This is a genomic window from Phenylobacterium sp. (assembly GCF_041691455.1).
Classification (GTDB): domain Bacteria; phylum Pseudomonadota; class Alphaproteobacteria; order Caulobacterales; family Caulobacteraceae; genus Phenylobacterium.
In genome coordinates, this window is the sequence record NZ_JBEPUO010000001.1 from 216,979 (window position 1) to 326,502 (window position 109,524).

Sequence of the window (109,524 nt, forward strand, 5' to 3'; positions counted from 1 at the left end):
TCGGCGAGAGGTCGTGCCGGTCTCGGGGGAGGTCTCCGCATGAAACCTCCGATAACCCCAAGGGACTTAACGGTCAGTCAAGCGCCCCGGTCCGCCGCCATCTCGCGGGCCAGCGCCAAAAGGGCCTGGCGGGTCCGCGCATCGCCTATGGCGTTGAAGGCCTGCAGGATCTCCAGCGCGCCCGGCCGCGACAGCGCCCGGAAGACATCCTCGTCGTCTTCGCGGCCGGAGGCCTCCTCGCCCACCAGCCATGCGACGCTCGTCCCTAGAGACTGGGCCGCGGTCAGCAAGGTGGAGGCCGCCACGCGATTGGCGCCGCGTTCGTACTTCTGCACCTGCTGGAACGACACGCCCAACCGCTCGGCCAGATCGCTCTGCGAAAGCCCGAGTTGGCGCCTGCGCGTGCGCATCCGCGCGCCGATCGCCAGTTCCAGCTGGGCGGTGCGGCCGGGGTCTTTCATGTCCATATCGGGCGCCTCCGAATGCGGCTTAGTGTAGCTCATCTGCGGTCGGTCTTCGCGTTAAAGTAGACGCGGAGCCCAAGTCGTCGTTTAGTGTTCACGCCATGAGCGCACGGGACATCATCTCCGAAGATCCGGTGGGACTGCTCACGCCGCGTGAGCGCGAATGCCTGCGGCTCGTCGATCAGCATCTTTCGTCGAAGCAGATCGCCCGGCAACTCGGCATGTCCAAGACGTCGGTGGACACCTATTGCGACCGCGCGCGCCGCAAGCTGGGCGTCGAGGATCGTTACGCCGCCGCCAAGCTCGCCCGACAAGCCGACGTTAACCATGTCCTGATCGTATCAGGACAGGACGCGATCAGGACAGACGAGGCCGTTAACCTCTGGCCCGATGAGCCGGCAACAGAGGGGGCTTCCCATGGGCGACTGGCAGAACTTCGACAACCGGGCGGTGATCGGTCGGGCGCTTCGCCTGCGCCGGGAGATCGACGACTTCGAGGCCCGCTGGCCGACCCCGGCGGCGCGGGAGGAAGCTCTCCCGACCTTTACCTGGGCGCAACTGGAACGACAGCTCGTCGACCTGGCGGCGACTCCGGCGCAGGCCAATATGGCCCGGCATCTGGTGTCGGGTACGCGGAAGCTCGCGCCTTTCAAACCTTCGGAAATGGTCTTGCGGGAGATTCTCTGCATGACCTGGGTTCTGTTGGACGAGAACTTCAAGCCCGAGCCCGAAACCGGTTCGGCCGAAATGATCTAAGCCCACTCGCCCGTCTGGGCGCCATCGTGGGAGTAGCGATCATCACCGCCCTGGCCTTCGGGGCGATGCTGGCGGGCCTCCAGGCGCTGCAGGTTCTCGGGCGAACTTTCTTCAAAGCCTGAACGGCTTCGAAACCATACATCCGTAAATCATCATGGCGCGTGTCGAGATCGACGCGTGCAGGAGAGAACTTATGCTCAAGCAACGCCGTATGGTCGCCGAGCAAATCGCCGGTGCCCTCTTCGAGGCCGAAGCCGCCATCGACGCGGCCATCTCCAAAACCGCCGCCCTCACGGGCGTCATGCCGTCCCTCCGCGCGGAAGCCGGCGCCTCGGCCCTGATCGGCCAGGACGCTGTCGAACGCGCCAGCCAGGCGATCATGGCGCTCGCCGAAGCCCGCCGCGCGATCGTCGAGACCCACAAGGAACTCTCGATCGCCCAGACCCAGATCGGCCTCGGCGCCGTGATGCTCGGCGATCCGGGCGACAAGCCGCCGCCGATGTTCGCGAGCGAGGAGCGCCACAGCCGCCGCGCGCTGCGAGCCATCCAAGCGGCCTAAACATTACGGGCGCAGTTCCGTGCACGCCGTGCATCTGACAAGATGGCCTCCGGTTCGCGCCGGGGGCCATTTTCGTTCATGTCGTACTCGATCCCCCACTGGGTTTGGGATGCGGTCGTCGTCGCCGTCGCTGCCGCGGCGCTCTGGAAGGGTGGTCGTGACGAGCGTCTGGCCGGAAGCGGCATGCTGCTCGCCGCCATCCTTTCTAAGCTGCTCTATCAGCATGCTCAGGCCACCGAGTGGGGCATACTCGCAACCGACGCGGCGGCGCTCGCGCTCTTCGTCTGGATCGCGCTGACCAGCGCCAGGTGGTGGCCGTTGTTTGTCGCGGCGTTTCAGTTTCTCGCCATCGTCATTCACCTAGCCCGGATCGTCGACCGTTCGCTGGGCGGGTGGGCCTATATCAGCGCCGAGATCCTGTTTGGCTACCTCGTGGCGATCGGCATCGCCCTGGGGACCTACAACACTTGGCGCGCACTCAGGGCGAGGGCCGTTCCCGCCACCGATCCCGGCGCCACGCGGCGGTAGATAAGCGCCTCGGCGACGTGGACGCGGCGCACGGCGTCGGAGCCTTCCAGGTCGGCGATGGTGCGGGCCAGACGCAGCGTCCGGGTCCAGCCGCGGGCGGTAAGGCCCCCGGCCTCCGCGGCGCGGGTCAGGAGCGCCCGGGCGGGGGCGTCGAGGCCGGCGATCGTCTCCAGCCAGTCCCCGTCGGCGCGGGCGTTCAGCGCCGCGGCGCCTTCGCCGCCGCCCACGGCGCGTTCGGCCTGGGTCCCCCGCGCCTCCGCCACCCTCGCCGCCGCTTCCGCCGTGCCTTCGGCCGGCGCGGGCAAGGCCAGGTCCGCGGCGGTCACCGCCGGAACCTCCACCTGCAGGTCGATGCGATCCATCAGCGGGCCGGAGATGCGGCCCAGGTAGTCGGTCTGGCAGCGGGGGGCCCGGCCGCAGGCGCCGCGCCCGGGTCCGCCCAGGCCGCAGCGGCAGAGGTTCATCGCCGCCACCAGCTGCACCCGAGCGGGATAGCGCACGTGGGCGTTGGCGCGCGCCACCACCACCTCTCCGGTCTCCAGCGGCCCGCGCAAGGAGTCCAGGGCCTGGGCGCTGAACTCCGGCAGCTCGTCGAGGAACAGCACGCCGTTGTGCGCCAGGCTGACCTCGCCGGGCTTGGCCTTCAGCCCGCCGCCGGTGAGCGCCGCCATGCTGGCTGAATGGTGCGGGTTGCGGAATGGCCGGGCGCGGGTGAGCTGGCCCTTGGCGATCAGACCGGCCACGGAATGGATCATCGAGGTCTCGAGCAATTCCTCCGGCGTCAGCGGCGGCAGGAGGCCAGGCAAACGTGCGGCCATCATCGACTTGCCGGAGCCGGGCGGGCCCACGAAGGCCAGGTTGTGGCCGCCGGCCGCGGCGATCTCCAGCGATCGCTTGGCGTTCTCCTGGCCCTTCACCTCGCGCAGGTCCGGAGCCCGCTCGGGATCGCGCAGGGCCCCCACCGTGGGCGGCGAGAGGATCTGGGTCCCGCGGAAGTGGTTCACCAGCGCGATCAGCGACGGCGCCGCCAGGATCCGGGTGTCGCCCGCCCAGGCCGCCTCCGGTCCGCAGGCCTCCGGGCAGATCAGCCCGAGCCCCATGGCGCCCGCCGCCACGGCGGCGGGCAGGGCGCCGGCGACCGCCGTGATGCGTCCGTCCAGCGACAGCTCGCCGATCGCCGCCCAGTCGTCCAGCACATCCGGCGGGATGACGTTCATGCCGGCCATGATGGCGAGCGCGATCGGCAGGTCGTAGTGGCTGCCTTCCTTCGGCAGGTCGGCCGGCGCCAGATTGGCGATGATCCGCCGCGAAGGCAGGGCGAGCCCCAGGCCGGAGAACGCCGCGCGCACGCGCTCCCGGCTTTCCGAGATCGCCTTGTCGCCCATGCCGACCAGGAAGAATTTGGACTCGCCGCCGGTGAACTGCACCTGGACGTCCACACGGCGGGCCTCGACGCCCTGAAACGCCACCGTCACGACGCGTGCGGCCATCCCCGATCCCCACTCAAGACCTTGTGGTCCGACTTCAGTTATCCACAAGAGCGCACCACAGGGTTGCGCTCAGATCAAGAACAAAAATAGAACTTATCGGGAAGACGAGACGAATCCGTGACTTGTCGGGGCGTTTTCGCCCCTCAAGCTAGGCTGTAGCGCGAAGCGCCTCAACCCGCCGCCAGAGGATATCGGTGGCGTCGATCCCGGTGAAGGTCTTCAGCGCCACGGCGCCGGTCGGCGAGGTGACGTTGATCTCCGTCAGGTAGTCGCCGATCACGTCGATGCCGACGAAGATCAGTCCCCGTCGCTTCAGTTCCGGCCCGATCGTGGCGCAGATCTCCAGGTCGCGGGCGGTCAGTTCTACCGGCTCGGGCTTGCCGCCGACCGCCATGTTTGAGCGGATCTGGCCCTTCTGCGGCACCCGGTTGATCGCGCCCACCGCCTCGCCGTCGACCAGCAGGATGCGCTTGTCGCCCTTGGTCACCGAGGGCAGGAATTTCTGCACGATCACCGGCTCACGGACGATCTGGGCGTGCAGCTCCAGGAGGGTCGCGAAGTTCGGGTCGTCGGCCAGGTGCCGCGTGACGCCCGAGCCGCCCTTGCCGTTCAGCGGCTTCAGCACGACATCGCCGTGCCGCGCCCGGAACTCGGCGATCGCCGCCGAATCGGAGCTGATCAGCGTTGGCGGCTGCAGCTGCGGGAATAGGGTGACGAACAGCTTCTCCGGCGCATTCCGCACCGAGACCGGATCGTTGACCACCAGGGTCTTGGGATGGGCCACCTCCAGGAAGAAGGTGGTGTCGATGTAGTGCATGTCGAACGGCGGGTCCTGGCGCAGCAGGATCACGTCGAACTCGGTGAGCTCCACGCGCCGGTAGTCGCCGAGCGTGGCGTGGTCGCCAAGCGCGCGCTTCACCGTCACCTCGCGGCCCCGGGCGAAGGCCCGGCCGTCTTCGAGGGCGAGCGTGTCGGCGGTGTAGACGAACAGGCTGTGGCCGCGCGCCTGGGCGGTCTCCATCATCAGGAAGGTCGTGTCGCCCCCGATGTTGATCCCCTCGATGGGATCCATCTGCACCGCGACCTTCAACGACATGGAGCCCTCCAGACAGCCAAGGTCTTGGGACATAGGCTGCGGGAGGGCCGAACGCTAGTTCAGCTGCAGCCTTACCCGCTCGCGTTGCGCCCGGGCGGCGAGCGCCGCGCCGCCGTCGAGCGCGGTGGCGCGGGCCAGGGCCTCCAGCGATCCGGCGAGCGCGCCCTGGCCCTCGCGGGCCGCGGCGACGTCCAGCCAGGGGCGATGGTCGGTGGGGTCGAGTAGGGCCCGGCGAAGAGCGGAGCGCTCGGCGCGGTCGTATTCGCGGGCCTGGCTGGCCCGGGCGTAGATGGTGTTCTGCAGCCGAAGCAGAACGGCCCGGTCGCTCACCGGCGCCATCAGCCGGTCGAGCCGGTCGGCGACGTTGGGGGTGAGGCCCGCGTGCAGGGCGCGGCGGGTGAGTTCGGACGGCAGCACCACGCGGCCCTCCGAGAACGGATCGAGCGCCAGCGGGCCTTCCTCCGTCTCGATCCTGAGCAGGAAATGGCCGGGGAAGTCGACGCCCTGCACCGTCAGCCCGCACTTGCGCCCGGCATGCAGGTAGAAGACCCCCAGCGCCACCGCGAGGCCCTTGCGCCGCTCGGTCACCGCGATGATGTCGGCGTTCTCCGGGTCCTCGTAGGTAAAGAGGTCGCCGGCCAGGCGCAGATCGCCGGCCATGGCCTCCGCCAGGGCCTCCTCGGCGCTCTCCTGCTTGAGGCGTTGGGCGAGCCGCTCGACGCCGGCCGCGCCGAGGTCGCGGGCGGCCTGTGGGTCGCGGCTGGGGTCGTCGTGGATCGCACAGGCGATCGCGGCCTCCAGCAGCGGGAAGGCGCCGTCGGCCGCCGCCCCGGCGTCCAGGAGTATGGTTTCAGCCTCCTCGCGGCCCATGGTTACGCCAGCCCGTCCCTCAACTGCCCTTCCAGGCGTCGGGAATATGCCTAGGAAGCCTGCCGGGCGCGAGAGCCATAAGGTCCAGGCGGATCGAAACACCCGCGAGGCGAGGCCGCCCGGCCACAATCGCCGCGCCCGCGCGCCGCAGACGTTCGCGCTGATCGAAGCTCACCGTCTCCAGCGCCACCTCCAGGCTGGTCCGCCGCTTGACCTCGACCACCGCCAGGACCTTGCCGCGCAGAGCCAGGAGGTCGATCTCCGCCTGCGGCGTCCGTAGGCGGAAACCCAGGATGCGGTAGCCCTTGGCCAGCAACCAGCACGCGGCCAGGACCTCCGCGCGCCGTCCCGACAGCCGCGAGGCCGCGCCGCGCGCCTGGCGGACGCCGCTCATCGCCTCACCTTCATCGCCCCGCCCTCATCTCCATGGCCCGCTGGTAGACCTCGCGCCGCGACAGCCCGAGCGCCTTGGCCACCTCCGCCGCGGCCTCGGCGGGGCGCAGGCGCAGAAGCGCATCGGCGAGCGCGGTGTCGATATCGCCCGCGGTGGCTTCCACGTCGCGCCCCGGCCCGACCAGGATCACGATCTCGCCCTTCGGCGCATCGAGCCTCGGGTCGGCGGCCAGCGTGGCGAGCGGTCCACGGTAGAGGGTCTCGTAGAGTTTCGTCAGTTCGCGGCAGACCACGGCTTCGCGCGCGCCGAACACCGCGGCCATGTCGGCGAGGCTGGCGGCCAGCCGCGATCCGCCCTCGAAGAACACCAGGGTGGCGCGCAGTGGCGCGAGCTCCTCCAGGAAAGTGCGCCGCGCGGCGCTCTTCGGCGGGGGAAAGCCCGCGAACAGGAATCGATCGGTGGGCAGGCCGGCGGCCGACAGTCCGGCCAGCAGCGCCGAGGCGCCGGGGATCGGGAAGACTGCAGTGCCCTCGGCCGCCGCCTCGCGCACGATGCGGTAGCCGGGGTCGGAGACCAGCGGCGTGCCGGCGTCGGAGATCAACGCTACCCGCTTGCCCTCGGCCAGCGCCGCCATCGCCCGCGGCCGGGTGCGCTCGGCGCCATGCTCGTCGTAGCGCTCCAGTTTCGCCGATAGTCCGTAGGCGGAGAGAAGCTTGCCGGCGACGCGCGTGTCCTCGGCCAGCACCAGGTCGGCGGCGGCCAGGACGTCCAGCGCGCGCAACGTGATGTCGCGCAGGTTGCCGATCGGCGTCGCCACCACATAGAGCCCCGGCGCCAGCGGCGCGTCATCGAGGGCGGGCGGGGGCAGACGTCGGGCCATGCCGGAGGGTTCGCCGCGAACGCTCGGATTGGCAAGGCTTCATCCCTCCTCTTTAGGGGAGGGTGGATTGAGCGCAGCTCGAAGGGTGGGGGCTTGTAGGCCAGGACTCCGACGTCCGCGTTTGAACGCGACTTCCCCACCCTGGCCGCTGGCGCGGCCTGCCCCTCCCCTAAAGAGGAGGGATGTTAAGTCGCGAGCTCGGCCGTCAGCCGGTCGAGCACCAGCCGTCCGGCGGGGGTGGCGCGAAGGCGCACCGGGTCGTCGGCGAGCAGGCCGAGCGCCACCAGGTCGGCGATCTTCACGGCCGGGATGGCCAGCGCCGCCACCTCGGCCAGGGGCACGCCCTCGGTGATCCTGAGGCCGCTCAGCAGCCGTTCCTGCGCCGCCTCGCGCGGATCGAGCGCCTCGCGGCCGGCGAAGCCCAGGCCGGTCTCGGCGACGCGGGCGATGTAGTCGGCGGGTTTGCGCGCGGCCTGGGTCGCCTGGCGGGCGCCGCCCTCGGTGATCCGGCCATGCGCGCCTGGGCCGGCGCCCAGGTAGTCCTGCCCTTCCCAGTAGATCAGGTTGTGGCGCGAGCGGGCGGCGGGGCCTCGGGCGTGATTGGAGACCTCGTAGGCCTCGAAGCCGGCGGCCTCCAGCACCGCCTGGGTCGTGTCGAAGAGCTCCGCGCCGGTCTCGGCGTCGGGCGACGCGAACTGGCCACGGCGCACGGCGCGGTCGAAGGCGGTGCCGGCCTCGATGGTCAGCTGGTAGGGCGAGACGTGCTCGGCGCCGAGGTCGACGGCGGCGCGCAATTCCTGGCGCCAGGCCGCCGGGGTCTGGCCGGGCCGTGCGTAGATCATGTCGATGGAAAGCCGCGGGAAGGCCCGCGCCGCGGCGCGGGCGGCTCGGATCGCGGTCGCGGCGTCGTGGTTGCGGCCAAGGAAGCTCAGGGCCGCGTCGTCCAGCGACTGCAGGCCGAGCGACAGGCGGTTCACCCCGGCGTCCGCGAAGGCCGCGAACCGCGCGGCCTCGGCGTCGGTGGGGTTGGCCTCGAGGGTCACTTCGAGATCGCCCGCGGGCGTCCACAGCCGCCGGGCCGCCGCGATCATCTCCGCCGCCCACGCGGGGTCCATCAGCGAGGGCGTGCCGCCGCCCAGGAAGACCGAGACCAGCTCGCGCGGGCCGGTGAGCGCGGCCTGCGCCTCCAGGTCGGCCACGATCGCGCGGGCCAGCACGGCGGGCTCGCCGCTCGCCTCGCGGGCCTTGAAGACGTTGAAGTCGCAGTAGGGGCAGATGCGCGCGCAATAGGGCCAGTGGATATAGACGCCCAGCTTCGGCCGGATGGTCACAAGAGCGCGGCCTTCAGCTTGGCGAAGGCCCGCGCCCGGTGGCTCATGGCGTCCTTGGCCGCGGGGTCCATCTCGCCGAAGGTCTGGTCGTGGCCCGCGGGGACGAAGATCGGGTCGTAGCCGAAGCCCCGGTCGCCGCGCGGCGGGAAGCTCAGGGCGCCGTCGACGCGACCCTCGACCACGACCGCCGGTCCGCCGGGCCAGGCGACGGCCAGCGCACTGGTGAACCAGGCGGCGAAATCCTTGGCCTGCGCCTCTTCCAGCCGCTCCTCGACCTTGGCCATGGCCACCGTGAAATCGCGGCCCGGGCCGGCCCAGCGCGCCGAATAGATCCCGGGCGAGCCCTCCAGCGCCGCCACCGACAGGCCGGAATCGTCGGCCAGCGCCACCAGGCCGGAGGCCTCGGCCGCGGCGCGGGCCTTGAGCAGCGCATTGCCGACGAAGGTCGATTCCGTCTCGTCCGGTTCGGGCAGGCCGAGGTCGCCCGCGGTTACCAGCTCGAAGCGATTGTCCAGGATTTCAGCCAGCTCGCGGACCTTGCCCGGGTTGTGCGTGGCCACCACCAGGCGGGTTCCGGGCTCGAGCTTTAGGGCCATGGATTCACGCCTCCTTTACGAGAGAGGGACCATAGCGTCGCCCCGCTCTGTTGCATTGCGAAAGTTTAATATCGTGACTCGATGTTAATTTGATCGCTAATCGATACGAGCGTATTGACTGTCGACATCGGGGCGGAACCTCGCCCCAAATTCTCGCTGCATCGCAGCAATCTTATCAAGGGACCAAGACCATGTTCGCCACGATGATGAAGACCTTCGACCGCATCGCCCTCCCCGTCTTCCTGGTGCTGGCCATCACGCCGATGCTGGCTGTCGCCGCCGCCGCCTCGATCCACTAGGCTCCTCGCCTTGCGGTTCGTCCGACCCGCTCCCGCTGTCGCCAACCTCAAGGGCGCAGCCCGGGCGGGTTTTGGCGTCCGAAGCCACCGGGGAGGACATTGGATGCGCGCGCTTGGACCGGGATCGGTCTCCAGTTTCCTGAAGATCATCCTCGACGTGGTCTTCGCCGCCCTGTGGATCAGCCTGGGCGCCGTCGGGCTGGCCGTGCTCGCCGCCCTGCTGTTCAGTTTCAACCCCGACCTCTTCCCCGCCGTGATGAGCGCCGACGTCGCCCAGGTGGCGACCCGTGGGCCGCTGTTCGCCGGCATGCTGCTGGTCTTCGGCCTGTCGATCGGCGGGGTGCTGGTGATCGTTCGCTCGCTGCGGCGGATCTTCGTGACCCTCACCGCCGGCGACCCCTTCCACCCGCACAACGTCAACCGCCTGCGCCTGATCGGCCTGATGCTGGCCGCGCTGGAGCTCGGCCGCTACGCCGTCTGGGGCCTCAGCCCGATGATGCCCTGGGTCAAGCGCGTCGAGCCCAACATCAACCTCACGGCCTGGTTCTCCGTCCTGGTGGTCTTCGTCCTGGCCGAGGTGTTCCGCGAGGGCGCGAGGCTGCGGCGCGAAGCCGAGCTGACGATCTGAGGGGGCTAGCGCATGCCGATCCGCGTCCATCTCGACCGTGTCCTGCTCGAACGTCGCATGTCGCTGACGGAACTCGCGGACCGGGTCGGCGTCACCATCGCCAACCTCTCGATCCTCAAGACCGGCAAGGCACGCGCGGTCCGCTTCTCCACCCTGGCGGCCCTCTGCCGCGAGCTGGAATGCCAGCCGGGCGACCTGCTGCTCTACGAAGCCGGCCCCTCCGAGGACCTTCCGGACGACGACGAAGACGCCTAGGCCGCTACGCCGCACTGCGGTGCGATGGGAAAGCGCTACCCTAGGAAATCTTGAAATCTCAAAGGCCCGACTCTATATGCACTGCACAATGCTGCGCTGCACAAGGGAGTGTCGCCATGATTTCCGCGATTGCACGTTTCTTCGACGCCCTGTTCGCCCCGCTCGCACGCGAGCTGGGACGGCTGCCGCCGTCGGCCCTGCGCCACCTGCTGGCCGGGCTCTAAGACAAGGCTGTCCTTCGGGACGGCTCACGAAGCGGGCGGCTGGGCGACCAGCCGCCCGTTTTTCGTTTCAGCCGCCCAGCTCAGCCGCCCGTCGCGACCTTCTGCAGGGCGACCAGCTCGCCGATCCCCTTGCGGGCCAGCGAGAACAGGGCCTCGAACTCGGCCTCGGAGAAGCCGCGTTTCTCGCCGGTGGCCTGGATCTCCACGATGTCGCCGTGGCCGGTCAGGACGAAGTTGGCGTCCGCCTCGGCGTTGGAGTCCTCCTCATATTCCAGGTCGAGCACGGGGGTCCCGTTGAAGACGCCGCAGCTGATCGCCGCCACCTGGTCGAGGATCGGGTCGGTGGCGATCACCCCCTCGTCGAGCAGGTATTTGGTCGCCAGCCGCAGCGCCACCCAGGCGCCGGTGACCGACGCGGTGCGCGTGCCGCCGTCGGCCTGGATCACATCGCAGTCGACGGAGATCTGCCGCTCGCCCAGCGCCTTGAGGTCGACGACCGCGCGTAGGCTGCGGCCGATCAGCCGCTGGATCTCCTGGGTGCGGCCCGACTGCTTGCCCTGTGCGGCCTCCCGCCGGCCCCGGGTGTGCGTCGCCCGGGGCAGCATGCCGTACTCGGCGGTGACCCACCCCTGGCCCTTGCCGCGCAGGAACCCCGGCACGCCCTCCTCCAGGCTCGCGGTCACCAGGACCTTGGTGTGGCCGAAGCTCACCAGGCAGGACCCTTCGGCGTAGCGGTTGACGCCGGTCTCCAGGGTCACGGTCCGCATCATGTCGGCGAGGCGCTCTGAGGGACGCATGGAAACTCCTGAAGATGTCGGGTGGCTTGCGTGGGTTTGCGCCGCGCTTATCCTAGATCGATGAGGTCCAGTCCATGGACGCCGACAAGACGCATCGCCTGACCCACTAAGTGAGCAGCCCCTTCTTCGCCCGCGGCCCTTCCCTGGCCGAGCTCGACGAACGCGCGCGGGACATCTTCCGCCGTATCGTGGAGAGCTATCTGGAGACCGGCGAACCGGTGGGCTCGCGCACCCTCTCCAAGGGCGGCCTGCCGCTCTCGCCCGCCTCGATCCGCAACACCATGCAGGACCTGACGCAGCTCGGCCTCCTGGGCGCGCCGCACGTCAGCGCCGGGCGCCTGCCGACCCATGCGGGCCTCAGGCTGTTCGTCGACGGCCTGCTGGAGGTGGGCGACATCGGCTCCGACGAGCGCCAGGCCATCGAGGCCCGGCTGCACGCCCACGGCCGCAACTACGAGGACGCCCTCAATGAGGCCAGCGCCATCCTCTCGGGCCTGGCCGGCGGGGCGGGCGTCGTCGTCACCCCGATCCGCGACGCGGGCGTCAAGCACGTGGAATTCGTCTCGCTCGGCGGCGAGCGGACGCTCGCGGTCATGGTCTTCGCCGACGGCACGGTGGAGAACCGGCTGATCCGGCTGCCGGCCGGGGTCACCCCCTCGGCCCTGATCGAGGCGTCCAACTTCCTGAACGCGCGGCTTCGCGGCCGCACCCTGGTCGAGGCCAAGGTCGACCTGCGGGCCGACCTCGACCGGGCGCGCGCCGAACTCGACGCCACCGCCGCGCGGCTGGTGGAGGACGGGCTGGCGGCCTGGGGCGGCGGCGAGGCCGAAGACCGGGCGCTGATCGTCCGCGGCCGGGCCAACCTCCTGGAGGAAGCCGGCGCCGTCGAGGACCTGGAGCGGGTCCGCTCGCTGTTCGAGGACCTGGAGCAGAAGGAACAGCTCATCCAGCTGCTGGACGGGGTGCGCGACGGCCAGGGCGTGCGCATCTTCATCGGCGCGGAAACCCGCCTCTTCTCGCTTTCGGGTTCCGCGGTGATCGCGGCTCCCTATATGACCGGCTCGCAGCGGGTGCTGGGCGCGATCGGCGTGATCGGCCCGGCCCGGTTGAACTATGCCCGGATCATCCCGTTGGTGGACTATACTGCCCGGGTGCTTGGCCAGGTGATGAACGCTTGAAAGACAAGAAACCGATGTCCGAAGACGATACGCCCCCAGGTTTCGGCGACGAGGCCGACGCCTTTATCGCCGAAGCGACCGAAGGCGAGCTGGCCGCTCTGAAGGCGGAAACCGTGGCGCTGAAGGAGCAGATCCTCCGCTACGCCGCCGAGGCCGAAAACACCAAGCGCCGCGCCGAGCGCGAGGCCAATGACGCGCGCGCCTATGCGATCCAGAAGTTCGCCCGCGATCTCCTGGGCGTCGCCGACAACCTCTCGCGTGCGCTCGCTCACGAACCGACCGACGTCGCCGACCCGACGGTGAAGAACTTCGTGCTCGGCGTGGAGATGACCGAGAAGGAGCTGCAGGCGGCGTTCGAGCGCAATGGCCTGAAGCGCATCCTCCCGGCGCCGGGCGACAAGTTCGACCCGCACCAGCATCAGGCGATGCTGGAACAGCCGGGGACCGACTACGCCCCCGGGCGGGTCGTCGAGGTCATGCAGCCCGGCTATGAGCTGCTGGGCCGCCTGGTCCGGCCGGCCATGGTGGCGGTGGCCGCCAAGGTGGCGGGCGCCGAGGCCGGCAAGGCCAACGGCGCGGGTCCGAACCCCTATGCCGCGGAGGAAGACCCGGACGCCGGGGGCTCTGTGGATAGACGCGCCTGACCCCTTGAGCGCCCCTTCCAAGGCCCCGCAAATTCGCTAATGTCGCAAGTCCCTTCCAGGTCGGGGGGCGCAGGCTGCGAATCGCACCTGCGCGGTGCGGTTCGGACATAGACATGAAGCTGACGATCGAGCGCGCGGCGCTGCTGAAGGCGTTGGGGCACGTGCAAAGCGCCGTGGAGCGCCGAAACACCATCCCGATCCTGTCGAACGTCCTGTTGTCGGCCGAGCGCGACCGGCTGACCTTTTCGGCCACCGATCTCGACATGGAGATCATCGACGAGGCCCTGGCCCAGGTCGACCAGCCGGGCCAGATCACCGCCCCGGCCCACACGCTCTATGAGATCGTCCGCAAGCTGCCGGAAGGCGCCGACGTCTCCCTGAGCTTCACCGGCGAGGATCCGCGCCTGACCGTCTCGGCCGGCCGCAGCCGCTTCAACCTGCCGGTGCTGCCGGCCGGCGACTTCCCGGTGATGAGCTCCGACGGCCTGTCGGGACGCCTGGCCGTCGATGTCGGCGACCTGATCCGGCTGATCGACAAGACCAAGTTCGCGATCTCGGCGGAAGAGACCCGCTACTACCTGAATGGCCTCTATCTCCACACGGTCGTCGAGGACGGCAAGACCATGCTCCGCGCCGTCGCCACCGACGGCTCCCGCCTGGCCCTGGCCGAGATGATCGCCCCGGAAGGCGCCGCCGGCGCGCCGGGCGTCATCGTGCCCCGCAAGACCATCAACGAGGCGCGGCGCCTGCTGGAAGACGCCGGCGAGCAGGTCGAGCTGCAGATCAGCCCCCAGAAGGTCCGCTTCGACTTCGGCGGCGCGGCGCTGACCTCCAAGGTCATCGACGGCACCTTCCCCGACTATCCGCGGGTGATCCCCAAGGACAACACCCGCATCGTGCTGGTGGATTCCAAGCTGTTCGCCCAGGCCGTCGACCGGGTGGCCACCATCTCGGCGGAGAAGTCCCGCTCGGTGCGCATGGCCGTCGAAGGCGGCAAGTGCGTGCTCACCGTGCGCAACATGGAAGCCGGCCAGGCCGTGGAAGAGCTGGAGCTCGACTACGACGGCGACCCCTTCGAGCTGTCGTTCAACGCCCGCTACCTGCTAGACATCACCGACCAGATCTCCGGCGAGATGGCCGAGCTGCGCTTCGGCGGCCCGAACGACCCGGCCCTGGTGCTCGATCCTCAGGACGCCGACGTGCAGTACATCCTGATGCCGCTCCGGGTCTAAGGCGCCTTGCGGTAGGTGTAGTCGTAGCGCTCGGTCCAGGTCTTGCCGTCATCGACGGACTGGTCGGAGTACTGCCGCACCGAGCCGTCCGGATTGGGCGTGAAGATCATCCGTTCCAGCAGGAACTTCGCAGGATCGGCCTTGGCCGCCCGTCGCGCCACCAGCACCATCTTGCCGTTCTCGACGCCGCCCACGAACTCGCGCCAGGTCCCGGCGCTGTCGGTCCAGGTCTGGCGCCACTTGCCGCTCGCCGCGTCGTAGGTGTTGAGGCTGCCGCCGGCGTAGCCCGGCTCGGTCCAGTTCTCGCGGATCGCGCAGCCCGAATAGAGCGCCTCGATCAGGCTCTGGCCGGCCGCCTTGCCGTCCTTCGTCTCGGTGACCGTCCAGCGGCCGATCCAGAAGTCGAGGGCATGGTGCGCGGCGTCCGTGCAAGCGGGCGGGGCTGGCGTAGCGGGCTGCGCCAGGCTGACGGTGGGGGCCAGCAGCAGGCCCAAGATGAGGCTTATCCGGATCATGCGGCCAGCCTGCGCGGGAGGGCGGGCCTCAAGCCAGTCCGATGCGACGAACGCGGGGCCGGCCGCGACTAGCGCGCCTGCGCGGCCGGCGGCGGTCCGCACAGCGCCTGGCCGGCGGCCGGCGTGCGCTTCATCAGCAGGAACCGGCCGGTGTCCGCCGATGGTGCGAAGCCCCGCGCCAGGGCGGCCTCGAGCTTCAGGCTCGCGGGGGACGTCGCCTCGCGCATCGCCGGGAAGACGGCCCTGAGGTGCCGCGGGTCGGTCCAGAGGCGGTCGAAGACCACCCAGTCGGCGGCGCCCATCACCTCACGGCAGGCGGCGTCGTACTGTTCGGGGGTCGTGTAGTGCGGGGTGAAGAGGTCGACCTTGGCGACATGGTCGCGGTGGGTCAGCACCGGCAGGAGCGGCATGTAGGGATAGAAGAAGAAGTGGTCGCTCTTCGGCAGCGGGGCCAACTGCCGGACGATCGGACCGATCCCTTCTTCCTCGAAGGCCACCGCGCCGGCCGGCGTGTCGACCCGTTCGATGGAGAGGGCGTGCTTGGCGCTGTGGCCGTAGGCCAGCGCCGCCGGCGCCAGGGCGAGGCCCGCGGCGGCCGCCGGGACCCAGCGGAACCGGCCGGCCGAGGCGGCCAACGCGTCCCATCCCAGGGCCAACAACGGCAGGATAAGGGGGGCGGCGACGCTCATGTGCCAGTCGTCCGGACGCGGGAAGGAGCCCACGAGGCCGCAGACGGCGAAGGCGATCGAGGCGACGAGCCGGCCCTTCAACTCACCGCGGCGCGTGACCAGCAGCATCAGCAGCGCCAGGACCGCCAGGGGATAGGCCAGGACAAGCGGCAGGTCCTCCGCCGTGGCATGGGCGCCGATCCGCACAGCCTGGATGCCGGTGTAGCGGCGGGCGGTCCAGACGAAGATGTCCTGGATCGCCTCGTCGAGGACGCCGCGCCAGAGGAGGTAGGCCGTGCAGGCGGCCGGGATCGCGGCGACGCCCGCGGCGAAGATCAGCCACGACCGCCATCTCGGCCCCAGCGAGGCGAGCGCCGCCAGCACCGCGAGCGCGCCCCGTCCTGACGTGGTCATGGCCGCGGCGCCCGCAAACACTCCCGCCCGGCCCGCCGCCGGCGTCCGCCCGCCGACCACGGCCAGGAAGGACGCCATCGACAGGGCGGTGGTGAAATACTGGTGGCTGAGCTGGGTGTGTTTCCCCTGGGTGCAGCCCACCCAGGCGAGCGCCAACGCCGCGGAGGCCCAACGACGACCGCTCACCCGCGCACAGCAGAGGTAGGTGAGCAACGCGACGGCGGCCACGCAGGCGGTCGAGAGGACCCGGATCGAGAGGATCGAAGCCCCGGCGACCCGCAGCCACGCCTCGGCGATCAGGAAGGTGCCGGGGGTGTGGAACTCGAAGAAGTCGGCGTAGACGCGCCGCCCGGCGAGCATCCGTTGGCCGGCATGCAGCATGATGCCCTCGTCGCCGATCCAGGGCACGTAGGCTACGAACGGCAGGCACAGGAGCGCGCTGAGCAGGAACACGCCCGCCCCCACCGTACCGGGCCGCGCCTGGGCCGGGTCAGCGCTCAATGTCCGTGCGAGCCTTCGTAGACGCCGGGCGCCAGCAGTTCGTCCTCGGGCCCCTCGGTTCCGGCCGCCAGCACGAAGCGGCGGTCGCAGTAGGAGCACTCGACGAAGTCGGCTTCGCCCATCTCCAGCCAGACCCGCGGGTGGCCGAGCGCGCCGCCGACCCCGTCGCAGGCGACCCGCTTTGACCGCACCACGATCACCTCCGGCGGCGGGATGGCCAGGGGCCGGCCCGGCGTCGCGGCGGCCAGCGGCGGAGGGACCTTGCGGCCGCGCGCCTTTGGGCTGAGGGCCTTGGTCGGAGCTTTGCGAGCCATCTGTCGGTTCCTGTAGGCGGCCCGAGCTTGAGGGCGCGCCGCGCGCCTAGGTAGGCGAGGGCGGCTTTCGCCGTCAATCGACGGGCGCCGCGAGCGCTTGCGAACTTCGGAATTGGGGCACTAGATTTGCCCCGTTAATCGGATCGACACCGGCGGACGCGAAGAAGGAACCGCTCTGCGCGTGCTCCGGGAACGGGAGCCGGGAACGGGGGGAACGCATGGCTGTCGCGACGCGCGCCGTGAAAACCGAGGACGTGGTTCGCGACGCCATGGCGCCGAACCTGTCGCCGCGCGCGCGGAAAGCCTGGCTGGAGGACGCCGCCGACAGCGTCCGGCGCAACGGGGTGATCGTCGTTCGGGGCGCGATCCCGCAAGCCGCGGTCGCCGCCGTGCTGGAACACGTCAAGCACCGCCACGACGTCCACATGGCGCCCGGCCAGAAGAAGCTCTTCCGCACCTTCCAGTCCGACCCGCTGCGCGCCCAGGTGCCGATCGCCATCGACGGGCCGGTCGCCGACCCGGAATTCTTCGCGCCACCCTCGGTCCTGGGGATCGTGCGCGAGCTTATGGGCGAGGACCTGATCGTCGGCCAGATGGGCGTGGTGATCTCCCACGCCGGCGCCGGTCCGCAGGAGATCCACCGCGACTCGGCCTTCCTGTTCGGCGGCCTCGATAGTGAGGTCGGCCTGCCGCCCTACGCCATGAGCATGCTGGTCCCGCTGCTGGACGTGCCGCTCGGCATGGGCCCCACCGAGTTCTGGCCCGGCACTCACCGCCGGCGCGACGAGGCCGCCGCTTCGGCCGGACCGCCGCGGCGGATGCAACTCGACGCGGGCTCGGTGCTGCTGTTCGATTCACGCCTGCTGCATCGCGGCGGCGCCAACATCACCGGCCCGGTGCGGCCCTCGATCTACTTCAATCTCCACCGCAGCTGGTACCAGGAGAACCCGGGCTACACGGACAAGCCGCAGGTGCGGGTCACGCCGGCCATGGTGCAACGCCTGCCCGAAGCCTACCGGGCGCTGTTTTCCTGGGCCCTGCACCTCAACCGCACCGACGGCTTCCAGGAATTCGTGTTCCGCTGGACGGGCCGCATCCGACGCGATCTGTTCCGCCTGATGGGCCGCTAGACGCTCACGCCGCCTTGGCGCTTCGACGTCGCGCGCCTAGGTATGAGGCCGCGCGCGAGCCCGCGCCAAAGAGTGAGACTTCATGGATCTGCCGGATTTCGCCATCGAGGCCAGGGGCCTGGTCAAGACCTACGCCGCCACCAAGACCACGCCGGAAATGCAGGCGCTCAAGGGTATCGACCTGGCGATCCCGCGGGGCTCGATCTTCGGGCTGCTGGGCCCGAACGGCGCCGGAAAGTCGACCTTCATCAACATCCTGGCCGGCCTCTGCCGCAAGACCGGGGGCTCGGTCTCGATCTGGGGCCGCGACATCGACGAGCGTCCGAGGGACGCGCGGGCCGCCATCGGGGTGGTGCCGCAGGAGATCGCCGCCGATCCGTTCTTCACGCCCATGGAATCGATGGAGGTCGCCGCCGGCATGTATGCGGTGCCGAAGGCCGAGCGCCGTTCGATGGAGCTGCTCACCGCGCTGGGCCTCGGCGACAAGGCCAACGCCTATGTCCGCCAGCTCTCCGGCGGCATGAAGCGCCGCCTGATGGTCGCCAAGGCCATGGTGCACAATCCGCCGGTGCTGATCCTCGACGAGCCCACCGCCGGCGTCGACGTGGAGCTGCGCCGCCAGCTCTGGGCCTATGTGCTGGAGCTCAACCGCAAGGGCGTGACCATCGTTCTGACGACCCACTACCTGGAAGAAGCCCAGGAGCTCTGCGACCAGATCGCGATCATCAACCGCGGCCAGGTGGTCGCCTGCGAGCCGACCACCACGCTGCTCGCGCGCATGGACACCCGCAAGGTGCTGGTGACGCCCGAAGAGCCGATGACCGCGGCCCCGGCGCTCTCCGGGTTCGAGACCCATCTTCTGCCCTCCGGCGGCTTCTCGGTCGGCTACCGCACCGGCCAGTCCACCGTCGAGCAGGTGCTGGCCGCGATCCGCGCCGCCGGCCTGCACATCAAGGACATCTCCACGGAGGACCCGGACCTCGAGGACGTGTTCGTCTCGCTGACCTATGCCGCGCCGGAGCCTGTGAGCTGAAACTCATCCCTCCCCTTAAAGAGGAGGGATCACAGCAGCCTCGAAATGTCCGGCCAGCGGTAGGCGACCTCGTAGAGCAAACCGCCGCCGGGCGCGCGCTCCTGGCGGGGCGCCTCGGGCTCGCCGCCCAGGTGCTCGTAGAAGCCGCGGGCGCGGATGTTGTCGCGCAGCACCGAGATCATCAGCGACCGCGACCCCTGGGCCGCCAGCACGCGGGCAGCGTCGGACATCAGCCGGCCCCCCAGGCCCTGGCCCTGCGCCTGGCGCAGCACATAGAGGGTGGCGATCTCCGCCTCGCCGGCGATCCCACGCCGCGACGCCCCGCCCTGCAGATAGCCCACCAGGCCGTAGCGGTCGGCGGCGGCGAGGGTGAGGCTGTCGCCCGGTTCGGTCAGTCCACGGCGGAAGCGGCGCGCGAAGCCCGGTTCGCTCATCCGCGCCAGGAAGGCGTCGGGCAGCAGGCCCCGGTAGGTCTCGCGCCAGGAGGCCACGTGGACGCGGGCCAGCTCCTCGGCGTCCGACGGTCCGGCGGGGAACACCACGAAGCTCAAGGGACGGAAGCTCCACCAGGATAGGACATCCATCCACAGCTTGGGCTTGTTCGCCGCATGTTCAAGAGGCGCTGGGGGCTGACGGGACTCACTGCGACAGATAGCGTCGCGCGGCCCATGAACGCCCAGGCCCCCTCCACCCTGCCCGATCCATCCGCCGGCGCCTCGCCGGTGATGGCGCAATACTTCGAGGCCAAGACCCGCCAGCCCGACGCGCTGGTGTTCTTCCGCATGGGCGATTTCTACGAGCTGTTCTTCGAGGACGCCCAGAAGGCTTCGGCCGCGCTGGGCATCACGCTCACCGCCCGCGGCCAGCACGGCGGGAACCCGATCCCGATGTGCGGGGTGCCGGTGCATGCGGCCGAGGCCTATCTCGCCAAGCTGATCCGCGCCGGCTTCAAGGTCGCCGTCTGCGAGCAGATGGAGAACCCCGCGGAGGCCCGGAAGCGCGGCTCCAAGTCGGTGGTGCATCGCGACGTGGTGCGGGTGGTGACGCCCGGCACCCTGACCGAGGAAGGGCTGCTCGACGCCCGCGGCGCCAACCGCCTGGCGGCCATCGCCGTGCGCGGCGGGCAGGCCGCGGTGGCCAGTGTCGAGCTCTCCACCGGCGAGGTGGAATGCCTGGCGACCAGCGTCGCGGGCCTGTCCTCGGCGTTGGCGGCGCTCGGTCCGTCCGAGATCCTGGTCCCCGACCGCCTGTTCGTCGACGAGGCGATCTCCCAGGCGCTGAAATCCGCCGGCGGCTTCGTCCAGCCCTTGCCCCAGGCGCTGGCCGAGCCCGCGGCGTCGGAGGCCCGGCTGAAGCGGCTCTACGGCGTCGAGACCCTCGACGGCTTCGGCGCGCTCTCGGGCGCCGAGATCTCCGCCCTGGGCCTGATCGCCGCCCACCTGGAGACCACCCAGGCCGGACGGCTCCCGGCCCTTTCCGCCCCGCGCCGGGCCGGCGAGGCCGACGTCATGGCCATCGATCCTGCGACGCGGACCAGCCTGGAGATCGACAAGGCCACGTCGGGATCGCGCGAGGGCTCGCTGTTGGGGGCCATCGACCGGACGGTGACCGCGCCGGGCGCGCGGCTGCTGGCCGCGCGCCTCGCCCGCCCGCTGCTCGACCCCGCCGCCATCGACGCCCGCCTCGATGCCGTGGCGTGGTTCTGCGAGCACCGGCCGCAACGCCAGAAGCTGCGCGAGGCCCTGAAGGGCCTTGGCGACATGGCGCGCGCGCTCTCCCGCCTGGCGCTGGGCCGCGGCGGGCCGCGCGACCTCGGCTGCCTGCGCGACGGCCTGAGCATCGGCGAGGCGGTCACCGGGCTCTTCGCCGCGACGAAGGACCCGCTGGTGCAGCCGCCGGAGGAGGTGGTCGCCGCGCTCCGCGCGCTCACGCCGGCGCTGCATCCGGACCTCGCCCAGTTCCGCGCCCTGCTCACCGAAGGCCTGGGCCAGGACCTGCCGGCGCTGGCCCGCGACGGCGGCTTCGTGGGCGAGGGCGTCCGCCCGGAACTCGACCAGGCCCGGGCGCTGCGCGACGACAGCCGCCGGGTGATCCTGCAACTGGAGGCCCGTCTGGTCGCCGAGAGCGGCGTGGGCCTCAAGATCCGCCACAACGCCGTGCTCGGCTATTTCGTCGAGACCACCGCCAAGGCTGCCGAGCCACTGTTCGCCGCGCCGCTGAACGCCACCTTCATCCACCGCCAGACGCTGGCCAACCAGGTCCGCTTCACCACCGTCGAACTGGCCGAGCTGGACGCCAAGATCGCCCAGGCCGCCGAGCGGGCGCTGGCCATCGAGCTCGACACCTTCGAGGCCTGGCGCGAGGCCGCCACCGCGGTCGCCGCCGACCTGCAGGCCTGCGCAGGCGCCGCCGCGCGCCTGGACGTCGCCTCAGGCGTCGCCGAATGGGCGGAGGATGTGGGCGCGAGCCGTCCGGTGGTCGACCGTTCCACCGCCTTCGAGGCCCAGGCCGCCCGCCACCCGGTGGTCGAGAACGCCGTCCGGCGCGCGGGCGAGGCCTTCACCCCCAACGACTGCCGCCTGGACGGCGCGGGCGCCGGCGGTCCCCGCCTGGCCCTGGTCACCGGTCCGAACATGGCCGGCAAGTCGACCTTCCTGCGCCAGAACGCCTTGCTCGCGGTGCTCGCCCAGGCCGGCTGTTTCGTGCCGGCCAAGCGCCTGCGGCTCGGCGTCGTCGACCGCCTGTTCAGCCGGGTCGGCGCCGGCGACGACCTGGCCCGCGGCCGCTCGACCTTCATGGCCGAGATGGTCGAGACCGCCGCCATCCTCACCCAGGCGACCCCGCGCTCCTTCGTGATCCTCGACGAGATCGGCCGGGGCACCGCGACCTACGACGGCCTCGCCATCGCCTGGGCCTGCGCCGAGGCCCTGCACGAGACCAACCGCTGCCGAGCGCTCTTCGCCACCCACTATCACGAGCTCGCCGTGCTCGAGCAGCGCCTGGCCTATGTCGCCAACCTCTCGCTCAAGGCCAAGGAGTGGAACGGCGACCTGATCTTCCTGCACGAGGCGGGCCCCGGTCCCGCCGACCGCAGCTACGGCGTCCAGGTCGCCAAGCTCGCCGGCGTGCCCGCCCCGGTGGTGTCCCGCGCCCGCGACGTGCTGGAGCGCCTGGAGCGCGAGGCCGGCGCCCCGGCGCACCTCGACGACCTGCCGCTGTTCGCGGCGTCGGCCCCAGGCGTCGCCGAACGCTCCGGCCCTAGCCCCGCCGAAGAGGCGCTGCGCGTCATGGACCCCGACGGGATGAGCCCCCGCGAGGCGATGGACGCGCTCTACCGGCTGAAAGCGCTCCTGGGCGGATAGGGACCATGGACCCGCAGACCCGCGCCGCCCTGCCGTTCGTCCTCTTCCCCTGGCTTTGCCTCTGCGCGATGGCCGCGGCGTCGGCGGCCTGGCGCAGCAGCCACGGCCTGCCGGTCATCACCGGCCGGCCCGCCGATGCGGTCTTCTATCAGGGCTGGGCGTCGGCCCGATCGCGGCGGAACCTCTTCACCCTGGCTTTCCACGCCAACAACTGCATCACCGTCGCCGTCACCCCGGCGATGCTGGTGATCCTGCCCCACTTCCCTTTCAACCTGCTGTTCGTCCCGTCGATCAGCGACCTCGAGCACTATGTCCCCCGCGCCGCCGTGCGGGTCAGCGACGTAGGCTGGTGGATGTTCCGGCGCTGGGTGCGCGTCAAATGGATCGGCGAGGACGGCCGGCAGGGCGTCGTGGACCTGGCGCTTCGCGATCCCGACGCCTTCCTCGCGACCCTGGGCCCGAGCGCGGCCACAGTCTCTCAAAACTAATTTCGCTATTCGCCGAAATAAGGCTTGCGCCGTCCGCATTGTTCGGTATTTTGCTTCTTAGCGAAATACAAAACGACAAGGCGTCCCGTGTCCGAAGTCTACAAAGCCCTGGCCGATCCCACCCGCCGCCGCATCCTGGAGCTGCTGCGCGAGCGTGAGATGAGCGCCGGCGAGATCGCCGACAACTTCCAGCTCGCCAAGCCGACGCTCAGCGGCCACTTCGCCGTGCTGCGCGAAGCCGGCCTGGTGAGCCCCGAGAAGACCGGGACCACCATCATCTACCGCCTGAACGTCTCGGTGCTCGAAGAGGCGCTCATGGCGCTGATGGGCGCCTTCAAGTTCCTCGACAAGCCGCGGACCGCGGCCATCCCCAAGCCACGCAAGGGAGAAAGCTGATGCGTCTTTCCAACGCGACCTGGATCGCGAGCAGCCTGATCGCGGGCTCCGTCGCGGTCGCCGCCTGGGCGTGGTTCATGCTGCCCGCCGGGGCCGGCGTGCCGGTCAACTATCTGGGGCTCGACGGGGTGCGCCACCACGGCGTCTCGCGCCAGGCGCTCTGGCTGATCCCGGTGATCTCCGGCCTGGTGGCGACGTCCATGACCTTTGCGCCGAGGTTCGGCATGCAGCGCGAGGTGGAGCGGGCGGGCGAGGTCTTCGACATCACCCTGATCGCCGTCGCGGGCCTGCTGCTCGTCGTGCAGGTGGCCCTGGTCGGCCGCGCGCTCGACCCCGACTTCAACGTCATGCGTCCCGTCGCCATCGCCACCGGCGTCCTGCTGCTGGCGGTGGGCAACTACCTCGGCAAGGCGCGGCAGAATTGGTTCATCGGCCTCAAGACGCCCTGGACGCTGGCCGATGCCGGAGTGTGGGACAAGACCCACCGTTTCACCGGCCGCGGCCTCTTCCTGGGCGGGCTCACATTGATCGTCCTGGGCTTCGCCTTCCACGAGGCGGTCGTGCTGGGCTTGGCGATCGGCGCCTGCACCGCGCTCCCCATGCTGATGGGCGTCGCCCGTTCGCGCAGCCTCTACCGGCGCCTTCAGCATCGGTGAGCCCGCGCCGCTCGACGCGGCCGGCGTCTGTCGTCAGCGCGGTGGCCGGAAGCCGGCCCCCAACGGAATGGGCGCCCTCTGCGACGGTGGCGCAGGGGGCGGCGGCGTCATCACCGGGCCCGGCGGCGGCGCGGTGGGATGGGCCTGTCGCCAGGGCCAGAAGCCGTCGCCGACCTGGTAGGCCGGATCCTCGACCTCGTTGAAATTCCGGGCATAGTGGACGGCGAAGTCATGCGCCCCCCAGTTCCGGTACTGCTGTACGTGGGTCAGTTCATGCGCCCACAGCGCCGGGTCATCGACGTCGGCCTGGCTGTTGAACACGATGACGGTCACCAGGGTGGTGGCGCGGACGTCGCCGCCGAAGGAATCGCCATAGTGCTGCGTGGCGAAGGCCGCGTTGAGGAAGCCGTTGTCGCCGATCTTGTAGCGGGTGGCGTCCATCACCGGCTCGGGGATGTACCCCCTGAGCATCGCGCGGATGTAGATCGGGACCGGCATCGACCCGTTCATGGCCGTCGAATATGACCCGTTGATCCAGGCCTCCAGAACCGGCGCCACGAACTGGCCCTGGAGCTCGCGCCTGATGTGCTCCCCAGCCTGACCGATCGTTCCTCCGGCGTTCGGGATGCAGCTTCCGAAGCTGTTGGCGGATTGTCCGTCGGGACAGGCCAGGGCGTCGCCCGCCCAGTACAGCGCGAACGCCGATCCCAGCGCGCACGCGCCCCGTCGCAGCTTCAGATCCATCAAGCCCCCCGATATCTGCGGTATCTGACGGCGCCGCTTGCGACGCGTCAACGTCGCGGGCGTCGGCGGCGCCGAGCGCGTAAACTCCGACCTGCGCCTGGCCTCGAACTCGCCTATATCCAGTTCATGCCGCCCCGCCTTCGCCCGACCCGCCTGGAGTACGTCGTCGACGGCGTGCGGCTGCGGACCCAGCTCTCGGCGGCGGCGCTGGAGGCCTCGGGCGACGACGCCGCACAGCGCAAGGCGGCCCTGGAGATCCTGAAGGCGGCGCTCTTCCGCGGCCGGATGATCGCCAAGGAGCGGCTGGAGAACGGGGCCGGCGGTATAGAGACCGCCCGCCTGATCTCCGGCGTCACCGACGAGGTGATCACCGCGCTCTGGGACTTCACCACCGTCCACGTGTTCCGCGCCCGCAATCCCACCGAGGGCGAACGCCTGGCCTTGATGGCGGTCGGCGGGTATGGCCGCGGGACCCTGGCGCCCTTCTCCGACATCGATCTCTTGTTCGTGCGGCCCTACAAGCAGACCGCCCACGCCGAGAGCGTCATCGAATACATGCTCTACGCCCTGTGGGACCTGGGCTTCAAAGTCGGTCACGCTTCGAGGACCATCGAAGAGTGCATCAAGCTCTCCCGCGAGGACTTCACGATCCGCACCTCCATCCTGGAGGCGCGGCGCCTGGCCGGCGACCAGAAGCTCGCCGACGAGCTGATCCGCCGGTTCCAGAACGAGGTGGTCAAGGGCACGGGCGCCGAGTTCGTCGCCGCCAAGCTGCGCGAGCGGGACGAGCGTCATGCCCGCGCCGGCGCCAGCCGCTACATGGTCGAGCCGAACATCAAGGAAGGGAAGGGCGGGCTCCGCGACCTCAACACCCTCTTCTGGATCGCCCAGTACCTTCACCCCGGCCAGTCCATCGAGAAGGTGATGCAGCTGGAGATGTTCGAGCGCCGCGAGGTGCGCGCCTTCATCCAGGCCTTCGACTTCCTGTGGGCGGTGCGCGCGCACCTGCACTTCACCACCGGACGGCCGGAGGAACGGCTGACCTTCGACCTGCAGCCGGAGCTGGCGCGGCGGATGGGCTACGGCGACCGCGCCGATAACCCGGCCGTCGAGCGCTTCATGCGGCGCTATTTCCTGATCGCCAAGGAGGTGGGCGCGCTCACCCGGGTCTTCGCCGCCAAGCTCGAGGCCGAGCGGGTGAAGGTGGCGCCCAAGGGCATCTCGCGCCTGCTGCCGGCGCGAAGGCCGAAGCGCAAGCCGCTGGACGAGCCCGGCTTCCACGAGATCTCCGGCCGCCTGAACATCGACAGCCCGGAGATCTTCGAGCACGACCCGGTCAATCTGCTGCGGATGTTCAAGATCGCCGACGAGCGCAATCTCGACCTGCACCCCGACGCCTTCACCGCGGCCACCCGGTCCCTGCCGCTGATCACCTCGGCGGTCAGGCGCGACCGGCATGCCTCCAAGGTGTTCGTGTCGATCCTCGCCCATGGCCGCGATCCGCAGCGGACCCTGACCCTGATGACCGAGGCCGGGGTGCTCGGCCGCTACCTGCCGGAGTTCGGGCGGATCGTCGCCCAGATGCAGTTCAACATGTACCACTCCTACACGGTGGATGAGCACACGCTCAGGGCCGTGGGCGTGATCGCCGACATCGCCGCGGGCCGCTTCGCCGAGGACCATCCGCTCTCCACCGCCATCATGCCGCTGATCGCCGACCGCGAGGCGCTCTACCTGGCCATGCTGCTGCACGACACCGGCAAGGGCGGGGCGGGCGGCCAGGAGAAGGCGGGCGCGCGGGCGGCGCGATCGGCCTGCGAGCGGCTGGGCCTGGAGCGCTCGAAGATCGAGCTCGTGGCCTGGCTGGTCGAGCACCACCTGGTGATGAGCGACTACGCCCAGAAGCGCGACATCTCCGACCCGCGCACGGTCACCGACTTCGCCCAGATCGTGGAGACCCCGGAACGCCTGCGCCTGCTCCTGGTCCTGACCACCGCCGACATCCGCGCCGTGGGGCCAGGCGTCTGGAACGGCTGGAAGGGCCAGCTGATGCGCGAGCTCTACGGGGCGACCGAGGCGGTGTTCCGCGGCGGCCGCGGCTCCGACAGCGCCGCGGCGCTCCGGCGCTATCACGAGAACCTCGCCTATGACGCCCGCGTGCGGGTGGGCAAGGCCGACCCGGCCTCCGAGGCCTGGGCCGATGCCATGGAGGACGCCTATTTCTCGGCCTTCACCGACGACGAGGTGTTGGCCCACGCCGCGCTCTCGCGCCGCGCCGGCAACGGGGCGGCGGCCGAGGGCCGGGTGCGGGCCGACCGCAACGCCGCCGAGGTGGTGGTCGCCGCCATCGACCGCCAGCGCCTCTTCGTCGACCTGGCCGCCGCGATCACCGGGGCCGGGGCCAATGTGGTGGGGGCCAGGGTCTTCACCTCCCGGGCCGGCCAGGCGCTCGACGTCTTCTATGTGCAGGACGTCACCGGCCAGCCCTATGGCGCCGACAACGCCCGCTCGCTCACCCGGCTGATCGAGAGCCTGGAGGCCGCCGCCCGGGGCGAGCCCGTCCAGCGCGAGGCGCGCCGCTCCGCCGACCTGGGACGCGCGGCGGCCTTTTCGATCACCCCGGCGGTCATGCTGGACAACGAGGCCTCGGAGACTTCGACCGTCGTCGAAGCGTCGGGGCGGGACCGCCCGGGCCTCCTGGCGGCTCTGGCCCGCACCATCGCCGACGCCGGCCTCTCGATCCTCTCAGCGCATATCGACGGCTATGGCGCCCGCGCCGTCGACGCCTTCTATGTGACCGGCCCCGACGGCGGGAAGCTCGCCGATGCGCGGCGGGGCAATGCCTTGAAAGCCGCCCTGCTGGCCGCTCTCACCGACGCTGACCAGGATCAGGGCCGCAACGCCAACCTGCAGCGCGCCCGGGCCAGCGTCGCCCGTTGACATAGAATATTACGAACGTAAACTCCAGGCGATCCGAAACAAGCTTGGCCGCCCCATAGCCGCCACGAATATCGGTTCGGATATCTTCCGGCGACCGGGCTCCCCTAGACAGTTCGGCGCGATCTGGGGGGACCGTGTGAAACATCGAGTAAGCGTGCTGCTGGCCACTGCCGCCTTGAGTGTGGTCGCCGGCCAGGCCTGCGCCCAGGCCTCGGCGCCGGCCGCCCCGGACAAGGCGCCGCCCGCAAAGGCGCCGGCCAAGGTCGCCAAGCCTCCCGCCGGCAAAACCGTCGAAGGGATCACGGTCACCGGCCAGTCGACCCAGGCCTACCGGAGCTCCATCGACCGGCGCAGCTACGGCGTGGCCAACGATCTCGCCACCACCACCGGCTCGATCAGCGACGCGCTCAAGAACATCCCCTCGGTCGAGGTCGACGTGCAGGGCAACGTCAGCCTCCGGGGCGACCAGAACGTCACCATCATGATCGACGGCAAGCCGTCGGGCATTTTCAAAGGCCCGGGCGCGGCGGCCGCGCTGCAGGCCATGCCCGCCGACCAGGTCGAGCGGGTGGAGGTGATCACCAATCCCTCGGCCCAATATTCGCCGGAGGGGACCGCCGGGATCATCAACCTGATCACCAAGCAGAGCCGCAAGCCCGGCCGGTCGGGCTCGGTCCGCCTGAACGTGGGGACGGGCGAGCGCGGCAATTTCGGCGTCAGCGGCGCCTACAACTCCAACAAGCTGACGCTCTCCGGCGACGCCAGCATCCGCTTCGATGCACAGGACGGGACGGCGCGGGACGAGCGCACCTTCCTCGACGGCCAGGGCGGCGAGCTGGGATCGATCCGATCGACGACCAAGCAGGTCGGCGCGGCGGACTTCTGGAATCTGCGCGGCAGCATCGACTACGACCTGACCGCCAAGACCCGCCTGAGCGGCGAGGTGCGGCTCAGCCGCTCCGAAGCCCAGGTCAAGCCGCTGCAGCATTTCGCGGCGTTCGGGCCGACCGGGGCCGCGACGCTCGCCTTCGACTCTCCGCAGCGGTTCACCGACGGCCGCCCGAACCAAGCCATCCAGGGGAGCCTCCGGCACAAGTTCGGCGACGACCACGACCTGGTGGTCAACCTCAGCAGCGATCGCACCGACGACCGGCGGGAGGGCGCGATCACCGAGGTCTTCGGCCTGCCGGTGCAGCCGAACCTGTTCACCAACCTGCATACCGTCATCACCCTGATCCAGACCGAGGGGAAGGCCGACTACACCCGCCCGATGCCGGATGGCGGCAAGCTGAAAGCCGGCTACGACCTGCGCTCCGACGACAACGAATATGACAATATCGGGCTGCGCGGCGTGGCCGAGGCGACGGCCGCGCCCGACCCGACCCAGACCAACCTCTTCCGCTATAGGCAGACCGTCAACGCGGCCTATCTCACCTACGAGCAGCCGTTCGGCGACTGGACGGTGCTGGGAGGCCTCCGGCTCGAAGACGTCAGGCTCGACCTCGACCAGGTCACCTCCGGCATCGTGCGCAACACCAGCCGGCAGGACGCCTATCCGTCCCTGCACCTGGCCTACAAGGTGAGCGACGATACGCAGCTTACCCTGAGCTACTCGAAGCGGGTCCAGCGCCCCAGTCCGCAGGATCTCAATCCCTTCGTGTCCCAACGCGACCAGTTCACCGAGTCAGCTGGCAATCCCGGCCTGAAGCCGCAGATCACCAATTCCTTTGAGGCCGCCGGGCAGTACCGGGCCAATGGCGCCTTCTATCTCGCCACGCTCTACTATCGGCAGAACGAGAACGGGGTGACCGACGTCATCACGCCGCTGGCGAACGGCGTCCTGCTCACCACCAAGGAAAATCTCTCGCAGAGCCGCGCCGCGGGGCTGGAGCTGGTCGCCAACGGCAAGCTGACCAAGACCCTGAGCTACAACGTCTCCACCAACCTCTATTGGAACGAAATCGACGGCTCCGGCATCCCGCTGGGCCCAGGCCTGGGCTTCGGCGAGACGCGCTCGACCTTCGCGGTGGGCGGGCGCGGGTCCCTGACCTGGCAGCCGACGCCCAAGGACATGTGGCAGTTCAACGCCCAGCTCAACGCCAAGCGCCTGACGCCCCAGGGCTATACCGAGCCGCAGTTCATCAGCTTCCTGGGCTATCGCCATAAGTTCAACGACAGCCTGTCGGCGGTGGTCACCGCGCAGGACCTGTTCGCTTCCCTGCGTTTCCGCCAGATCATCGACACCCCGACGCTCCGCGATCGCGCGCAATTCCAGCCGGCGATCCGCAGCGTCTTCGTGGGCCTCGCCTGGACCTTTGGGGCGGCGCAGAAGCGGCCGCAGACCTTCGACTTCGGCGGCGGCGCGCCTGGGCCGTAACACCGGTCTTGGGCCCCGCGCTCGACACGCCCGGCGACCGGCGCCAAGGTCGCCTCAAAATAACATGCGAGGGGGACACGCGTGGCCGACGCCGCTATTCGACCAGGACGCCTATTCTTCGGCAGCTGCACCGCCGTCACGGCGCTGGCCTTCACCTTCGCGGCCATGTCCGCGGTCATGTACCAGCTCAAGACCGCGTTCCTGCTCGACAACGCCCAGGTGGGGCTGATCGGCGGCGCCGGCCTCTGGGGCATGGCGATCAGCCAGATCTCGTTCTCCTCGCTCTGCGATGTCGTGGGGATGCGCAACCTGCTGCGGCTGGCGCTCCTGGGACACGTCGTCGGCGTCCTGCTCTTCGTCTTCGCCACGGGCTTCACGAGCCTCTTCGCCGGGGCCCTGGTGATCGCGGTCGCCAACGGGATGATCGAGGCGGTCTGCAACCCGCTCACCGCCACCCTCTTCCCCGACCGCAAGGCCGGCATGCTGAACCGCATGCACATGTGGTTCCCGGGCGGCATCGTGCTCGGCGGCCTCGCCTGCTGGGGCCTCGATCTGGTCCACGCCGACTGGCGGGCCAAGATGCTGATCGTGCTGATTCCGGCGCTGGCCTACGGCGTGATCTTCCTGCGCGAGAAGTTTCCGCCGACCGAGGCCGCCGCCGCCGGCCACAAGCTCTCCGACGCCTTCAAGGCGGTCGCCACCTCACCGCTCCTGTGGATGTTCCTCGGCCTGATGGCGATCACCATGAGCCTTGAGCTCGGCCCCAACCGCTGGATCCCCGCGGTGCTGCAGGCCGGCGGACTCCCTGGCATTCTGGTGCTGGTGATGATCAACGGCGTCATGGCGGTCACCCGCGCCAACGCCCACGCGATCCTCGCCCGCGTCTCGCCGCCGGTGGTGCTGATGACCTCGACGCTGGTCGTTGGGCTGGGCCTGCTGGGCCTGAGCTTCTCGGTGACGCCTGTGCAGACGGTGATCACGGCCCTGGTCTTCGCGATCGGCATCGCCATCGTCTGGCCGACCATGATGGGCTTCGTAGCCGAACGCGCGCCGAGGACCGGCGCCCTGGGCCTCGGCCTGATGGCCGCGGCCGGTTCGCTGGCGGTCGGCATCGTCACCACCCCGCTGCTCGGCCAGATCGCCGACAACCACCTGCCCGACGCGCTCGCCAAGACCTCGGTGGTGTCGGTCGCCAACGAGACCTTGGCGGTGGTCGCGCCGAAGTCCCCGCAGCTGATCGCCGCCGCCCAGGCGGTCGCCGCCGCGCCCGGCGCCCTGCCGCCCGCCGCCACCGGCGACTTCCTGCGCCGCGCCGCCGCCGGCGAGGCCGGCCCCACCGTGGCCGCCCGCGCCCAGCCCCTGTTGGACGCCGGCGAGAACCACTCGGGCCTGCTGTCCTTCCGCTACCTGGTGCCCTTCGCCTTCGGGGTTTGCCTGATCTTCGGCCTGGTGGTGCTGAGCGACCGCAGAGCGGGCGGCTATGCGGCCCGCGTCGCCCGGGCCCGGCTGACGGGCGCCGCTGAGTGAAAACCGTGTCACCGTTGCGTATCGGCTTCGTGGGCTCGGGCTTCATCGCCAAGTTCCACGCCAAGAGCTTCCAGAGCGTCCGCCACGCCCAGATCACCGGCGTCTACAGCCCCACGGGCACGCACCGCGACGCCCTGGTCCAGGCGGTCAACGACGCCGAACTCGGCCCCTGCCGCGCGCACACTGACCTGGAGAGCCTGCTGGCCGCCGACGACGTCGACGCCATCTGGCTGCTCGCGCCCAACGACCGGCGGCTGGAGGTGATGCAGGCGATCCACGCGGCGGTGAAATCCGGCCGCTCCAAGGTGCGCGCCATCGCCTGCGAGAAGCCGCTCGGCCGCACGCTCGCCGAGGCCCGCGAGGTGCTGCGGCTGGCCGAAGACGCCGGCCTCGCCCACGGCTACCTGGAGAACCAGGTGTTCGCGAGCGCGGTCGAGCGCGGCAAGGAGATCATCTGGCGCCGCGCCGTGCCCGCCTCCGGCCGCCCCTACCTGGCCCGCGCCGCCGAAGAGCATTCCGGTCCCCACGAGCCCTGGTTCTGGCAAGGCGCGCGCCAGGGCGGCGGGGTGATGAGCGACATGATGTGTCACTCGGTGGAGGTCGGTCGCTTCCTGCTCACCAAGCCCGACGCGGCCCGCTCAAGCCTGACGGTCAAGTCCGTGCAGGGCTCCGTCGGCTATCTGAAATGGACCCAGGCCAAATATGCCAAGTCGCTCGCCAAGGATTTCCAGGGCGTGGCGATGCAGGCCCACCCGGTGGAGGACTTCGCCCGGGCGACCATCACCCTGGAGGATGAGACCGGCCAGGAACTGATCGTCGAGGCCTCCACGTCCTGGTCCTATGTGGGCCCGGGCCTCAGGATCGACCTCGCCTTGCTGGGCCCCGAATACGCCATGGAGTTCTCCTCGCTCAACCCCAGCCTGAAGGTCTTCCTCTCCCGCGCCATCACCGGCGGCCAGGGCGAGGACCTGGTGGAAAAGCAGAACGCCGAACAGGGCCAGATGCCGATCGTCGAGGACGAGGCCGGGACCTACGGCTACATCGGCGAGAACCGCCACATGGTCGACTGCTTCCGCCATGGCCGCACGCCCATCGAGACCTTCGAGGACGGCGTCGAGGTCACCAAGATTGTCATGGCGCTCTATAAGTCGGCGGAGACCGGGCAGGTCGTCCGCCTGCCCGACGAGACCCTGGAAACCTACGTGCCCGTCCCTGCCCGCGATGGGCCGGCCGGGGTTGGAGGATAGCGAATGGCTGCCGCTGAGGCCTATGACGCGATCATCGTCGGCTCCGGAGCCGGCGGGGGGATGAGCGCCTATCACCTGACCAAGTCGGGCCTGAAGGTGCTGATGCTGGAGGCGGGGCGCCACTACGACCCGGTCACCGAGACCCCGATGTTCAACATCAACGCCGAGGCGCCCCTGCGCGGCGTCGGCACGCCGGACAAGCCCTTCGGCTTCTATGACGCCACCGTCGACGGCGGCTGGCAGGTGCCCAACGAACCCTACACCGTGGCCGAGGGCTCGGAGCCCTTCACATGGTGGCGGCCGAGAATGCTGGGCGGGAGAACCAACCACTGGGGCCGGATCGCGCTCCGCTTCGGGCCGCTCGACTTCAAGCCGAAGAGCCGTGACGGCCTGGGCCACGACTGGCCGATCACCTACGACGACCTCGCGCCCTGGTACGACAAGACCGAGAAGCTGATCGGGGTCTCGGGGGCCGCCCCCGCTCGCGGCCTGCTCAACACCCCGGACTCGCCGCCCGGCTGCCTGATGGAAGCCGCGCCGCCGCGGGCCTTCGAGCTCTTCTACGGGCGCGCGTTCAAGGCCATGGGCATACCGGTCATCCCGATGCACGGCGCGGTGGTCACCGGCCAGATGGAGGGGCGCAACTCCTGCCTCTTCGCCACCCCCTGCGGCCGCGGCTGCGCGATCGGGGCCAACTTCCAGTCGACGACCGTGCTGCTGCCGCCGGCCATGGCGACCGGCAACCTGACGATCCGCACCGACGCGCTGGTCTACCAGGTCGATCTCGACAAGGCCGGCAAGGCCAAGGGCGTCTCCTTCGTCGACCGCAAGACCGGCGAGCATCACTCGGTGACCGCCAAGTCGGTGGTGCTCGCGGCCGGCTCCGGCGAGACGGCGCGCATCCTGCTGAACTCCAAAAGCTCGGCATTCCCCGACGGGCTTTGCAACACCCACGGCATGGTCGGCCGCTACCTGATGGACAGCGTTGGCCTCGGCGTCACCGGCCAGTTCCCCGGCCTCGAGGGCCTGCCGCCCACCAACGACGACGGCCAGGGCACCGAGCACACCTACGTCCCCTGGTGGGGCTACGAAAAGCAGAAGGAGCTAGGCTTCCCGCGCGGCTATCACATCGAGATCGGCGGCGGCCGCCGGATGCCGTCCATGGGCATGGCGGGTCTGCTGCGCGATGACGAGGCCAGCGTCGGCGACGATCTGCGGGGCAAGCTGCGCAACCGCTTCGGCTCGACGATCGGCTTCAACGGCCGCGGCGAGATGATCCCCAACGACGATTGCTACTGCGAGCTCGACCCGACGGTGAAGGACAAGTGGGGCATCCCGGTGCTGCGCTTCCACTGGAAGTGGGGCGAGAGCGAAACAAAGCAGGCCGCCCACATGGTCAAGACCTTCCTAGAGGTGATCGACAGGCTGGGGGGCAAGCCCGAGCCCGGTGTCGAAACCGATGGCCACAAAGCCATCTCCAAGGGCGGCGAGATGATCCACGAGATCGGCACCGCGCGCATGGGCCACGACGACACCGACTCGGTGGTCAACCAGTACGGCCAGAGCTGGGCGGTCCCGAACCTCTTCGTCATGGACGGGGCGGTGATGGTCTCCAGCCCGGACAAGAACCCGACGCTGTCGATCCTGGCTCTGGCCTGGCGCTCCGCCGACAACATGGCCACGCTGGCCAAGCAGGGGGCCCTATGAGCGCCAATTCTCCAGAAACGGGGCCTGAACCCTATGTCTCCAAGATCGACCGGCGCACGGCGCTCGCCTGGATCGGCGTGGTCGGCGCGGCCACGGCGGTCGGCGCCGGCGTCGTGGTCTACGGCCCGAAGATGGGCGGCGAGCGGATCACCCGCGGCTACGGCACCGACCCCAAGCTGACCAAGCCCAAGAAGGCCCCCTGGTCGCGGATCATGATCCAGGGCCAGCTGCAGACCGCCGCGATCCTCGCCGACTTCATCCTGCCGGCCACCGCCACGGCGCCCTCGGCCAGTTCGCTGGGCGTCCCGGACTTCATCGATGAATGGGTGAGCGCGCCCTATCCGGCCCAAGTCAAGGACATGCCGATCATCATGAACGGGCTCAACACCCTGGGCGGCAAGGTCCTGAAGGCCAGCGCGGCCGACCGGGCCGCGGCGCTCGCCGCCCTGCCTGCGTCGGCCGATCCGGCGACCCAGGCCTTCTGGAAGAAGTTCCGGCATCTGACGATCGGCGCCTATTACACGACCGAGGCCGGGTTCAAGGATATCGGCTATATCGGCAATGTCGCACGCGCCTCGGACCCTGGCCCCTCGGCCGAGGTGAAGGCGATCCTGGAACGCGAGCTCCAGAAACTCGGCCTCTAGAGGATGACGGTGATGAAAACCTTGGCGCTCGGTCTGGCCCTCGCCGTCATCGCCAGCGGGGCCTTCGCCGCCGAAAAGACCGCGGTCCCGGACAACGTCCTGGCGCCCGGCGAAAAGGACGCCGGCTGGAAGCTGCTCTTCGACGGCAAGTCGACGGCCGGCTGGCGGGGCTTCAAGAAGCCCGCCCCTGACGCCGGCTGGAAGGTCACGGACGGGGCGCTCCACCCCAACGCCAAGACCTCCAAGGACCTGATCACCAAGGACCAGTACGAGAATTTCGAGCTGATCTTCGACTGGAAGATCAGCCCGAAGGGCAACTCCGGCGTCATGTTCCACGTGCTCGAGGTCGGCGACGAGACCTACGAGAGCGGCCCGGAGTACCAGATCCTCGACAACGCCCATGGCGAGCCGCCGCCGCAGCAGGCCGCGGGGCTCTTCGCCCTCTATGCGCCGAAGAAGGACATGACCCGGCCGGTGGGGCAGTTCAACCACGCCCTGATCGTCGTCGAGCACGGCAAGGTGCAGCACTTCCTGAACGGCGAACCGGTGACCGCCTACGAGATCGGCTCGCCGGAATTCAAGGCCAGGGTGGCGGCCTCCAAGTTCAAGCAGTGGCCCCAGTTCGCCACCGGCAAGACCGGCTTCATCGCGCTGCAGAACCACGGCGACGACGTCTGGTTCAAGAACATCAAGATCCGGGTCCTGCCCTAGGCCCGCGCCAAATTGCAGCGCGCGCGGCCCGGCGCCGCGCGCTAGTTTGCGGCTCCTGAGTCGCCCTTTCGCCGAGACGCCGCTTCCGTGACCAAGACCCCGCGAACCGCCCCGGTGAAGAAGGCTCCGGGCATGCTCCGCTCCTCGGCCATCTATTCGGCCCTGACGCTGGTCAGCCGGTTCCTGGGCCTGGCCCGCGACCTGGTGATCACCGCCAAGCTGGGCGGCGCGGGGAACATCGCCGCCGACGCCTACTATACGGCGCTCACCTTCCCGAACCTGTTCCGCCGGATGTTCGCCGAGGGGGCCTTCGCCGCGGCCTTCGTGCCGGACTATTCCCGGCGCCTGACCGCCGACGGCGAGGAGTCCGCCGACAGGTTCGCCGCCGACGCCCTGGTCACCATGGCCGCGGCCATGGTCGCCATCACCATCGCCTGCCAGCTCACCATGCCGTGGCTGATGCGGGTCTACAGCTACGGCTTCCTGGCCAATCCGGCGAAGTTCAAGCTGGCGGTGATCCTCACCCAGATCACCATGCCTTACCTGCCCTGCGTGGTGATCGCGGCGTTGTTCGCCGGCGTCCTGCAGGCGCGCGGGCGGTTCATCATCTACGGCCTCTATCCGACGCTCTTGAACGTGGTGATGCTGGTCGCCGTACTGCCGCAGAAGGACCCGACGCGGGCGGCCTTCGCGGCCTCCATCGGGGTGATCGTCGCCGGCGTCAGCCAGGCGGCGCTCTGCTGGTGGGGCGCGCACATGACCGGCGCGCGGATCCATCCGCGCCACCTGAAGCTCACCCCGGACATGAAGGCCCTGATCCGGCGGATGATCCCCGGCGTCATCGCGTCGAGCGCCACCCAGGTGAACCTGTTCATCTCCGCCATGCTGGCCAGCCAGGTGGCCGGCATGCGGGTCTGGCTGAACATCGCCGAGCGGTTCTACCAGCTGCCGCTCAGCCTGGTGGGCGTGGCGATCGGGGTGGCGCTGCTGCCCCGGCTCTCCACGGCGCTGCAGAAGAAGGACCATGACGACGCCAACGCGGCCATGGACCAGGCGGTGGTGTTCGGCCTGGCGCTGAGCCTGCCGGCGGCCGTCGCGCTGATGGCCATGCCGGGCTACCTGGTCGAGGGCCTGTTCGCGCGCGGGGCCTTCACCACCACCGACGCGGCGGCCTCGGCCTCCCTGCTCTTCCACTACGGCTGGGGCCTGCCGGCTTTCGTGCTGATCAAGATCCTGCAGCCGGCCTTCTTCGCGCGCGGCGACACGCGGCGGCCGATGAACTACTCGCTGATCTCCGTGGCGGTGAACATCGCGCTCGGGGTCAGCCTGTTCTTCACCATCGGCTTTCCCGGCATCGCAGCGGCCACCGCTGCGGCCTCCTGGATCACCGTGCTGCAGATGGTCCTCAGCCTGTGGCGCGACAACATCTGGCGGCCCTCGGCGCGGGCATCGGGCAAGATGATCCGGGTGGCCTTGGCCTGCCTGGCGCTCGGCGTGATCCTGGCCTTCGCCTCGCACTTCCGGCCGCTGCTGGAGACGCCGTTCGCCCACCTGAAGCTGGGACCGCTGCACGCCAAGGAGATCACCGTCCTGCTGGTCTGCATCGTCGGCGGCCTGCTCTATCCGGCCCTGCTCTTCGCCTTCGGCGGCGTGACGCCGGCCGAGGCCCGCGCGGCCCTCAAGCGCAACCGCGGCGAGGTTGGCCCGGTCGCCTCGGGCTTGCCCTAGGCGCGGACGGGGACTATTTCGGCCGCCATGGCTTGTGGCTCCCGGACTTGTGGCTCCCAGACTTGGCGATGGCGCTGACCCGCTGAACGACCCGTCACTTCGGGCCTTGCGCCCGCATGCCCTCTAGCCTCAGAAGCCATTCCCATGACCGACCAAGCTCCGGCCCCCTACGCGGGACCCCAACGCGTGCTCTCCGGCGTGCAGCCGTCCGGCGACCTGCACCTGGGCAACTACCTCGGCGCCCTCGTCAAATTCGCGCGCCTGCAGCACAAGATCGAGACCTTCATCTTCGTGGCCGACCTGCACGCCATCACCGCCTGGCAGGATCCGGCCAAGCTGAAGGATCAGGTCCGCGAGATCGCCGCGGCCTACCTGGCCACCGGCCTCGACCCCAAGGTCGCCACCATCTTCGCCCAGTCCGCCGTTCCGGCCCACGCCGAGCTCGCCTGGGTGTTCAACTGCGTGGCGCGCCTCGGCTGGCTCGACCGGATGACGCAGTTCAAGGACAAGGCCGGCAAGCACAAGGAACGCGAGAGCGTCGGCCTCTACACCTACCCGGTGCTGCAGGCCGCCGACATCCTGGTCTACAAGGCCACCCACGTACCGGTGGGCGAGGACCAGCGCCAGCACCTCGAACTGACCCGCGACATCGCCGCGAAGTTCAACCACGACTTCGAGGCGCCGAACTTCTTCCCCCTGCCGGACGCCCTGACCCAGGGACCCGGCGCGCGGATCATGTCGCTGCGCGACGGGGCGGTGAAGATGTCCAAGTCCGACCCTTCGGACAATTCGCGGATCAACCTCACCGACGACGCCGACACCATCAGCCAGAAGATCCGCAAGGCCCGCACCGACGCCGACGTCCTGCCGGAGAAGCTGGACGACTTGGCCGGCCGCGCCGAGGCCCAGAACCTGATCGGGGTCTATGCGGCGCTCGCGGGCCGCGAGCCGCAGGACGTGCTGACCGAGTTCGCCGGCCAGGGCTTCGGGGCCTTCAAGCCGAAGCTCGCCGACCTCGCCGTCTCGGTCATGGGGCCGATCGGCGGCGAGATGCGCCGGCTGCTCTCCGATCCCGCCGAGATCGACCGCATCCTCGGCGCCGGCGCCGAACGGGCCCGCGAAGTGGCCGCCCCGACCCTGGCCGAGGTCAAGCGCATCGTCGGCTACTGGGCGGGCTGACTTGCGCGGCGGCTGAAGGCGCCGCACCGTCCGGGCCCATGAGTTCCAGCAAGCGCAAGTTCCTGGTCGTCGCCGACGACACGCCGGAGTTCCAGGCGGCGCTGCGCTTCGCCTGCCGCCGCGCGCGCTCGACCGGCGGCCACGTGGCCCTGCTGCGGGTCATCGAGCCGGAGTACTTCGAGCACTGGTCCGGGGTGCGCGAAGAGATCGAACGCCAGGCCCGCGAGGAGGCCGAGGCCATCCTGCAGAAATCCGCCGAGCTGGTGCAGGCGGAAACCGGCCTGCCGCCGGAGTTCCTGATCAAGCACGCCGACAACGTCCGCGCGGCGCTCCGCGAGGTCATCGGCTCGGACCCCGACATCAAGATCCTGGTCCTGGCCGCCGCCGTTGGCGGGCGCGGTCCGGGGCCCCTCGTCGCATCGCTCGCCAAGGACGGCGTCACCTGGGGCGCCCGCAAGGTGCCGGTCACCCTGGTCCCCGGCGATCTCACCGACGACGAGATCGCCGATCTGGCTTAGGCGCGCGGTCACCGAACCGCTTTTGCGCGGGGGTGACTCGCCGTATCGTTGAATGATGAGGGAGCGAGAACCCAGGGCTGTTCGCCGGTTCGCCCAGGCGGGCGGATTCGACGACATCTGCGCGACCTGAGGTTCGATGGACGCGCTTCTTCCCACCCCCCTGGAACGCATCATCGAAGGCGCCTACGCCGCAGTCTATGAGCCTGATCTATGGCGAGAGGTCGTGGCGGACTATGTCGACGCCATGGGCGCGGAAATGGGCGCCCTCCACGCCCCGCCGACCGACGGGGTCGCGCAAGGGGCGATTTTCTTCAGCCACAACATCGACCCGACGCCCGTACTCGACAAGATCCACATCTACGGCCAGCTCGCGCCGCACGCAGATCGTGCGATCGCGATGGGCCTCGTCCCCGGCGTCTTCTTGCATCACGAGGTGATCCCCTACGAGGAGCTGCACGCCACCGACTACTATCGGGAATACGCGCGCCCGATGAAGGCCGAACACGGCATGCAGTGCATGTTCCGCGTTTCGGACCGCAACATCCGCTCGACGATCTCGATGAACGTCGCTCGCTCCGACGCTTATCCGCCGTTCGATGAAAGTCACAAACGCGCCGCGCAGGTGGTCTTCCCCCATTTACGGAGGGCCGTCTCCTTGGTCCTCGACGTCAGTCCGCAGCGAATGCTGGACCGAGCCATCCGCGATGCGTTCGACGCCTTCGACACGCCATGCTGCCTTATGGGCGCCGACGCAAATGTTGTGTTCGCCAACGCGGCGGCGCGCCAAGAGCTGGAATCTGGCCAAGCGCTGCGCGTCGGCCGCGATCGCCTTGGCGCCGTTCATCGCCCCTCGGAGCGATACTTGCAGGTCGCTGTGGCTCGCGCCTGCGACGTTAGCGCGCCCTGGTCTGCCCGGTCACCGAGCGAGGTCGTGCTGCCGCGCCTAGACGGAGACTTGGCCGTCCTGGTGGTGGTGCCGCTGGGCCATGAGAACCCGTTCCTGAACTATGGGCCAGTCCGGGCGGCCGCCTACATCGTCGACGGATCCGTCCGCGGGGCCACGCGCACCGAACTCCGACGCATCCGCAACGTCTTCGGCCTGACGCCTGCCGAGGCGGAGGTCACGGCCGCCCTGATTGCAGGTCGTTCTGTCGCGCAGATCGCCGAGCAGCGGGGCGCGTCCGCCCACACCATTAAAACGCAGATGAAGGTGATCTACGAGAAGACCCAGTCCAACCGGCAGGTCGACCTCGCCCGGCTGCAGCGGCTATTCGCTGTTCGGACCTAGTATGGCGCCGGTTCATACCCCGCCCGAGGTATGCGCGGCCAACGGCTCGCTGATCCAATCCCCGCTCACGTCGACGCCTGGGTCGACGCGAAAAGGAGTGATCATCATGTCTGTTCCCACAGCGTTCATGCACGTCAATCTCATCGGCGGCACACAGGTCATCGTCGATCTGAGCAACATCCACTCGATCAGGCCCAACGGTGTCGACAGCAAAGCCAACTTTACGTTGCGTAGCTCGCCAGGCGTGACATTCGAAACCAATCACCAGTTTGTCGACTTGCAAGGCGCGCTCAAGAAAGCGGCATTCATTCTTGAGCCGTAACTATAGAGCGGGTCGGCGCGGTGCGCCGGCCCGCTTGCGCTGGGCCATCCGCGGCGCCACATCTCACCCATGTTCATCCAGACCGAAGCCACGCCCAATCCCGAGGTGCTGAAGTTCCTGCCCGGCCGCGAGGTGATGGGCGAGGGCACGCGCGACTTCCGTGACGCCCAGGCCGCCGCCGTCTCGACCCTGGCGAGCGAACTTTTCGCCATCGACGGCGTCACCCGGGTCTTCTTCGGCCCCGACTTCCTGACGGTCGGCAAGGCGGAGAGCCATGACTGGAGCCATCTGAAGGCGCCGATCCTGGCCGCCGTCATGGACCACTTCACCTCCGGCCAGCCGCTGTTCGCCGGCGCCGACGACGCGGCCGGCGGCCATGACGATGCGGTCTACGAGGGCGAAACCGCCCAGATTGTCGCCGAGATCAAGGACCTGCTCGACACCCGCATCCGTCCGGCCGTGGCCCAGGACGGCGGCGATATCCTGTTCTCGCGCTTCGACGAGGCGACCGGCGTCGTCTACCTGAACATGCGCGGCGCCTGCTCCGGCTGTCCCTCCTCCTCAGCCACCCTGAAGGCCGGCGTGGAGAACATGCTCAAGCACTACGTTCCCGAAGTGACGGGCGTCGAACAAACGCTTTAGAGCCCGTCATCCCGGCCAACCGAGGGCGAAGCCCGTAGGCCGAGCCGGGACCGGTCTGCTATCTGCCTCTCAATGCTGGTCCTCGGCCTCGACACCTGCCTTTCAAGCTGCTCGGTCGCCGTACTCGACGGCGAACGCGTGGTCGCATCGGCGCGCGAGGTGATGGCGCGCGGGCACCAGGAGCGGCTGGCGCCCATGGCCCGCGACGCGATGGCAGAAGCGGGCCTCGCCTTCGATCGGCTGGAGCGGATCGGGGTCACCGTCGGCCCTGGATCGTTCACCGGGCTCAGGGTCGGCATCGCCTTCGCCAAGGGCCTCGCGCTCGCGCTCGATTTGCCCGCCGTCGGGATCGGCACGCTGGAGGCCCTGGCCGCCGAGGCCGAAGGCCTGGTCTTCCCGGCCATCGACGCCCGCCGCGGGCAGCTCTATCTGCAGGCCTTCGAAGACGGCCGCGCCCTGATGGCCCCCGACGCGCTGACCGCCGAAACCGCCGCCGCGCGCATCGCCGAACTCTCCCAGGGCCGGCCCTTCACCCTGGTGGGCTCCGGCGCGGCCCTGCTGGCCGACCTTGCGCCCGGCGCGCGGATCATCGCCGCAGAGGGCGCCGACGCCCGCCACGTCGCCCGCCTCGCCGCACGGCGCGAACCCGGGCCGCTGAAGCCGCTCTACCTGCGCGCGCCCGACGCCAAGCTGCCGGCATGAGGCTCCTGCGCAGCACCGCCGCCGAATGCGAAGCCATGGCCGCCGCCCACGCCCAGGCCTTCGCCGCCGGCTGGCGCGAGGACGAGTTCGAGGATCTGCTGGAGGGCGAGGGCATCTACGGCTTCCTGGCCGCCGACGAAACCGGGCCGCTCGGCGTCATCCTCTGCCGGGTCGCGGCCGGGGAGATGGAGGTCCTCACCCTGGGCGTCGCCCCGGCCGCGCGCCGTCGCGGCGTCGCCCGCGCGCTGATCGCCGTGGCCCTCCCCGCCGCCCGCGACCTCGCAGCGGAGGCCGCCTTCCTGGAGGTCGCCATCGATAACGAACCGGCCATCGCCCTCTACGCGGCGCTTGGGTTCCGCAAGGCCGGGCTGCGTAAGGCCTACTACGATCGCGGCCCCGAGGGTTTCATGGACGCGCTGGTGATGCGCCTCGACCTTAACGCCGCCGCCGCTTAGACCTATCTTGGTTGGCGATGAGGAGTGGGGAGCCCCAAGTGTCGGACCGCATCGAAAAGCTCTGTGTCGAGAAGGGCATGCGCATGACCGAGCAGCGCCGGGTCATCGCCCGCGTGCTGTCGGCGGCCCACGACCACCCCGACGTGGAGGAGCTGCACCGCCGCGCCCACGCCGTCGACCCGCACATCTCCATCGCCACCGTCTACCGCACGGTGCGCCTGTTCGACGAAGCCGGGATCATCACCCGCCACGACTTCCGCGACGGCCGCTCCCGCTATGAGGAGCACCCCGACCAGCACCACGACCACCTGATCGACATGAAGACCGGTCAGGTCGTGGAGTTCATGGACGCCGAGATCGAGGCCCTGCAGGAAGCCATCGCCCGCAAGCTCGGCTATCGGCTCGTGGATCATCGCCTCGAGCTCTACGGGATGCCGCTCGAGGAGAACTAGGGCGCGCCTCAAACTTGCGCCCCTCTCCCTCGGACCCCATAACCCCAGCCATGTCCGGTCCCGCGCCTTCGAAGCGCCTCTTCATCAAGACCTACGGCTGTCAGATGAACGTCTATGACAGCGAGCGGATGACCGATGTGCTGGCGCCGCTGGGCTACGCCATGACCGACAGCCCCGATGGCGCTGACCTGGTGGTGCTGAACACCTGCCACATCCGGGAGAAGGCCACCGAGAAGGTCTATTCCGAGCTCGGCAAGCTGAAGGAGATGCGCGACGAGCGCCTGGCCGAAGGCGGCTCGCGCATGACTATCGCGGTCGCCGGCTGTGTCGCCCAGGCCGAGGGCGAGGAGATCATGCGCCGCCAGCCCGCGGTGGACCTGGTCGTGGGCCCGCAGGCCTATCACCAACTCCCGGAGTTGATCGCCCGCAGCCACCGCGCCCGCGGCGAGCGGCTGTCGGCCGACTTCGCGGCGGATGAGAAGTTCGACGCCCTGGGCCCGATCGGCCGCACGGCCAACGGCGTCACCGCCTTCCTCACTGTCCAGGAGGGCTGCGACAAGTTCTGCACCTTCTGCGTGGTGCCCTATACGCGCGGCGGCGAGTGGTCGCGCGGCCCGCAGACCATCGAGGCCGAGGCCCGCGACCTGGCCGCCCAGGGCGTGCGCGAGGTCACCCTGCTGGGCCAGAACGTCAACGCCTATGCCGGGGAGGGCGGGCTCGCCGCCCTGGTGCGCCGTCTGGCGGCGATCGAAGGCCTCGACCGCATCCGCTATACGACCAGCCACCCGCGCGACATGGACGAGGCGTTGATCGCCGCGCACGGCGATCTGCCGGAGCTGATGCCCTACCTGCACCTGCCGGTGCAGTCCGGCTCCGACCGCATCCTGAAGGCCATGAACCGGGCGCACACGGCGCAGAGCTACGTCGAGCTGATCGGCAGGATCCGCGCCACCCGCCCCGACATCGCCATCTCCGGCGATTTCATCGTGGGCTTCCCCGGCGAGCGCGACAGCGACTTCGAGGCGACGCTCAATCTGGTGCGCGAGGTCGGCTACGCCACGGCCTTCAGCTTCAAATATTCCCGCCGCCCGGGCACGCCGGCCGCCGCCATGCCGGGCCAGGTGGACGAAGCGGTCAAGGATGAACGGCTCGCCCGCCTCAACGCGCTGCTGGACGAACAGGCCCGCGGCTTCAATGCCGCCCAGGTGGGCAAGGTGCTGCCCGTCCTGTTCGAGCGGCCCGGCCGCCACCCCGGCCAGCTGATCGGCCGCAGCCCCTATCTGCAGGCGGTCTACGCCACCGCGCCGGATCGTCTGATCGGCCGGATCGTTCCGGTTCGGATCGAGGCCGCCGCCCGGATGAGCCTGGCCGGGGCGATCGTGTCCGAAGAGCTGGAGCCCGCCCCAGAGATGGCATTTTGAGCCGCGCGCCTGAATTCATCACCCTGTCCGACGCGGCCTCCCGCGCGGTGGCCGGCGCCAACTCCCGCCACGCCGCCCTGATCGAGGACGCCTTCAACGTGCTCGTCGAGACGCCCGGCGGCGGCGTGTCGCTGACCGGCGACTCGAAGGGCCGCGCCCAGGCCAAGAAGGCGGTCCAGGCGATCGCCGAGCGCGCCGACCAGGGCCTCGAGATCGCCGAGGCCGACGTGCGCGTGGCGATCGGCAATGCCCGGTCCGGCGGCGCGGGGCCCCTAAGCGGGAATGGGGGCGCCTTGCCGGTCGGCCGCCGCGGCCAGGTGGCGCCCAAGACCGCGACCCAGGCGGAATACCTGCAGGCGCTGGCGAACTGCGAACTGGTCTTCGGCCTCGGGCCGGCCGGCACCGGCAAGACCTTCCTGGCCGTCGCGCACGGCGCAGGCCTGCTGCTGCGCGGCGAGGTCGACCGGCTGATCGTCTCGCGCCCGGCCGTCGAGGCCGGCGAGCGACTGGGCTTCCTGCCGGGCGACCTGACCGAGAAGGTCGACCCCTACATGGCCCCGGTCTGGGAGGCGCTGACCGACATCCTGGGCGCCGAGCAGCTCCGCCGCCGCCGCGAGAAGGGCGAGATCGAGGTCGCGCCCATCGCCTTCCTGCGTGGCCGCACCCTGGCGCACGCCTTCGTCATCGTCGACGAGGCGCAGAATGCCACGCGCCTGCAGATGAAGATGGTGCTGACCCGCCTGGGCGAGGGCGCGCGCATGGTGGTCACCGGCGACCCGACCCAGATCGACCTCGTCAACATCCGCGATAGCGGCCTCGCCCATGCCGTCGGCCTGCTGGACGGCGTGAAGGGCATCGGCATCACCCGCTTCTCCGCCGAGGACGTGGTCCGCCATCCGCTCGTCGAGCGCATCGTGCGGGCCTATGACGCCGACGCGGCCAAGGCCGGACGCTCCATTTGATCGACCTTGAGATCGAGGACCCGGCCTGGACCACGGCGCTCGCCGACGCCGAGGGGCTGGCGCGCGCCGCCGCGGAGGCGACGCTGGCTTCGGAAGGCGCGGTCGGCGAGGGCGTCAGCCTGCTGCTGACCAACGACGTCACGATCCGCGGCCTCAATCTCCGGTTCCGGGCGCAGGACAAGCCGACCAACGTCCTGTCCTTCCCCGCCCCGCAGAATCCCGAGCGTTTCCTCGGCGACGTGGCGCTGGCCTATGGGGTTTGCGCGCAGGAAGCCCAGGACCAGGACAAGCCTCTGGCGCACCATCTGCAGCATCTGGTGGCGCATGGGGTGCTGCACCTTCTAGGATACGACCACATCAGCGACGCCGAGGCTGACGAAATGGAAGGCCTCGAGCGCGTCGTCCTGGCCGGGTTGGGGATCCCCGATCCCTATCTGGCTGGCCCAAGCTAAGGCCGGTAAGCGAGACAATGACCGACCGCGACCGATCGTCTGACGCAGCTGCTCCGAACCCCGGGGGGCATGCGCACAAGAACCGGGGCGTCCTGTCCCTGTTCGACCGGTTCCGCTCCCGTCCCACCCCGGCCACCGCCGCCGCGCCCGAGCCGCCCACCGCGGCCACCGGCGAGCTGGTCAGCCAGGCCCGAGCCTTCCAGGACCTGCGCGTCGACGACGTCATGAAGCCGCGCGCCGACATCGTCGCCATCGACCGCAGCTGCAGCTTCGCCGAACTGGTCGCCCGGTTCGTGGAGGCCGAGCACAGCCGCATGCCGGTCTACCGCGAGACGCTCGACGAACCGGTGGGGGTGGTCCACGTCAAGGACGTCTTCAAGCTCCTGGCCCGCAAGACCCGCAGGCTCAAGCCCGAGGACCACGTGCTCTCCGGCCGCCACAACCTGGTGCGCCGGGTGCTCTATGTCCCCGCCTCGATGCGCGCCTCGGAACTGCTGGGCCAGATGCGCGCCCAGCAGACCCACATGGCCCTGGTGATCGATGAGTTCGGCGGCACCGACGGCTTGGTGACGCTGGAGGACCTCCTGGAAACCCTGGTGGGCGAGATCGAGGACGAGCACGACGACGCGGCCGATCTCGGCGCGGCGCCCATCGTCGCCGACGCCGATGGCTGGGTGGTCGACGGCCGCACGCCGCTGGAGGACCTCGAAGCCGCACTCGGCCAGGGCGTCGACCTGGCGCCGCCGGACCTCGACGAGGAGATCGACACCGTCGCCGGCCTGGTCAATGCGCTCGCCGGCCGCGTGCCGCAGCGGCGCGAGGTGGTCACCCACCCGGGCGGCTTCGCCATGGAGGTGTTGGTGGCCGACCCCCGCCGCGTGAAGCGCGTCCGCGTGCGCCGCCTGCCGGCCGCGCGCCTCGAAGCCTCGCTGGCGGACTGACCACGGCGATGATGGCGTGGCGGCAAGGCTGGCCGGGACGTGGCCTGGCGCTCCTGGCGGGCTTGGCGGCAGGCTTGGCGCATCCGCCGTTCGGCGTGCTGCCGGGGGTCCTGGGCTACGCCCTGCTGCTCGCCCTGATCGATGCCGACAGCCCCCGGCCCCTGCGCTCGGCGCTGTTCCGGGGCTGGCTGGGCGGGGTCGGCTATTTCGCCGCCGGCGTCTGGTGGATCACCGAACCCTTCATGGTCGACGCCAAGGAACAGGGCTGGATGGCCTCCTTCGCCCTGGTGCTGCTGGCCGCGGGCCTGGCGCTGTTCTGGGGCGCCGCGGCCCTGCTCTACCGCGCGCTCAAGACCCGCGGCGCGGTGCGCATCCTGGTGTTCGCCGGCTGCCTCGCGGGCTTCGAATGGCTGCGCGGCCACGTGCTCACCGGCTTCCCCTGGGACCTGCCGGGCGAAACCTGGAGGGCGGGCTCTGCGCCCTCGCAAGTGGCCTCGGTGGTGGGTGCCTACGGTCTCTCCTGGATCACCGTCGCCATCGCGGCCGCCCCGGCGGTCCTGGCCCAGACGATCGGCTGGCGGCCCAAGGCCGCGGCGCTCACCGCCGCCGCCGCCGCCCTCGCCAGCCTCTACGCCTTCGGCCTCGGCCGGGTCGAGAACGCCGCCCGTCCGGACGCCCGCGCGCCGCTCATCCGGGTGGTCCAGGCCAACATCGACCAGAAGAACAAATGGAAGGCCGAGAACCTCGGCTCGATTTTCGACACCTATCTCGAGCTCAGCGGGCGCCCGGGACCCCGACGGCCGGACATCGTCATCTGGCCGGAGGGCGCGCTGCCGGCGGTGATCGACGAGCTGATCGCGCCGGCCTCGCCCTATGCGGCGCGCCTGCGCGACGCGGTCGCGCCGGGCCAGACGCTGTTGATGGGCGCCAACCGCGCCGAGCCCGGTCCGAAGGGCGAGCGCTATTTCAATAGCCTGGTGGCCTTCCGCCGGGAGGCGGACGGCCTGCGCGTCACCGGCGTCTACGACAAGCACCACCTGGTGCCGTTCGGGGAGTACATGCCGGCCGGCGAGCTCGCCACCAGGGTGGGTTTCCGCAGCCTCGTCCATATGCCGGACGACTTCTCGGCAGGGCCGCCGTCCCAGCCGATCGCGCCCTGGGGCGCGCCGGCGGTGCAGGTGCTGATCTGCTACGAGGCGCTGTTCCCGGGCGTCACCCGAGACGGCGCGGCGCGCGCGGGCCTGCGCCCCGCCTGGATCCTCAACATCTCGAACGACGCCTGGTTCGGCGTCACCTCCGGGCCGCTGCAACACCTCAACATCGCCAGCTACCGGGCCATCGAGGAAGGCCTGCCGATCGTCCGCGCGACCCCGACCGGCGTTTCGGCGGTGATCGACGCCTACGGACGAATCGCACCCGGAGCGCGCTTGGGGCTCGGCGCCCTGGGTGTTATTGACGCACCCCTGCCTCCAGCTCTAGAGGCGACGCCCTATGTCCGGGCAGGCGATCTCTATTTCGCCGCGATGCTCCTATTGTCTGGCTTGGTCGCTTTAACCTATCGTGTTCGATGACCGATATTAGCTGAATCGAATTTGAGGCCGCGTCTTGCATTGCGCTTGTCCGGCGACGTTCTGATGGGAGTTGCATGGACAAGCCCGACACGCCCGCACAGGGCCCCAATCCGGTCGACCGGCATGTGGGCCTGCGGATACGGATGCGCCGCAAGGAGCTGGGGATCAGTCAGGAGCGGCTGGCGGAGTCCATCGGCCTCACCTTCCAGCAGGTCCAGAAGTACGAGCGCGCCGCCAATCGGGTGAGCGCGTCGAAGCTGTGGGAGATGTCCCGGGCCCTCTCCACCAACATCAGCTATTTCTACGAGGGGCTGGGCGATGGGGGCGAGATCATCGGTTCGAACCTGCCGCGCGAGACCCTGCAGGACTTCCTCCTGACCCCTGAGGGCATGGAGCTGGCCACGGTCTTCCCGAAGATCGCCAAGGGCCGGGTGAGGCGCAAGATCCTCGACCTGGTGCGCGCCATGGCCGGCGAGGCCGACGTCGCCGAGGCCTGACGCCTAGCTTAACCTTGCCGCCGCAACGCGTGCTTGGCGGGACATAAAGACTTCTTTATAGGCTTGCCGACCAAAATCGGACGGCCGCCGCATTTGTGGGACGGCCCCGTCATTTCCCGGAGCCAGCGCCGTGAGCCGTTCCAGCTATATCTTCACGTCTGAAAGCGTTTCCGAAGGCCATCCGGACAAGGTGGCCGACCGCATCTCCGACACCGTCGTGGACGCCTTCCTGAGCGCTGAGCCGGAGGCCCGCGTGGCCTGCGAGACCCTGGTCACCACCAACCGCATCGTGCTGGCCGGCGAAGTCCGCGCCGGCCGTCCGGGCGGGTCCAAGGCCGAGAACAAGCAGCTCACCAAGGACATCGTCCGCGGCCTGGAGGATAAGGTTCGCCAGGCGATCAAGGACATCGGCTACGAGCAGAAGGGCTTCCACTGGGCCAAGGCCAAGTACGCCTGCTACCTGCACCCGCAGTCCGCCCACATCGCCCAGGGCGTCGACGCCAACGATAAGAAGGACGAGGGCGCGGGCGACCAGGGCATCATGTTCGGCTACGCCTGCGACGAGACCCCGTCGCTGATGCCGGCGACCCTGCAATATTCCCACGACATCCTGAAGAAGCTCGCCGAGGTCCGTCATTCGGGCGAATGCTCGGTGCTGGAGCCGGACGCCAAGAGCCAGGTCACGCTGCGCTACGAGGACGGCCGCCCCGTCGAGGTGCTGCAGATCGTCGTCTCGACCCAGCACAAGAAGCGCATCGGCCTGCATTCGGCGACGCCGAAGCGCATCGAACAGCTCATCCGCCCCTACGTCGAAGGCGTCTTCCCCGCCGGCCTGATCACCAAGAAGACCAAGTGGCACGTCAACCCGACCGGCCGGTTCGAGATCGGCGGGCCGGACGGCGATGCGGGCCTGACCGGGCGCAAGATCATCGTCGACACCTACGGCGGCGCGGCCCCGCACGGCGGCGGCGCCTTTTCCGGCAAGGACCCGACCAAGGTCGACCGTTCGGCGGCCTACCTCTGCCGCTACCTGGCCAAGAACGTCGTGGCCGCGGGCCTGGCGAAGAAGTGCACCATCCAGATCAGCTACGCGATCGGCGTCGCCCAGCCGCTGAGTTTCTACGTCGACCTGCACAACACCGGCGAGATCGACCCGGCGAAGCTCGAGCTGGCCCTGCCGGAGATGGTCGGCGGCGCGACGCCGCGGGCGATCCGCGAGCACCTGCAGCTCAACCGCCCGATCTACGCCCGCACCGCGGCCTACGGCCACTTCGGCCGCCAGCCCGACAACGAAGGCGGCTTCTCCTGGGAACGTCCCGACCTCGCCGACGAACTGAAGAAGCTGGCGTAGGGCGGGCCCCTCTCACGCTGTCATCCCGGTTTCCGCGGGACGCGGCAGACCAGGACCCATAGACGCCGACGCTCGGTGGCTAGCGGGAGAGTTTCGTGCCTATGGGTCCCGGACAAGCGCTGCGCGCTTTCCGGGATGACACGGAAAATTGGATGACCGCCCACCCGCCGCTCCGCTCCTACGGCCGCCTGAAGACCCGCGCCATCAAGCCGCGCCAGGCGGCGCTGATGGAGACCCTGCTGCCCGGCCTGCGCCCGCCCCCCGGGCCCTTCGACCCCTGCACGCTCATGCCGACCGCCACCGGGGTCTGGCTGGAGATCGGCTTCGGCGGCGGCGAGCACATGGCCGCCCAGGCGGGCCTTCACCCCGACGCTCTGATCATCGGCGCCGAGCCGTTCCAGAACGGGGTGGCGAGCGCGCTTCGCCATATCGACGAGGCGCACCTGACCAATGTCCGCGTCCTCGACGGCGACGCGCGCGAGCTGATGGCCAACCTGCCGGACGCCAGCCTCGACCGGGTCTTCGTGCTCTTCCCGGACCCCTGGCCGAAGGCGCGCCACCACAAGCGCCGGGTGATCCAGGCCGACAGCGTCGCCGACCTAGCCCGCCTGCTGAAGCCGGGCGGCGCCCTACGCTTCGCCAGCGATGTGGCGCACTATGTGGACTGGGCGCTGGCGCTGTTCCTGGCCAATCCCGCCTTCCGCTGGACCGCCGAGGACGCCGCCGGCTGGCGCAACCCACCCGCCGACCACATCACCACCCGCTACGAGGAAAAACGCCTCGGCGACGTCGCCCCGGTGTTCCTGGACTTCGTCCGCGTCTAAGCGACAGCCGGCAAAGTGGAGGCTAGGCGGCGTCCTTGTAGCGCTGGATCGCCGCGCGGATCAGGTCGGCGGTCTGTTCGGGCTCGGCCCAGCCGGTGATCTTCACCGACTTGCCCTTTTCCAGGTCCTTGTAGTGCTGGAAGAAGTGGGCGATCTGCTCGGTCAGGATGCCGGGCAGCGAACGCCAGCTGTCCACACCCGTGTAGAACGGATGCAGGGCGTCCACCGGCACCGCCAGCACCTTTTCGTCGCCGCCCGCCTCGTCGGTCATCATCAGGGTGCCGATCGGCCGCGCGCGGATGATCGCGCCGGGGACCACCGGGGTCTGGCCCACCACCATGATGTCCATCGGGTCGCCGTCGTCGGCCAGGGTATGCGGGATGAAGCCGTAGTTGCCGGGATAGAACATCGCCGTGTGCAGGAAGCGGTCGACGAACAGCGCGCCGGACTCCTTGTCGATCTCGTACTTCACCGGCTCGCCGCCCTGCGGGATCTCGATGATGGCGTTGACGTCATAGGGCGGGTTCACGCCGACGGGGATCTTGGAGAGGTCCATGGAGAGCCTTCTGGGGGACGCGAGGGAACAGCGAGGGGGTCTTTAAGGCCAATCCGGCTCGACCGTAACCCCGGCCCCGGCGCATAGTTCGCCGCCACTTGCGGAGCCCAGCTTTGTCGCAACCCAACTCGACCCCCGTCCGCGTCGTCGGCCTGGCGGGAAGCCTGCGCCAGGCGTCCTACAACCGGGCCCTGCTGCGCGCGGCGCAGGGGATGGCGCCGGACGGGATGACCATCGAGATCTTCGATCTGGCCCCGGTGCCGCTCTACAACGGCGACGTCGAGGCGGCCGGCGAGCCCGACGGCGTGGCCGCCATGAAGGCCGCGATCCGGGCGGCCGACAGCGTCCTCTTCGTGACGCCGGAGTACAACCACGGGGTCCCCGGCGTGATGAAGAACGCGCTCGACTGGGCCTCGCGCCCGCCGCGCACGGCGCCGCTCGGCGGCAAGCCGGTCGGCATCATCGGCGCCTCCCCGGGCCAGACGGGCAGCGCCCGCGGCCAGAGCCAGCTGCGCCAGGCCTTCGAATTCACCAACTCCTTCTGCATGCCCCAGCCCGAGGTCCTGGTCTTCCGCGCCCACGAGAAGTTCGACGCCGAGGGCAAGCTGACCGACGAGGGGACGGCGAAGTTCCTGGGGGTGTACCTGGAGGCGTTCAAGGCCTGGACGCTGAGGTTGCGGGCGGGGTGAGGCGCGCCCTTCTTCCACAAGGGGAGAAGGGAGCCGGCAACCTCTTCGGCTTGGATGTGGCCTTCCGGTTTGCCTTGCTGATTTGGGGGCTTGTCGCGTGTGGATGCATGCCGCGAGACGCCTGACTCGGTGGTGACGTAGCAAAATCCGAGAGGTTAGTAATTTCTGAGAACGCCGCGCATCTAGCAGTCTCGTGGCCGCAGTTACATCGGCGTTGCGCCACTAACAGGCTGCGGCTTGGGGGCGGCATGCACACGTTCGCCAAACCCATACGCGCCTCGCGAACCTAACAAGCTATCGCTCGACCTCGTATTCATCCAGCATCCGGTTCCTTGATCGGATTTCGGCCGCTTGTTGGCGAAGCGCCTCGCGCTCGCCAAAGGGTGTGGCGGCGGCGTTGGCCCGAACCTCCAAAATCGTGGCGCGCAGCAGTTCGTCCTGGAGGCTCGGCGGACCGCCCTTTGCCAGTTCGCGCAGTGCGCCGTCGAAATCGTCCTGGCCCAGCCGGATGCGCGCCTCGATGCCGTGGATACCGTGACGCACGCCTCGTGACTTCAGAAACTCGGCATCCTCCCGAGCCGTGACAGCGTCGCCACTGCTCGCCGCTGCGATCGCACGCAGCTTTCGGACATAAATCTGTGAACCGACGCCTCGCTGCAGCAGATCGGTCAGCAGGGCTTGGGCACCGTGGAAATTCTGATCGCGGCGCATCATCAGCATGGCCGTTCGGCCTTGCGCATAGGCTTCCTGGCGGTCGAGTGACCGGAGCGTCCGGATGACCCGCTCCGCCTTATCGAACTCACCTTGGGCGATCAGCATACCAATCTGAACGTCGAGGAGCACGGGGTTCCGTCCGATATAGTCCGCCTCATCCCTGACTAGGTCATACAAGGGCTTCCACATGCCGAGACGCTGGTAGGCGCGTCCGAGATCGCCCACGACCTGGGTCAGGTATTTCCGGACCTCGCGCGCCTGCAACAGCAAAGGGATGGCGGCTTTCGGATCGTTCTTGTGAAGCCGAAGGTAAAATGCCCGCAGGTAGAAGCGGGAGCGGTATTTCCGCTGGTCGAAGAAGTCGAGGAGCGACTCCGCAGCAGACTCGTCACCGAGCCGAGTCTGCGCCCTCACGACGTAAGAGAGGATTTCCTCGCGGGTCGTCTCGTCCATCTTCATCGCCTGGGCCGGGGCACCCCAAGCCACCACGCGCCTTAGTGCTTCTGGATCATCATGGCCCCGGTCATAGGTGTCTCGCACGACCGCTTGGAGGGTCGAAGGCAGCAGAAGGCTCCGCAATTCTGGCGGTAGGGTGCCGCCCTCGATCGCGGCCATGTAGGCGATCGCGTCCAACAGTTCGGCGCGAAGTTCATCGTTCTTCGCGGCGGCGTCCCATTCTGACTTCAGAACGGCCGAAAAGGTCGTCATCAGCTCTCGCGAGCCATAGCCGTGCAGCCGGCGGAAGAGCGACCGGACGGGCCCTGAGATAACGTAGTTAGCCCCGGACACTTCGACTAGGCAGGCCAAAATCAGGCTGGAGACCGTCTCGCCGAACGCCTTCAAGTCCGTCTGATGCCGTTCGAGAATTATGCGCCGCAGGGTGTCCCCACCCAACTGGGGCACCCAGCTAAGGACCGACAAGACGTCCTTCTGTATCTCGTTCAGGTTGGCGAAATTCAGGGACTCGCTGAGCACGTCCTCTTGGAGGGCGAACAGGTCGCTGGGGTCGGAATTGACCACCGCAGGTCCTTTCCGCGCCACCAGGGCCGCGGTCGCTCTGGCGATGCCCGGATGTCCGCCGATCGTGCGAATGACTTCGCTGGACGGCAACTCCGGCTTGACACCGAAGGCCTCGGCGGACCCGATCATCAAAGTCCGGATGTCGGTTTCTTTCAGCGGTGGGATAGCGAGTTGGAGGAGGTTGGGGTGGGCCCGCAACTCGTTCTCATGCAGCATGCGGTTCGTCACAGCGACCAGCCGGATACGGCGATCGCGGGAGACCTTGTCGAACAGGGGCGGGACCCAAGCCTTTAGATAGCCTTTGTCCTGGAAGATGCCGTTGCCGGTTACAACCGTGACGGCTTGGCCGAGATCAGCAAAATGCGCCAAGCGGCGCGTGACCTCCTCAGCCTGGACTTCTATGGACGCGCCAGCGAAGGCCTCCAGGTCCTTGGCGATCCCGGACAGGGGTAGATCGGTCTCGATCTCCTGGCGAAGGGCACGGTACAGGTCCGCAAGGTCTGCGTATTGAGGGAGAAGGAACTCTGGGCCGAACTGGAGGTCAGGCGTGCTGGGGAAAGCTGCCGCTAGGAACCTGCGACTGAAGGTTCGACGGCCAATCCCCGCGTTGCCTGCGAGCACCACGACGTTCGGCGTTTGCTCGGTGCGCAGGACGATCTCGCCAACTTGGCTGACGGCAGCGTCGACGAGGCCGCCGCGACCATAGACTTGTTGGCCGGGCAGGTGGCTCATTGGGCCGGCAATTAGGGCGCGGCGGATGTAACGGGCGATCTCTCGCGGCCCCTGACCGACCTGGCCGACCCAGTAGTCGCGCATCCAGGCCGGAAGGTCCGCGTGGCTCACCTCGGCATCCAGAGGCACGACGATGATGCGGAATTGCGGGTCTTTGATCTTGGCGAGCCGAGCTCTGTCGATCTCAAACCCGACCCACGGCGACGCGACTGATTTCTTAGTCGCGAATAGCACGAACATGCTCGCCTGCCCGACACGCTCCTCCATGGCCGAGATCAGGGCCTCGCCGTTGGCAAAGCTGCGCGGATAGAAATAGGCCAAGCCGTCGGGCAGGAAGCGCTGGACCTGGGCCACGAAGCCCTCGTCGCCGCCCTCCAGCGAGAGGAAAACCGTGGGCAGCATGTCGCGTCCTTCAGCTAGTGGGACGGTCGATCGATCGACCGTTACGACCTATATTCCCAGCGCATTCGCGCGCCTAGGCGGCCTTCCCTAGCGCAATGCCATCTGAGGGCTCGGCCCTCGCCTCCGGGGCCTCCAGATGTGCCTTGGCCATCAGCCCCAATGCCCTTGCGACGGGGACCGGAACCGCGTTCCCGACCTGCTCGTAGTGCTTGCTGATGGAGTCGCCGGCGAAGCGGAAGAGATCAGGAAAGCCCTGGAGTCGCGCCGCCTCCCGGACCGAGATCGTGCGGTGTTCAGTTGGATGGATGTAGGCGCCCCAATGCGGGTCGCACTTAGTGAGAATGGTCGAGGCCAGTCCTCGGCGATCCAGCCTCCCGTACCGTTTCGTGTGGTCGGACTTACGGGCTCGCTGCATTCCAGCGGGAAGGAGCTCGAAAGGGATGTCGCGCCAGTTGCCGCCCTCGGGCACATGCGAGATGCGGCCGAGGTTCACCTCCGTAAGGGCGTGGCACGCGTGATTGTATAGTGTTCGGGTACCACGCTGCAGCGACCGTTGGAATTCCGAGTAAGCCGTCCCCCCATGGCGCCGACACTTCTGCGCGCCGCCACCGTTTGTGAGCGAAGGCAGGTTGCCGATCGCGGCGTCCACCGTAACGAGGGGTTTTCTCCGAGATGGCTTGGGGGCGCCCGGCTTCGGCTTCGGCGGAAACCGGGAGGCTGACTTGTGGGTGGGGGCCGGCAGCAGGTTCACAGCATCACCGACGCGGCTGGCGACGAAGAATACGCGCTTCCGCACCTGCGGCGTGCCAAATTCCTCGGCTGAGAGGACGCGGTGCGTGGACGCGTAACCGAGGTCGGCCAGCTTTTCGGCGATCGCGGCTATGACACTGCCGCCATCAATGCTGAGGATGCCGGGAACGTTCTCCATCACGAGCGTCTTTGGCTTCAGCCCTTCGACGAGCCGAAGGTAGTCCTCGAACAGGCGGGCGCGGTCATCCGTGGCCGAACGTTGGTGGTTGTTGTGGCTGAACGATTGGCACGGCGGGCCGCCGATCAGGCAGTCAAGCTCTCCGATGCCGAGCCCGCATTCCATCAGAATAGCCGCCGCTGACAGCCCACGGATCGGCCCCTGGAAGAACGACGCCTCGGGGAAATTCAGACGGAAGGTCGCCGATGCGTCCGGGTCGGCATCGTTGGCGGCCAGGATTGCCCAGCCGGCCTCTCGAAAGCCCACGGCGAGTCCGCCCGCACCCGAAAATGCGTCCACGCAGGTGGGCCCGCTCGCCTTGGGCATCGTGCGCCGGTGAAGGGGGAGGGTATCGGTCGTCATTACACTCAACGCGTCAGCGCGGCGGTTCGCCGGGTCGAGGGTGCCGACCGAATCGCTAACTGTACTCTAACGCATCTCGGCTCAGAACGAAGCAAGAACACATCGAAGCTCCGCCGTCCGCTTGACCTTGATAGAACTTGCTGTAGCTTGTCCGGACAAGTTGATGGAGATCCGAATGGACGATGCCACCCCGGCGGCCACCGCCGCCGACGTCAAGCCGAAGCCCCGCGTGATCGTCGAGAAAATCGCTGACCAGGAGTGGGAGCTAGCCGAAGCCCGCCTGGATGTGACGCAGGAAGTCTTGCTGTGGTCCGAGAACCCGCGCCTCCAGCCGGCGATAGCAGCCATAGCGGCGAGCGGAATCGCGTCAGAGGCCGAGCTGGAGGCATCTCTCCGGCAGACGTCGGGCTACGACACACTGCGACGTTCCATTGAAGAGTTAGGCCAGATGGAGGCGATCTATGTCTGGCGCGCTGACGAAGCCTCCAAGTACGTGGTGTTCGAGGGGGCAACGCGCGTCTCGATCTTGCGGGAGCTCAACCGCAAACACGTGACGGGAGCCAAGGCGGGCAAGTTTCGGTTCGTGAAGGCGAAGGTCCTGCCGCCCAACTTTGGCGACATCGAGCGGGCGGTCCTGCTGGCCCGCATCCACGTCCGGGGTACCGGTGTCCGCGCCTGGGGGCGCTACATCGAGGCGAAATTCATCCACGAGACGGTCACCGACATCAACGGCCGGTCGGCGCTGATGTCGATGGGCGAGATGGCCCGCCATATGGCGAAGTCGCTCTCGTGGGTGCAGCGGCTCCGCGATGCGTACGAGTTCGCCCAGAAGTTCGTCGAGCACGTGGATAGTGACGACGCCCAGAAGCTCGCGGTCGATAACTTCAGCATCTTGGAGGAGATGAGCAAGGCGACCACGATCGGCTCCCAGCTCCGCGACTACGACAACCAGGCGTTCGACGGTCTGCGGGCCGAGGTCTTCGACATGGTCAGGAACGAAGTTTTCAAGGAGTATCGGAACGCCCGGTTCCTCAATGACTTCCACAACGACCCCGACAAGTGGGCTCAGTTGAAGGCCGGTGAGAAACACGTCGCTGACCGGCTCGCCAACGACCTCAAGAGCAACGCCAGCAGCCTCAAGGCGCGTATCGCCGCCGTAGAGCAGCAGGTGCAGCGCGCAGTTGACCGGGGCGACACGGACTTCGGCGACGACGACGGGGAGACGCTGCAGCGGGCGCTTGTTCAGATCCAAAAGCAGCTCAACCATGGCATCCGCCCGTTCCGTATCGCGCTCAGCGGCGCGGCGAAGTCCCTCAGTGAGGCGAGCCTTGCGGACGTGAGGGAGGTCACCCCCGAGGAGGTCGACAATTTCAACGAGGCTGTCGGCTGGTTCCAGGAACTTGTCGCCAAGCACGGTAAGGCCACCACGTAATGGGTGTTGAGCTGATGGCGCACCAGCGGGAGGGCATCGATTTCCTGATCAGCGGGAAGTCTGGCCTTCTCGCCTTCGAGCAGGGACTCGGCAAGACGCTGGTCGCCATCGATGCCTTCCGTCGCCTGTGGGCCGCGAGGGACGTCGAACGCCTGTTGGTGGTGTGCCCGAACTCGCTAAAGCGGAACTGGGTGGCCGAACTAAGCAAGTTCGCTCCGGAGTTCACGGTGGAGATCGCCGAGGGTTCTCCACGCGCCCGGCGGGCGATCTTCGCGCAGTCCAGGGCCCACGTCGTCGTCACCAGCTACGAGACGGCCCGCGCTGAGGTGACCGCGATCCTGGCGTTCGTCGAGCGCCATCCCACCGCTCTCGTGCTGGACGAATCCCACGCGACCAAGAACTGGAAATCGCTCACGTCCACGGCCGCGCGCCACTTCTCGCCACGCTGCAAATTTCGGTGGCTGCTGTCGGGCACGCCCGTCACCAACACGCCGGCTGACCTCTATACCCAGGTGGAAATCCTCGCCCCCGGCGAAAAGCTTCTGGGTTCTCTCGACGGTTTCCTGGCCACGATGGAGAGCGACCCGAAGGCCGAGTTCGCGCGCCGGGCCTTCGACAGGCTGATCCTGCGACGCACGAAGGAGGAATGCCTCGACCTACCTGAGAAGACCTTCATCGACCTGCGGGTTGATCTGCCCTCCTGGCAGCGGAAGCTTTATGACGACATGCGGACACAAATGGTGTGCGAGATCGAGGCGATGTCTGGCGAACAGTATCGGGCTTTCGCCTCGACCGCGCTGGCGCAGCTCACAAGGCTAAGCCAAATCGCTAGCAACCCGGCGCTGCTCCTTCCGGAGGCCGACGCTACACCGGGCAAGTTCGACGCCATGGACGGGCTGGTGGCCGACATGCTTTCCGTGCCCGGTCGCAAGGTGATCATCTGGTCCAATTACGTGAAAACCATCGAGACTCTGATCGACCGGCTGGAGCCGTATGGGGTCGTCGCGATCTACGGCGGCATTCCCAACAGCGAGCGGCAGGACGTGGCTGCGCGATTCCAAACCGACCCACAGACGCGAGTGCTGATCGCCAATCCCGCGGCGGCGGGCACCGGCTTCACGCTCACGGCTGCCACGTACACGATCTACGAAACGCTCTCCTGGCGGTACGACCACTACGCCCAGAGCCAGGACCGGAACCACCGCATCGGCCAGACCCAGCCCGTCACCTACGTGCGCATGGTCGCGGCCGACACCATCGAGGAGGCAATCATCAACGCCCTTGAGCGTAAGTCTGCGATGGCGCAAGCGCTGCTTGGCGATGAAGCCCAGGCGACCGCGATCAGCCAGCTCACGCAGCAACAGATGTGTGAGCTGCTTGTCAGCAACCGCTTGCCGGTCTGATCGGCTTAGTTGGCATGGATACGTATTCGCCGGCGGACCGCTCCGCGCTCATGTCCCGCATCCGATCTAGCGACACGAAGGCCGAAGTCCGCCTAAGGAAGGTCCTGCATAGGCGGGGTTTTCGCTACCGGAAGAACGTACGGGGGCTGCCGGGCACGCCGGACATCGTCCTTCCTATGCATCGCTACGTGATCCAGGTTCGTGGATGCTTCTGGCACGCGCACGCGAATTGCCGGAGAGCCCACACCCCCGCATCCAATACGGCTTATTGGACCCCGAAGCTCGCACGGAACGTGGAGCGGGACCGGGCATCCGACCAAGCGCTTGTAGAGGCCGGGTGGCGGCTGCGGGTGGTCTGGGAATGCGAAATCCAGTCGGACCCGGGCCTGTGCGCTATGGCCGACGACATAGCTAAGGATCTTTCGGTTGGCAGCCAGACGCGCTGAAGTAGTCGCCAGCGGAGGCGCGAATTCCCTAATGTGAGGCTGCTCCCCGAGGTGCGCGTGCCCAATCGCTGCGTGATCGACTATCAGTCGCGGCATGCCAGCACGCGCCGGATTGCACTGAAGCGTCTGTTCGGCGGCATGGCGGTAATGAGCCTTTCTCCCGCCGCAAGAACATAGATCCGCTCGCCGACGGATTTGATGCGTACGCAGTAGATCGCCTGTCGTGGGCCGCGTTGCTGAATCAGGGTCGCGCGCCCGTCGCGGATCGCCTCCACGATCCCGGAGAATTCACCGGGTGCGAGGATGATACTGTAGTGATCAAACAGCCGGCGGTAGAAATGCCAGTGTTCTTTCTGGATCGCCGCGCCGTGCCACCGGGGATCAAGGGCCTCAGTGACGGCCTCAGCGCCATCCATTCCGATCGAGAAGCCCATCGGAGGTCACCCGTCCGCCAGGCGAAGGGGGGCTTGGCCGGTGCGCAGGTCGCCGTGGCCACGGGTGCGATAGCTGCCCAGGCACATGTTGCAGTTCGAGTGCAAGTCAGGCTGTTCGGCGCTGGCGTACGCTTCTGCATCGGCCAGGGTGGTGAATGGCACCCAGGTCCCCGACTTGGTGTTGCCTGAGAGCTTCTTGCCGTGGCCGTCGTTGCAGTTGGTGCAGCCGCTCTTATGCACCTTCGTGAACCGGTGGACGAAGCCGAGATAGACCCAGAACGGCGCCCGCTCTTCGTCCGACCCCGCGCGACGCGCCTTCGCCCTGGCGGCCTTGAGTGCCGCCTTGGCTTCAGCCTTGGCCTTCTGTTTCTCCGACATTACGTGGCGGCGCCGTTCCGCGATGAACGCATCGGTCAGCGCCAGAAGGTCGGGAACCTCCCAGACGTGCTCGGTCAGGCCGGCTTCCATGGCGGCGGGGAGACGCTTGATCCACCCCTTCTTGCCGCTGCCGACCAGGGGGCGCATCGGCCGGGGCACCCAGCAATAGTTGTGATACATGATCCACAGCGCCAACTGCCGCTCGTGGTTCAGCATCCTTTTCGAAAATGCATTGGTTCGCCGGTTGTAGCGGCGGTTGCCCATGCGCAGATTGAGATTCTGCCTCTCGATATAGGAGGTGTGGGTGTCCTCCTTCCTCGGATCGCCGGAAACCGGCCTGCGCTCCGAGCCAGTGTATCGCGCGCCAGGAGGGATGTTCCCGTCCTTGTCGGTCTTCGAATACGACTTCACCAACATGCCGTAATCGGCGTCCGCGCCGAAGGCGTGCTCCACGGCCTTCTTGTAGCCCTCGAAGCCATCGGTCGCGATGTGCGGCCGCGCCCAGAACGCGCCCGTTTCGGTGCGCTTCAGCTTGGCAGCCACATCGACCATGAACTCCTTGGCGTCCACGTCGCTGCGGTCCCCCAGCAGGTAAGAGAAGATCAGCTTGCTGTCGGCGCACATCGCCAAGTAGCCCCAGACCGTCCCGGCGCCGTCGGGCGGGTCCTCCATCTCTCCGACGTTCCGCTCGCGCGCCGCGACGAAGGCGTAGAGTTCGTCCGCCTGAATCCTGGAGATCGCCAGCCCCCTCAGGTCTTCCATGTGAGCGATCGCCATGTCGCCGGCGTCGGTCAGGAGTTTGTCGACCGTGTTCTGTTCCACCCCGAAGATGCGTTGGCAGGATCGTAGGGAAACGCCCTCGCACAGCGCGCTCAGGATGTAGGCGCGTATTTTGGGATCGAGTTTAGCCATCGCGCCGCAAAGCTGACCGAGGCCGGACAGTCCCGAAGTGTTGGAAATTGATCATGGCAGGTCTCCATTGGCAGGGGGGCGGCTAGCGCCCGTGACGACCAATTGGAGAAGAAGACTTATCGTCAATCAAGTGTAAAAACTCGAGAACACAAATATATTCAACTAACCCGCCATTCAATATTGCCACTTCCCACAATTTTCGGCATTATAATAAGCAACGGTTACCTTTAACCTTTAGATTGTTAAGGTAAACCCGTTCCTTAGTTGACGGAAACGTTGTCGAGTAGCGTGTTTTCCGTCGGCGTCCACGCGTCCGAAGTGGCCGCTCACTGGCCTGCGGAACCGCGTCCGGTTCGCCAAGGGCAGGGTCAGGTCGGTCTATTCAGCCAGAACTGGTTTCTGGCCGGGTGCGGCGGTGGAGTTTCGATGACACAGCTCGAACTCAGGATCGCGGGCGGGCAAGCCGTTTGGCCAACGCGTCGATCTCTTTCTTCGAGGGACGCCCCTTGGAAGCGCGGACCTCTTTGATGATCACCTCTTCCTCCGGCGTCAGCGACTCCTGGTCGTGACCGGCGAGCTTTCGGGCACCAGCAAGGGCGCGCGCCATGTCATCGTCGGTCAGGATTTTTGGGCTACGAGCCATGCAGAGTCGGGCATCTGAGGGAGGACGGGCGGGGTAAGAGACACTATCACATCCCACTGTTCCGGTCCCTTAGCGACGGAAACGATAAGCGGACCGCCGCAGCAGGGCGCCGACAGCGCCCTCCCGGGTCGGCGACCAGACACAGTCTCGTCCGTCGATCATGCCGATGAACCCAGCGCCACGGACGCCCAAGGCGCGCCGCACGGCCTATTGTTGCTGGCCCCGCCGGAGGTGGATATAATCAGTTCGAAATCGCATTTGGGGTCTCCGTTTCTAACCCCTCCTGGCTGAGCCCCCCCAGGCGGCTTATCAACTCCTCCAAAATTGCTACGTCACCACCCCTGACTCAACAGGGCTGACAAACCCCTCTTGAGCGCCTATATTCCCCTCAACATCGTCCGTTAGCGCTGTAAGGCGCCTACGAGCGGCGGGCTCCGGCCCGGCCGCTCTTTTCTTTGCCGGAGGGCTGGCCAAGGCCATGCGCGGGAAGACCGCCGAAGATCTGAACCTCCTGGAGCTGCTCGACCCCGTGGCCGAGGCGGCGGGCTACGCCATCGTGCGCCTGCGCCTGATGGGCGGCGAGCACGCCCGGCGGCTGCAGATCATGGCCGAGCGCCCGTCCGACGGCGACATGAACGTCGAGGACTGCGCGCGGCTGTCGCGCGCCATCTCCGAGATCATGGACGCCGCCGACCCGATCGCCGGGGAATATACCCTGGAGGTCTCCTCGCCCGGCGTCGACCGGCCGCTGACCCGGCTCGGCGACTTCGAGGCCTACCGGGGCTACGAGGCCCGTCTCGAGCTCGACCGCCTGGCCGAGGGCCGCAAGCGCTTCAAGGGCGTCTTGGCCGGCGTCGACGAAGGCCAGGTCGCCGTCGACCTCGAAGGCGAGGAAGAGACCGCGCTGATCCCGTTTTCCTGGATCGTCGAGGCCAAGCTCGTGCTCACCGACCAACTGATGAAGCGCGGCGCCGACGTCCGCGCCGCCCGCCTGCAATCCGAAAATCCTCAATCACAGACTTCCGAGTAAGAAAGAGACCCCATGAGCCTCACCGGCATTTCCGCCAATCGGCTTGAGCTGCTGCAGATCGCCGACGCGGTCGCACGCGAAAAATCCATCGACCGCGAGATCGTCATCGAGGCGATCGAGGAGGCGATCCAGAAGGGCGCGCGCGCCCGCTACGGCGCCGAGCACGACATCCGGGTCAACATCGACCAGAAGACCGGCGAGGTCGCCATCAAGCGCGTCCAGACCGTCGTGGCCGACGACGCCAACTACGGCGTGGTCGTGGGCGAGGACGGCGAGGAGACCCCGGCCGAGGAGCCGCAGGGCATCATCCGGCTTTCCGACGCCAAGCGCACCGACAAGGACGCGGTGATCGGCAAGACCTACGAGGAAATCCTGCCGCCCTTCGAATTCGGCCGGGTGCAGACCCAGATGGCCCGCCAGGTGGTGACCGGAAAGGTCCGCGAGGCCGAGCGCGAGCGCCAGTTCGAGGAGTTCAAGGACCGAGTCGGCGAGATCGTCAACGGCGTGGTCAAGCGGGTCGAGTACGGCAACATCGTCGTCGACCTGGGCCGCGGCGAAGGCATCGCGCGGCGCGACCAGTCGATCCCGCGCGAGAACTTCAACATCGGCGACCGGATCCGTTGCTACATCTATGACGTCCGCCGCGAGACCAAGGGCCCGCAGATCCTGCTCTCCCGCGCGCACGGCGGCTTCATGGCCAAGCTGTTCGCCCAGGAAGTGCCGGAGGTCTACGACGGGGTCATCGAGATCCGCGCCGTGGCCCGCGACCCGGGCAGCCGCGCCAAGATGGCGGTGGTCTCCAACGACAGCTCCATCGACCCGGTCGGCGCCTGCGTCGGCATGCGCGGCTCCCGCGTCCAGGCGGTGGTGGCCGAGCTGCAGGGCGAGAAGATCGACATCATCCAGTGGAGCCCGGACGAGGCGACCTTCATCGTCAACGCGCTCGCGCCGGCCGAAGTCTCCAAGGTCGTCATGGACGAGGAGGACGAGCGGGTCGAGGTGGTGGTGCCCGACGAGCAGCTGTCGCTGGCCATCGGGCGCCGCGGCCAGAACGTCCGTCTCGCCAGCCAGCTGACCGGCTGGCAGATCGACATCATGACCGAGAGCCAGGAGAGCGAGCGCCGCCAGCGCGAGTTCGCCGAGCGCACCCAGCTCTTCCAGGAAGCCCTGGACGTCGACGAGGTCATCGCCCAGCTGCTGGTCACCGAAGGCTTCGCCACGGTTGAAGATGTCGCCTATGTCGACGTCTCGGAGATCGCCTCCATCGAGGGCTTCGACGAGGACACCGGCGCCGAGATCCAGGCCCGCGCCACCGACTTCCTGGACAAGATCGCCGCCGAGTTCGACGCCAAGCGCCTTGAGCTGGGCGTCGAGGACGCGCTTCTGGAGATCGAGGGCGTCACCCTGCCGATCGCCGTGGCGCTGGGCGAAGGCGATGTGAAGACCGTCGAGAACCTCGCCGACCTGGTGCCCGACGACCTGCGCGGCTGGTTCGAGACCAAGAACGGCGAGCGGACCCGCGAGCCCGGCATCCTCGAAGCCTTCGGCCTGGAGCCCGCCGACGCCGAAGCCCTGATCATGCGCGCTCGCGTGGTGATGGGTTGGGTCGAGGCCCCGCCGGAGCCCGAGCCCGAACCCGAGATGGAAGAGCCCATCGAGGAAACCGAAGCCTTCGCCGAAGCCGAAGCGGCCGGCGAAGCCCAGCACGCCTAAGGACTCAAGCCCTTGGCCGAACCCGCCGTTACGCTGGCTGCCGCCGAGCGCGAGCGGCGGGACATCGTCACTGGCGAGGTGATGGATGAGGCGCGCCTGATCCGCTTCGTCGCGGGTCCGGGCGGCGTGGTCGTCCCCGACCTTGCGCGCAAGCTGCCCGGCCGGGGCCTGTGGGTCGCCGCCGACCGCGGCTCGGTGGAGACGGCGGCGAAGAAGGGCCTCTTCGCCCGCGCCGCCAAGGCCAAGGTCTCGGCCCCGCCGGATCTCGCCCCGATGGTGGAAAGCCTGCTGAAACGCCGGCTTTTGTCGGGGCTGGGGCTTGCGCGGCGGGCCGGCGACCTTACCTCGGGATTCGAAAAGGTCTCGGCCGCGATCACCGCGGGCAGGGCCGCCTGGCTGATCGAGGCGTCCGACGGCGCCGCGGACGGCCGCCGCAAGCTGTGGGCCAAGACCCGAAAACAATCCCCGCCCACGCCGATGTTTGGCGTTTTCACGGCGGAGGAATTGGGTTTGGCCTTAGGCGCGGAGAATGTGATACACACCGCCTTCCTTGCGGGGCGAGCCGCCGATCGTTGGGCGCAGGACGCTCATCGGCTGTCGGGCTTTTGCCCGCTCCTTCCTGAGAGTTGGCGCGAGGAGCCTTAGAGGCGAACGGGACGTTGTCCCGCCGCCGCCGTTTTCGCATCGCGAAAATGGCAAGCAGGAGTGGGAGCGGCTCTGAAAAGGGACGCTCCTGGTTTGGATTTCTGTCCTTTGGCCGGATCGCCGGCCGACGAGTAAAGCGAGCGCATGAGCGACGAGAACAACAACGGCCGTACCCCCGCTCCCGGCGGGCGCCAGCCCCTGACCCTGAAGCCCCGCGGGGCCGGATCGGTCAGCGCCGGCACGGTGAAGCAGAGCTTCAGCCACGGCCGTTCCAAGACGGTGGTCGTCGAGACCAAGCGCGCCCGCACCCACCTCCCGGGCGGCGGCAACCTCGCTGCGCCCTCCTCCGCTGAAAAGCGCCTGTTCGAACCGCGACCCGCGCCACCTGCGGCCGCCCCGCGCGCGCCCGGCGCCCCGGCCGACGGCCTCTCCGCCGAGGAACGCGCCGCCCGCCAGCGCGCGATCGAGCTCGCCCAGGAACGCCAGGCCGCCGAACGCAGCGCCGCCGAGGCCCGCGCCCGCGCCGAGGCCGCCGCCGTCGCGGCCAAGGCCCCCCCGGCCGCTCCCGCCGCTGAGGCCCCGCCGCCGCCGGTTGCTGAGGCCCCCGCCGCCGTGGCTCCGCCCGTCGAAGCGCCGCCTGCTCCTGTGGCTCCCGTGGCCGCCGCGCCCGTCGCCGCGCCGCCGCAGGCTCCGGCCGCGCCGCGTCCGCCGCCGCAACAGCCGCAGTCGCAGGCCGGTCCCGGCCAGACCCGCACCTATCAGCCCTCGGCCGACCGCCGGGACGACCGCGCCAGCACCACCACCTATCGGCCCGCGCCGCCGTCGGCGCGCTTCGAAGGCGCCAACTTCGGCCAGCGCGCGCCGCGCCCGGAGGATGACCGTCGTCCGGTGCGCGACGACCGGGGTCCGCCCAGGACTCAGGATCGTGACGACCGCGGCGGCGCCCGGCCCGGGCCCGGCGGCGACACCGTCCGCTATTCCGCGCTCGCGCCGCGTCCGGCCGGTCCCCGTCCGGGCGGTCCCGGCGGCGCCCGCGGCCCCGGCGGCCCGCGCATCGGTCCGGCCGCTCCGCCCGCCACCCCCGAAATCCAGCGCGCCACCCGCCAGGCCCCGCGGCCCGGCGGCGCGCTCATGGACCGCCGTCCCGACGACGACGAGGGCGGCCGCAAGGGCGTCGCGCCGTCCAAAGCGATCAGCCGCGCCAAGGGCGCGCCGCAACGCCGCGAAGGCCGTCTGACCATCCAGGCCGTGGCCGGTGACGATGAGGGCGCCGTCGACCGGATGCGCAGCCTCGCCTCGGTCCGCCGGGCGCGTGAACGCGAGCGTGAAAAGCGCAAGGGCGGCACCCAGGAGCAGGCCCGCGCGGCCCGCGAGGTGGTCATCCCCGACGTCATCACCGTGGCGGAGCTCGCCAACCGGATGGCGATCCGCGGCGCCGAGATCATCAAGTTCCTGATGCGTCAGGGCGTGATGCTGAAGAGCGGCGACGTGATCGACAACGACACCGCCGAGCTGGTGGCGACCGAATTCGGCCACACCGTGCGCCGGGTCTCCGAAGCCGACGTCGAAGAGGGCTTCATCGGCGCCGAGGACGTGGACGATCACCTCGTCACCCGCCCGCCGGTGGTCACCATCATGGGCCACGTCGACCACGGCAAGACCTCGCTGCTCGACGCGCTGCGCGCCACCGATGTGGTGTCCGGCGAGCACGGCGGCATCACCCAGCACATCGGCGCCTACCAGGTTCACCTGGAAGACGGCCAGCGGGTCACCTTCCTCGACACCCCCGGCCACGCCGCCTTCTCCGCCATGCGGATGCGCGGCGCGACGGTGACCGACATCGTGGTCCTGGTGGTGGCGGCCGACGACGGCGTCATGCCCCAGACCATCGAGGCCATCAATCACGCCAAGGCGGCCGGCGCGCCGATCATCGTGGCGATCAACAAGATGGATAAGCCCGGCGCCGATCCGACGCGGGTGATCAACGAGCTGCTGCAGCACGAGATCGTCGTGGAAAGCCTGGGCGGCGACACCCAGGCGGTGGAAGTCTCCGCCAAGGAGAAGACCGGCCTCGACAACCTCCTGGAAGCGATCCTCCTGCAGGCCGAAGTCCTCGACCTGAAGGCCAATCCCGACCGCGTCTCCGACGGCGTGGTCATCGAGGCCAAGCTCGATCGCGGCCGTGGCGCGGTCTCCACCGTGCTGGTCAAGCGCGGCACCCTGAAGCGCGGCGACATCGTCGTGGCCGGCGATCACTGGGGCAAGGTCCGCGCGCTACTCAACGAGCGTGAGGAACAGGTCGCGGCCGCCGGGCCTTCGGTGCCGGTGGAGATCCTCGGCCTCGACGGCACGCCGGCCCCCGGCGATCCCTTCGCCGTGGTCGAGAGCGAGGCCCGCGCCCGCGAGCTCACCGCCTATCGCGTCCGCGTGAAGCGCGAAAAGGCCGGCGCGCCCGCCCAGGGCAACAGCCTGGCCGAGATGATGGCCAAGATCACCGACAAGAAGGCCTCCGAGCTGCCGCTGGTGATCAAGGCCGACGTGCAGGGCTCGACCGAAGCCATCGTCGGCGCGCTCGACAAGATCTCCACCGACGAGGTCCGCGCGCGGATCATCCTCTCCGGGGCCGGCGCGATCAGCGAAAGCGACGTCATGCTGGCCAAGGGCGCCGGGTCGGCGATCATCGGCTTCAACGTGCGCGCCTCGAAACAGGCCCGCGACCTGGCCGAGCGCGAGGGCGTGGAAATCCGCTACTACGCGGTGATCTACGACCTCCTGGACGACATCAAGGGCGTGCTCTCGGGCATGCTGGCGCCGATCCAGCGCGAGACCTTCCTCGGCAACGCCGAGGTGCTGCAGGCCTTCGACATCTCCAAGGTCGGCCGCGTCGCCGGCTGCCGGGTCACCGAGGGCGTGGTCCGCAAGGGCGCCCGGGTCCGGATCATCCGCGACGACGTGGTGGTCCTCGAACTCGGCACCCTGCAGACGCTCAAGCGCTTCAAGGACGAGGTCAACGAGGTCCAGTCGGGCCAGGAATGCGGCATGGCCTTCGCCGGCTTCCAGGACATCAAGCCCGGCGACACCATCGAGTGCTTCAGCCTCGAAGAGGTCAAGCGGTCGCTCTAGGCGCCCGGCGCCATTGAACGACAGAGCCCCGGAGCGGCCCTCCGGGGCTTTTTCGTGGCCCGCGCCGCTCGTGGCCCGAACCGCGCCATTGGTCGCTTTTCGGCGTCCGATCTTTGCCGTTCGCCCAATTCCATGAAAGCGTTCCTGCAAACGGGGGAGGCAACCATGGTTTCAATCTCTGAGGCCGCGCGTCCGCGCCGCCAGGTGCTCACCGCGGTGGTGACCGGCGGCCTGGCCGCCGGCGTGTTCGACTTCTGCGTCGCCTGCGCGGAATCGGGCCTGCCGCCGCTGACGATCGGCAAGGCGGTGGCGCGCGGCTGGTTCGGCAAGGCGGCGATGCATGGGGGAACCGACGTCGCCCTCATCGGCATCGTCTCGCACTTCACCATCATGCTGGCATTCGCCGCGGCCTTTGTCCTGGTTTCGCTCCGGGCGCCGATCCTGCGCAGGCTGTTCTTCGTGACCGGCCCGCTCTACGGCGCGGCGATCTTCTTCTTCATGCGCTATGTGGTGATGCCGCTTTCGGCTGCCGGATTCTCCATGCCCAAGCCGCCGGTGCTCTACTACGAATTCGCCGGGCACCTCTTCCTCGTGGGCCTGGTCATCGCCGCGGCGGCGCGTTGGTCCCTCGGCCGGGACTGACGTCAGGAACGTCGTGATCTCGCCCTCATGACGCGCTATCCCTGGCGCCGCATTGAGGAGACCCGCATGCGCGCCGTCCCGATCGGCCTCATGGCCTTGACCCTCGCCGCCTGCGCCTCGGCCCAGCGACTGGGGGCGGCCAACGACGTCCACGCCCTGCTGGTTTCCATCCGCGACAACGACAGCGCGACCTTCGACGCCCATGTGGACCACGAGGCCCTGAAGAAGGAGCTGCAGGCCAAGCTCGGCGAGCGACTGGCGCGGAACGAGAAGGTGAAGGGCCTGGCCGCCCTGCTCGGCCCCTCGGTGATCGACTTCGCCGACCAGGCCCTGGTGCAGCCCAAGACGTTCCGTATGGTCGCCGAGCAGTACGGCTACAAGCCCGACACCAAGATCCCCAACCCGCTGGTGATCGCCCAGGCGCTGAAAACCCTGCCCGACGGCCGGGTCTGCGCCACCAAGAAGAAGGACGGCCCCTGTGTGCTGACCTTCACCAAGGAAGCCGGCGGCTGGAAGTTGACCAGCTTCGACGGCGATTTTTCCACGCTGCGGATCAAGCTCTAGCGGGCCCCCGTTGCGCGGCGGACTATCGCTGCTAGCGTAGGTCCGGGGGTGGCGGATGGTCGAGGTGGCGGGGGTCTATAACCACCGAGAGTTTGAGACGGCGCAAAGGTCCGCGGCCCGGCGCTTGTTCGGTGGCGTGGTCGCAGCCCGCATCGCCGCATATTTCCTCCTGTACGGAGGCCTCATAGTGGTGGCCGTCGGCTTGCTTGGTCTGCCGTTGGAGGGAGGTCTGAAGGCTGCCGTGACGGGGGCGGGCGTGCTCCTCTACCTCACGGCCGGACTCTGGGCCTGTAGGCGCTTCCTGCGCTCAAGGATTGATCGCGTCCTTGCGCGGATCGGCTATCCAATGGCGTCCCAAGTTTCCTATCGGGTTGGGGACCAGGCGCTGACGCTGTCGGCGGATGGCTGTGAAACGCGAATTGGCTGGTCGGTGCTCATCCAGATCCTTGAGACGAGAAGCCATTGGGTCTTCTTGAGCGCCGGACCGACCATTTACCTTCCGCGCCGTTTCTTCGCCGATCGAGGGGCGGAGCGGGTGTTCCTGGCCGCGGCGCTCGGATATGCGAATCCTGCAGCTCTCAACCGTAGCCCAGAAGCCCGGAAATTCGCCTCGTCGGCATTGGAGGCGTCATGATCTACGAAGCGGCCCTGGCCGGCTACGAGAAGTCCGAGTTCACCGACGGGCCCTATACGCGTCCGGTCTACCGCAAGGGCTCAGGGCCGGCGGTCATCATCGTCCATGAGATGCCGGGCCTGCACCCGCTGGTCGTGCGCTTCGCCGATCGCGTGGCGGCGGCCGGCATGACGGTCTTCTGCCCGAGCCTGTTCGGCCAGCCCGGCCGTCCGGTCAGCCGCAGCTATACGCTGCAGACCGTGTTGGGCGTGCTCTGCGTACGCCGCGAGTTCAACCTCTGGCGCACCGACCGGTCGAGCCCGATCGTCGACTGGCTGCGCGCGCTGGCCCGCAAGGCCCACGCCGAGTGCGGCGGCAAGGGCGTAGGCGCGGTCGGCATGTGCTTCACCGGCGGCTTCGCGCTCGCAATGATGACCGAGCCTTCGGTGGTCGCCCCGGTGATGTCGCAGCCGTCGCTTCCGGCCGGCGTCGGCGCGCCCAAGCGAGCCCGCGCCATCGACCTCTCGCCGGGCGAGATCGACTGCGCGCGCCGTCGCTTCCGGGACGAGGGTCTGTCGGTGATCGGCCTGCGCTACAAGAGCGACCAGCTGGTGCCCGACGCGCGCTGGGAGACCCTGAAGCGGGAGTTCGGCGACAAGTTCGAATCCATCGAGCTCGACGACGAGGACGCCGCGCCCGCGATCATCCCACCCCACTCAGTGCTCACCCTGCACCTCAAGGAGACCGGTCCCAGCAAGGCGACCGAGCAGCGGGTGATCGAATTCTTCCGGGAGCGGACCGGCGCCTGACCTGCCGGTATGGCCGGTACTACCGCCGCGCGGCGCATGGCCGGCAAGGGCCGCCGAACGGTGTCCTATGCGGCATGAGGCCACACTGACGCCTCACTGTCCCATCGCTAAGCTCTTGAAGACGCCCGTGAAAGCTCTGCTGTCCCCTGTATGCTTGCGTACCCCGATGAAGTGAAACGCCTGCGTGAAGCCCGCGCCCTGACCCAGGAGGCGCTGGCCGCCCGATGCGGCCTCAGCCGCAAGACCATCCAGCGGATCGAGCGCGGCGAGCCGGTGCGCGACGAGACCCTGGCCTTCATCGCTGGCGCGCTCGGCGTGCCCCTGACCGACTTCGCCGACGACGCCGGCGACAGCCAGACCCCGACCGGCCAGCTCGGCCTGCGCCACGTCCGGTCGGGCAAGCACGTGCTGAACCACCTGGCCCAGACCGACGTCGGCCGCATCGAGTGCGACGTCGACGCGGACGGCGAGATCATCGAACCCCTGACCCGGCTGGTGACCCAGCTCCAGGGCCTGATGCGTGAGAGCTGGGGCGTGGCCCGGCCGCCGATCAGCGAGCTGCCGCTGCTGGCCCGGCTGCAGGCCATCGCCGACATGAACGACAGCCTGGTGCGGCTGGAACGCAGCGGCGTGCGGCTCTTCATGGGGCACTACTACCGGTTCGCGGTGGTCAAGCTGGGATTGGCGGATTTCAGCGGGCGCGACCAGCGCCGGCCGGTGGTGCTGACCCGGCTGCACCTGACGCGGTCCAAACGGGAGCGGCTGATGGTCCCGATCGACACCGAGTGGCGCGGCGGGGCGGACGCGATGGAGGACCTGGCCCCGCAATCGGACTTCCTGACGGCGTCGGAGGAGGCGCTGGTGCTGCTCTATCCGAAGCCGCCGCTGCGGACCGCTGCGGACGACGGCGAGGATTACATCGACGGCGCTTTCGACGTCCTGAAGCGTTGAGTCTGGACTCCCACCCGGCCCGGCTCTAGAAGCCCGCCCTTCCCTGCGTCGGCGCGTCCGATCCGCGTCCCAGGCCAAGCGAGTTTGCGATGAAACGTCCGACCCTTCCCGTCCGCGCGGCGCCGCGCGGCCCGTCCCAGCGCCAGCTGCGGGCCGGCGAGCTGGTCCGCCACGCCCTGGTGGAGATCCTGCGCGCCCAGGAGATCACCGACCCGGACATCGCCGGCGTCTCGATCACGCTCACCGAGGTCCGGATGAGCCCGGATCTGCGCAACGCCACGGTCTTCGTCGAGCCCCTGGGCGGCGGCGAGCAGGCGCTCATCGTGGTCAAGGCGCTGAACCGCCACCACAAATTCCTCCGCGGGCGCCTGGGCCACGCCATCGACATGAAATTCACGCCCGCGCTGAAGTTCCTGCACGACGAGACCTTCGACACCGCCGCGCGGATGAGCCGGCTTTTCGCCGACCCGCGCGTGGCCCAGGACCTGATCCCGCAGGAGCCCTCGGACTCCTGGAAGGACGCCGACGCCTTGGAAGAGGGGGACTGATGGCGCGCCGCCGTAAGGGCGACGCGGTCTCCGGCTGGCTCTGCCTCGACAAGCCCTACGACCTGACCTCGACCCACGCCGTCAGCCGCGTGCGCCGGGCGTTCAACGCTCAGAAGGCGGGCCACGCCGGCACCCTGGATCCGCTGGCCACCGGCATCCTGCCGATCGCGCTGGGCGAGGCCACCAAGACCGTCCCGTTCCTGGTCGACGCCGACAAGGCCTATCGCTTCACCATCGCCTGGGGCCGCACGACCGCCACCTATGACCGCGAGGGCGAGACCACCGCCGAGTCCGACGTGCGGCCGAGCGTCGCTGAGGTCGAGGCCGTCCTGCCGCGCTTCTTGGGCGAGATCAGTCAGATCCCGCCGGCCTTTTCGGCGATCAAGGTCGACGGCGAACGGGCCTATGATCTGGCCCGCGCCGGCCAGCCGGTGGAGCTCGCGGCGCGCATCGTCACCATCCATTCCGCCCGCGTCGCGGAAGCGCCCGACACCGATCACGTGACGCTGGAGATCGAGTGCGGCAAGGGCACCTATGTCCGCGCCATCGCCCGCGACCTGGCCAACATGCTGGGCGCCTGCGGCCACGTCAGCGCGTTGCGCCGAACCCGTGTCGGGGGCTTCACCGAAGAAAACGCGGTGACGCTGGAATTGCTTGAGGATTTAGGGCATAAGGCCCGCCAGTCGGAGGTACTGCTTCCGGTCGAGACCGCCCTGGACGACATCCCGGAGCTGGCCGTGACCGCAGAAGACGCCTTCAGACTGAAGCAGGGACGGCCGATCGTTCTCGTTCCCCGACAGGTGGAAGCAGTGAAAGCCAGGCTCAAGCCAGGCTCTCGCACCGTTTCAGCCATGGCGGGCGGGGTGGTCGTCGCACTCTGCGAAATGCGTGCGGGCCGGCTCGAACCTTCGCGTGTTTTTCATCTGGAAAAGAGCGGAGACTGACCGATGTCGATTACGGCCGAACGCAAGGCTGAAGTGATCAAGACCCATGCCCGCGGCGACGCGGACACGGGCAGCGCTGAAGTCCAGGTGGCGATCATGTCCGAACGGATTGCGAACCTCACCGAACACTTCAAGACGCACAAGAAGGACAACCACTCGCGCCGCGGGCTCCTGAAGCTCGTCTCCGCGCGGCGGTCGCTCCTGGACCACCTGAAGACGTCCGACACGGACCGTTATCAGAAGCTGATCGAGACCCTCGGCCTGCGCCGCTAGGGTCCCGTCCGAAGGTCCTCGGGGTTGGCTTTCGCCCGCCCCAGGGACCCGACGAATTCACCGCCGCTCCTCCGTAACAGGCCGGGGGACTCAAATGCGGCGACGGCGACCTCTTAGATAGGGGCCGCCAAACACGCCGAGGGCTCCAACGAAGTCCTCATCGCCTGTTCATTTGGAGAGGATTTCGGAAGCCCGATCCCTGTCCGCCCCCGCCGGGAATACGCCCGCCGGGACAGAAAGAAGCGAAAATGTTCGACATCAAACGCAAGACCTTCGAGTGGGGCGGCAAGACGCTGACGCTCGAAACCGGCCGCATGGCCCGTCAGGCTGACGGCGCGGTGCTGGCCACCTACGGCGAGACCATGGTCCTGGCGACCGCCGTCTTCGCCAAGAGCGCGAAGCCCGGCCAGGACTTCTTCCCGCTGACCGTGAACTACCAGGAGAAGTTCTACGCCGCGGGCAAGATCCCCGGCTCCTTCCCCCGCCGCGAGGGCGCGCCGTCGCAGAAAGAAACCCTGACCAGCCGCCTGATCGACCGTCCGATCCGCCCGCTGTTCGTCAAGGGCTTCAAGAACGAAGTGCAGGTCGTCTGCTCGGTTCTGGCCCACGACCTCGAGAACGATCCCGACATCGTGGCGCTGGTGGCGGCGTCTGCCGCCCTGGTCATCTCCGGCGCCCCCTTCATGGGCCCGATCGCCGGCGCCCGCGTCGGCTTCGTCAACGGTGAGTACGTCCTCAACCCGACGCTCGACGAGATGAAGGACAGCCGGATGGACCTGGTGGTCGCCGGCACCCAGGACGCGGTCATGATGGTCGAGTCCGAAATCCAGGAAATGACCGAAGACGAAGTGCTGAAGGGGGTGATGTTCGCCCACGCCGGCATGCAGCCGGTCATCGACGCGATCATCGAGCTGGCCGACCACTCCGCCAAGGAGCCCTTCGACTTCCAGCCCGACGACACCGACGCCGTGAAGGCGGAGATGAAGAAGGCCATCGGCAAGGACCTCGCCACCGCCTTCAAGATCCCCGCCAAGCTCGAGCGTCAGGACGCGGTCGCCGCGGCCAAGGCCAAGGCCACCGATAAGTTCGGCAAGTCCGACACCAATCCCGCCGGCATAGGCCCGGACAAGCTGGGCGCGGTGTTCAAGGAACTGGAAGCCGACGTCGTGCGCCGCAACATCCTCGACACCGGCATCCGGATCGACGGCCGCAAGGTCGACCAGGTCCGCCAGATCGTCTCGGAAGTGGGCGTCCTCAGCCGTGCTCACGGCTCGGCGCTGTTCACCCGCGGCGAAACCCAGGCCCTGGTCGTGGCCACGCTCGGCACCGGCGACGACGAGCAGCTCATCGATGCCCTCGAGGGCAAGTACTATGAGAAGTTCATGCTGCACTACAATTTCCCCCCCTTCTCGGTGGGGGAAACGGGCCGCATGGGCGCGCCGGGCCGGCGTGAAGTCGGTCACGGCAAGCTGGCGTGGCGGGCGATCCGCCCGATGCTGCCGAGCGTCGAAGAATTCCCCTACACGATCCGCCTGGTCTCCGAGATCTTCGAGTCCAACGGCTCCTCGTCCATGGCCTCGGTCTGCGGCTCCTCGCTGGCCCTGATGGACGCGGGCGTGCCCCTGAAGAAGCCGGTCTCCGGCATCGCCATGGGCCTGATCCTCGAAAAGGACGGCTTCGCCGTTCTGTCCGACATCCTGGGCGACGAAGACCACCTCGGCGACATGGACTTCAAGGTGGCCGGCACCGCTGACGGCATCACCTCGCTGCAGATGGACATCAAGATCGCCGGCATCACCGAGGAGATCATGAAGCAGGCGCTCGCCCAGGCTAAGGGCGGCCGCGAGCACATCCTCGGCGAAATGGCCAAGGCCATGGAAGCCCCGCGCCACGAGCTCGGCGAATACGCTCCGAAGATCGAGACCATCAAGATCCCGGTGGACAAAATCCGCGAAGTGATCGGCTCGGGCGGCAAGGTGATCCGCGAGATCACCGCCGAAACCGGCGCCAAGATCGATATCGGCGAAGACGGCACGATCAAGATCGCGGCCGCCGAGCAGTCGAAGATCGAGGCGGCCAAGGAGTGGATCAAGTCGATCGCTTCCGAACCGGAAGTCGGCCAGATCTACACCGGCAAGGTCGTGAAGATCGTCGACTTCGGCGCCTTCGTGAACTTCTTCGGCGCCAAGGACGGCCTGGTGCACGTCAGCCAGATCGCCAACGAGCGCGTGAACAAGGTCTCCGACGTCCTCGTCGAGGGCCAGTCCGTGAAGGTGAAGCTCCTGGGCTTCGACGACCGCGGCAAGACCCGCCTGTCGATGAAGATCGTCGACCAGGAAACCGGCGAGGACCTGACCTCCAAGCAGCCGGAAGAAGCCGACGCCTAGCCGCGTCTGATCTTCCGCCGAAATGAATGGGGCGGCTGCAGCGATGCAGCCGCCCTTTCTTTGGCCGCTAGCGCCGCCGCGCGGCCTGGAAGTGGTCGATGAAGGCGCGCAGGCCCGCCGAGGGCAACCGCTGGCGCGGATAGCAGAGGGCGACGCCGCCGAAGGGCTGGGTCCAGCCGGCCAGCGTCCGCACCAGCCGCCCGGCCGCAAGGTCGTCGGCCACCGAACGCTCGATGGCGTAGATCACCCCGGCCCCGGCCTTGGCGGTCGGTCGGGGTCCGCGGGATTCCTCGCGCCATGGGCCTACGCCGCGCGCCCTAGGCCGCCACCGGGACCTTCACGCCGTAGCGGGGCGCGGGATGGGCGTGGGAGAGGTTGGGCGACAGCGTCACGCGCGCCGCCTCGAAGGCGTCCCACTCGGCCGGGTCGAGCAGCGAGGGGATGGTGACCAGTTCACCCTTGTCGAGGCCGGCCAGGGCCGCGTCGACCAGTTCGCCCGCGTCCATGGTTCGATTGGGGTCGAGGTCCGCCAGCTTGCGGCCGGAGCGTTCCCAGATCTCGGTGCGCGTCGCGCCCGGCAGGACCGCCTGCAGGGTGACGCCCGCGCCGCCGATCTCCTGGTTCAGGCCCTGGGTCAGATAGAGCACGAAGGCCTTGGTCGCGCCGTAGACCGTGCTGCGGTACTCCGGCAACAGCCCGACGACCGAACCCACGTTGACGAGCGTCCCATGGCCACGGCGCACGAAGGCCTTGGCGGCCGCATTGGCCAGGCGCGCGACCGCGACGACGTTCAGCTGGATCAGGCCGTCGGCCTGTTCGGGGGTCTGCTCCAGGAAGCTGCCGGCCAGCACCGCGCCGGCGTTGTTGACCACCAGGTCGATGGCCTCGTCGCTCGCCAGCCGGTTCTCCAGCCGGACGAGATCGGCCTTGTCGGTAAGGTCGGCGCGGAACACCTCGACGGCGACGCCGGTCTCGGCGCGCAGCTTGACGGCCAGGTCTTCCAGGCGGGCCGCATCGCGGGCCACGAGGATCAGGTCATGGCCACGCCGGGCCAGGCGGTCGGCATAGGTCGAGCCGATGCCGGCGGAGGCGCCGGTCACCAGAGCGACGCCGGGGGAATTGGATTGGGTCATGGAGCTCTCCTGGGCGGCGTCCATCGTCGCCTGGCCTCTTAGCTGGGAGGTGAGTTGCAAATCGCAAGTGACGCGCCCATTTGAGGTATATGAGAAATCCTGGCTTCGACCGCAGCCTTTGTCCGGTCGCCCGCACCGTGGAACGGGTCGGCGACCCTTGGAGCCTGATGATCCTGCGCGACGCGATGCACGGCCTCAGCCGCTTCGATCAGTTCCGCATTAGCCTGGGCATCGCCCCCAACATCCTGGCCGACCGGCTGGATCGCCTGGTGGCGGCCGGCCTGCTGGAGCGACGACGCTACAGCCAGCGTCCGCCGCGCGACGAGTATGTGCTGACCGAAATGGGCCGGGACTTTCGGCCCGTGCTGCTGGCGATCATGGCCTTCGGCAACCGCCACTTCGCCAAGGAAGGCATGGCGAGCCAGCTTGTGGATGCGGCCACCGGCGTTCCGGCCGAACCCGTGCTGGTGGACGCCAGGACCGGCCGGAGCGTCGACGGCCCCGGCTTCCGCCTCGCCGCCGGGCCCGCGGCCGATGACCAGGTGCGCGCCCGGATGGCGTTCGCCGATGGGATGACTGGGGCCTAGCGAGCCTTGCGGGCGGCGTAGCGGGCGTCGCGCTTGGACTGGGCCTCGGCCTTGGTGAGCTGCTTGCGCTCCTTGCGCGCGCCCCGCTTTTCGGCGAGGGCGGCCTCCTCGTCGGCGACCACCGCGGCGGCGGCGGCGGCGACCTTGTCGGCCGCGGCGGCCCGGGCGGCTTCCTTGTCGTCGGCGCGGGCCTGGCGAACGGCCTTCAGCTCGGCCTCGCGCAGAACCGCGCGGCTCTCGGACGGCGGGGCGGTGACGGTGGGCTTGGGCTTCATCTTCGCCAGCAGGGCGGCCTTGGCGTCCGCGGCGGCGGCCAGGCGATCGGTCAGGCCGGAGCCCTTGAGGTCTCTTGCGGACATGGACAACTTTTCAGATGGGTCGCCGCGATTGCGCGACGCCCGCACCCTTACAGCATTTCCCCGGCCGGAGCCCGCTGAAAGCCCGCGAGCCTAGCCGCGGAGCTTCCGGAGCAGGACGTCGGTGTCCCGGGCGATCGCCGGATCCTCGGCCTTCAGGGACTCGATGCGGCGCACGGCATGCAGCACCGTCGTGTGGTCGCGCCCGCCGAACCGGCGGCCGATGTCCGGCAGCGACCGCGTGGTGATCTGCTTGGCGAGCCACATGGCGACCTGGCGGGGCCGCGCCACCGCGCGCGCGCGGCGCTCGGAGATCAGGTCGGCCTGCTTCAGCCCATAGTGCTCGGCGACGGTCTTCTGGATCTGGTCCACCGTCACCTTGCGCTCGTTGCACGACAGGTGCGGGCGAAGGATCGTTTGGGCCTCATCGAGGGTCAGGCGGGCGAGATCGCCGCCGACCCGGGCCACCAGGGTGTTCAGCGCGCCCTCAAGTTCGCGCACGCTGTCGGTGAAACGGTCGGCCAGGAACTGCATGACCTCGGGCTTCGAGGCCGGCAGGAAGCCGCCCTGCTGAGCCAGCGTCTGCAGCTTGCGGTCCAGGATGCCCAGGCGAAGGGCGCGGTCCGCCGGCTCGATGCCGCAGACCAGGCCGGCTTGCAGATGCGAGCGCAGGCGCGGCTCCATTTCCGACAGCTCGGTCGGCGAGCGGTCGGCGGTCATGACCACCCGGCGGCCGTCTTCGACCAGCGCGATCAGGGTGTGGAACAGTTCCTCCTGCGTCGAAGTCTTTCCGGCCACGAAGTGGACGTCGTCGATCAGCAGCAGGTCGGCGTTGCGCAACTCGTCCTTGAAGGCCGCCGTCTGCTTGTCCTGTAGGGCGCGCACGAAGGTCGATGTGAACCGCTCGGCGCTCAGGTGGACGACGCGCTTGGTCGGCTCATTGCGCATGGCTTCCCAGGCGAGCGCGTTCAAAAGGTGGGTCTTCCCGAAGCCATAGGGGCCGTGGAACATCACCGGGTTGAAGTGGCCGTCCGACCAGGACGCCACGCGGCGGGCCACGGCGAAGGCGAATTCGTTGGAGGGTCCCTGGACGAAGGTATCGAAGGAGAACCGTTCCTGCAGGCCGGCGAGCCGGCCCTGGCGGGCGGCGACCGGAACGGCCTCGGCCTCGATCTCGAAGACATCGGGCGCGACCGGGATCGGAGCCTTGGCTGGGGGCGCGAGCCCCGGCGCGGCGGCGATCAGGCCGGCGGAATCGAATTCCATCCGCGACTTCAGATCGAGCGTCCGGCCGAGCGGATCGTTCTGCGCCCAGAGTTCGCCGATCCGGCGCCAGGCATGGCGGGCGATCCAGTCGCGGGCGACGCCGGTCGCGGCCACCAGGCACACCTCGTCCCCGGTCTCCCGCAGCGCCGCCTGGCCCAGCCAGGAGCCGAACGTCGCTTCACCCAGCTCGCGTTTCAAGACCATGCAGGTCTTCGTCCACACGACTCCGGCCGGTGCGCTCGCCATTGCTCCCGCAGCCCCCCCGCTCATCATCTTTGCCAACCCCATCCTGCCCGCCTCACGGTCCCAGCCCCACGCAGAGACCGCGCCTTTTCTCAACACAAACAGGCTCTTATCCGGCGAACGCTTTCGCTCCGCCGGCGCCCCGTTTCAATCCGGGATCAGATGGAAGACGCCTGTAAGGAAGCTGACACTAGTCGGGGCCCGAGGCCGGTCAACGGTGATTCTTCAACGCCCGGAACGATATTTTCGTTGACTCGCGCCGAGCCCTTTTGGGGCCAAGGGAAACGCCGATTTCCGTTCCGTGAGCTGAGTAGATTCGTCGCATTGGTCGCACCCCACGACTCTCCTCAGACGCGAAAACGGCGCCGCGAGGGGCGCCGTTCAGCGGTTCAATTTACGATCGGAGATGCCGGGTTTCCCGGCGCGGCGCCGTAAGTCAGGCGGCGGACATCTTCTTTAGCTGGGCGGCCAGACGCGAGACCTTCCGCGAGCCGGTGTTCTTGTGCACCACGCCCTTGGTCACGGCGCGCATCAGCTCCGACTGGGCCTTCACAAAGGCGTCCTTGGCGGCCGCGGCGTCGCCCGAGGTCAGCGCTTCGTCGAACTTGCGCAGGAAGGTGCGCACGCGCGAACGGCGGTTGGTGTTGACTTCGGTTCGGCGGGCGATCTTGCGGACCGCCTTCTTGGAGCCGGGCGTATTGGCCATTCTCTAGAGCTCTTCAAACGAACGCGCCCGGCGAGCCGGGGCGGGGAAAATCGGAGGCGCGGATATACGGGAGGCGGAGCGGCGGGTCAATGGAAGCGGCCCGCAATTCGCACGCCTATTTCGCCCGCCTCTACTTGCCGGTGAACTTGGCCGGCCGCTTCTCGACGAAAGCCGCCATGCCTTCCTTCTGGTCGTCGAAGGCGAACAGCGAATGGAACAGGCGCCGCTCGGTCTTCACGCCCTGGCTGAGCGGGGTTTCATAGGCCGCATTGACCAGCTCCTTGGCGATCATCACGGAGTTGGGTGACAGGGCCGCGATCTTCGCCGCCGCTTCCATGGCCGTCGAAATAAGCTCCGCAAGCGGAACGACCCGGCTGACCAGGCCACAGCGCTCGGCCTCGCCCGCATCCATCATCCGGGCGGTCAGGATCATGTCCATGGCCTTTGATTTGCCGGCGAAACGGGTCAGGCGCTGGGTGCCGCCTGCCCCGGGGATGACGCCCAGGTTGATCTCCGGCTGGCCGAACTTGGCGTTGTCGGCGGCGATGATGAAGTCGCACATCATGGCGAGCTCGCAGCCGCCGCCGAGCGCGTAGCCCGCGACCGCGGCGACCACCGGCTTGCGGCAGCGCGTCACGCGTTCCCAGTTGCGGGTGATGAAGTCCTCGGTGAAGACCTCGGCGTAGCTCTTCGACGCCATCTCCTTGATGTCGGCGCCGGCGGCAAAGGCGCGGTCCGACCCGGTGATCACCACGCAGCGGACGGTGGGATCGGCCTCGGTTTCGTCGAGGACCGCCGTCAGTTCGTCCATCAGCTGGCCGTTCAGCGCGTTCAGCGCCTCGGGGCGGTTAAGCCGGACCAGGGTCACGGCGTCATGCCGTTCCACGATCAGGGTCTGAAGGGTCATCGGCGGGCTCCTCGGCGGGGTCAGGCTGCCGCCTTAAGGCCCCGTGACGGAATAGCCAAGGGCGCGAAGTCGGGCGGGCACCCCGTCCGGGCCGATCAGGTGGCCGATGCCGACCACGACGACGGTGCGTCCATGGCCCTTCAGGCGGGCGTCCAGCACCTTGGTCCAGCGGGCATTGCGGTCGGTGACCAGCCGCTGGAAGAGCCCCGGCGTGGTGTCGCGGATCGGCGCCAGGGCCTCGCGGTCCAGCACCTTGACGTCGCCGTCCGTCCAGGCCTTCACCAGCGTCTGGAACTCGTCCGGCTTCTCGTCCATCTCGTGCAGGGTCTCGCGCAGGGAGGCGATCTGCTCCCCCATCGAGCCGCCGGAGAGCAGGGCGACCTGCTCGGCCGGGGTCTCGAAGGCCCGCCGCCTGGCCTTGGGCGTCGCCATGGCCGCGATGGTCTGTTCGACGCCGGACGCAGCGTCAGCGCCCAGCCGGCGATAGGCGCCGCCGGCCAGCGCGATCTCCGCCAGCCAGGGCTGCAATCGGTCGAGCAGCACCGGCGAGACGTCATAGGCCGCGGCCACCTTGCTCATCAGCTCGGCGTCCTTCGGCGGCAGCAGCTTGAACAACGACTGGTCAGGCGGCAGCACGCCGGCCTTGGTGGCGAGGCTCGAGGTGACCGCCTCGCTCTTGGCGTCGATCGGCAGTTCGAACCAGATGTCGTCGGCGGCCTTCAGCGCCCGGTCGAGCGCCGGCGGGGTCCAGTCGAGGCCGCGCGGCAGGATGTGCACCGAGCCGAACAGCACGAGCTCGGAGTTCTTGTCCTTGACCACCCAGACCGGAGGCTCCGCCGCCGCGGCGTCCGCGAAGGCCAGGCCGGCCAGCAGGGCCAGGATCGAAGTCCGCAGGCGGCTCACTTCTGGCAGGCCGGGCAATAGAAGGTCGAACGGCCCGCCTGGACCTTGCGGGCGATCACCCCGACGCCGGGGTCGTTGAAGCAGGGCTCGCCCTCGCGGTCGTAGACCCGGAAGCGGTGCTGGAAGTAGCCCAGCGCGCCGTCGGTCTGGGCGAAGTCGCGCAGCGTCGAACCGCCCGCCGCGATCGCCTCGCTCAGCACAGCGCGGATCTCGATGACCAGCGTCTCCAGGCGCGGCTTGGAAATGCCGCCGGCCGCCTTGAATGGCGAGATGCGGGCGCGGTTGAGCGCCTCGCAGACATAGATGTTGCCGAGGCCCGCGACGATCCGCTGGTCGAGCAGCAGGGTCTTGGGCCCCTGCTTGCGGCCGGCGAAGGCGGCTTTCAGGCGATCGGCGTCGAACTGGTCGGAGAGCGGCTCCGGCCCCAGGCCCGCGAACCAGGGGTGCAGATGCAGGGTCGCGGTGTTGACCAACGCCATGTATCCGAACCGGCGGGGGTCGTAATAGGTCACGCGCACGCCAGCCTCGGTCTCGAAGACGATGTGGGCGTGCTTGGGATCCGGGTCGGGCGCGTAGTGAAAATGGCCCGGCCGTTCCTCGCCATCCGGGTGCGCGATCTCGAAGCGGCCGCTCATGCCCAGGTGCATGACCAGGGTGTCCTCGCGGTCGAGGGCGGCCAGCAGATATTTGGCCCGGCGGCTCAGGCGGGTGACCGTCGCCCCGGTCAGGACCTGGACGAAGTTCTCGGGGAGCGGGAAGCGCAGGTCGGGGCGCCGCGCCTCGACGCGGGCCAGGCGGTGGCCTTCCAGCACGGGCGCAAGGCCGCCCCGCACCGTCTCGACCTCGGGAAGTTCGGGCATGGGTCTGGCTTGGCACGACGGGCGCGGCGCGCCAAGAGCCTTGGAGCGCCGCAGGCGTAGGGCTAAGACGCACGCCATGACCGGACCTGCCGCCACCTTCGGCTTCCGCGACGTGGACCCGAGCGAGAAGCCCGGCCTAGTGCGGGGCGTCTTCGACCGCGTGGCGCGCCGCTACGACCTGATGAACGACCTGATGAGCGGCGGCGTCCACCGGCTCTGGAAGGACGCCGTGGCCGCGCGCCTCAATCCGCAGCCGGGTGAGACCATCATCGATTGCGCCGGCGGCACCGGCGACATGGCCCGGCGCTTCGCCCGGATGGCGCGGCGGGCGCAGCTGCGCCGCGGCGGCGCCGACGCCAGGGTCGTGGTCGTCGACTACAACGCCGAGATGGTCGCCGCCGGCCGCGAGAAGGGCTCCGAGCCCGAGATCTGCTGGGCGGTGGGCGATGCGCAGCGCCTGCCGCTGCCGGACGCCAGCGCCGAGGCCTATGTGATCGCCTTCGGCATCCGCAACGTCACCGATATCGCGGGCGCGCTCAGGGAGGCCCGCCGCGTGCTGAGGCCGGGTGGCCGGTTCCTCTGCCTGGAGTTCTCGCGGCCGGTCACCGAGGCCCTCCAGAAGGCCTACGACGCCTATTCCTTCAAGGTGATCCCGGAGATCGGCGCGCGGGTCGGCGGCGACCGCGAGGCCTATCAGTACCTGGTGGAGAGCATCCGCCGGTTCCCCGACCAGCGCCGGTTCGCGGCCATGATCGGCGAGGCGGGCTTCGGACGGGTCGAATATACCAACTTCACCGGCGGCGTGGCGGCCCTGCACACCGGCCGGGCGATCTAGCGAAATGGGCTGGGCCCTCCTTTGGTGATCGGCGGCGCGTTTGGCCGCATGACGGGCGCGGCCTGGGTCCTGGTCCGCAACGACGCCCTGTTGCCGCGCGAACTCGACGCCCTCTATCCGCCGTCGGTGAGCACGCTCGCCAAGACCCTGCGCCTCTTCGCCGGCCGCGGGGCCAAAAGCGGCCGGCCCGGCGAGCGCCTGGCGCGGTCGCTGGAGGGCATGGGGCCGGTGGCGATCAAGCTCGGCCAGCTCCTGTCGACGCGCGGCGACTTCTTCGGCCGCGAGTTCGCCGAGGACATGTCGCGGCTGAAGGACAAGCTGCCGCCCTTCCCGACCGCGGTCGCCCGCGCCGAGGTCGAGCACGCGCTCGGGCGCACCGTGGAGAGTCTCTACGCCGATTTCGGCGAGCCGATCGCCGCGGCCTCGCTCGCCCAGGCGCACGAGGCCAGGCTGCTGGACGGCCGCAAGGTGGCGGTGAAGGTGCTGCGGCCCGGGATCGAGCGGCGGGTCGCCGAGGATGGCGAGGGCCTGGCGCTGGCCGCGCGGCTGATCGACCGCTGGGTCCCGGCGGCGCGGCGCCTCGAGCCCAGGGCCTTCGCCGAGACCGTGATCCGCGCGACGGTGCTGGAGCTCGACCTGCGGCTGGAGGCGGCCGGCGCCGACGAGCTGCGCGAGGTCATGGCGCTCGACGGCTACATGAGCGCGCCGGCGATCGTCTGGGAGGGCGTCGGCAAGCGGGTTCTCACCATGGAGTGGGCCAGGGGCTGGCCGCTCTCCGATCCCGCCGCCCTGACCCAACCCGGCCTCGACCACCAGGCCATGGCCGACAACCTGATCCGCGCCTTCCTGTCCCAGGCCCTCGACCATGGGGTGTTCCACGCCGACCTGCACGAGGGGAACCTGTTCGCGGCTGCCCCGGCGCAGCTCACCGCCGTCGACTTCGGGATCATCGGCCGCATCGGGCCGGCGGAGCGGCGCTATCTGGGGGAGATCCTCTGGGGCTTCCTGAACAAGGACTACGACGGCGTGGCCCGGACCCATTTCGCGGCGGGCTATGTGCCGGCGCGCCACAGCGTGGCGGCCTTCGCCCAGGCGTTGCGCGCGGTGGGCGAGCCGGTCTTCGGCCGCAAGGCCAGCGAGGTGCCGATGAGCCGCGTCCTGATGCAGCTCTTCGAGATCACCGCGCTCTACGACATGCACCTGCGTCCCGAGCTGGTGCTGCTGCAGAAGACCATGATGACCGTCGAGGGCGTCGCCCGTCGCATCCAGCCGGACCACGACATCTGGACCGCCGCCGACCCGGTGGTGCGCCGCTGGATGGCCCGCGAACTCTCGCCCGCCGCCCGGGTCAAGCGCTTCGCCGGCGAGGCCGCCGCGGCGCTGCAGAACCTCGCCCGGCTGATCGAAAATCCGCCGACGCCGGCGACGCTCGAGGTGCGCGAGGTGCGCGGCGAACGCTCGGCGCTCCTGTGGTTCGCGGTGGGGGCGGTGGTGTCGGGCGCGGCGTTCCTTGCGGCGCTCTACCTCGCCTGACCGCTAGCCTTCGAGCTTGGTCCGCGCCATCCATTCGGCCTGGGTCAGCCGCTCGATCCCGTCCTCGCCGAACAGTTCCATCTGGCCGTTGCGGAAGACCGTCGTCCTGCCGATCGTCGGCATGTCGGCCACCTCGATCGGATCCCGCCGCCCGGCGGTCAGGTAGACGAGGTCGCCCGGCCCCTTGGACCTCAGCGAATGGACCACCCCGTCGATGGGGAAGCCCACGAAGTCGCCGGGCCCGACCGGATGGCTGACCCCGTCCAGCACCATCTCGCCGGCGCCCTCCAGGATGAAGACGAATTCCTCCGACACCGAGTGGGCGTGCGGGATGAAGCTCTCCTTGCCGGGCGGGATACGGATCAGGTGCGCCCCGATCTGCTTCATGCCCGCCGGATCGCCCAACGAGACCATCCGCATGTCCGAGGCCGGATTGAACGGATGGCGGCCGCGCCAGACCTGCGACCAGTCGACCTGGCCGGTGCGCACGATGTGTTTGGGGTCCGCCATGGCGGGCCGTCAGGCCTGGTCGTCGTAGGACTTGGACCGCCGCCCGGCGCGGGCCGACTGGCTGTGCTCCTCGCGGTCCTTCTGCTTCTGCCAATAGGCCATCCCGTCGTCCGGCTTGAACATGGTGCGCGGCGCGCCCTCCTTGTTCGCCACGGCGAAGACATTGCCCTTGGGGTCGTAGAACAGGGTGTCGCCGTTCTTGCGGGTCAGCGTCAGCGTGCCCTTGGGCGGATGGCCCACGAAGGCGTGCGCCTTCTTGACGAACTGATCGAGGTTCTTGGCCTGGAAGGCCTCGCCATCCCGCTCGAACTGGCGTTGCGCGCCCTCTTCGGCGGAAAACCGCTTGCTGGGCGCCCAGACCGGCTTGCCGTCGTCGGCCGCGGCCACGACGTCCTTGCGGTGGTCGACCTGGGGCGCGTCGCCATTGCCGCGATTGGCGCCGTAGGACCTCTCCGGCGCATTGGCCGTGGCCATCTGCGTGCCCGCCGCCTGCTTGCTCACCGCCGAGGGGCCGTTGTCGCAGGCGCCGAGCAGCGCCAGCGCCGAAATTCCAAGCGCCAGGGACAGCGCCGTCTTCAACCCAGCCATGGTTCTTTCTCCAAAAACAGCAGAGCTTGCGAACAAAGAAAGAACAACCTGAAACAATTGTCGAGTCGAATCTTGGCGGGTTTGTCCCGCGGCCCCATCTGGCCTAAGGCTGGCGCGCGTCGAATGAGGGGCGAGAGCCTTGAGCGAAAAGCGGATTCTCCTGATCGTCGGCGGCGGGATCGCGGCCTACAAGAGCCTCGAGCTGACCCGCATGCTGCGCAAGGCCGGCGTCGCCGTGCGCCCTATCCTGACCCGCGCGGGCGCCGCGTTCGTGACCCCGCTGTCGCTGGCGGCGCTCGCCGAGGACAAGGTTTATTCCGAGCTCTTCTCGCTCACCGATGAGGCGGAGATGGGCCATATCGAGCTGTCGCGCTCCGCCGATCTCGTCGTGGTCGCCCCGGCCACCGCCGACCTGATGGCCAAGGCCGCCCAGGGCCTGGCGAACGACCTCGCCTCCACCACCCTGCTCGCCACCGACAAGCCGGTGCTGATGGCGCCGGCCATGAACGTGCGGATGTGGGAGCACGCCGCGACCCGGCGGAACCTCGCGACCCTGACGGCCGACGGCGTCGCCTTCGTGGGCCCCGACGAGGGCGCCATGGCCTGTGGCGAATATGGCCCGGGGCGCATGGCCGAGCCGGCGGCGATCTTCGAGGCGATCATGGCGGCGCTGGGCGGGGGCGCCCGGCCGCTGGCCGGCAAGCGGGCCCTGGTCACCGCCGGCCCCACCGCCGAGCCCATCGACCCGGTGCGCATGCTGACCAACCGGTCTTCGGGCAAGCAGGGCTACGCCATCGCCCGCGCGCTCGCGGCCCTCGGCGCCGAGGTCACGCTGGTGAGCGGCCCGACCGCGCTCTCCGCCCCCGCCGGGGTGACGCGCGTGGACGTGGAGAGCGCCCGCGAGATGCTGGCGGCCTGCGAGGCGGCCCTGCCGGCCGACATCGCCGTCTGCGTCGCCGCCGTCGCCGACTGGCGCCCGGCCGACACCAGCGGGAAGAAGCTCAAGAAGGGGTCCGGCGCGCCCGAGCCCATCGCGCTCGTTGAAAACCCTGACATCCTCGCCACCCTGTCGAGGGGCGCGCGGCGCCCGCGGCTGGTAGTCGGCTTCGCCGCCGAGACCAACGACCTGGAGGCCCACGCCAAGGCCAAGCTCGGCAAGAAGGGCTGCGACTGGATCGTCGCCAATGATGTCAGTGTCGAGGGCGCAATGGGCGGCGATGACAACACCGTGGCCCTCGTCAGCGCCGGCGGAATCGAGCGATGGGACCGGATGGCCAAGGACGCCGTGGCGCGCCGGCTGGCCGATCGCATTGCCCAGGAGTTCGCGTGAACCCGACCGTCCCCATCGTCCGCCTGCCGCACGGCGAGGGCCTGCCCCTGCCGGCCTATGAGACCGCCCAGGCCGCCGGCATGGACCTGCGCGCCGCGGTGCCCGACGACGAGCCCCTGACGCTTCGCCCCGGCTCACGGTTCCCCGTGCCGACCGGCCTCGCCTTCGCCCTGCCGCCGGGGTTCGAGGGCCAGGTGCGGCCCCGTTCGGGCCTGGCGTTCAAGCACGGAGTCACCTGCCTCAACACCCCAGGCACCGTCGACGCCGACTACCGGGGCGAGGTGAAGGTGATCCTGATCAACCTCGGCGAAGAGGACTTCGTGATCCGGCGCGGCGAGCGCATCGCCCAGCTGGTGATCGCTCCCGTGGTCCAGGCCGTCTGGGCGGAGGTCGAGACCCTCGACGAGACGGCGCGCGGCGCCGGCGGCTTCGGCTCGACCGGCCGATGAGCGACAAGCCGTCCGCGAAGAAACGCCTGCCGCTGCGCTGGCTGTCGCTGGCGGAATTGGTGGGCATCGTGGCCGTGGCGATCGCGGCGCTCGGCTATTGGGACAGCCACCGTGAACGGGCCCAGACCGACCGCGAGCGCGCTGCCGCCGAGCAGGAGAAGAAGGCCGAGGCCAAGGCCGGCGCCCTGAAGCTCTCCTTCCTGATGACCGGGACCCCGGAGGCCGCTGGCGACCGGCTGCGGCTGGCGAGCGTGCATCCGGAACAGGTGATCCAGACCCAGGCGCTCAGCTTCCCGCGCGATGTGCGGGGCGATGCGGTCCAGACCACCGGCAATCCGCGCATCGAGGTGGGCTGGCTCGAAGGCGGCCTCGACAAGGCCCTGCGCGCTCGGGATTCCAACGGAGGCGCCAGGCCGCCGCACGGCCGCCTGCCGGTCGGGATCGAGACGGTCTTTATCGAGGACGGCCAGACCAAGACCGATCGGGCCGTCTATCTGGTGGGCTATAGCCTGCACTCGCGGGTGCTGCGCAGCGACAAGGTCGAGCTGGAGGGCCTCTCGCTGGTCCGGCGGGGCGTGGGCGAGGACCTTCAGGCCGCCGTTGACGGGGCCTGGGCGCGCCAGGCGCCGGCCCCCGCCAAGCCGTGAGGGGATCGAGCCTCGCCTCGGCGAACTACGAGCTCACCCCGCTGTCCTCCAGCGACCGCGCCGACCTCCTGGCCCACCTCTCCGACGGCCGCACCGTCGAACACATGGATATCGAGCCGCTGGCCGACCTCGCGGCCGCGGAGGCGGTGATCGACTGGGCAACCGGCCTCGCGGCCTCCGGCGACGGGATGCGCTGGGCGATCCGCGACCGCGCGGGCGCTTTCGTCGGCACGGCGGGGTTCAACGCGATCGTCCGAGAGCGCGGGTCGCGGGGCGAGGTCGCCTATGACGTGGTGCGCCCGCGCTGGCGGCAAGGGGTGATGGCCGAGGTGCTGCCGGTGGTGCTCCGCCACGGCTTTGGGGCGCTGGGCCTGCATCGCATCGAGGCCATGGTGACGCCCGGCAACGCCGCTTCAGCCGCTCTGCTGGAACGCCACGGCTTCCTGCGCGAGGCCGTGTTGCGCGACTACGCCTTCTGGAAGGGCCGCTACTGGGACCAGTGGCTCTACGCGCGGCTGGCGGACTAGATCGGCATCGCTGGGGCGATGTAGCCGCGGACGTTTTCCTCGATGGCCTGGGCGAGCGCCAGCATGCGCCCGTCACCCTTCAGCGGGCCGATCAGCTGCGCGCCCACCGGCCGGCCCGAGGCGGACGGACCGGCCGGGATCGCGGTCGCCGGCAGGTGCAGGGCGGTCGCCAGGGATATCCAGTTGAGCATCGAGGTGTAGGGCATGGCCTGGCCGTCCGAGGTGGTGAGCTTGCGCCGGCCGAAGGGGCGATGGTCATGCGGGAAGGCGGTGACCGGGGTGATCGGGGCCAGGATGGCGTCGAAACGGCCGAAGACCTCGGACATCTCGTGGCGCAGGCGCGCGCGCACCGCGTCGGCGGCCATCCATTCGCGGTGGGTGGCGGTGTAGGCGAGCGTCATCGCCGCGTTCGAGGTGGGCGCGGCGCCGCCGGCCATCCGCCAGCGCGCCCAGCCGCGCATCCGCTCGAGGTTGCGGAGCGTCGAGGCCGGCATGTCCTCGCCCAGCACCGCGCCCAGCAGGACCTGATAGGCGCCCATCAGGGTCGGCATGTGCACGGGCGAGGCGATGGGCGTGACCTGGGCGCCGGCCGCCGTCAGCTCCGCGGCGAAGCTCTCGATCGTCGCGCGGACCTCGGGGTCCAGCGGGAAGCTGGGCTCGTCCAGCCAGAGCGCGATCCTGGCCTCCTTCAGGTCCGAGGGCGGGGCCTTGGCGGCCAGCGGCCCGCCCTCCAGCACCGACAGCAGCAGTCGCAGGTCCCGCGCCGATCGGGCCATGGGTCCGATCACATTGAGGTCCCGCTGGCTCCACGAGCCGGGCGAGGGCGGCACGTGGCCGTGCTGGTCCACCAGGCCCCAGGTCGGCTTGTGGCTGTAGACCCCGCAGAAACTGGCCGGCACGCGCAGGCTGCCGCCGATGTCCGACCCGATCTCCAGCGCCGTGACGTCCGCCGCAAGCGCGGCCGCGGCCCCGCCGGAGGACCCGCCGGGGGTGCGGGCCTCGTCCCAAGGGTTGTTGGTCGTGCCGTAGAGGCCGTTGAAGGTCTGCCAGTCGCCGGCCATCACCGGGGTGTTGGTCTTGCCCCAGATCACCGCGCCGGCATACCGGGCGAGTTTCACCGCCGTGGCGTCCTCGGCCTGGCGCTGGCGCAGATGCTTCAGGCCCGAGGAGGCCGGCAGGCCGACCGCGTCCAGGGTGTCCTTCACCGTCATCGGCAGGCCGGCGAGCAGGCCCAGGGGCTCGCCCCGGGTCCGCAGGTCGTCGACCGCGCGGGCGCGCTCCATGGCCCGTTCGAGATCGACGGCGACGACCGCATTGATCCGGGCATGGGTCCGTTCGTGCTGCGCCAGGGCGGCCTTCAGGAGCTCGACGGCCGAGACCCGCTTGGCGGTCAGCGCCATGAGTTGGTCGGTGGCGTCGCGCTTGAGGACGTCGTCTACCATCAGGACCGCCCGGAAAAGCCCAGGACGTCGCGCATGTCGTACTGGCCGGGCGGGCGGCCGGCGACCCAGCGGACGGCGACGATGGCGCCGCGCGCGAAGAGGCCCCGGTCGCGCGCCGAATGCGACAGGGTGAAGCTCTCGTCTTCGGCGATGAAGCTGACGCTGTGCTCGCCGACGATGCCGCCGCCGCGCACGACGGAGAAGCCGATCTCGCCCGGCGTCCGCGCGCCGGTGATCCCGTCGCGCCCGCGCTTGGCGACCTTGGCCAGGGATACGCCCCGGCCGCGGGCGGCGGCTTCGCCCAGCATCAGGGCCGCGCCGGAAGGCGCGTCGATCTTGCGCCGGTGGTGCGCCTCGAAGACCTCGATGTCATAGGCCTCGGGGTCGAGGCGCCGCGCGGTCTGCTCGACGAACCCCAGCATCATGTTCAGCCCGAGCGAGAAATTGCCGGCGCGCACGATGGGGATCTTCAGCGCGGCGGATTCGATCGCCGCGATCTGGTGGGGCTCGAAGCCGGTGGCGCCCAGCAGCAGGGCCGGGCCGCCGCGTCCGGCGCAGACCTCGGCCAGGGCGGTCGAGGCGGCCGGCGTGCTGAAATCGACGACGACGTCGGCAATGGCCAGGGCCGCGTCCTGGCCGACGAGGCCCTCGCCGGTCAGGCCGGGCCGGTCGAAGCGCGCGGCCAGGACCAGGCCGGGCTCGGCCAGGACCGCGTCGCACATGGCCTGGCCCATGCGCCCCATCGCGCCGGCCACGGCGATCTTGATCTGGGTGTCGGGCAGCGGCGTCACTCCGGCGGGTCGCACAGGCGAGACGCTAGTCTCGCGAGCCCGCCCGCCGGGTCAACGACAAAGCTTGGCCCGGCCTAGGCGGCGACGCTCTCCTGAACCTTTGCCCAGGTGGTGTTCCGGACGCTGGGCCGTTCGTTCATGCGCTCCATCCAGCCCAGCAGGGGCGAGCCCGCCATCAGGTCGGCGCCTTCCGGCGTCTGGGCCAGGAAGTCGAAGTGGGCGATGGCGCAGAGGTCGGCCAGCGAGAGCGTATCGCCGGCGAAATAGGTCTTGGCGCCCAGGATGTCCTCCAGCGCGGCCACGCAGGTCCTGGCCATCGGCAGGGCGGCGGCGACGGCGTCCTCGTCCACCGGCATGCCGAACTGCGGCTTGACGAGGCGGTTGAAGCCGATGCCGGCGCTGATCGAGGGCATGACGTACCAGTCGATGATGTTCAGCACCTGGTTCATGCGCGCCTGGGCCTTGGGGTCGGCGGGCGTCAGGCTCGGGCCGTCGAAAGCCTGGTCGATGTAGCGGACGATGGCCTGGGCCTCGTAGAGCTTGAAGTCGCCGTGCTCGATCGCCGGGATGCGGCCGAAGGGCTGGCGGGCCAGATGCTCGGGCGACTTTGAATCGCCGAAGGCCAGGGCGACCAGGCGGTAGGGCGCGCCCTTCTCCTCGCAGACCAGCAGGGGCTTGCGCACATAGGGGCTGCCGGGGACGCCGTAGATGATGACTTGGGACATTTCGACCTCCGTGGAAGAATTGGTGTTTCAGGCGCCGGCGACAGCCTTGAAGCTGTCGAGGATCAGGCTCCAGCCGCCGTCCATCATGACGCGGGTGCGGTCCGCGGCCTCGCTGTCGCCGAAGCGCTCCAGGTCGCGGTGTTCGAAGTCGACCCGGGTCTCGCCGCCCGCCAGGGCGGTGAACCGCACCTCGACCTCGGTCGTGAGGTTCGGGTCGTAGGCCCAGTCGGCGCTGATCCGCCAGGCCAGCACCAGGCGGGCCGGCGGCTCCCAGGTCAGGACCTCGCCCCACATCGCCTCGCTGCCGTCCTCGAGCCGGCCGTACCAGCGGCCGCCGATGCCGGGCTCGAGGATGGCCGTCTTGAGCGGCGAGTCCCCGATGGAGTGCGACCTGGGCCACCAGCGGTCGAAGCCGTCGGTGAACACCGCGAACGCCTTTTCAGGCGTCGCGCGGACCGTGAAGGTCTTGGCGATGGCGGCAGGTTTGATCGTCTGGCTCACGGTCGGTCCTTGTCTTGGGGGTTGGCGTCGTCATCCGCGTGGCGTTCGACCTCGGCCACGAAGGCGTCGAGCGCGGTGTCCCAGAACTGGTCGAGCCAGGCGCGGATCTGCCCGAGCCCCTTGGGGTCGATCTGGTAGACGCGGCGCGCGCCATCCGGCTGATCGGTGACCAAGCCGGCCTCCTTCAGGACCTTCAGATGTTGGGAAACGGCAGGCCGGCTTACCGGCATGCCCCGCGCCAGATCGCCCACGGCCTGAGGCCCGCGCGCAAGGCGTTCGAACACCTCCCGGCGGGTTGGATCGGACAAGGCTGCGAAGGCAAGAGCGTTAGTCATGACTTACCGTAAGCCAGGACTAACAGGCGAGTCAAGCGGACTCAGCCAGAAAGGCGGGGAGCGGGCTTCAACCCGCCCCCGACTCCATCGGCGCTGCGGCTATTTCTTCGCCGGCAGCATCTTCTTGATTTCGGCCTGGGTGGCGTTGATGTTCGCAGCCCCGCCCTGCACGCCGAGCTTCGAGACGTCGACCGTGAAGGTGTCGGCGCCCATCTTGATCGTCGCCTGGTCGCCTTTGACGGCGGTGATCTGGCCGATGACGGTGCCGGTGTTGTCCTTCACCGACATGCCGCTGGCCACGTCGACACTGGCGCCGGCGTTGGCCGCGGCGTTGGTGCCGGTGGGGGCCGTCGCGCTCGGCGGAGCCGTGGTGCTGGGCGCGGTGGTCGTGGGCGCCTGGCTCGGCGAGCCGGACGCTGCGGGCGGCTGTGTCCCGGTGGTTTGGGGCGCGGTCTGCGGCGCGGCCTCTTTGGCGGCCCCGGACGAAGGCGTCTGGGCCAGGACCGGACTCGCAATGGCTAGGGCGGCGGCCAGCGCCGCATAGGAGAGCATCTTCTGCATGTTTCTTCCCGTCTGACATGCCCCCGGCCAGTCAGGTCATAGCGGGCGTGGCTGCGAATTGTTCCAAAATGGCAATCGTCCCGGCAACATTGGGCCGCGACGGTGAAGCTCGACCGAGGTTGTTTCGGGCGCCTCGGGTCTGTAGGTTCGCCCTCTCATCGCAACCCGACGACCCGAAGGACCCGCCGCCGCCATGAGCGACGCCGAGAAACGAACCTTTACCGACGAGGAAGCCCTCAACTTCCATCGGTACCCGACGCCGGGAAAGATCGCGATCGCGGCCACCAAGCCGATGGCGACCCAGCGCGACCTGAGCCTGGCCTATTCGCCGGGCGTCGCCGTGCCGGTGCTGGCCATCGCCGCCGATCCGGACGCGGCCTACGAGTACACCTCCAAGGGAAACCTGGTGGCGATCATCTCCAACGGCACCGCGATCCTGGGTCTCGGCAACCTCGGCGCCCTGGCGTCGAAGCCGGTGATGGAAGGCAAGGCGGTGCTCTTCAAGCGCTTCGCCGACGTCGACGGGATCGACGTCGAGGTGGCCGCGACCGACCCCGACGAGATCATCACCGTGGTCAAGAACATCGGCCTGACCTACGGCGGCATCAACCTCGAGGACATCAAGAGCCCCGAGTGCTTCCGCATCGAGACGGAGCTGCAGGAGCTCCTCGACATCCCGGTCTTCCACGACGACCAGCATGGCACCGCTATCATCACCGCCGCCGGCCTGATCAACGCCTGCCACATCACCGGCCGCGATATCGCCAGCGTGAAGGTGGTGCTGAACGGCCCGGGCGCGGCGGGGATCGCCACGCTGGAGCTGATCAAGGCCATGGGCGTCAGGCCCGACAACGTCATCGCCGTCGACCGCAAGGGCGTGCTCTGGCGCGGCCGGGCCGAGGACATGAACCAGTGGAAGTCGGCCCACGCCGTCGACACGCCGCACCGGACGCTCGCCGAGGCCCTGGTCGGCGCCGACGTCTTCATCGGCCTCTCCGCCAAGGGCGCCCTCGACGGCGAACTCGTGAAGACCATGGCCGACAAGCCGATCATCTTCGCCATGGCCAACCCGGATCCGGAGATCACCCCGGAGGAGGTCTACGCCGTCCGCCCCGACGCCATCGTCGCCACCGGCCGGAGCGACTACCCGAACCAGGTCAACAACGTCCTGGGCTTCCCCTACATCTTCCGCGGCGCGCTCGACGTGCGGGCGCGGCGGGTGAACATGGAAATGAAGATCGCCTGCGCCAATGCGCTGGCCATGCTGGCGCGCGAGGACGTGCCCGACGAGGTCGCCGCCGCCTACCACGGCCTGCAGCTGAAGTTCGGCCCCGAGTACATCATCCCGACGCCCTTCGATCCCCGCCTGATCTCCTACATCCCGCCGTTCGTGGCCCAGGCGGCCATGGACACCGGCGTGGCCCGCAAGCCGATCGAGGACATGGACGCCTATCGCGCCAGCCTCGCCCAGCGGCTCGATCCGACCGCGGCCTTCCTGCAGAAGCTGCAGGGCGCGGTGCTGTCGGGACCGAAGAAGCGCGTGGTGTTCGCCGAGGGCGAGGAGCCCAGCGTGATCCGTGCGGCCTACGCCTTCCAGAGCGCGGGCCTGGGCTCCGCCGTCCTGGTCGGCCGCGAAGACCTGGTGCACGAGAACATGCGCGGCGTGGGTCTCGACCCGGCCGAGGTGAAGATCGAGATCCTCAACGCCCGGGTATCCGACAAGAACGCCGAATACGTCGACTATCTCTACGGCCGCCTGCAGCGCGAGGGCTATCTGCGCCGCGACGTCCAGCGGCTGATCAACCAGGACCGCAACGCCTTCGCCGCGGCCATGGTGGCGCTGCGCCACGCAGACGGCATGGTGACCGGCGTCACCCGGTCCTTCGACCAGGTGCTGGAAGAGGTCCTGCGGGTCATCGACCCGACCCCGGACGGCCGGGTGATCGGCATGAGCGTGGTGCTGGCCAAGGGCCGGACCCTGTTCATCGCCGACACCAGCGTCACCGAGATGCCCGAGGCCGAGGACCTGGTGGAGATCGCCAAGGAGGCGGCCCGCGCGGTGCGCACCCTGGGCTACGAGCCGCGCCTGGCCTTCATGAGCTATTCGACCTTTGGCAACCCCATGGGCCTGCGCTCCGAAAAGGTGCGTGAGGCGGTGGCGCTGCTGGACGAGCTCGACGGCGTCGACTTCGAATATGAGGGCGAGATGCCGCCGGAGCTGGCGCTCGAGCCCGGGGCCCGGGTCAACTACCCGTTCATGCGGCTCTCCGGCCCGGCCAATGTGCTGATCATGCCGGCGATCCACTCGGCGGCCATCTCGACCCAGCTGATCCAGTCGCTGGGCGGGGCCACGGTGATCGGCCCGATCCTGCTCGGCCTCGACCGCGCGGTGCAGATCTGCCCGCTCTCCGCCTCGGTGTCGCGGATCCTGCACATGGCGACGGTCTGCGCCTACGACCGTCCGCTGGTGGAGATCGACGTCTGATGCGGATCGCGCCTGACAGCCTGATCTAGGATCGCGCGCCGAAGGGGAAGCGGGCGATCGCAAGCCCACCCCCAACGGAGCGCGTGATGAGTTCGGCCCTTTCCCTCGGCATCGACTTCGGGACGACCAATACCGTCGTGGCCCTGGCCGATGCGGCCGGGCCCGCGCACCTCGTCCGCTTCCCGGCCCCGGAGGGCGAGCTTTTCGCCTTTCGGAGCTGTCTGTCCTTCCACGCCGGCGACAAGCCCAACGACCGGGCGATCGCCGCCGGCCCCTGGGCCATCGAGGCCTATGTGGAAGACCCTGCCGAGACCCGCTTCATCCAGTCGTTCAAGAGCTTCGCGGCCTCCGAGAGCTTCAGCGAGACCCAGATCCTGGGCCGGCGGTTCCGCTTCGAGGACCTGCTCTCGACCTTCCTCCTGAAGCTTCGCGCCTATGCGGACGCCGGCATGGCCGAGCTGCCCAGCCGGGTGATCGTCGGCCGCCCGGTGACCTTCGCCGGCGGCGCGCCCAGCGAACCCCTGGCGCTCTCCCGCTACCAGACGGCGTTCGAACGGATGGGGTTTTCCGAGATCCTCTATGCCTATGAGCCGGTGGGCGCGGCCTTCTTCTTCGCCCGCGAGTTGGACCATGACGCCACCGTGCTGGTCGGCGATTTCGGCGGCGGCACCTCGGACTTCTCGATCATCCGCTTCGAGCGCCCCAGGACGGGAGAGGGGGCCGGCGAGATCCGCGCCATACCGCTCGGCCGTTCGGGCGTCGGCGTGGCGGGCGACGCCTTCGACTACCGGATCATCGACCACCTGGTCTCGCCGGCGCTCGGCAAGGGCTCGAGCTACACGAGCTTCGGCAAGACCCTGCCGGTCCCCAACCGCTACTATTCGGCCTTCGCCCGCTGGGACCAGCTCGCCCTGATGCGCGCCAGCCGCGACATGCGCGAGATCCGCGCCCTGGTCCGCGAGGCCGTCGAGCCCGAGAAGATCCAGCGCCTGGTGGAAACCCTCGACGAGAACTACGGCTACCAGCTCTACCGCTCGGTCTCGCGGCTGAAGGAGGCGCTGTCGGTGGACGAACACGCCGAGTTCCGCTTCGAGGCCGGCTCGATCTCGCTCAGGGGCGGGGTGCGGCGCGCAACCTTCGAAAGCTGGATCGCGCCCGAGCTGGCGCGCATCGAGACCGCCGTGGACGAGGCCCTGGCCGCCGCGAACCTCGGGCCGGAAGGGATCGACCGCATCTTCCTGACCGGCGGCTCTTCCCTGGTGCCGGCGGTCCGCGCCATCTTCCATCGCCGGTTCGCCTCCGACCGCATCGAGACCGGCGCCGAACTGGAATCCATCGCCTCGGGCCTGGCGCTGATGGGCCGCGAACGCGACCTCAGCCGCTGGACGACACGGGCCGAACCGGGAGACGCCGCATGACCGCCTTCGTCGCCCTGCTCCGCGCGGTGAACGTCGGCGGCACGGGCAAGCTGCCGATGACCGAGCTCAAGGCGATGTGCGAGCAGGCCGGCTTCACCGGCGTCCGCACCTATATCGCCAGCGGCAATGTGGTGTTCGCCAGCGGCAAGTCCGAGCCCGCGGTCAAGGCGGAGCTGGAGGCGAAACTCGCGGCCTATGCCGGAAAGCCGGTCGCGGTGATGGTCCGCACCGCGGCCGAGATGGCGGCGGTCCGTGACGCCAATCCGTTCCCGAAGGCGCCGGCCAACAGCACGATGGCGATCTTCCTGGACGCGCCCCCGCCAGCCGACGCCGCCGGGAGGGCCGTGGGCCGCCGCGACGAGGTCATCGCGCTGGGTGCGCGCGAGGTCTACGTCCAGTACGGATCCGGCATGGGCCAGTCGAAGCTGCGGATCCCCGCGGCCGCCGCCGGCACCGCGCGCAACATGAACACCGTCGCCAAGCTGGCCGCCATGGCCGCTGATCTCGAGGAAGGCCAGCCGTCATGATTCTGATCGGTCACTACGACAGCCCGTTCGTGCGCCGGGTGGCGATCGCGCTTCGCCTCTACGGCCTGCCCTACGAGCACCGCGCCTGGTCGGTGTTCTCCCAGGCCTCGGAGATCGCCGCCTACAACCCGCTGAAGCGCGTGCCGACCCTGGTGCTGGATGATGGCGAAGTGCTGATCGAGAGCGCCGCGATCCTCGACTGGCTGGACGAGGTGGCGGGTTCCGGGCGGGCGCTGATCGCGGAGACCGGCCCCGAGCGGCGCCACGCGCTCAAGACCTGCGCGCTCGCCAGCGGTCTCGCCGACAAGGCGGTCAGCCTGGTCTACGAAAAGGCCGTCCATGGCCGCGAAACCCCCCTCTGGGTCGAACGCTGCCGCTCGCAGATCGGCGGGGTTCTGACGGCGCTGGAAGCCGATCGCGCCGGCCAGACAACGCCCTGGTGGTTCGGCGCGAAGATCAGCCACGCCGACATCGCCGTGGGCTGTGTCCTGCGGTTCCTGGGCGAGGCCCATCCCGACGCCTTCGACGGGAAAGACTGGCCGGCGCTCGCGGCGCACGCCGCGGCCTGCGAGGCCCTGCCGGAGTTCGCCGCGGTGGTGATGCCGTTCTTCGTGGCGCCGCCGAAGGCCTAGGCGAGCGCGGCGATCGCCTCGTCGGCGGCCCGCAGACCGCTCTCCCAGGCCCCATGGACGGTCGAATAGAGGTGGGCGTGGGTCGCTTCGCCAGCGAAGAAGATGCGGTTCTCCACCGGCGCCGCCAGCGTGGCCCGGCAGCCGGCGCGACCCGGTAGGGCGTGGGAATAGGAGCCGAGCGCCCAGGGGTCCGACGCCCAGGCGGTCTCTGCCAAGGGGTGCAGCCTGCGCCGGAAGTCCGAGCCCAGCAGCCCGCCCAGCTCCTCGACGACGAAGGCGGTCATGGCGCCCGGCCCCTCGACCTCCAGCTCCCGCGCGCAACGGCCGCCCAGGAAGGCCTCGATGTAGGGCTTGCCGAAGGGGCGCAGGTGGTAGCTGCCGGTCTCGGTCCGGTCGGTGTGGCCGAAGAGATGGCCGTCGACCGGCAGGTCCTCCGGGGCGTCCACGCCCAGGAACACCTTGTCGGCGAGGCCCAGCGGCAGGTCCGCGGCCGCCTCGCTTTTCTCCGGCAGGCCCGGCGAGAAGGTCAGGCGCCCGTCCGCCAGCGTCGATGTCGGCACGCAGACGACGATGGCGCGCGCGGTCAGGCGGCCCTTGGCCGTGTCGAGGGTCAATTCCGGGCCCCCATGGCGGATCGTCGCCACCGGGCAGTCGAGCATGACCTTGACCAGGTCGGCGAAGCTGGCGATGGCCGCGCCATAGCCCTCGCGCACCCGCCAGTTCACCCCGGAGTCGTCGTAGGCGACGAAGTCGTGGGTGGAGACCTGGTCGAACTCCGCGCCGTTATAGAAGCTGGAGAACGCCTCGATCATGACGTTCCAGCGCGCGCCGGGCTCTAGGAAGTCCGACCCCGGCCGGTCGGGTCCCGCGGCGGCGACGCGGAGCCGCTCCTCGAACTCGTTCAGGGCGTCCCGGAACGCGCGCTGGTCTTCCGGCGGGAAGTCCTTGTTGAACGACTGCCGCATCCAGTGCGGCGGGCTGCGGTCGATGGTGAAGCCGGCCTGCTCGATAGGCTTGGCCAGCAGGTTCTTGTCCGCCGAGTGCACCCAGCCCGCGCCGCAGTCGGCCGGCAGGTCCGGCGCGGCCAGGACCGTGTGCGCCCGCCCGCCGACCCGTGACCGCGCCTCAAGCGCCACGACCGAGAGGCCGGCGCCCGCGAGCCGGCGCAGGGCCGCGATCCCCGCGGCCCCGGCGCCCACCACCACCACATCGTACCGGTCCTGCATGCCCCGACTTACTTGCCGGCCGCCCTCAGCGTCGGCGAGTCCAGGTCGAGCCGGTCCACCGGGATCACCTCCAGGTCCGGCCGCTTGGCCTTCAGCGCCTCGGCGAAGGTCTTGGCGTCGCCGGCGATGATGACGCTGGCCTTGGCCGGATCCATGACCCGGGCCGCGAAGGCCTGGACCTGGGCCGGCGTCACCGCCTCGACCTTGGCGGTATAGTGGGTGATCTCATCCAGCGGCACGCCGTAGAGCGCGAACGCGCCTAAGGTGTCGGCGAGACCCCCGGTGGTCGCCAGGCGCCGGCCGTAGCCGCCCACCAGGTTCGACTTGCGCGCATTGAGCTCGTCCGCCGTGGCCGGGGCCGCGCCGAGCGAGGCCATCTGCTCGCTGATCAGGTCGAGCACCTGGGCGGCGGTCTCGTTCTTGGTCTGGGCCGCGGCGCGGAACGAGCCGGTCGTGCGGTTGGCGCTGAGGTTCGAGGAGGCGCCATAGGAGAGGCCCCGCTTGACCCGGATCTCCAGGTTCAGCCGCGAGGAGTAGCCGCCGCCCAGGAGGGTGTTGGCGACGAGGCCCGGATAGTAGTCCGGGTCGCTGCGGGCAATGCCGGGCTTGGCGAGGTTCACCGCCGCCTGGCCGGCGCCCGGCAGGTCGATGACGATGGCCCGCGGCCGGCCGTGCGGGGTGATCACCGGAACGGCCGGCATCGGCGTGGCCGGTTTCGCCCAGCCGCCGAATGCCTTTTCCGCCAGCGCGAACCCCTGCTCGGGGCTGATGTCGCCGGTCAGCACCAGGATGGCGTTGTCGGGGCGGTACCAGGCCTTGTGCAGGGCCGCGAGGTCGGCGGGCTTCAGCCGGGCGATGGAGCCGGGCGTCCCGGTGGAGACGTGGCCGAAGGGCGTGCCGGCGAAGACGATGGGGGCCGCGGCATAGGCCGAGACCTGGCCGGGCTCCTGATAGGCGACGCGCAGGCCGTCCAGGCTCTGGGCCCGCTGGCGCTCCAGCTCGTCGGCGGCGAAGGCCGGGTTGCGCGCCACGTCGGCCATGATCGCCATGCCGGCCGCGAGCTTGTCGGGCATGACGTTGAGGGTGACCGAGGAGGCCTCCAGGCTCGCGCCGGCTTCCAGGTTGGCGCCCAGGGCCTCGGTCTGGCGGGCGATGTCGCGGGCCGAGCGGGTCCTGGTGCCTTCGGTCAGCATGTCGGCGGTCATGCCGGCCACGCCGGAGAGCCCGGCCGGGTCGGCCCAGCCGCCGGTCTTCAGGGTCAGGTCGGCGGTGACCAGCGGCAGGTCGGAGGACCGCGCCACGATCACCCGCAGGCCGTTGGCGAGCGTGCGCTCGGCGGGCTTCGGCAGGACCGGGGCGACCGGTGTCCCGACCGGCGGCGGCGCCTGGCGCTGGCCTTCGGCGGACAGAGCGAAGACCGGGCCGGTGTAGGTGGTGACCATCTTCGGCGGCGCCGGCGGCGTGGCCGCGATCTCGCCCTTCGGCCGCTCGCTCTCGGGCCGGTAACGGATGGTCATCCGCAGGTTCGGGTCGAGGTACTTTTTCGCCACGCGCTGCACGTCGGAGGCGGTCACCGCCTGCAGGTCGGCGAGCTCTGTGTTGGCCTTGGCCGCGTCACCGTTGATGCGCAGCGCATAGCCGAGCGCGAAGCCGCGCCCGTCGATGGTCTCGCGCTCGCGCAGCTTGCCGGCCACCAGCTCGTTCTTGGCCTCGTCCAGTTCGGCGGCGGTGGGCGGCGCATCGCGCAGGCGCTTCACCTCGGCCAGCAGGGCGGCCTCGCCCTGGTCGATGGTGTGGCCGGAGGCCAGCACCGCGCCGACCACGAAGCTCCCCGGCTGGGCCGGCAGGTCGGCGTTGGAATAGATTTCCGCGGCGATCTGCTTCTCATAGACCAGGCTGTCGTAGAGCCGGGACGACTTGCCGGCCGAGAGGATCGCGTCGAGCATCTTCAGCGCCGGCGCGTCCGGGTCCGAGGCCTTGACCCCCAGCCAGCTGATCGCCACCGCCGGCAGCGGCACGTTCGGGCCATAGCCCTCATAGACGCCCGGCCCCTTGCGCGGCGGCTCGACGGCGGTCACCCGGGCGATCGGCTGGGCGGGGTTCTTCAGGCCGGCCAGATACTGGTCGACCCAGGCGTTGAGCTGCGCCTCGTCGAAGTTGCCGACCACGATCAGGGCGGCGTTGTCGGGGCGGTAGTAGGCCTCGTGGAAGGCGCGCACGTCGTCGACCGTGGCGGCGTCCAGCTCCTCGATCGAGCCTATGCCGGGACGGTGATAGGGGTGGGTCTGGTAGGTCGCCTGCGGCACATAGAGCGAGAACAGCCGGCCGTAGGGCGAGGCCAGCACCCGCTGGCGCAGCTCCTCCTTCACCACATCGCGCTCGGATTTGAAGTTGGTGTCGTCGATGACCAGCGAGCCCATCCGCTCGCCCTCGGCCCAGATCAGCCGCTGGAGGTGGTTGGCCGGGACGACCTCGTAGTAGTTGGTGAAGTCGTCGAAGGTGGAGGCGTTGTTGAGGCCGCCGACGTCCTCGGTCAGCCGGTCGAAGCTCTCGGCCGGCAGGTCCTTCGTCGCCTTGAACATCATGTGTTCGAAGAGGTGGGCGAAGCCGGAGCGCCCTTGCGGATCGTCCTTCGAGCCGACGCCGTACCAGACCTGCACCGTGACATTGGGCGTCGTGCGGTCGAGCGAGGTGAGGACCAGCAGGCCGTTCGCCAGCGTCCGCTGCTTGTAGACGATCGGCGGGACCTTGCTGGCCGCGATGGGGCTGGCCGCGATGGGGTGGGCCGGCGCGGCCAGGGCGGGCGCGGCCGGCGCCAGAGACAGGATGACGGCGAGGGCGCTGGCGGCTTGGCGGATCATGGCGCTTCCGAAGACTGCGTGGGGCCAATTCCTTAGCACCCTGCGCGGCCTTCGGAAGCTTACGGCTTCGTCATCCGGCGGCTCAGGCGGCGATCCCGAGACCGGCGCAGAGGTGGGCGTAGTCGGCCGGCTCCAGGTTCGGCCTGACGGCCCCGGCCATCATGCCGGCGAAGGCTTGCGGCGGAGCCTTGGCGCGCACGGCGGTCAGCAGCCGGATCCGCTCGGCTCGCGTCCCGGCCCGGACGATGAAACCGCCGAAGCCCATCATCATCTCGGGCGACAGGGCGCTCATGATCCGTCCCTCGATGCCGATCAGCTCCTCGTCGGAGAACAGGCTCTGCAGGACCGGCAGGATCAGCAACTCCTCCTCGGCCATGTGGGCGAAATCGTCGGCGACGAAGGTGGAGTAGCGCAGGTAGAGCGCCTTCAGCGCCGCGGCGCGGGCCGCAGGCTTGGCGGCCTCCACCGCGCAGATCGCGGTTTCCAGCGCCTCGAACGTCTGGCGGTGCTGCTCATGGTCGCGCGCCAGGCGGGCGGTGGAGCCCGGCGCGCGCGCCTCCAGCGCCGTGTGGATGAACGCATCCTCGTTGGCGAGGTGGTGCTCCGAGACGTGGATCTGGAAACGCAGGTCGCGCAGCAGGCCGGCGAGGGCCTCGGGATCGTCGCCGCTGCAGGACCCGCTCTGCGCCAGCAGCTGCGACAGGCGCAGCCGCAGGCCCTTGTGGATCTGGTTGTAGAAGTTGTGCGTGGCGATGGGCTTGGCTTGGACGAAGGACATGACAGGTCTCCTTGCGCCGACGCGAAACGCCGGCGGGCTTGGGTTCAGGGTGTGGACGTCAGTGGAGGGCTAGGCGGCGGCCTGGGCCTGGCCCCGCCGCGCGGCGAGCAGGGCGTTGAAGTCGGCGTGGACGTGGTCCCAGGCCGGCCGGGCCTTCATGCGCCCGAGCCAGCCGGTGATGTTCGGATAGGGCGACAGGTCGACGCCCATGGCCTCGCCGAGGCCGACGAAGATCGAGCCCAGGTAGTCGGCCAGGCTGATCTCATCGCCGCAGACGAAGGGCCGGCCGGCCAGCATGTGCTCTTCGAGCACCTTCAGCCAGCGGGGCGAGCGCTCGGCCCCGAAGGCCAGCATGTGCTGGGCGAGCTCGGGGTCCATGCCGCGCGGGATGCCCATCCTCGGATAGACCGTGAACAGCACGAAGTACTCGTGGAAGTGGCTGTTGAACCAGTCGAGCGCCTCATTGACCTTGGCCCGCGCCGCGAGCGCGGACGGATAGGCCGGCGAGCCGACCTTCTCGGCGAGGTACTTCAGGATCGCCGAGGACTCGCCCAGCGAAAGCTCGCCGTCCAGCAGGAAGGGCACGATGCCGTTCGGGTTGATGGCCAGGTAGGCGGGCGCGAGGTTCTCGCCGGTCATCAGCGAGACCTGGGCCCGTTCGACCTCCAGGCCGTGCTCGGCGATGAACAGCAGCACGGGACGGACGGTGGTCGAGATCGGATCGCAATAGAGTTTCATCGGTAGTCGGCCCTCTCTTGGCGTGAGGCGGGCCGCGTTCGACGACCCCGGTTCGGAAGGAGGGGCGGAGTACCGGCCACGCGGGGTGAGCGCAATCAGCACTCTTGCAGTCGGGTTCTGCGCAATTGCAGAATGCAGACCGATGTTCGATTGGAATGCCGCCGCGGCGGCGAACGACGCCGAAAACCCCGCAACCTCGGCCCGCCAGGCGCCGGCCTGACCGGCGTTCGCACGCCGTGTCACAATGGAATTCGCCCGTCCGTCTTCCTATGTCGTCGGCAAGGACGCGGCCGCGGTCCAAGGACCAAGGGGATTCTGCACAAGTGCTGGGCGATCGGACCTTCGACTGGAATGACCTGAAGGCCCTGCTGGCGGTGGCGCGCGGCGGCTCGACCCTCACCGCGGCCAGGGCGCTGGGCGTCAACCAGACGACGGTGGTCCGGCGGATCGAAGCCCTGGAGGCCGCCGTCAGCCTGAAGCTGATGGACCGCACCCAGACCGGCAGCCGTCTCACCGAGGCGGGTTGCGAACTGCTCCCGGACGCCGAGCGGATCGAGGAAGCCGCCGCGGCCTTCGCCTGCCGCGCCGCCGCCCAAAGGCGATCCCTGGCCGGAACGATCCGCGTCACCTCGACTGAGATCCTCGGCAGCCTGGTGATCACCCCGGCGCTGGCCGATTTCCGCCGGCTCTACCCCGACATCAACGTCGACCTCATCCTCACCGACCGGCCTCTCGACCTCGCTGCGGGGGAGGCCGACGTGGCGATCCGCGGCGGCCTGGCCCTGCCGGCGAGCGATCTGGTGGCGCGCAAGCTCGCGGCCTTCACGGTCACCCTCTACTGCAGCCGTGACTATGCCCAGCGTCGCGGCGTGCCCCGGTCGGCCGGCGACCTGGCGCGGCACGCGCTCGTGGTCGGCGATGGCCACGCCAGTCCGCTGCCGGGCGTCGCCTGGGTCCTGGGCCAGGCGCCGGGGGTCGAGCCGGCGTTTCGCTCCAACACCATGGTCAGCATGCTCAATGCGCTGAGAATGGGCCTGGGCGTCGGGCCGGCGATCTCGCTGCTGGGCGACCTGGAGCCCGACCTGGTCCGCTGTTTCTCGATCCCGGGCATGTCGCCGGGGACCTGGGTGGTCGCGTCGCCAGAGCTCAAGGATACGCCCCGCGTGCGGGCGTTCATCGATTTCATCGTCCCGCACTTCGCCGCGACCCGAAGGACGCTCGAGGCGACCGGCGCGGCGCTCGTGCGCAAGAACGACGCCTGGCTGGCGTCGATCGGTGCGGACCTGACGACCGCCTAGCTCGCCAGCCTGACCAGCATCTTGCCGGCGTTCTCCCCGGCCATCAGGCCGATCAGCGCGCCCGGCGCGGCGGCGATCCCGTCGACGATGGTCTCCTGGTACTTGACCTTCCCGTCCTTCAGCCAGCCGGCCATGTCGCGCTGGAAGTCCGCGTAGAGGTGCATGAAGTCCGGCGCGACGAAGCCCCTGAGCATCACCCGCGAATAGATGATGTTGGAGAGGTTCGAGACGTTGGAGTGGCCGGAGTTGTATCCGGAGATGAAGCCGCAGACCGGAATGCGGCCGAGCGTGTTCATGCGCCGCAGCGCCGCCTCCAGATGGTCGCCGCCGACATTGTCGAAATAGACGTCGAGGCCCTTGGGCGTGGCGTCTTCCAGGGCCTGGCGGATCGGCTGGGTCTTGTAGTTGATCACCGCGTCCAGTCCCACCTCGTCGCGCAGCCAGGCGGCCTTGGCGTCCGAACCCGTCGAGCCGACCACATGGCAGCCCTTCAGCTTGGCGATCTGGGCCGCGACCGAGCCCACCGCGCCGCCGGCCGTGGAGACGAACACCTGCTCGCCGTCCTTCAGCTGGCCGATGTGCAGCAGGCCGCCGTAGGCGGTGAAGCCGGTGCCGCCCAGCGCGTGCATGTGGACGGTCAGCGGCAGGTCCGGATCGGGCGTGAGCCTGGTCAGTCCCTTGCCGTCCGAGGTGAAATATTCGCGGAAGCCCAGCCGGTTGGAGACCAGGTCGCCAACCGCGAAGCCGTCGTGCTTCGACTGCACGACCCGGCCCAACGCCCCGCCCATCATCGCCTCGTCCAGCGCCTGGCCGGCGGTGAGTCTCGGCCGCATGGCCGGGTCCACCGACATCAGAAGGTTCTCGACCAGCACCTGGCCGTCCGCGGCGTCGGCGACCTGGCGCTCGACCATCGCGAAGTTCTCGGCCGCGGGCGCGCCGCTCGGGCGCTGGACGAGGTGAATCTCACGGCTCTTGGGCATGATCGGGCTCCGGAAATGCGTGGCTTTGAAATAGGCGCGATTTGTGGACCGCCGCCGCCCACCCCTCAAGCGGTGTTAGATGACATCGCCCCACCCAAGCCTGCGCGCGACCGCGTAAGCCGGCTGGTCGCGCTTGGTGACGAGGCGCGGCTCGACCTGGCCGTCCAGCCCGCAGAGCTTGAGCGCGATGCCCGGCTTGCCGACCCGCGGCGGCGCCAGGATGCGCGGGCGCCGCGGCCCGGCGGCGATCCCGGGCCGGGCGGCGATCAGGTAGCTGAAGCGCTCGTCCTCGAAGGGGACCTCGCCGCCCTTGGCCAGGCGGTGGTCGCGGCTGCGCGGCAGGCGGACTGAGAAATGACACCAGTCCTCGCCGACCAGCGGACAGGCCAGCTCGTGCGGGCAGGGCGCCGGGACGGTCGCGCCCGCCGCGATCAGCGCGGTCCTGGCGGCGAGGATGCGGCCATACCCGGCTGGGGTGCCGGGCTCCACCAGCGCCAGAATCCCCTCGCAGGAGGCCCATAGTTCGGCGATTGTCGAAGCTTGTTTGTCGGATGGAATTTCGGCCAGGGCGTAGCTCGCCACGACGACATCGGCCCGGGGCCAGGGTCCCGCCGCCGTGAGGTCGGCGCGGCGGACCTCGGCGGTCCGGAGCGCCGGCGGTCCGGCGGTGGCGAGCTGCGCGGCCAGCGCCAGCAACGGCGGATTGGCGTCGAGCCAGGTGACGGCGCTTAGGCCCGGCCAGACTTCCGCCGCCGCCCAGCTCGCCGCGCCCGTGCCCGCGCCAGCATCCAGCAGGGTGCCAGGTTCGAACCCAGGCACCATGCGCGCCGCTTCGGCGAACACGGCCGCGCAGGCCGCGTAGGTGGCGGGCAGGCGGGTCAGGGCATAGGCCAGCGCATCGTCGGCCTCGCGGATCACGCCGGCCGACGGCTGGCCGGCCCGGTAGGCCTCGGAGGTCCGCGCCGCGCGCTCGGCCAAGCCCTTGCGGGGCACGCCGTCCAGGGCGCGGTCGAGCGCCACGCGCAGGGCCGCCGGCAGGTCGGGGCTCACTGGACCCGGGCCATGGCCTCGCGGCGCAAGGCCATCAGCGCCATCGGCACGTCGTGGCGCAGCGCCAGCCGCGCCACCCAGCCGGGAACCGAGAAGGGCGCGGCGACGCGGGCCTCATAGGTCACCTGGGTCCGGTCGCCGTGCGGGGTCAGCAGCCACTCGCCCTCCAGCACCTTCAGGTCGCCGCCGACCCGATGGAAGGTCATGCGGCGCGGCGGCTCGAAGTCCTCGCGGAAGACGCTGCGGATCGAGGGCAGGAAGGTCATCTTGCTGATCTGCTCGCGGACGTCCCAGCGCCCTTGCGGGTCGCGCTCGACGATGCGGCAGCTCTTCAGGTTGGCGACCATCCGGGGCGCCAGGTCGCAGTCGGTCATCACGCTCCAGATCGCCTCTGGCGGCGCGGCGATGTCGATGGCCGCGTGGATGACGCCCGATGACCCGTCCGCGTCCGTCGTCACCTCGGCGTAGGGCCGGCCGCGGTCGAGCGCGGCCTGGGCCCTGGGCGGCAGCTCCATCGCCGCCGCCGGCGTGGCGACGGCCAGCGCCGCGATGACCAGGAGGAGGCGCATGGAGCCGCCGACCGGCTCTAGACCGTCGCCGGCTTCTTCAGGAGTTCGTCGAGCACCCCCGGGTCGGCCAGGCCGGCGGGATCGCCGAGATTGCTGAGGTCGCCGGCCGCCACCTTGCGCAGGATCCGCCGGATGACCGCGCCGCCCTTGGTGCGGGGCAGGGCGGAAAGGAATCGCACCTCCTGCGGCACGGCGCCCGGCCCGACCTCCCGGCGCACCAGGCCTTTCAGGTCGGCCTCCAGAATGTCGGTCGCCCGGGTGTCCGGCGCCACCACCACATAGGCGTGGACCCCGTCGGGCGCGCCGACGCAGGCGGCCTCGGCGACCCCGTCATGGGTCTCCAGCAGGCGGCCCAGTTCGTTGGCGTCGACTTTCAATCCGCCGACCTCGATCATGTCCGGCCCATGGTCCTCGGCGCGGTTGCGCACCAGGTCGTCGACCACGCTGGGGTCGGCCAGCGTCGAGGTGTCGCCGAGGTTGGCGATGTCGCCCTCGGCCACCTTGCGCAGGATGCGGCGCATGATCTTGCCGGAGCGGGTCTTGGGCAGGCCCGGGGCGAACTGGATCACGTCCGGCGAGGCGAAGGGGCCGATCTCGCGGCGTACCCAGTTGCGCAGCTCCGGCTCCAGACTGGATGAGGGCTGTACGTCGGCCTTGAGCGTCACGAAGCAATAGATGCCCTGGCCCTTGATCTCGTGCGGGTAGCCCACGACCGCGGCCTCGGCGACCTTGGGGTCGGCGACCAGGGCGCTCTCGATCTCGGCGGTGCCCAGCCGGTGGCCGGAGACATTGATCACGTCGTCCACCCGCCCGGTGATCCAGTAGTAGCCGTCCGCGTCGCGCCGGGCGCCGTCGCCGGTGAAATACTTCCCCGGATAGGTGGTGAAGTAGGTCGAGATGAACCGGTCGTGGTCGCCGTAGACCGAGCGCATCATGCCGGGCCAGGCGTCGGTCAGGCACAGGTTGCCGCTGATCGCGCCCTCCAGCACCTTTC

Annotated in this window: 111 protein-coding genes and 3 pseudogenes (2 of these 114 cut by a window edge); 68 read left to right on the plus strand and 46 right to left on the minus strand. The window is 69.2% G+C overall.

The window, feature by feature from the left end:
• Positions 1-41, minus strand: partial view of a response regulator gene (locus ACESMY_RS01170; protein WP_372781334.1) — the beginning only. It extends 1,510 nt beyond the left edge of the window; the window shows 41 of its 1,551 coding nt (coding positions 1-41); its start codon is at positions 39-41; its stop codon lies beyond the left edge, outside the window.
• A 36-nt stretch (positions 42-77) separates the two neighbouring features.
• A complete protein-coding gene (locus tag ACESMY_RS01175; protein ID WP_372781336.1) occupies positions 78-467 on the minus strand; it encodes a helix-turn-helix domain-containing protein in 390 nt (129 codons plus the stop codon).
• Positions 468-565: 98 nt separating this feature from the next.
• Here ACESMY_RS01175 and ACESMY_RS01180 point away from each other — a divergent pair.
• From ACESMY_RS01180 to ACESMY_RS01195, 4 genes and pseudogenes are all read left to right on the plus strand, one after another.
• Positions 566-712: pseudogene (locus ACESMY_RS01180) on the plus strand (LuxR C-terminal-related transcriptional regulator); the annotation flags it as partial.
• A gap of 169 nt (positions 713-881) precedes the next feature.
• The gene (locus ACESMY_RS01185) at positions 882-1,220 is read left to right on the plus strand and encodes a hypothetical protein (protein WP_372781338.1); all 339 of its coding nucleotides are present in this window, start codon (positions 882-884) and stop codon (positions 1,218-1,220) included.
• Positions 1,221-1,374: 154 nt separating this feature from the next.
• On the plus strand, positions 1,375-1,779 hold the full coding sequence (locus tag ACESMY_RS01190; protein ID WP_372781340.1) for a hypothetical protein: 405 nt from the start codon (positions 1,375-1,377) through the stop codon (positions 1,777-1,779).
• A 78-nt stretch (positions 1,780-1,857) separates the two neighbouring features.
• Positions 1,858-2,307 (plus strand): hypothetical protein, encoded by a 450-nt coding sequence (locus tag ACESMY_RS01195; RefSeq protein ID WP_372781342.1) that lies wholly within the window; start codon positions 1,858-1,860, stop codon positions 2,305-2,307.
• On the opposite strand, the gene ACESMY_RS01200 is transcribed toward ACESMY_RS01195, so the two are convergent.
• The 7 genes from ACESMY_RS01200 to rdgB all read right to left on the minus strand — a co-directional run bounded on the left by ACESMY_RS01200 (position 2,238) and on the right by rdgB (position 8,964).
• Entirely contained in the window at positions 2,238-3,797 is a 1,560-nt protein-coding gene (locus ACESMY_RS01200; RefSeq protein ID WP_372781344.1) for a YifB family Mg chelatase-like AAA ATPase, read from the minus strand. The genes ACESMY_RS01195 and ACESMY_RS01200 overlap by 70 nt on opposite strands.
• 148 nt (positions 3,798-3,945) lie before the next feature.
• Positions 3,946-4,893 (minus strand): glutathione synthase, encoded by a 948-nt coding sequence (gshB, locus tag ACESMY_RS01205; RefSeq protein WP_372781346.1) that lies wholly within the window; start codon positions 4,891-4,893, stop codon positions 3,946-3,948.
• Between the two features lie 54 nt (positions 4,894-4,947).
• Positions 4,948-5,763, minus strand: a complete 816-nt coding sequence (locus ACESMY_RS01210) for a SirB1 family protein (protein ID WP_372781348.1) — start codon at positions 5,761-5,763, stop codon at positions 4,948-4,950.
• A 19-nt stretch (positions 5,764-5,782) separates the two neighbouring features.
• Positions 5,783-6,157, minus strand: a complete 375-nt coding sequence (locus tag ACESMY_RS01215) for a YraN family protein (RefSeq protein ID WP_372781350.1) — start codon at positions 6,155-6,157, stop codon at positions 5,783-5,785.
• 10 nt (positions 6,158-6,167) lie between these two features.
• On the minus strand, positions 6,168-7,037 hold the full coding sequence (gene rsmI, locus ACESMY_RS01220) for a 16S rRNA (cytidine(1402)-2'-O)-methyltransferase (RefSeq protein ID WP_372781352.1): 870 nt from the start codon (positions 7,035-7,037) through the stop codon (positions 6,168-6,170).
• A gap of 185 nt (positions 7,038-7,222) precedes the next feature.
• Positions 7,223-8,368, minus strand: coding sequence for a radical SAM family heme chaperone HemW (hemW, locus tag ACESMY_RS01225; RefSeq protein WP_372781354.1), 1,146 nt, complete (start codon positions 8,366-8,368; stop codon positions 7,223-7,225).
• On the minus strand, positions 8,365-8,964 hold the full coding sequence (gene rdgB / locus ACESMY_RS01230) for an RdgB/HAM1 family non-canonical purine NTP pyrophosphatase (protein ID WP_372781356.1): 600 nt from the start codon (positions 8,962-8,964) through the stop codon (positions 8,365-8,367). Before rdgB ends, hemW begins: the two co-directional genes overlap by 4 nt.
• A 402-nt stretch (positions 8,965-9,366) precedes the next feature.
• On the opposite strand from rdgB, the gene ACESMY_RS01235 reads away from it, so the two are divergent.
• Entirely contained in the window at positions 9,367-9,891 is a 525-nt protein-coding gene (locus ACESMY_RS01235; RefSeq protein ID WP_372781358.1) for a DUF2975 domain-containing protein, read from the plus strand.
• 12 nt (positions 9,892-9,903) lie between these two features.
• Positions 9,904-10,146: a helix-turn-helix domain-containing protein gene (locus ACESMY_RS01240; protein WP_372781360.1), complete on the plus strand. Its 243-nt coding sequence runs from the start codon at positions 9,904-9,906 to the stop codon at positions 10,144-10,146.
• A 304-nt stretch (positions 10,147-10,450) separates the two neighbouring features.
• Here ACESMY_RS01240 and rph read toward each other — a convergent pair whose 3' ends face one another.
• Positions 10,451-11,167, minus strand: coding sequence for a ribonuclease PH (gene rph, locus ACESMY_RS01245; protein WP_372781362.1), 717 nt, complete (start codon positions 11,165-11,167; stop codon positions 10,451-10,453).
• Positions 11,168-11,277: 110 nt separating this feature from the next.
• Between rph and hrcA the strand changes: the two genes are divergently transcribed.
• The 3 genes from hrcA to dnaN all read left to right on the plus strand — a co-directional run bounded on the left by hrcA (position 11,278) and on the right by dnaN (position 14,221).
• The gene (gene hrcA, locus ACESMY_RS01250; protein ID WP_372781364.1) at positions 11,278-12,345 is read left to right on the plus strand and encodes a heat-inducible transcriptional repressor HrcA; all 1,068 of its coding nucleotides are present in this window, start codon (positions 11,278-11,280) and stop codon (positions 12,343-12,345) included.
• 14 nt (positions 12,346-12,359) lie between these two features.
• Positions 12,360-12,989, plus strand: coding sequence for a nucleotide exchange factor GrpE (gene grpE, locus ACESMY_RS01255; protein WP_372781366.1), 630 nt, complete (start codon positions 12,360-12,362; stop codon positions 12,987-12,989).
• Positions 12,990-13,102: 113 nt separating this feature from the next.
• Positions 13,103-14,221 (plus strand): DNA polymerase III subunit beta, encoded by a 1,119-nt coding sequence (dnaN, locus tag ACESMY_RS01260; protein ID WP_372781368.1) that lies wholly within the window; start codon positions 13,103-13,105, stop codon positions 14,219-14,221.
• Here dnaN and ACESMY_RS01265 read toward each other — a convergent pair.
• The 3 genes from ACESMY_RS01265 to ACESMY_RS01275 all read right to left on the minus strand — a co-directional run bounded on the left by ACESMY_RS01265 (position 14,218) and on the right by ACESMY_RS01275 (position 16,633).
• A complete protein-coding gene (locus ACESMY_RS01265) occupies positions 14,218-14,736 on the minus strand; it encodes a hypothetical protein (RefSeq protein WP_372781370.1) in 519 nt (172 codons plus the stop codon). The two genes, dnaN and ACESMY_RS01265, sit on opposite strands and share 4 nt — an antisense overlap.
• A 68-nt stretch (positions 14,737-14,804) precedes the next feature.
• Entirely contained in the window at positions 14,805-16,319 is a 1,515-nt protein-coding gene (locus ACESMY_RS01270) for a hypothetical protein (RefSeq protein WP_372781372.1), read from the minus strand.
• Positions 16,316-16,633 (minus strand): zinc-finger domain-containing protein, encoded by a 318-nt coding sequence (locus tag ACESMY_RS01275; protein WP_372781374.1) that lies wholly within the window; start codon positions 16,631-16,633, stop codon positions 16,316-16,318. Before ACESMY_RS01275 ends, ACESMY_RS01270 begins: the two co-directional genes overlap by 4 nt.
• A gap of 218 nt (positions 16,634-16,851) precedes the next feature.
• Between ACESMY_RS01275 and ACESMY_RS01280 the strand changes: the two genes are divergently transcribed.
• Together ACESMY_RS01280 and ACESMY_RS01285 are read left to right on the plus strand one after the other, a co-directional pair.
• The gene (locus ACESMY_RS01280; RefSeq protein WP_372781376.1) at positions 16,852-17,763 is read left to right on the plus strand and encodes a phytanoyl-CoA dioxygenase family protein; all 912 of its coding nucleotides are present in this window, start codon (positions 16,852-16,854) and stop codon (positions 17,761-17,763) included.
• 82 nt (positions 17,764-17,845) lie between these two features.
• On the plus strand, positions 17,846-18,796 hold the full coding sequence (locus ACESMY_RS01285; protein WP_372781378.1) for an ABC transporter ATP-binding protein: 951 nt from the start codon (positions 17,846-17,848) through the stop codon (positions 18,794-18,796).
• A gap of 29 nt (positions 18,797-18,825) precedes the next feature.
• Here the strand turns inward: ACESMY_RS01285 and ACESMY_RS01290 are convergent, their stop codons facing one another.
• Positions 18,826-19,380, minus strand: a complete 555-nt coding sequence (locus tag ACESMY_RS01290; RefSeq protein WP_372781380.1) for an N-acetyltransferase family protein — start codon at positions 19,378-19,380, stop codon at positions 18,826-18,828.
• A gap of 84 nt (positions 19,381-19,464) precedes the next feature.
• On the opposite strand from ACESMY_RS01290, the gene mutS reads away from it, so the two are divergent.
• The 4 genes from mutS to ACESMY_RS01310 all read left to right on the plus strand — a co-directional run bounded on the left by mutS (position 19,465) and on the right by ACESMY_RS01310 (position 23,698).
• Positions 19,465-22,158, plus strand: coding sequence for a DNA mismatch repair protein MutS (mutS, locus tag ACESMY_RS01295; protein WP_372781382.1), 2,694 nt, complete (start codon positions 19,465-19,467; stop codon positions 22,156-22,158).
• Between the two features lie 5 nt (positions 22,159-22,163).
• Positions 22,164-22,646, plus strand: coding sequence for a hypothetical protein (locus tag ACESMY_RS01300; protein ID WP_372781384.1), 483 nt, complete (start codon positions 22,164-22,166; stop codon positions 22,644-22,646).
• Positions 22,647-22,733: 87 nt separating this feature from the next.
• Positions 22,734-23,042, plus strand: coding sequence for an autorepressor SdpR family transcription factor (locus ACESMY_RS01305; RefSeq protein ID WP_372781386.1), 309 nt, complete (start codon positions 22,734-22,736; stop codon positions 23,040-23,042).
• Positions 23,042-23,698 (plus strand): SdpI family protein, encoded by a 657-nt coding sequence (locus ACESMY_RS01310; RefSeq protein ID WP_372781388.1) that lies wholly within the window; start codon positions 23,042-23,044, stop codon positions 23,696-23,698. The genes ACESMY_RS01305 and ACESMY_RS01310 overlap by 1 nt, the downstream gene beginning before the upstream one ends.
• A gap of 33 nt (positions 23,699-23,731) precedes the next feature.
• On the opposite strand, the gene ACESMY_RS01315 is transcribed toward ACESMY_RS01310, so the two are convergent.
• The gene (locus ACESMY_RS01315) at positions 23,732-24,442 is read right to left on the minus strand and encodes a DUF4157 domain-containing protein (protein ID WP_372781390.1); all 711 of its coding nucleotides are present in this window, start codon (positions 24,440-24,442) and stop codon (positions 23,732-23,734) included.
• A gap of 126 nt (positions 24,443-24,568) precedes the next feature.
• Here ACESMY_RS01315 and ACESMY_RS01320 point away from each other — a divergent pair, with 126 nt between their 5' ends.
• The 24 genes from ACESMY_RS01320 to trmB all read left to right on the plus strand — a co-directional run bounded on the left by ACESMY_RS01320 (position 24,569) and on the right by trmB (position 50,900).
• Positions 24,569-27,382 carry a [protein-PII] uridylyltransferase gene (locus ACESMY_RS01320; protein ID WP_372781391.1) on the plus strand — a complete coding sequence of 938 codons (2,814 nt, stop codon included), beginning with the start codon at positions 24,569-24,571 and terminating at the stop codon, positions 27,380-27,382.
• A gap of 154 nt (positions 27,383-27,536) precedes the next feature.
• On the plus strand, positions 27,537-29,759 hold the full coding sequence (locus ACESMY_RS01325) for a TonB-dependent receptor domain-containing protein (protein ID WP_372781393.1): 2,223 nt from the start codon (positions 27,537-27,539) through the stop codon (positions 29,757-29,759).
• 81 nt (positions 29,760-29,840) lie between these two features.
• Complete coding sequence (locus ACESMY_RS01330) at positions 29,841-31,286, plus strand: sugar MFS transporter (protein ID WP_372781395.1); 1,446 nt, start codon at positions 29,841-29,843, stop codon at positions 31,284-31,286.
• The gene (locus tag ACESMY_RS01335; protein WP_372781397.1) at positions 31,283-32,533 is read left to right on the plus strand and encodes a Gfo/Idh/MocA family protein; all 1,251 of its coding nucleotides are present in this window, start codon (positions 31,283-31,285) and stop codon (positions 32,531-32,533) included. The genes ACESMY_RS01330 and ACESMY_RS01335 overlap by 4 nt, the downstream gene beginning before the upstream one ends.
• 3 nt (positions 32,534-32,536) lie before the next feature.
• Complete coding sequence (locus ACESMY_RS01340; protein WP_372781399.1) at positions 32,537-34,240, plus strand: GMC family oxidoreductase; 1,704 nt, start codon at positions 32,537-32,539, stop codon at positions 34,238-34,240.
• The gene (locus tag ACESMY_RS01345) at positions 34,237-34,884 is read left to right on the plus strand and encodes a gluconate 2-dehydrogenase subunit 3 family protein (protein WP_372781401.1); all 648 of its coding nucleotides are present in this window, start codon (positions 34,237-34,239) and stop codon (positions 34,882-34,884) included. The genes ACESMY_RS01340 and ACESMY_RS01345 overlap by 4 nt, the downstream gene beginning before the upstream one ends.
• A gap of 12 nt (positions 34,885-34,896) precedes the next feature.
• The gene (locus tag ACESMY_RS01350) at positions 34,897-35,595 is read left to right on the plus strand and encodes a DUF1080 domain-containing protein (RefSeq protein WP_372781403.1); all 699 of its coding nucleotides are present in this window, start codon (positions 34,897-34,899) and stop codon (positions 35,593-35,595) included.
• 87 nt (positions 35,596-35,682) lie between these two features.
• Positions 35,683-37,323 (plus strand): murein biosynthesis integral membrane protein MurJ, encoded by a 1,641-nt coding sequence (gene murJ, locus ACESMY_RS01355; protein WP_372781405.1) that lies wholly within the window; start codon positions 35,683-35,685, stop codon positions 37,321-37,323.
• Positions 37,324-37,467: 144 nt separating this feature from the next.
• Positions 37,468-38,502 (plus strand): tryptophan--tRNA ligase, encoded by a 1,035-nt coding sequence (trpS, locus tag ACESMY_RS01360; RefSeq protein WP_372781407.1) that lies wholly within the window; start codon positions 37,468-37,470, stop codon positions 38,500-38,502.
• Between the two features lie 38 nt (positions 38,503-38,540).
• On the plus strand, positions 38,541-39,020 hold the full coding sequence (locus ACESMY_RS01365; RefSeq protein ID WP_372781409.1) for a universal stress protein: 480 nt from the start codon (positions 38,541-38,543) through the stop codon (positions 39,018-39,020).
• Between the two features lie 136 nt (positions 39,021-39,156).
• The gene (locus ACESMY_RS01370) at positions 39,157-40,308 is read left to right on the plus strand and encodes a helix-turn-helix transcriptional regulator (RefSeq protein WP_372781411.1); all 1,152 of its coding nucleotides are present in this window, start codon (positions 39,157-39,159) and stop codon (positions 40,306-40,308) included.
• A gap of 106 nt (positions 40,309-40,414) precedes the next feature.
• Positions 40,415-40,630, plus strand: a complete 216-nt coding sequence (locus ACESMY_RS01375; RefSeq protein ID WP_372781413.1) for a hypothetical protein — start codon at positions 40,415-40,417, stop codon at positions 40,628-40,630.
• Positions 40,631-40,699: 69 nt separating this feature from the next.
• On the plus strand, positions 40,700-41,272 hold the full coding sequence (locus ACESMY_RS01380) for a NifU family protein (protein WP_372781415.1): 573 nt from the start codon (positions 40,700-40,702) through the stop codon (positions 41,270-41,272).
• 75 nt (positions 41,273-41,347) lie between these two features.
• Positions 41,348-41,974 carry a tRNA (adenosine(37)-N6)-threonylcarbamoyltransferase complex dimerization subunit type 1 TsaB gene (tsaB, locus tag ACESMY_RS01385; RefSeq protein WP_372782272.1) on the plus strand — a complete coding sequence of 209 codons (627 nt, stop codon included), beginning with the start codon at positions 41,348-41,350 and terminating at the stop codon, positions 41,972-41,974.
• On the plus strand, positions 41,971-42,429 hold the full coding sequence (locus tag ACESMY_RS01390; protein WP_372781417.1) for a GNAT family N-acetyltransferase: 459 nt from the start codon (positions 41,971-41,973) through the stop codon (positions 42,427-42,429). Before tsaB ends, ACESMY_RS01390 begins: the two co-directional genes overlap by 4 nt.
• Positions 42,430-42,506: 77 nt before the next feature.
• Positions 42,507-42,881 carry a Fur family transcriptional regulator gene (locus ACESMY_RS01395; protein ID WP_372782274.1) on the plus strand — a complete coding sequence of 125 codons (375 nt, stop codon included), beginning with the start codon at positions 42,507-42,509 and terminating at the stop codon, positions 42,879-42,881.
• Positions 42,882-42,931: 50 nt separating this feature from the next.
• Entirely contained in the window at positions 42,932-44,302 is a 1,371-nt protein-coding gene (gene miaB, locus ACESMY_RS01400; protein WP_372781419.1) for a tRNA (N6-isopentenyl adenosine(37)-C2)-methylthiotransferase MiaB, read from the plus strand.
• Entirely contained in the window at positions 44,299-45,264 is a 966-nt protein-coding gene (locus ACESMY_RS01405; protein WP_372781421.1) for a PhoH family protein, read from the plus strand. The genes miaB and ACESMY_RS01405 overlap by 4 nt, the downstream gene beginning before the upstream one ends.
• Positions 45,261-45,716, plus strand: a complete 456-nt coding sequence (ybeY, locus tag ACESMY_RS01410) for an rRNA maturation RNase YbeY (RefSeq protein ID WP_372781423.1) — start codon at positions 45,261-45,263, stop codon at positions 45,714-45,716. The genes ACESMY_RS01405 and ybeY overlap by 4 nt, the downstream gene beginning before the upstream one ends.
• Positions 45,717-45,733: 17 nt before the next feature.
• Positions 45,734-46,657 (plus strand): hemolysin family protein, encoded by a 924-nt coding sequence (locus tag ACESMY_RS01415; RefSeq protein ID WP_372781425.1) that lies wholly within the window; start codon positions 45,734-45,736, stop codon positions 46,655-46,657.
• 8 nt (positions 46,658-46,665) lie between these two features.
• Entirely contained in the window at positions 46,666-48,228 is a 1,563-nt protein-coding gene (lnt, locus tag ACESMY_RS01420) for an apolipoprotein N-acyltransferase (protein ID WP_372781427.1), read from the plus strand.
• Positions 48,229-48,302: 74 nt separating this feature from the next.
• Positions 48,303-48,725: a helix-turn-helix domain-containing protein gene (locus ACESMY_RS01425; RefSeq protein WP_372781429.1), complete on the plus strand. Its 423-nt coding sequence runs from the start codon at positions 48,303-48,305 to the stop codon at positions 48,723-48,725.
• A 130-nt stretch (positions 48,726-48,855) separates the two neighbouring features.
• Positions 48,856-50,076, plus strand: a complete 1,221-nt coding sequence (gene metK / locus ACESMY_RS01430) for a methionine adenosyltransferase (protein WP_372781431.1) — start codon at positions 48,856-48,858, stop codon at positions 50,074-50,076.
• Between the two features lie 152 nt (positions 50,077-50,228).
• Positions 50,229-50,900 carry a tRNA (guanosine(46)-N7)-methyltransferase TrmB gene (trmB, locus tag ACESMY_RS01435; protein WP_372781433.1) on the plus strand — a complete coding sequence of 224 codons (672 nt, stop codon included), beginning with the start codon at positions 50,229-50,231 and terminating at the stop codon, positions 50,898-50,900.
• A gap of 22 nt (positions 50,901-50,922) precedes the next feature.
• Here the strand turns inward: trmB and ppa are convergent, their stop codons facing one another.
• Complete coding sequence (ppa, locus tag ACESMY_RS01440) at positions 50,923-51,456, minus strand: inorganic diphosphatase (RefSeq protein ID WP_372781435.1); 534 nt, start codon at positions 51,454-51,456, stop codon at positions 50,923-50,925.
• Positions 51,457-51,569: 113 nt separating this feature from the next.
• Between ppa and ACESMY_RS01445 the strand changes: the two genes are divergently transcribed.
• Complete coding sequence (locus ACESMY_RS01445) at positions 51,570-52,145, plus strand: NADPH-dependent FMN reductase (RefSeq protein ID WP_372781437.1); 576 nt, start codon at positions 51,570-51,572, stop codon at positions 52,143-52,145.
• A 294-nt stretch (positions 52,146-52,439) separates the two neighbouring features.
• On the opposite strand, the gene ACESMY_RS01450 is transcribed toward ACESMY_RS01445, so the two are convergent.
• Both ACESMY_RS01450 and ACESMY_RS01455 read right to left on the minus strand, forming a co-directional pair.
• Complete coding sequence (locus ACESMY_RS01450; protein ID WP_372781439.1) at positions 52,440-55,013, minus strand: TIR domain-containing protein; 2,574 nt, start codon at positions 55,011-55,013, stop codon at positions 52,440-52,442.
• A 73-nt stretch (positions 55,014-55,086) separates the two neighbouring features.
• Positions 55,087-56,343 (minus strand): DNA cytosine methyltransferase, encoded by a 1,257-nt coding sequence (locus tag ACESMY_RS01455; RefSeq protein ID WP_372781441.1) that lies wholly within the window; start codon positions 56,341-56,343, stop codon positions 55,087-55,089.
• 175 nt (positions 56,344-56,518) lie between these two features.
• On the opposite strand from ACESMY_RS01455, the gene ACESMY_RS01460 reads away from it, so the two are divergent.
• Genes ACESMY_RS01460 through ACESMY_RS01470 form a run of 3 tightly spaced genes read left to right on the plus strand, consistent with a single transcriptional unit; the run spans position 56,519 to position 59,624 of the window.
• The gene (locus ACESMY_RS01460; RefSeq protein ID WP_372781443.1) at positions 56,519-57,775 is read left to right on the plus strand and encodes a hypothetical protein; all 1,257 of its coding nucleotides are present in this window, start codon (positions 56,519-56,521) and stop codon (positions 57,773-57,775) included.
• Positions 57,775-59,178, plus strand: coding sequence for a DEAD/DEAH box helicase (locus ACESMY_RS01465; protein WP_372781445.1), 1,404 nt, complete (start codon positions 57,775-57,777; stop codon positions 59,176-59,178). Before ACESMY_RS01460 ends, ACESMY_RS01465 begins: the two co-directional genes overlap by 1 nt.
• A 14-nt stretch (positions 59,179-59,192) precedes the next feature.
• The gene (locus tag ACESMY_RS01470; RefSeq protein WP_372781447.1) at positions 59,193-59,624 is read left to right on the plus strand and encodes a very short patch repair endonuclease; all 432 of its coding nucleotides are present in this window, start codon (positions 59,193-59,195) and stop codon (positions 59,622-59,624) included.
• An 83-nt stretch (positions 59,625-59,707) separates the two neighbouring features.
• Here ACESMY_RS01470 and ACESMY_RS01475 read toward each other — a convergent pair whose 3' ends face one another.
• The 3 genes from ACESMY_RS01475 to ACESMY_RS01485 all read right to left on the minus strand — a co-directional run bounded on the left by ACESMY_RS01475 (position 59,708) and on the right by ACESMY_RS01485 (position 61,991).
• Positions 59,708-60,058 carry a hypothetical protein gene (locus ACESMY_RS01475; protein ID WP_372781449.1) on the minus strand — a complete coding sequence of 117 codons (351 nt, stop codon included), beginning with the start codon at positions 60,056-60,058 and terminating at the stop codon, positions 59,708-59,710.
• 6 nt (positions 60,059-60,064) lie between these two features.
• Positions 60,065-61,348 carry a hypothetical protein gene (locus tag ACESMY_RS01480; RefSeq protein WP_372781451.1) on the minus strand — a complete coding sequence of 428 codons (1,284 nt, stop codon included), beginning with the start codon at positions 61,346-61,348 and terminating at the stop codon, positions 60,065-60,067.
• A 442-nt stretch (positions 61,349-61,790) separates the two neighbouring features.
• On the minus strand, positions 61,791-61,991 hold the full coding sequence (locus tag ACESMY_RS01485; RefSeq protein ID WP_372781453.1) for a hypothetical protein: 201 nt from the start codon (positions 61,989-61,991) through the stop codon (positions 61,791-61,793).
• A 478-nt stretch (positions 61,992-62,469) separates the two neighbouring features.
• Between ACESMY_RS01485 and rimP the strand changes: the two genes are divergently transcribed.
• From rimP to pnp, 13 genes are all read left to right on the plus strand, one after another.
• Positions 62,470-63,021, plus strand: coding sequence for a ribosome maturation factor RimP (gene rimP / locus ACESMY_RS01490; protein ID WP_372781455.1), 552 nt, complete (start codon positions 62,470-62,472; stop codon positions 63,019-63,021).
• A gap of 12 nt (positions 63,022-63,033) precedes the next feature.
• Complete coding sequence (gene nusA, locus ACESMY_RS01495; RefSeq protein ID WP_372781457.1) at positions 63,034-64,734, plus strand: transcription termination factor NusA; 1,701 nt, start codon at positions 63,034-63,036, stop codon at positions 64,732-64,734.
• 12 nt (positions 64,735-64,746) lie between these two features.
• A complete protein-coding gene (locus tag ACESMY_RS01500; protein ID WP_372781459.1) occupies positions 64,747-65,379 on the plus strand; it encodes an RNA-binding protein in 633 nt (210 codons plus the stop codon).
• A 144-nt stretch (positions 65,380-65,523) separates the two neighbouring features.
• A complete protein-coding gene (gene infB, locus ACESMY_RS01505; RefSeq protein WP_372781461.1) occupies positions 65,524-68,502 on the plus strand; it encodes a translation initiation factor IF-2 in 2,979 nt (992 codons plus the stop codon).
• 165 nt (positions 68,503-68,667) lie between these two features.
• Positions 68,668-69,144 (plus strand): hypothetical protein, encoded by a 477-nt coding sequence (locus ACESMY_RS01510; protein WP_372781463.1) that lies wholly within the window; start codon positions 68,668-68,670, stop codon positions 69,142-69,144.
• 66 nt (positions 69,145-69,210) lie between these two features.
• On the plus strand, positions 69,211-69,708 hold the full coding sequence (locus ACESMY_RS01515; protein ID WP_372781465.1) for a DUF2939 domain-containing protein: 498 nt from the start codon (positions 69,211-69,213) through the stop codon (positions 69,706-69,708).
• A gap of 55 nt (positions 69,709-69,763) precedes the next feature.
• Complete coding sequence (locus ACESMY_RS01520) at positions 69,764-70,342, plus strand: YcxB family protein (protein WP_372781467.1); 579 nt, start codon at positions 69,764-69,766, stop codon at positions 70,340-70,342.
• The gene (locus ACESMY_RS01525; RefSeq protein ID WP_372781469.1) at positions 70,339-71,130 is read left to right on the plus strand and encodes a dienelactone hydrolase family protein; all 792 of its coding nucleotides are present in this window, start codon (positions 70,339-70,341) and stop codon (positions 71,128-71,130) included. Before ACESMY_RS01520 ends, ACESMY_RS01525 begins: the two co-directional genes overlap by 4 nt.
• A 171-nt stretch (positions 71,131-71,301) precedes the next feature.
• Complete coding sequence (locus ACESMY_RS01530; protein WP_372781471.1) at positions 71,302-72,081, plus strand: helix-turn-helix domain-containing protein; 780 nt, start codon at positions 71,302-71,304, stop codon at positions 72,079-72,081.
• Between the two features lie 89 nt (positions 72,082-72,170).
• The gene (gene rbfA / locus ACESMY_RS01535) at positions 72,171-72,629 is read left to right on the plus strand and encodes a 30S ribosome-binding factor RbfA (RefSeq protein WP_372781473.1); all 459 of its coding nucleotides are present in this window, start codon (positions 72,171-72,173) and stop codon (positions 72,627-72,629) included.
• The gene (gene truB, locus ACESMY_RS01540; RefSeq protein WP_372781475.1) at positions 72,629-73,573 is read left to right on the plus strand and encodes a tRNA pseudouridine(55) synthase TruB; all 945 of its coding nucleotides are present in this window, start codon (positions 72,629-72,631) and stop codon (positions 73,571-73,573) included. The genes rbfA and truB overlap by 1 nt, the downstream gene beginning before the upstream one ends.
• Before the next feature lie 3 nt (positions 73,574-73,576).
• The gene (rpsO, locus tag ACESMY_RS01545; RefSeq protein ID WP_372781477.1) at positions 73,577-73,846 is read left to right on the plus strand and encodes a 30S ribosomal protein S15; all 270 of its coding nucleotides are present in this window, start codon (positions 73,577-73,579) and stop codon (positions 73,844-73,846) included.
• 248 nt (positions 73,847-74,094) lie between these two features.
• Positions 74,095-76,233 (plus strand): polyribonucleotide nucleotidyltransferase, encoded by a 2,139-nt coding sequence (gene pnp / locus ACESMY_RS01550; RefSeq protein ID WP_372781479.1) that lies wholly within the window; start codon positions 74,095-74,097, stop codon positions 76,231-76,233.
• Between the two features lie 67 nt (positions 76,234-76,300).
• On the opposite strand, the pseudogene ACESMY_RS01555 reads toward pnp, so the two are convergent.
• Both ACESMY_RS01555 and ACESMY_RS01560 read right to left on the minus strand, forming a co-directional pair.
• Positions 76,301-76,486: pseudogene (locus tag ACESMY_RS01555) on the minus strand (LysR substrate-binding domain-containing protein); the annotation flags it as partial.
• Between the two features lie 64 nt (positions 76,487-76,550).
• Complete coding sequence (locus ACESMY_RS01560; RefSeq protein WP_372781481.1) at positions 76,551-77,366, minus strand: SDR family NAD(P)-dependent oxidoreductase; 816 nt, start codon at positions 77,364-77,366, stop codon at positions 76,551-76,553.
• 89 nt (positions 77,367-77,455) lie between these two features.
• Between ACESMY_RS01560 and ACESMY_RS01565 the strand changes: the two genes are divergently transcribed.
• The gene (locus ACESMY_RS01565) at positions 77,456-77,953 is read left to right on the plus strand and encodes a winged helix-turn-helix transcriptional regulator (RefSeq protein WP_372781482.1); all 498 of its coding nucleotides are present in this window, start codon (positions 77,456-77,458) and stop codon (positions 77,951-77,953) included.
• Here ACESMY_RS01565 and ACESMY_RS01570 read toward each other — a convergent pair.
• From ACESMY_RS01570 to mutM, 6 genes are all read right to left on the minus strand, one after another.
• A complete protein-coding gene (locus ACESMY_RS01570; RefSeq protein WP_372781484.1) occupies positions 77,950-78,312 on the minus strand; it encodes a DUF6481 family protein in 363 nt (120 codons plus the stop codon). The genes ACESMY_RS01565 and ACESMY_RS01570 overlap by 4 nt on opposite strands.
• A 90-nt stretch (positions 78,313-78,402) precedes the next feature.
• Positions 78,403-79,863, minus strand: a complete 1,461-nt coding sequence (gene dnaA / locus ACESMY_RS01575) for a chromosomal replication initiator protein DnaA (protein ID WP_372781486.1) — start codon at positions 79,861-79,863, stop codon at positions 78,403-78,405.
• A 391-nt stretch (positions 79,864-80,254) separates the two neighbouring features.
• Positions 80,255-80,524, minus strand: a complete 270-nt coding sequence (rpsT, locus tag ACESMY_RS01580; protein ID WP_372781488.1) for a 30S ribosomal protein S20 — start codon at positions 80,522-80,524, stop codon at positions 80,255-80,257.
• A 130-nt stretch (positions 80,525-80,654) separates the two neighbouring features.
• A complete protein-coding gene (locus ACESMY_RS01585; RefSeq protein WP_372781490.1) occupies positions 80,655-81,431 on the minus strand; it encodes an enoyl-CoA hydratase in 777 nt (258 codons plus the stop codon).
• A 33-nt stretch (positions 81,432-81,464) separates the two neighbouring features.
• Positions 81,465-82,334 carry a TraB/GumN family protein gene (locus ACESMY_RS01590; protein ID WP_372781492.1) on the minus strand — a complete coding sequence of 290 codons (870 nt, stop codon included), beginning with the start codon at positions 82,332-82,334 and terminating at the stop codon, positions 81,465-81,467.
• A complete protein-coding gene (gene mutM / locus ACESMY_RS01595; protein ID WP_372781494.1) occupies positions 82,331-83,194 on the minus strand; it encodes a bifunctional DNA-formamidopyrimidine glycosylase/DNA-(apurinic or apyrimidinic site) lyase in 864 nt (287 codons plus the stop codon). Before mutM ends, ACESMY_RS01590 begins: the two co-directional genes overlap by 4 nt.
• A 76-nt stretch (positions 83,195-83,270) precedes the next feature.
• On the opposite strand from mutM, the gene ACESMY_RS01600 reads away from it, so the two are divergent.
• Complete coding sequence (locus tag ACESMY_RS01600) at positions 83,271-84,029, plus strand: class I SAM-dependent methyltransferase (RefSeq protein WP_372781496.1); 759 nt, start codon at positions 83,271-83,273, stop codon at positions 84,027-84,029.
• A 48-nt stretch (positions 84,030-84,077) separates the two neighbouring features.
• Positions 84,078-85,562: a 2-polyprenylphenol 6-hydroxylase gene (gene ubiB, locus ACESMY_RS01605; RefSeq protein ID WP_372781498.1), complete on the plus strand. Its 1,485-nt coding sequence runs from the start codon at positions 84,078-84,080 to the stop codon at positions 85,560-85,562.
• 3 nt (positions 85,563-85,565) lie between these two features.
• Here the strand turns inward: ubiB and ACESMY_RS01610 are convergent, their stop codons facing one another.
• Both ACESMY_RS01610 and ACESMY_RS01615 read right to left on the minus strand, forming a co-directional pair.
• Positions 85,566-86,072, minus strand: a complete 507-nt coding sequence (locus ACESMY_RS01610) for a cupin domain-containing protein (RefSeq protein WP_372781500.1) — start codon at positions 86,070-86,072, stop codon at positions 85,566-85,568.
• Between the two features lie 9 nt (positions 86,073-86,081).
• Positions 86,082-86,660: a hypothetical protein gene (locus tag ACESMY_RS01615; RefSeq protein ID WP_372781502.1), complete on the minus strand. Its 579-nt coding sequence runs from the start codon at positions 86,658-86,660 to the stop codon at positions 86,082-86,084.
• Positions 86,661-86,799: 139 nt separating this feature from the next.
• On the opposite strand from ACESMY_RS01615, the gene coaBC reads away from it, so the two are divergent.
• Genes coaBC through ACESMY_RS01635 form a run of 4 tightly spaced genes read left to right on the plus strand, consistent with a single transcriptional unit; the run spans position 86,800 to position 89,613 of the window.
• On the plus strand, positions 86,800-87,990 hold the full coding sequence (coaBC, locus tag ACESMY_RS01620) for a bifunctional phosphopantothenoylcysteine decarboxylase/phosphopantothenate--cysteine ligase CoaBC (RefSeq protein WP_372781504.1): 1,191 nt from the start codon (positions 86,800-86,802) through the stop codon (positions 87,988-87,990).
• Positions 87,987-88,439 (plus strand): dUTP diphosphatase, encoded by a 453-nt coding sequence (dut, locus tag ACESMY_RS01625; RefSeq protein WP_372781506.1) that lies wholly within the window; start codon positions 87,987-87,989, stop codon positions 88,437-88,439. Before coaBC ends, dut begins: the two co-directional genes overlap by 4 nt.
• Complete coding sequence (locus ACESMY_RS01630; protein WP_372781508.1) at positions 88,436-89,086, plus strand: hypothetical protein; 651 nt, start codon at positions 88,436-88,438, stop codon at positions 89,084-89,086. Before dut ends, ACESMY_RS01630 begins: the two co-directional genes overlap by 4 nt.
• Positions 89,083-89,613 carry a GNAT family N-acetyltransferase gene (locus ACESMY_RS01635; protein WP_372781510.1) on the plus strand — a complete coding sequence of 177 codons (531 nt, stop codon included), beginning with the start codon at positions 89,083-89,085 and terminating at the stop codon, positions 89,611-89,613. The genes ACESMY_RS01630 and ACESMY_RS01635 overlap by 4 nt, the downstream gene beginning before the upstream one ends.
• Here the strand turns inward: ACESMY_RS01635 and ACESMY_RS01640 are convergent.
• The 6 genes from ACESMY_RS01640 to ACESMY_RS01665 all read right to left on the minus strand — a co-directional run bounded on the left by ACESMY_RS01640 (position 89,610) and on the right by ACESMY_RS01665 (position 93,968).
• On the minus strand, positions 89,610-91,055 hold the full coding sequence (locus ACESMY_RS01640; protein WP_372781512.1) for an amidase family protein: 1,446 nt from the start codon (positions 91,053-91,055) through the stop codon (positions 89,610-89,612). The two genes, ACESMY_RS01635 and ACESMY_RS01640, sit on opposite strands and share 4 nt — an antisense overlap.
• On the minus strand, positions 91,055-91,861 hold the full coding sequence (gene dapB, locus ACESMY_RS01645; RefSeq protein ID WP_372781514.1) for a 4-hydroxy-tetrahydrodipicolinate reductase: 807 nt from the start codon (positions 91,859-91,861) through the stop codon (positions 91,055-91,057). The genes ACESMY_RS01640 and dapB overlap by 1 nt, the downstream gene beginning before the upstream one ends.
• Before the next feature lie 59 nt (positions 91,862-91,920).
• Complete coding sequence (locus ACESMY_RS01650; protein ID WP_372781516.1) at positions 91,921-92,571, minus strand: glutathione S-transferase family protein; 651 nt, start codon at positions 92,569-92,571, stop codon at positions 91,921-91,923.
• Between the two features lie 27 nt (positions 92,572-92,598).
• Positions 92,599-93,072, minus strand: a complete 474-nt coding sequence (locus ACESMY_RS01655) for an SRPBCC family protein (RefSeq protein ID WP_372781518.1) — start codon at positions 93,070-93,072, stop codon at positions 92,599-92,601.
• Positions 93,069-93,407 (minus strand): ArsR/SmtB family transcription factor, encoded by a 339-nt coding sequence (locus tag ACESMY_RS01660; RefSeq protein WP_372781520.1) that lies wholly within the window; start codon positions 93,405-93,407, stop codon positions 93,069-93,071. Before ACESMY_RS01660 ends, ACESMY_RS01655 begins: the two co-directional genes overlap by 4 nt.
• 99 nt (positions 93,408-93,506) lie before the next feature.
• On the minus strand, positions 93,507-93,968 hold the full coding sequence (locus ACESMY_RS01665; protein ID WP_372781522.1) for a hypothetical protein: 462 nt from the start codon (positions 93,966-93,968) through the stop codon (positions 93,507-93,509).
• A gap of 193 nt (positions 93,969-94,161) precedes the next feature.
• On the opposite strand from ACESMY_RS01665, the gene ACESMY_RS01670 reads away from it, so the two are divergent.
• From ACESMY_RS01670 to ACESMY_RS01685, 4 genes are all read left to right on the plus strand, one after another.
• A complete protein-coding gene (locus tag ACESMY_RS01670; protein ID WP_372781524.1) occupies positions 94,162-96,453 on the plus strand; it encodes an NADP-dependent malic enzyme in 2,292 nt (763 codons plus the stop codon).
• A gap of 86 nt (positions 96,454-96,539) precedes the next feature.
• The gene (locus ACESMY_RS01675) at positions 96,540-97,871 is read left to right on the plus strand and encodes an Hsp70 family protein (protein ID WP_372781526.1); all 1,332 of its coding nucleotides are present in this window, start codon (positions 96,540-96,542) and stop codon (positions 97,869-97,871) included.
• A complete protein-coding gene (locus tag ACESMY_RS01680) occupies positions 97,868-98,398 on the plus strand; it encodes a DUF1697 domain-containing protein (protein ID WP_372781528.1) in 531 nt (176 codons plus the stop codon). Before ACESMY_RS01675 ends, ACESMY_RS01680 begins: the two co-directional genes overlap by 4 nt.
• A complete protein-coding gene (locus ACESMY_RS01685; protein WP_372781530.1) occupies positions 98,395-99,030 on the plus strand; it encodes a glutathione S-transferase family protein in 636 nt (211 codons plus the stop codon). The genes ACESMY_RS01680 and ACESMY_RS01685 overlap by 4 nt, the downstream gene beginning before the upstream one ends.
• Here ACESMY_RS01685 and ACESMY_RS01690 read toward each other — a convergent pair.
• The 4 genes from ACESMY_RS01690 to ACESMY_RS01705 form a co-directional block, all read right to left on the minus strand.
• Positions 99,027-100,256 carry a flavin monoamine oxidase family protein gene (locus ACESMY_RS01690; RefSeq protein ID WP_372781532.1) on the minus strand — a complete coding sequence of 410 codons (1,230 nt, stop codon included), beginning with the start codon at positions 100,254-100,256 and terminating at the stop codon, positions 99,027-99,029. The genes ACESMY_RS01685 and ACESMY_RS01690 overlap by 4 nt on opposite strands.
• 8 nt (positions 100,257-100,264) lie before the next feature.
• Positions 100,265-103,117 carry a M16 family metallopeptidase gene (locus ACESMY_RS01695; RefSeq protein ID WP_372781534.1) on the minus strand — a complete coding sequence of 951 codons (2,853 nt, stop codon included), beginning with the start codon at positions 103,115-103,117 and terminating at the stop codon, positions 100,265-100,267.
• A gap of 82 nt (positions 103,118-103,199) precedes the next feature.
• Complete coding sequence (locus ACESMY_RS01700) at positions 103,200-103,895, minus strand: hemerythrin domain-containing protein (protein WP_372781536.1); 696 nt, start codon at positions 103,893-103,895, stop codon at positions 103,200-103,202.
• A 69-nt stretch (positions 103,896-103,964) separates the two neighbouring features.
• Positions 103,965-104,633: a glutathione S-transferase family protein gene (locus tag ACESMY_RS01705; protein ID WP_372781538.1), complete on the minus strand. Its 669-nt coding sequence runs from the start codon at positions 104,631-104,633 to the stop codon at positions 103,965-103,967.
• A 323-nt stretch (positions 104,634-104,956) separates the two neighbouring features.
• Here ACESMY_RS01705 and ACESMY_RS01710 point away from each other — a divergent pair, with 323 nt between their 5' ends.
• Entirely contained in the window at positions 104,957-105,931 is a 975-nt protein-coding gene (locus ACESMY_RS01710) for a LysR family transcriptional regulator (protein WP_372781540.1), read from the plus strand.
• Here ACESMY_RS01710 and ACESMY_RS01715 read toward each other — a convergent pair.
• The 5 genes and pseudogenes from ACESMY_RS01715 to acs form a co-directional block, all read right to left on the minus strand.
• Positions 105,928-106,911, minus strand: coding sequence for an NADP-dependent oxidoreductase (locus tag ACESMY_RS01715; protein ID WP_372781542.1), 984 nt, complete (start codon positions 106,909-106,911; stop codon positions 105,928-105,930). The genes ACESMY_RS01710 and ACESMY_RS01715 overlap by 4 nt on opposite strands.
• A gap of 75 nt (positions 106,912-106,986) precedes the next feature.
• The gene (locus ACESMY_RS01720; RefSeq protein ID WP_372781544.1) at positions 106,987-107,961 is read right to left on the minus strand and encodes a small ribosomal subunit Rsm22 family protein; all 975 of its coding nucleotides are present in this window, start codon (positions 107,959-107,961) and stop codon (positions 106,987-106,989) included.
• Positions 107,958-108,530 carry an SRPBCC family protein gene (locus tag ACESMY_RS01725; protein ID WP_372781546.1) on the minus strand — a complete coding sequence of 191 codons (573 nt, stop codon included), beginning with the start codon at positions 108,528-108,530 and terminating at the stop codon, positions 107,958-107,960. Before ACESMY_RS01725 ends, ACESMY_RS01720 begins: the two co-directional genes overlap by 4 nt.
• A 17-nt stretch (positions 108,531-108,547) precedes the next feature.
• On the minus strand, positions 108,548-108,925 hold the full coding sequence (locus ACESMY_RS01730) for a hypothetical protein (protein ID WP_372782276.1): 378 nt from the start codon (positions 108,923-108,925) through the stop codon (positions 108,548-108,550).
• 18 nt (positions 108,926-108,943) lie between these two features.
• Positions 108,944-109,524, minus strand: a pseudogene (gene acs, locus ACESMY_RS01735) (acetate--CoA ligase) (its annotated part continues 1,297 nt past the right edge of the window); the annotation flags it as partial.

Excerpts from the sequence above, each read along its gene's own strand:
- ACESMY_RS01175 (WP_372781336.1), bottom strand. The coding sequence starts at position 467 with ATGGACATGAAAGACCCCGGCCGCACCGCCCAGCTGGAACTGGCGATC.
- ACESMY_RS01185 (WP_372781338.1), top strand. The coding sequence starts at position 882 with ATGGGCGACTGGCAGAACTTCGACAACCGGGCGGTGATCGGTCGGGCG.
- ACESMY_RS01190 (WP_372781340.1), top strand. The coding sequence starts at position 1,375 with ATGGCGCGTGTCGAGATCGACGCGTGCAGGAGAGAACTTATGCTCAAG.
- ACESMY_RS01195 (WP_372781342.1), top strand. The coding sequence starts at position 1,858 with ATGTCGTACTCGATCCCCCACTGGGTTTGGGATGCGGTCGTCGTCGCC.
- ACESMY_RS01200 (WP_372781344.1), bottom strand. The coding sequence starts at position 3,797 with ATGGCCGCACGCGTCGTGACGGTGGCGTTTCAGGGCGTCGAGGCCCGC.
- gshB (WP_372781346.1), bottom strand. The coding sequence starts at position 4,893 with ATGTCGTTGAAGGTCGCGGTGCAGATGGATCCCATCGAGGGGATCAAC.
- ACESMY_RS01210 (WP_372781348.1), bottom strand. The coding sequence starts at position 5,763 with ATGGGCCGCGAGGAGGCTGAAACCATACTCCTGGACGCCGGGGCGGCG.
- ACESMY_RS01215 (WP_372781350.1), bottom strand. The coding sequence starts at position 6,157 with ATGAGCGGCGTCCGCCAGGCGCGCGGCGCGGCCTCGCGGCTGTCGGGA.
- rsmI (WP_372781352.1), bottom strand. The coding sequence starts at position 7,037 with ATGGCCCGACGTCTGCCCCCGCCCGCCCTCGATGACGCGCCGCTGGCG.
- rdgB (WP_372781356.1), bottom strand. The coding sequence starts at position 8,964 with ATGGCCCTAAAGCTCGAGCCCGGAACCCGCCTGGTGGTGGCCACGCAC.
- ACESMY_RS01235 (WP_372781358.1), top strand. The coding sequence starts at position 9,367 with ATGCGCGCGCTTGGACCGGGATCGGTCTCCAGTTTCCTGAAGATCATC.
- ACESMY_RS01240 (WP_372781360.1), top strand. The coding sequence starts at position 9,904 with ATGCCGATCCGCGTCCATCTCGACCGTGTCCTGCTCGAACGTCGCATG.
- rph (WP_372781362.1), bottom strand. The coding sequence starts at position 11,167 with ATGCGTCCCTCAGAGCGCCTCGCCGACATGATGCGGACCGTGACCCTG.
- grpE (WP_372781366.1), top strand. The coding sequence starts at position 12,360 with ATGTCCGAAGACGATACGCCCCCAGGTTTCGGCGACGAGGCCGACGCC.
- dnaN (WP_372781368.1), top strand. The coding sequence starts at position 13,103 with ATGAAGCTGACGATCGAGCGCGCGGCGCTGCTGAAGGCGTTGGGGCAC.
- ACESMY_RS01265 (WP_372781370.1), bottom strand. The coding sequence starts at position 14,736 with ATGATCCGGATAAGCCTCATCTTGGGCCTGCTGCTGGCCCCCACCGTC.
- ACESMY_RS01275 (WP_372781374.1), bottom strand. The coding sequence starts at position 16,633 with ATGGCTCGCAAAGCTCCGACCAAGGCCCTCAGCCCAAAGGCGCGCGGC.
- ACESMY_RS01280 (WP_372781376.1), top strand. The coding sequence starts at position 16,852 with ATGGCTGTCGCGACGCGCGCCGTGAAAACCGAGGACGTGGTTCGCGAC.
- ACESMY_RS01285 (WP_372781378.1), top strand. The coding sequence starts at position 17,846 with ATGGATCTGCCGGATTTCGCCATCGAGGCCAGGGGCCTGGTCAAGACC.
- ACESMY_RS01290 (WP_372781380.1), bottom strand. The coding sequence starts at position 19,380 with ATGGATGTCCTATCCTGGTGGAGCTTCCGTCCCTTGAGCTTCGTGGTG.
- mutS (WP_372781382.1), top strand. The coding sequence starts at position 19,465 with ATGAACGCCCAGGCCCCCTCCACCCTGCCCGATCCATCCGCCGGCGCC.
- ACESMY_RS01300 (WP_372781384.1), top strand. The coding sequence starts at position 22,164 with ATGGACCCGCAGACCCGCGCCGCCCTGCCGTTCGTCCTCTTCCCCTGG.
- ACESMY_RS01310 (WP_372781388.1), top strand. The coding sequence starts at position 23,042 with ATGCGTCTTTCCAACGCGACCTGGATCGCGAGCAGCCTGATCGCGGGC.
- ACESMY_RS01315 (WP_372781390.1), bottom strand. The coding sequence starts at position 24,442 with ATGGATCTGAAGCTGCGACGGGGCGCGTGCGCGCTGGGATCGGCGTTC.
- ACESMY_RS01320 (WP_372781391.1), top strand. The coding sequence starts at position 24,569 with ATGCCGCCCCGCCTTCGCCCGACCCGCCTGGAGTACGTCGTCGACGGC.
- ACESMY_RS01340 (WP_372781399.1), top strand. The coding sequence starts at position 32,537 with ATGGCTGCCGCTGAGGCCTATGACGCGATCATCGTCGGCTCCGGAGCC.
- ACESMY_RS01345 (WP_372781401.1), top strand. The coding sequence starts at position 34,237 with ATGAGCGCCAATTCTCCAGAAACGGGGCCTGAACCCTATGTCTCCAAG.
- ACESMY_RS01350 (WP_372781403.1), top strand. The coding sequence starts at position 34,897 with ATGAAAACCTTGGCGCTCGGTCTGGCCCTCGCCGTCATCGCCAGCGGG.
- trpS (WP_372781407.1), top strand. The coding sequence starts at position 37,468 with ATGACCGACCAAGCTCCGGCCCCCTACGCGGGACCCCAACGCGTGCTC.
- ACESMY_RS01365 (WP_372781409.1), top strand. The coding sequence starts at position 38,541 with ATGAGTTCCAGCAAGCGCAAGTTCCTGGTCGTCGCCGACGACACGCCG.
- ACESMY_RS01370 (WP_372781411.1), top strand. The coding sequence starts at position 39,157 with ATGGACGCGCTTCTTCCCACCCCCCTGGAACGCATCATCGAAGGCGCC.
- ACESMY_RS01375 (WP_372781413.1), top strand. The coding sequence starts at position 40,415 with ATGTCTGTTCCCACAGCGTTCATGCACGTCAATCTCATCGGCGGCACA.
- ACESMY_RS01380 (WP_372781415.1), top strand. The coding sequence starts at position 40,700 with ATGTTCATCCAGACCGAAGCCACGCCCAATCCCGAGGTGCTGAAGTTC.
- ACESMY_RS01390 (WP_372781417.1), top strand. The coding sequence starts at position 41,971 with ATGAGGCTCCTGCGCAGCACCGCCGCCGAATGCGAAGCCATGGCCGCC.
- ACESMY_RS01395 (WP_372782274.1), top strand. The coding sequence starts at position 42,507 with ATGCGCATGACCGAGCAGCGCCGGGTCATCGCCCGCGTGCTGTCGGCG.
- miaB (WP_372781419.1), top strand. The coding sequence starts at position 42,932 with ATGTCCGGTCCCGCGCCTTCGAAGCGCCTCTTCATCAAGACCTACGGC.
- ACESMY_RS01415 (WP_372781425.1), top strand. The coding sequence starts at position 45,734 with ATGACCGACCGCGACCGATCGTCTGACGCAGCTGCTCCGAACCCCGGG.
- lnt (WP_372781427.1), top strand. The coding sequence starts at position 46,666 with ATGATGGCGTGGCGGCAAGGCTGGCCGGGACGTGGCCTGGCGCTCCTG.
- ACESMY_RS01425 (WP_372781429.1), top strand. The coding sequence starts at position 48,303 with ATGGACAAGCCCGACACGCCCGCACAGGGCCCCAATCCGGTCGACCGG.
- trmB (WP_372781433.1), top strand. The coding sequence starts at position 50,229 with ATGACCGCCCACCCGCCGCTCCGCTCCTACGGCCGCCTGAAGACCCGC.
- ppa (WP_372781435.1), bottom strand. The coding sequence starts at position 51,456 with ATGGACCTCTCCAAGATCCCCGTCGGCGTGAACCCGCCCTATGACGTC.
- ACESMY_RS01450 (WP_372781439.1), bottom strand. The coding sequence starts at position 55,013 with ATGCTGCCCACGGTTTTCCTCTCGCTGGAGGGCGGCGACGAGGGCTTC.
- ACESMY_RS01455 (WP_372781441.1), bottom strand. The coding sequence starts at position 56,343 with ATGACGACCGATACCCTCCCCCTTCACCGGCGCACGATGCCCAAGGCG.
- ACESMY_RS01460 (WP_372781443.1), top strand. The coding sequence starts at position 56,519 with ATGGACGATGCCACCCCGGCGGCCACCGCCGCCGACGTCAAGCCGAAG.
- ACESMY_RS01465 (WP_372781445.1), top strand. The coding sequence starts at position 57,775 with ATGGGTGTTGAGCTGATGGCGCACCAGCGGGAGGGCATCGATTTCCTG.
- ACESMY_RS01470 (WP_372781447.1), top strand. The coding sequence starts at position 59,193 with ATGGATACGTATTCGCCGGCGGACCGCTCCGCGCTCATGTCCCGCATC.
- ACESMY_RS01475 (WP_372781449.1), bottom strand. The coding sequence starts at position 60,058 with ATGGGCTTCTCGATCGGAATGGATGGCGCTGAGGCCGTCACTGAGGCC.
- ACESMY_RS01480 (WP_372781451.1), bottom strand. The coding sequence starts at position 61,348 with ATGGCTAAACTCGATCCCAAAATACGCGCCTACATCCTGAGCGCGCTG.
- ACESMY_RS01485 (WP_372781453.1), bottom strand. The coding sequence starts at position 61,991 with ATGGCTCGTAGCCCAAAAATCCTGACCGACGATGACATGGCGCGCGCC.
- rimP (WP_372781455.1), top strand. The coding sequence starts at position 62,470 with ATGCGCGGGAAGACCGCCGAAGATCTGAACCTCCTGGAGCTGCTCGAC.
- nusA (WP_372781457.1), top strand. The coding sequence starts at position 63,034 with ATGAGCCTCACCGGCATTTCCGCCAATCGGCTTGAGCTGCTGCAGATC.
- infB (WP_372781461.1), top strand. The coding sequence starts at position 65,524 with ATGAGCGACGAGAACAACAACGGCCGTACCCCCGCTCCCGGCGGGCGC.
- ACESMY_RS01510 (WP_372781463.1), top strand. The coding sequence starts at position 68,668 with ATGGTTTCAATCTCTGAGGCCGCGCGTCCGCGCCGCCAGGTGCTCACC.
- ACESMY_RS01515 (WP_372781465.1), top strand. The coding sequence starts at position 69,211 with ATGCGCGCCGTCCCGATCGGCCTCATGGCCTTGACCCTCGCCGCCTGC.
- ACESMY_RS01520 (WP_372781467.1), top strand. The coding sequence starts at position 69,764 with ATGGTCGAGGTGGCGGGGGTCTATAACCACCGAGAGTTTGAGACGGCG.
- ACESMY_RS01525 (WP_372781469.1), top strand. The coding sequence starts at position 70,339 with ATGATCTACGAAGCGGCCCTGGCCGGCTACGAGAAGTCCGAGTTCACC.
- rbfA (WP_372781473.1), top strand. The coding sequence starts at position 72,171 with ATGAAACGTCCGACCCTTCCCGTCCGCGCGGCGCCGCGCGGCCCGTCC.
- truB (WP_372781475.1), top strand. The coding sequence starts at position 72,629 with ATGGCGCGCCGCCGTAAGGGCGACGCGGTCTCCGGCTGGCTCTGCCTC.
- rpsO (WP_372781477.1), top strand. The coding sequence starts at position 73,577 with ATGTCGATTACGGCCGAACGCAAGGCTGAAGTGATCAAGACCCATGCC.
- pnp (WP_372781479.1), top strand. The coding sequence starts at position 74,095 with ATGTTCGACATCAAACGCAAGACCTTCGAGTGGGGCGGCAAGACGCTG.
- ACESMY_RS01560 (WP_372781481.1), bottom strand. The coding sequence starts at position 77,366 with ATGACCCAATCCAATTCCCCCGGCGTCGCTCTGGTGACCGGCGCCTCC.
- ACESMY_RS01565 (WP_372781482.1), top strand. The coding sequence starts at position 77,456 with ATGAGAAATCCTGGCTTCGACCGCAGCCTTTGTCCGGTCGCCCGCACC.
- ACESMY_RS01570 (WP_372781484.1), bottom strand. The coding sequence starts at position 78,312 with ATGTCCGCAAGAGACCTCAAGGGCTCCGGCCTGACCGATCGCCTGGCC.
- dnaA (WP_372781486.1), bottom strand. The coding sequence starts at position 79,863 with ATGGGGTTGGCAAAGATGATGAGCGGGGGGGCTGCGGGAGCAATGGCG.
- rpsT (WP_372781488.1), bottom strand. The coding sequence starts at position 80,524 with ATGGCCAATACGCCCGGCTCCAAGAAGGCGGTCCGCAAGATCGCCCGC.
- ACESMY_RS01585 (WP_372781490.1), bottom strand. The coding sequence starts at position 81,431 with ATGACCCTTCAGACCCTGATCGTGGAACGGCATGACGCCGTGACCCTG.
- mutM (WP_372781494.1), bottom strand. The coding sequence starts at position 83,194 with ATGCCCGAACTTCCCGAGGTCGAGACGGTGCGGGGCGGCCTTGCGCCC.
- ACESMY_RS01600 (WP_372781496.1), top strand. The coding sequence starts at position 83,271 with ATGACCGGACCTGCCGCCACCTTCGGCTTCCGCGACGTGGACCCGAGC.
- ubiB (WP_372781498.1), top strand. The coding sequence starts at position 84,078 with ATGACGGGCGCGGCCTGGGTCCTGGTCCGCAACGACGCCCTGTTGCCG.
- ACESMY_RS01610 (WP_372781500.1), bottom strand. The coding sequence starts at position 86,072 with ATGGCGGACCCCAAACACATCGTGCGCACCGGCCAGGTCGACTGGTCG.
- ACESMY_RS01615 (WP_372781502.1), bottom strand. The coding sequence starts at position 86,660 with ATGGCTGGGTTGAAGACGGCGCTGTCCCTGGCGCTTGGAATTTCGGCG.
- ACESMY_RS01630 (WP_372781508.1), top strand. The coding sequence starts at position 88,436 with ATGAGCGACAAGCCGTCCGCGAAGAAACGCCTGCCGCTGCGCTGGCTG.
- ACESMY_RS01640 (WP_372781512.1), bottom strand. The coding sequence starts at position 91,055 with ATGGTAGACGACGTCCTCAAGCGCGACGCCACCGACCAACTCATGGCG.
- ACESMY_RS01650 (WP_372781516.1), bottom strand. The coding sequence starts at position 92,571 with ATGTCCCAAGTCATCATCTACGGCGTCCCCGGCAGCCCCTATGTGCGC.
- ACESMY_RS01660 (WP_372781520.1), bottom strand. The coding sequence starts at position 93,407 with ATGACTAACGCTCTTGCCTTCGCAGCCTTGTCCGATCCAACCCGCCGG.
- ACESMY_RS01665 (WP_372781522.1), bottom strand. The coding sequence starts at position 93,968 with ATGCAGAAGATGCTCTCCTATGCGGCGCTGGCCGCCGCCCTAGCCATT.
- ACESMY_RS01670 (WP_372781524.1), top strand. The coding sequence starts at position 94,162 with ATGAGCGACGCCGAGAAACGAACCTTTACCGACGAGGAAGCCCTCAAC.
- ACESMY_RS01675 (WP_372781526.1), top strand. The coding sequence starts at position 96,540 with ATGAGTTCGGCCCTTTCCCTCGGCATCGACTTCGGGACGACCAATACC.
- ACESMY_RS01680 (WP_372781528.1), top strand. The coding sequence starts at position 97,868 with ATGACCGCCTTCGTCGCCCTGCTCCGCGCGGTGAACGTCGGCGGCACG.
- ACESMY_RS01685 (WP_372781530.1), top strand. The coding sequence starts at position 98,395 with ATGATTCTGATCGGTCACTACGACAGCCCGTTCGTGCGCCGGGTGGCG.
- ACESMY_RS01690 (WP_372781532.1), bottom strand. The coding sequence starts at position 100,256 with ATGCAGGACCGGTACGATGTGGTGGTGGTGGGCGCCGGGGCCGCGGGG.
- ACESMY_RS01695 (WP_372781534.1), bottom strand. The coding sequence starts at position 103,117 with ATGATCCGCCAAGCCGCCAGCGCCCTCGCCGTCATCCTGTCTCTGGCG.
- ACESMY_RS01700 (WP_372781536.1), bottom strand. The coding sequence starts at position 103,895 with ATGTCCTTCGTCCAAGCCAAGCCCATCGCCACGCACAACTTCTACAAC.
- ACESMY_RS01705 (WP_372781538.1), bottom strand. The coding sequence starts at position 104,633 with ATGAAACTCTATTGCGATCCGATCTCGACCACCGTCCGTCCCGTGCTG.
- ACESMY_RS01715 (WP_372781542.1), bottom strand. The coding sequence starts at position 106,911 with ATGCCCAAGAGCCGTGAGATTCACCTCGTCCAGCGCCCGAGCGGCGCG.
- ACESMY_RS01725 (WP_372781546.1), bottom strand. The coding sequence starts at position 108,530 with ATGCGCCTCCTCCTGGTCATCGCGGCGCTGGCCGTCGCCACGCCGGCG.
- ACESMY_RS01730 (WP_372782276.1), bottom strand. The coding sequence starts at position 108,925 with ATGATCGAGGTCGGCGGATTGAAAGTCGACGCCAACGAACTGGGCCGC.